Source organism: Irregularibacter muris (assembly GCF_024622505.1).
Classification (GTDB): domain Bacteria; phylum Bacillota; class Clostridia; order Eubacteriales; family Garciellaceae; genus Irregularibacter; species Irregularibacter muris.
In genome coordinates this window covers 1-115,343 of sequence record NZ_JANKAS010000001.1, presented here as the reverse complement: position 1 = coordinate 115,343, position 115,343 = coordinate 1, and the positions used below count along the sequence as shown (strand labels likewise).

Genomic DNA, 115,343 nt, shown 5'->3' with positions numbered 1-115,343 from the left:
GGATCACTTTTGCTGCTTCTTCAAGCTGTAACCTGACCTCTTCTGGCAACAAATTCTTAAATGTTTGCAATGCATAGTATATTTTTAATTCACTCTCATCATACAAAAAATCCTCATTGGGATATCGCTTGATCAATGCGGCTATTACTGCAGAGGGAATCTTTCGAAAAATATTAAGGAGTTCCTCCTGCATCAAATCCGCATCCTGCAAAATTTCCAGCAAATCACCAAAGGAAGAAATTCTATTACAGATGATTTCTGCTTTTTCATCAGCGCTATTACACTGAAGAAGATGGTGAAGTATTGCCGTATAGGATTTGTCATCCATTCGTTGTCCATAGGATAACAGGATTTTTTGATGATCTTCTGGGGAGAAGGGAATCAAGAACACCTTGTCCAAACAATTATGATGTGCTGCATTTTTGATAGATACCGCAATTTTTGTAATACTGTTTCTTAAATAATTACTCAAGTCAGAGGAACAACCCAGTTCAGCTATTAATTTGTCCAATGCATTTTTTATCAATTGCTCAACTTCATCGGTGTCTTTGCCAGAAAACAGATTCGCTAAAGTGTGGATATCCTTGTGATTTAGATTCAAATCACGTCCTGCATGATGAGTTAAAATGCATCCAAGAGAAGCGATTAATACAGGCTCATAGACATTCAACAAAATTTTTTGATAGTCTTCATCCAGTCCACAAAGCAGGTGATGGACTGCAATTTCGGAGAAATATGAGCAAAACCTGTTTTCATGGGTAAGGTTTTGCAAATACTTTTCTATGAACTCTATCCCATCAAGATCATCCACGCCGTTGAAGGTTGGATAATCTGCTGTAATATGAATTTCTTGTGCAGAAAACTTTGGATGATATACCTTAAAAAAGCCATTAATCCCATCCACTGCCGTTAAACGATAAAACACATTTTTCGTTTTAAATAAGCATCTTTTCAGCCGCAAATGTGTCTGTTTCGCAATCAGAATCTTCCGGTTGATTTTTTTTAACCCCAGATAGAATAAGCGATCTAAATTCTCAGTTTTTAACCTATCAATCGCATCTTCAGGAGAAGCATAGGATTTCAACTGAACCCCCAATGTATATAAGATAGATGCTAATAAGTCCTGTGCTTTTTCTATTGGTATGGAACTGCTGGCACCATGATTAAAAAGTTCTGTCTGCTTGGCCAATAGTGTTAGACTTTCAATTTGTATACGCTCTATCTCTGTGTCTGAGAGCAATGCGTAAAATCTTCCCTGTTCAATTAATGAAGCAAAATAATTTTTCCCGCTCAATTTAGACCTGTCAATTAAATGTATTCGATCAATATTCGTCATCTATTTCCTCCGAGAGATCTGTCACATGAATACAGTTTAGCTTGCGAGCAAGCGTCGGTAATTCTCTCGCTGACAGCAATTCCAACGAGCCACAGCAAGTCCCATTAAAAGACTTTTGCATAAAAGCAATTAAATCATTGTCACTTATCCTATCTATCGTTTCATTTTTAAAAGAATAGAATATATCCACTAATTCATGCAGTGAATCTTCGTAATTTTCCTGAGTAATATAGGGAGAATCACAAAAAGCTAAAATGAGCTTATCTATTATGCCACCATTAAATTCAATTCTGCCTGCATTTTTAAGTGAATCAGACCTTGTTTTGACTAAAGCAATTGCCTGCTGCTCTGTCAAGGTTAGACCGTATTTTGCTGATTTTTCATTCATTTTCAGAATTTCGTTTATAGCCTGCTTTTGAATAAGGTTGCTATTCAATAACTCTAATTCAAAGCTCAAGTAACTCCCTCCTTATTGGTAGAAATGATCTGGCATAACCCTATAAGTGTTCTTTTAATAGAGAATTAATAATTTGTGTAAAACCATAATCAAGAAATTCATTCTCTGTCATACCGAGCTGTTTTTTAATAACAACTTCTTTTGTTTGGGCTAATGATAGTAATGATGAAATGTTGGACCACATAATATACACGGTTGCCATCGGATTGATATCTTCTCGTACCACTTTTTGTTTTATTCCATCTTCTATAAAGCTTGCAAGAACTTGATTAATTTCATCCCCTAGGGAAAATATTCGAGCAATTACCTCTGGAACATCCTTATCTCCAAACCCGGTTGGCTTTGCTTTTATCACACTGTCCATAGAACTAGGGGAATCATATTGATAGGACTTAAAAGCAGTGCAAATCATATGATACCTCCTAAAAAAATCTTTGCTTTTACTAAGTGCAGCATTAATATTCGCTTTCAGAGAAAGTAATCCTTTCTCGATAATATGGTATAGGATGTCATCCTTATTTTCATAATAGGAATAGATGGTTCTTCGACTGTATTCAGAAGCCTTTGAAATGTCGTCAATTGTAGTCTGGACAAAACCTTTTTCCAAAAATAATCTTTCAGCTGATATCATTATTTGTTCTCTATGCAAAGCGGCAACCACTTCTTTTTTATTTTCTCTGCCCATATTCTTAAACCTCCATTCTATTTAGTATACTAATAGTATACATTTTTTTAATTAACTTGTCAATCTTTACTATAGACCCCTTTTTTAATATAAGTCTTAATTCCCTAAGTTGAAAAAAGAAAAAATCCGCCACTTAAGGACAGATTTTACTTATAATAATTTCCACATATGCATTTACAGATATAGGTCTCTTTAATAAAATTCAAAATGAGAAAGAGTACAACTAGGGTAGAAAGAAAAAACAAATGAATGGCTTTTACATAATGACCGGTCGGTTCTATATAGGTAAATCACTCAATTCTTATGAATACTACTGGTTAAAACTCCAGTAGAAATTACAAAAACAATGAAACTTCCTATTAGCATGATATAGGGCTCCCAGATCCCAAAGGGAAAAGAGAAATATCGTATTGCATTGAACATATTTGAACTTGCTATGGGAATTAGATTAAATAACCCTTTTATCATCCCTGCAGAAGAGGATACAACTCTACTTCCTATCATATATAATATGCTAAAACTTACCCCCCAAATAATGCTTTTCGTGGTTTCTTTGGTTTTTAAAGATATATAGCCCATTAAAGTTGATAAAGCAATAACCCCAAGGAGCTGGGACAACATCATGATCAAAATGGATTGGCCTATGGAAAAATTGCCCAATGAGAATAAAGATATCATCTTAAAGCTACTTTGTAAGGGTTTTAAACCAATGATAGAACTGATCATCCCTATGGTTACCAATGTACAAATTAATATTAATGCAGTACCAAAGAATATTGATGGCAAAATTCGGATGAACATATTTTTTCTATAGTTTTTTGTCCCTTTAATGATTTCCATACTTTCATCTTCAAAGCTATTGGAATAGGTACCGGAAGCGAAAAAAATAACTAAAAATAAAATGATCATAAAAATGATTTGTATATTTTCTAGCCCAGTAGAATAAAGGTAATATCCAGGATATCGAACGAAGGGAGGTCTTACCTCCTTTAATTTTTCCAATGCAACTTCTTGATTTGCTGCTGGAAGATTGAGTTTAATTAATGCCTCAAATTTATTTTCCCAGGATTTATAAAAGTCTTTCGCTAGTTCATCCGGGTAATCCTGAACTTTATTCTCTGAATATAATATGCCCGGATAAGTATTTACTAGAGAATGGATGATGCTCACTTGGGACTGATAGCGCATTTCATCTGATTGTTCATCGCGCACCTTAATTAAGGATCTCAATAGATTCTCCTCATTAATTTCCCCCTCATATACAGCCTCTTCTGCTAAATTTTCAGAAATATATTTTGAATCATTGGTGATAAAAAGGTTTAAACCGATTGTAATCATAAAAATACCCAGTATAGAAAACAATACATATTTTGTATACAGTCTTCGTTTCATCTCTGCCAAAAACATATTTTTACCTCCTCACATATTTCCAAGAAGTCAATCCTAGACAAATAAAAATTAATATGATACTGATCCATACATTGAGGTCAAAAGCCAATACGGCTTTGCCTAAAACAGAAAGAATCGGAATACTATAAAATTTAGAATAGGAAAACATCAAACTGCCTGGTAAGGATAAGTGAATCCATTCTAATATTGGATTATTTAAATCCATTTGTATAGCCAATATAAATCCCCCAATGAGAATCAAAACAGTAATCATCATTGCGACTGAAGCTTTATTACTTCTCGATGAAATGAAAGTGGTAAATGCAGAGATTGTTATGGTCCCTATTAGACCAAAGGCCAACATACTTCTCATCATCTGCCCCAAAGTATAAGGCAGCACAGATGTCATACTTAACTGTATTGAAGTTTCCAGAGCATTTGTTGGGAGCATGTATTTTAAAATAAATATATAGAGTCCCATTCCTACTGCATATATGAAGGTTCCCATAAGAATCGGTATCAAGATTTTAGCGGCCAATAAGCTTTTTCGTCCGCCTCTTGTTGTGGATATGATTTCATCTAGTCCAGACTCCTTATCCTTTGCTATGATCCCACTAGCGAAGAATGTGACCATCATTAACAGCACAAAGCCAAATAATTGGATATGTTCAATGCCTTCACTCCATACTTCAAAGCCACCATAATAAGTATAGGGTTTTTCTACATCACTCCACATTTTAGAAGCTAACTTCTCTTCCGATTGATTTTTCGTATTTAATGGAATTAAATTTTCATAATACAAATTTTCACCTTCATAAAAATGTTGGCCAAAATCTTCCTGAAGCTCTCCATAGCTCACCAAATCTCTTCCCAATATAGTCCTTAAATAATAATCTTGCATAACAAGTTTATCGGCATAGACTGCCATCTGCAACAATTCATCACTTATTACTATTTCATATTCATCCTGTATTGAATCTAAAAACACTCTCCCACTTCGCTCAAAAATATCTTCCGTCATCTCTCCTGCGTATACATTTTTATCTTTAGCAGATGCTTCAATAGCTTCTATCCCACGAAGACCCGGATATGTGGCATTTCCCAAAAACCCTATTGTCTTACCCCCTACAATAAACCATGACCATAATACAGCTAAAGTAACAGCAATGCCTATATAAGATATACATTTCTTGGTTGTAAATTGACGCTTGATTTCAGAAATAAATAGATCCATTATTTATTTCACCACCTTTACTTTGGAAAGATAGTAATCATTTAAATCCGGTTTAACCCTTTCACTTTTTTCTAATGGTTTCTCCGCGATATATCTGATCTTTACCAGTCCTTCTTCTTCATTTCTAAAATTTATAATATTGTATTTTTCTTCTAAGGTATTCATATCTTCTTCTTTTACAATGGTTTCAAAAACTGTACCGTCAATACTATGGATTAATTCATTGCTTTTACCGACTTCAATAATTTTCCCCTTTTCCATAATCACAAGATAATTGGCAATAAACTCTACATCAGAAACAATATGGGTAGAGATAATGACGATCTTCTCTTTACTGATCTGGGTTAGGTACTTTCTAAACTTTCTTCTTTCTTCAATATCTAGTCCTGCAGTAGGTTCATCGATAATCAATATATCCGGATCATTGAGCATGGCTTGACAAATCCCTACCCTCCTTTTCATTCCACCGGAGAGTTTATCTACTTTTTTATTTTTTACATCTTTCAAATTAAATTGTTCAAGTAATTTTCCAATGCGTTTATTCATCGTCGCCTTATCAATCCCTTTTAGAACAGCGATATATTGCAAAAAATCATTCACACTTTGATTTTTGTCATATCCAAAATGCTGAGGCAAATAGCCTAATTTATCTAGATAATCACTTCCTAATTGAGAGATTGAACGCTCATCTAAATAAATGTTTCCTCTACTGGCCTTTACATTTCCTACCATCATTCTCATAAGCGTGGTTTTACCGGCCCCATTGGGTCCTAAAAGACCCCATAACCCTGGTATAAACTTTACACTAGCGTCACTTACAGCCTTTAAATCTTTGAATTTCTTTGTCACATGATCGATTTTGAGTTCCATTTCTATTCCTCCCTTAAAAAGAGTAGCTTCGCTACTTTCGCTAGGGAACCTTAGGTTCCCAAAAGGCAGCTTTCAGCCTGAGCACCTTCTTAAAACAGCAGGGGATATTCCCCTACAACTCCTGCTATACAAAAAACAAACCTTTATCTAGCCATTATTGTATCAATGGCTAGATAAAGGTTTGTTCAGAATTTATATATCTTTTATGAAGATTTTACTAAGATTTTGGCAATATAAGGGTAAAAGTTGTCTCCCCATCCACACTTTCCGCTTTTAATCTTCCATTATGTCGTTCAATAATCTCTTTGGCTATAGCAAGTCCCAATCCTGAACCAGAGGATTGTCCCCTTGATGAATCCCTACGATAGAACTTTTCAAATATCAGTTCAAGTTCTTTTTCAGATATCATACTTCCCAAGTTTGTAATCTTTATAACACTTTGATCTTGTTCTTCCTTACCTAAAATCTTAATAACAGTATCTTTGTCACTATAACTAATGGCATTTTTTAATAGATTATTTAGCACCCTAGCTAAAAGATTACCATCTGCATATATTTTAAAGTTTTGCTCAATATCAGATTGGAATTTTAAATTTTTTGGATTAAGAAGGGGATAAAGTTCTTCTGTTATCTGCTCTAAGAAAAATCCTCCATCTATTTCTGTCCTATGTAAAGGTATTTCTTGGAGATTAAATCGAGTAATATCAAAAAACTGATTGGTCAATTCTTCTAAATGATAAGCCTTGTCTAAGACTTTCTGTAAATAATCTGCCTGAACTTCTTGGGGGACTCTAGAGTCTTCTAAAATATTTAGATATCCGATAATACTCGTTAATGGCGTCTTTAAATCGTGAGCAAGATAGGTAACCACATCATTTTTCTTTTGGATCTCTATTTCTTTCTCTTTCTTTACATTTTCAATTTCTTTTAAAATTGTTTGAATCTCCATATCAATCAATTTTAAATCTTTTGTATCTGCTGGCCTTCCGCTGCTGCTTAATACACGAACCCTATTTCCGATCTCTTCTATAACCCTCAGTCTTTCATGATTACGGGCATTTTTAGTAAATATATAAATAGTAAACTCTAAAGTTAAAAACCCTCCAACAGCTACAAATATTAATATATCTTTTAATCTATCCCATCTAAAAGTCCCTCTTATCCTAGGAACCCCCGCGAAGATAACTTCTTCTGTATCTTCTAATAATGTTCTTACAAAAAACTCTGCTACACTACCCTCAAGATATAGATCAATAAATACAAGGACCAATATAAAAGTGATAAAAGCAATAATATAATAATTGCGTTTTTTATTTTTCAATGATATAACCTACTCCCCATACGGTTTTAATATATTCTGGTTTTTCAATAGAATCTCCTATTTTTTCTCTTAAATTTCGAATATGAACGGTTATCGTATTGTTTGTCTTTGAGTAATACTCCTCTTTCCAAATCAAATTTAAGAGTTTTTCACCACTTAATACCTCACCTTTTCTTTCCAGTAGGATATTTAAAATGTTAAACTCTGTTGGCGTAAGCTTAATCTCTTTTTCATTCATCTTAACTGCTTTGCTCTTTTTATTTAAAGTAAGTGCTTTATAATAGAGGGTATCCTTGTCTGATTGACTATTGGTATATTTATTCGAACGCCTTAATTGAGCTTTTACTCTGGCAATCACCTCTAAAGGGTTAAACGGCTTTGTAATATAATCATCGGCACCATAACTTAAACCTAAAATTTTATCATGATCAGCGTCTTTAGCTGTAATCATAATAATAGGATAATAGTAGTTTTTACGGATGTTCTTGCATATTTTCAACCCATCAATGTCTGGAAGCATTAAATCTAATATCACTAAATCTGGTTCTTTATCCAGATAGTCCATAGCTTCACCGCCACTTCCTGCCTCCCAAACTTCATAAGACTCCCCTTCAAGATAAATCTTTAAAATGGTTCTGATATCTACATCATCTTCAATAATTAATATTTTTTCCATAATATCACCAATACCATTATATCCTAAGTTGTCTCTGAATTTATTTAGAAATTATAAAGATTTCATTTTTGATTTCGAAAATGAATGGCCAGATAGGATGTATTATGAAAAGTGATAAGTGTAGAATTTTATATGAACTCTATTATTTTCCTTGGTTTTTATGGCTTAATTCAAAGGCGTGTTGTCTAATTAAAGGAAATGCAATTTAATAAAATAATACTCATGGGGACTTTTCTGTTATAATGTTAATGCTCACAATTAACAGAAACAGAGAAGAATAATGAAAAGAAGATAAGTAAAATTATAAATAAAGATCTCAATGATATCCATAGTATTTATTAATCTCTGTATATAAAATGTTGTGAAATACATATCAATAGGAATTTGTTAAGGAGGCTAGCATATGAGATATAAGGATAAGGATATTGTTTTAAAAGATGGAACAAAATGTTTACTTCGAAGTCCAGATGAACAGGACGCAGCTGCTATGCTACAGTATATGAAAATGACTTCGACAGAAACCCATTACATGGTCAGATATCCTGAGGAAATACAGCTAACGGAAGCAAAAGAAGCAGAGTTTTTGAAGAATTGTTTAGAAAGTGAACAGGACATCATGATTGCGGCTTTTGTGGATGGTGAATTAGCTGGAAACGCTGGTTTAAATTGCGCAAACAACTTTATGAAAATAAGGCATAGAGCCGTTTTGGGTATTTCTATAAAAGAAAAATATTGGAATAAAGGGATAGGCAGTACATTGATTCAGGAAGCCATAAAGATGGCAGAAGTTATAGGCTATGAACAAATTGAATTAGGTGTATTTGATGATAATACCAAAGCCCAAAAACTTTATCACAGATTTGGCTTTAATGAATGGGGAAAAGTGAAAAATGCTTTTAAATTAAAAGATGGAACCTATTGTAATGAGATGATAATGGGGAAAATACTAAGGTCAAACTAAATGTCCTTAGAGGATTTATACGGAAAATGTTCTGAAAAAAGAATGATTCTATCAATAGAAGACAAGGGTAGTGAAAAACAAATGAAACTCCCCCTTGTCTTCTTCACCAATTCTATCCCTTACGAACTTTGCACTTCTAACGCATTTTTGGCCATCTGAACATATTCCTCAATATCAGATACCATGGCAAACTCAGCAATTGCAACTCCATATGCAGCGTCCAGTTCAATAATATGCTCTTTCATCTTAGGCCAGTAATAACCTCCAGCTTCTTTATAGGCAAGAATCAAAGCTTCTAGTCCTTCTTCTCCAAAAGCCTTATAGTTAAAAACAAAGTCGTTTGAAACATCTGTAACCTTAGCTTCAGTCCAGTCAATTAATCCAGTTACATTCGCTTCTTTATCTATCATGGTATGTCCGGCATGTACATCTCCATGAATCAGTCCAGTTTTCTTAGGCCAAATTTCATCATTATTAACCCATGACTGCCATCTGTTCCATAGTTTTTCACCTACACCAAACTTTGTTTTTACATCCTCCATACGCTGCTTCATAGACCTTCTTGCTTCTTCTGGTGTTTGGACGACCAGGCCAAGTTCAGCTGCTTTATCATGGGGTATGCTATGAAGCTCTGCTAACACTCTACCAAGAGACTTATGAAAGGATTCTGGAACATTGTTAATATCTATCTCCCAAACATAGTTTCCTATATTATGATCAATGGTTCCTGCTGGCACACCATCTAACTTCTTGTATGCTATTAGGTCCTCTGTGTAAATGATCCAGTTTGGCACTTGAAAAGATTGTGCATACTGATTTATCAAATCTAATGCTTGTTTTTCTACCTTTGTTCTTGGCATTACATCTTTCCGCCTAGGTAATCTAAGCACCCAATCAATTCCACTTTCATCTTGGGCAAATACAACTTGAAAATCCAGCCCAGATTCATTAAACTGCATTGTTTCTTTCTTTAGAATAAGATTATGTTTTTCAGTCATTTTTATAATTTGTTGAATATCTTTACTCATTAAAATCACTCCTGTCTGCAGCTTGTATCTATCCATTATAAACTTGCTGCATGCTTTGATATATTATTAATAATTTCATCCCAATCGTCATGGTGTAGTTCATGTCCAGTACCCTCTAGGGTAACTAATACCGCGTCCGGTATAATTTTAGAAAGATAAACTCCATGCTCGTAGGGAATAATAGGGTCTTCTGTTCCATGTATTACCAATGTAGGAACATTGATTTCACTAGTTCTAGATAAATATATCCCCTCATCTCTTATAAATCCGTGATTCTCCCTACTCTGCAAATTGCTAGCTCTATCAAATTCCTGCTCATTTAGTCTTCTCGCTTTCTCTTCATCAAATATATATTTAGACCCTATAAGAACTCTACTTTTTTTGAGAAAACATTCTACCACTTCATCTTTATTTTGCCAATTTTTGATTTTAAGCTCTGCTAAGACTTCTGCTACTTTACTATCCTTTTTAGGAAGACTCGAATCGAAATTTGATGTCATAATTAATGAAATACTAAGAACCCTGTTGGCGTGTTTAAGAGCGACTATTTGCGTAATTATTCCCCCCATAGACATACCAACTATGTGAGCCTTATCAACCTCATAGGCATCTAGCACCTGCATTGCATCGTCTGCTAAATCCTCAAAGGTATACTCTGGATGACCATATTTGTAAGTAATTGACTTACCTACATCTCTATTGTCATAGCGTATAACATGAAACCCTTGATTGCTTAGTTTCTTACAAAACTCTTCTCCCCACCAAATCATTGATGCAGTAGCTCCCATAATTAACAAGATCGTTGGATTGTTAATGTCTCCAAAACTCTCAGTGCAGATATGAACATTATTAAAACCAATTATTCTTTCTGTCATAATTTATCACCACTTTTCTACTTTCATTTGATAATATTTTTACCTAGACTACATTAATCCCGAGCAATTTGATTAACAACAGCTTCGAATAATAACTCTCTAATTTTTTCATAATCATATTGCTGCAGTTCTCTCTTTTGAGAACCTATTAATAAAGCTAACTTTAAAACCCCAGCTATAACGCCTGGGTCTTCATCAATAATCTCCTGAGAGTCTTGTCTTGATTTGATAAATTCCATAAGAGGGACGATGCTTCTTAGCTGCTCTGAGCCAACATACTCTGGATTTAACTTTCTAGATACAATTTTGTACTCCTCAAGGTCATAAACCAGTCTTTGAGTTAAAATCTTAGATTCTAATTCTAAAGCCATCTCGTTTAAGTACATTTTTATAGCTGAACGTATATCTTCAGCAGCGATAACCTTTGGCCATACCTGTTTTTCAATTTGCTCTCCCTCAAGTGCTAACAATTCCATATATAGCATTTCCTTTGACTCGAAAAATATATAAAAAGTACTCTTTGCAATTCCAACTGATGAAGTAAGATCCTCAAACGAAGTACTCTTAAAACCTTTATCTATAAAAAAACCATAGGCAACTTCAAGCAATTCCTTTCGAATTTTTTCTTTTTCTAACTCTGTAAATTTAGCCATCCCCTAAACCACCTCCATATATTGAGAACATAAAAACAATATGTTTATTTGTTTTTATGTTAACATATATAAAAATCTCAGTCAATTAAATTTTACTTGTTTAAAATAAAAAAGAGCTACTATATAGTAACTCCTTATCAATAAATTATTATGTATTCAACCTGTCAAATTGGGCTTTATCAAGGCATTAGCCTAGCAATCAAAAACATTATTGCATTAATCTTCTTTAATGCCCTCTGATATCATGTTGTGTCACAGCATCATAATAGCTTCCTATGATGTAATATCCTTTGGCCTCAGTCATGCTATTAAAATGTGTAAATTCAATAAAACTGTGCGTTTCTGGATATTGTGAAGTCAAATCCTCCGGCACAGGCCAAAACAGAGGTTCATAAGCAACATAAGATATTTTCATTTCTTCATACCAGTGGAACAATTCTGCCTCCGGTAGTTCAGATTTGATTAGGGCTCCTGCCCAAATTTCCACATGATTGCCAGTTCCAGTGATGTTACCACAATAATTATAAGTTTCGACTATCTCGGTTTGAGGTGGTAGCTCTATATTTAGATATTCTTCTTTTATTCTTTCTGCCCTAGCGTCATTAATAGCGGGGCAAATCAGCGTTAAACTTACAAAGTAAATGACTGAAATAGTGATTATAACAATCAATAAGACCGCTAGCACTCGTTTTAATCTCTTCATAGATCACCTGTCCTTTCTCCCAAAGATAATTTCTCAAATATAAACTTACAAATTCTTATTTATCTATCCTCTTAAATTATATCTTCACATTAGTAAAACATCAATAAAAGAAAAATAGTAGATGTACCATCAGAAGCCAGGATCAAGATAAACGGCTACGTCGTCCTTGCTTTCTTCTGGTACTCCTCTGTGGAAGAGCAATACAACCGTGTTGTAGAGGGAATTAATTTCCCTCCATAATAGCATTGAGGAGTTTATAATGAAAAAGCCCAGTGACGGCTATCTGCATGAGAAAATTATCACTGGACTTCTAATAGTTATTTTCATATTCTAGAATCAAACTATAGGCTTCATAAGGGGAAACATGACACATTCTCTGATTGGACGATCCATCAGGACAGAGAAGAATCTCTCGGATACACCAAATCCAAAGGCTGGCGGCATACCATATCGAAGGGCTTCAACAAAGGATGCATCATGCTCATGTGCATCAGCATCGCCCTCTTCTCCCATTGCACGTTGCTCTTTGAACCGCTCCTCTAGATCAATGGGATTATTAAGCTCGGTGTAGCCATTCCCCATCTCTGAACCAGCAAGAATAATCTGCATCTGAGCCACTTTTCTTTCGTCTTCTTTAAGACGTTTAGGTAGTGGATTGAGTTGTACCGGTTGACCAACCAAGAATCCTGGGCCAGCAATATCCTTTCTAACAACCTTCCAAAGCACATCCACCAATCTCCAAAAACCTGCTTTAGGATCATACTCAATTTTTTTCTCATCAAGTTTCTCCATAACAGCTTCCTTGGTAGTATTGTAGATGTTTATACCTACCTTTTCTTCTATGATCGTCTCGAAATCATAGATTTCCCACTCAGCATCTATGTCGATTTCAAAGCCACGGGATGTGAATTTTGAAGTACCCATTACCGCTTTTGTGACACGTCTGTACATTCCCTTACAAAATTCCATACCCATCTTGAAGTCTGCATATGCCCAATAAAGCTCCATCTGTGTATAGTCCTGAAGATGCTCGTTACTTACGCCCTCATTCCTAAACTGTCTTCCAATCTCAAAGGTCTTCTCATAACCTGCAACTAGCAATTTCTTCTGCCATAGCTCACCCATTGATATTCTCAAGAACACTTCAATGTCTAAAGCATTGTGATGGGTAGCAAAAGGTGTCGCTGCCGCACCGCCAGATGAAGTCTCAAGAATAGGCGTCTCAACCTCAAGGAAGTCATTTTCAATCAGATAATTTCGGATAGTGCTCCAAAATTTCTGCTTTTTCATGAAGATTTCCTTTACGTCCCTATTCATTATCATGTCTAAATATCTTTTACGAAGCTTTTCATCTTCATCAGTGATACCGTGGAATTTTTCAGGAAGCGGCTTCAAAGCCTTTGTTAAATGGACATATCTTTTAGCCTTGATGCTAATTTCACCTGTATTGGTTCTAAATACAGTACCTCTGATACCAACGATGTCTCCGATATCGCACATACTGAATACTTGGAAGTCCAATTCACTCAATACATCCTGCCTTAGATAGATCTGGATCTGCCCATCATTATCTTGAATGTGCATGAATCCAGTCTTCCCTTTGCTTCTCTTTGTCATTATTCTTCCAGCAACTGCGACTTGGATTTGGTTCTTCTCTAGTAACTCCTTTGGTGTATCGATATACTTAACCTTCAACTCTTCAGAATAGTGTGTCACATCGAATCTGCCACCAAATGGATCAATTCCCAACACTTCTAGCTTCTTAATCTTATCAACGCGAATTTGCTCTTGCTCACTTAGTTTTCTTTCCATATCTAACTGTTTATTCATCGTTTCATCGCATGACCTCGTCATGCTCCCTCCTATCAACTCGTGTTTATTTTTCCAAATAAAAAAGCCCCTTACATATATGTAAGGAGCGTGTCAACGCGGTACCATCCTAATTTATCACTCTTGATGGGATAACGGTCATTAACCGGCTAGCTACAGCAACTCATGAGTCTTTATCCATATCCATACCTGTCAGTTTCCACCAATCACTGACTCTCTGTGAAGTACTTTTGATATTTCATTTCTCAATCAAAGTTCTAATTTAAAATTTAATACATGCTACCATATAACCCAGCACTTTGCAAGAGGTTTTTTGAAAATTATGAAACATATTCTATATATTTTAGCAAATGTATATTCCTTTAGCCATTATATTCACTTAATAGGCGGGAACATAGCCAACCTAGCAATCACCTGATTTACCAAAAAGAGCACTCCAATTAGGAGTGCCCTCGACCATAATCATTGATATGCTAAATGTTACTTCTTCTTCACTGGAATCCAGATTTCACTTCTATACTTTGGATTATTCGTGTCCTGGCTCTCATTCCACAAAATCTCTGGACCTTCCACTGCCTCATATCCTGATGACGGAAACCATTCTGAATAGATCCTCCCCCAAATATTTTGCAGTGTTTCTGGGAATGGTCCAATGGATTGGAATACTGCCCAGGTACCAGCATTAATTTTTAATACATCAAATTCTGTGGTTTCATTACTTGATGTTGCTACTCCGATGTAATGATCTAACTCTCCTTTTTCTTCCATTCTTCCCTCTGAAAAGTTAGTGGAAGCACTAATAATGCCTATTGGTTCTTCATTTGAAATTGATTTTAATTGTTTAATAACCTGAGGGGTTAAAAGTTCAGTCATTTTTGCAATCTCTGGATTGACCCCTTCAAAAATAATGGGAACTCTCTTTTTAAATCCTACTAAATTAAATGATTCTTTTTCAACAATGCGATAGTTCATTTCACATCCTCCTTTAATGGATAATTGAAAGGTCATTCTTGGATAAGCTTTTAGCTGTGTATTCTCACTTCTTGCTTCAGAAGGGAGAATGCCATGCATAGAATAAAAAGCACGGGAAAAAGAATCGGCTGAACGATAACCATATTTAACAGCAACATCGATTATTCTCAAATCCCTATCTTTCAAATCAAGGGCAGCCAAAGTTAGCCTTCTTCTCCGAATATACTCTGATAAACTTATACCTGATAAAAAAGAAAACATCCGCTTAAAATGATATTCTGAGCAGTAAGCAATTTTCGATATTTTACTATAATCCATATCCTCAGTTAAGTGCTCTTCAATGTATGCCAATGCATGATTCATATTGCTTAAAGAATCCATTAAATCCCCTCCTTTCATCATCAATGTTATCAAAGGATACATTTATCCATCCGACAATCTGTGCACAATATAGTCGAGTGAACTCAGTGCACATAGAAGCAGGAGGATGAACTTATTGCTTTTTCTCTTTATTATAACAATAAGCCATCAAAATCGGCAAAGGAAAGCAGTAATCACTAGGAATTTCGATATAGGAACTCTTGGCTTTTAATCTTTCTAGAAAATGATTTACCCTTGCGGTCTACTTATTTTCCGGTGATAAATGCAAACATCTAATGTACAGGTTTATAAAAAATCAAAGTATTCAGACATAATGGTATAATTCATAAAAATGAAGAATACATTTTATTGTATTGTTTTATTCTCGTGTTTTTAACACGTTTTTGGAGGGATTATAAATGCACAATCATAACGGATGGTATCCATCAGATAAGGGGAATCCACGGCGTGCAACCCATTCGCAGACAGTGGGTGTACGGGGACCAGTCCTTATACAGGATACCGCCCTACATGAAACCTTGGAAGACTTTGTATTCTCTACTACACTGCCAAGACGTATCCATACAAAAGGGTATGGTGCTTTCGGATGTTTTTACACTACTCACTCAATGAAGCAATATACAAAAGCCAAATTTTTGCAAACACCTAATCAACAGGTGCCCGTGGCGGTGCGTTTCTCTTTCGCTGCAAGCAATCAGGGAACACCAGACACTTCTAGAAATGTTCGAGGATTCAGTACCAAGTTTTATACCGATGAAGGAATCTTTGATCTGCTCTGCAATCATCTCCCTGTCTTTTTTGTACGGGATGCCATTCGTGTACCGAATATAATTAGCCATCTTTCGCCTTCACCAGTGAACAATCTGCCCGACCCAGAGAGGCTTTGGAGCCTATTTGCCAAGTACCCCGAAGCAACCAATATGCTTATATGGTTTTTCTCAGATCTGGCAACGGTAAAGAGCCTTCGCCATATCAAGGGATATAGTGTAAGCACCTATGTCTGGCGCAATGCACAGGGTGTTCGGCACTATGTAAAATACCACTGGCTCCCTCTAGCAGGGGTGAAGTATATTGACCAACAGGAGGCTCAGCGACTGGCATGCGAAGACCCTAATATTTCTGGACGTGATCTGTATGACAGTATAGCAAAAGGCAAGGCTGTGGAATATGAACTGCGTGTACAGCTGATGAATCCTGAAGATGCAAAGACACTTCCCTTTGATCCTTTGGATGATACCAAGGTATGGGATGAAACCCGATATCCCCTTTTACCCGTTGGACGAATGGTCTTAAACCGCAATCCAGTAAATTATGCTGAGCAGGTAGAAAAATTGGCCTTTAATCCGGCAAATTTACTCCCCGGCCTAGAATTTTCAGACGACAAGGTATTACAGGGACGTACATTTATTTATTCAGATGCACAGCGTCATAGACTGGGTCCTGACTATCGTGATATCCCTGTCAACAAACAGCCAAATTGGTCTCCTGCATCTATGGTATCCAGTGGAAACGGCAGATATGTAGCCGGAGAAATTATGCGAGCGGAAATCCCGAATCCTGACAATTTTACCCAAGCCACTCAAAGATATGAATCCTTTTCTGCAAAAGAAAAGAAGAATCTTGCAAATAATATTGCATCAGGGCTTGTGAATGCTCGACCTAATACACAGAGCGCTGTCCTATGGCATTTAGAGCAAGTTTCCCCTGTACTTGCAGAAACGGTCAGAAATCAAATGCTTTTGTATGCCGATCCAGGAAAAAGATAGATCCCTTTACTTGAATTCTTTCTTATGATTTGGGGAGGTCTTCAGATTATTTTCCTATCATTATTTTGATTTTATTTTCTATACATTAAAAATCCATTCTGCCGACCTCTGGAGACTGTATCTAAAAATCTTGCTTCTGCATCAGTATTTTTTTCTAAAAAAGGGCTAAAATCCAGCGTTTTTCGCTTTAATTTTAGCCCTTTTTTAGCTTTTTAATCTTAACTCTGTTGGGAGGTTCATTGAAAAATTCATAATAAATATTAGAACTCGGTAGCTTACCTTATCCACATAAAATTAACTTAATAGGTTATAACTCTTTTAACTGTCTTTCGTTTGCTTAATGAAAGAGCATGTATAAGGTATTGATAAATACACTGTGTCTATATAACTATCTTAAATTACTTTAATTAAATTTTTACCAATGCCTTTAGTTTTCCAAAAATGATAATAAAGGTGTGATGGTATTTTTATCTGTAAAATCAACTTTTCCTCCATAGGTAGCTAAAAGTTCCCGATCATCCTCTGATAATTCATCAGAATTTTTCTTAGAAATTATATTTTTTAGCATTGCCATCATAGATTTATGTATTATTCCTAATTTCTTATAATCAATTCCACCACGCAAATGAAAAAATTTTATAGTATCGCGCATTTCTTTTGAAAAATTCTTTTCTATAATAGGAAGAAAAACTCCTTCCCTATCCGTTGAAGCTAAGCCTACTGTAAAAACGATTATCTTTTTATCTTTTAAAGACTCATAATTCTTAGTAATGATGGAGATTCCGGCAATTCCACTTGCATATAATCCACCACCATAAACAATGGTATCGTATTCCATCAGTTTCTTTATCCCTATTCCTGAAGATCTAAAGCAATCCCCTTTAGTTTCTTCAGCTATCCACTGCGCATATCTTTTCGTGCTTCCATATTTTGATTTATATACTATAGCTATATTATTCATACACTCTCCCTCCTTGTTTTTCTATTTACTTAAAGCATTCTCTATTGCTTTAAGCATAACTTTACTACTTACAGTTGCTCCTGAAACTACATCAACCTCTAATGTCTGTTTCTCCATTACACGGTCATTAATTATTTCTGCTTTTTCTCCAAATCCGTTTTGGTGCTCTAATATCTTAATTTCATGTATTTTATGATTCTTAATCTGAACTTGCACTATAACTTTAACTGGTGATAGGATATATTCTCCCATATAGATACCATCATCTATGCTTGATAATTCCAAAGTAGAAATAACTACATTATCCGCCTGTTTAACTATATTATTCTTGACTATAGTCCATGTCAGTCCAAGCAAACAAATTAATAATATTATTAGGATAATAGCCTTCTTTTTCACTTTCTAAGACCTCCAATAAATTAAGATAATTCTTCTTCAATATCATAAATATTATCCATCAACTTAAATAAGATCTTATCTAGTTCTTGAACCTCACTATTTTTTAACCCCCTAAAAAAATCTTCAATAAAATTATCATCCTTATTTTGTCTCGTTTTTACATACTCTTCAATTTTCTTTGTAGAAAATATTCGAAGCACACGATTGTCCCGTTCATCTTTCTTAATAGTTAAAAAGCCCTTTTCTTGAAGTCGAATGGCAAGTTGTTTTGAATTTTGGTGAGAGGTTCCCATTTGATTAGCTAATTGGCTAAGTGTAGGGGGGCTTTCGAAAAAGGTTGTCAATGTCAACATAAAAAACCATTGCTTGGTTGTAAGTTCATCAAGAAAACTATTCCCAATGGTCTCCAATTTATTGGATAGTAAAAATATCGTTCCAAAAATACGATATCTTTTATCAATATCATCTAATTTTTCTAATTCTTTCATATCAATCTCCTTATAGAATAAAATAAAGGTAATGTGTTACCTTTATTTTATTCTATATTAGCTTAGTCATTGTGTCAAATTAAATTATAGTAATTAAAATACTTATTTCCCTTTCTTATTTAATCCTTAAAATCCATATAATACTAATGCTTTTTATAATTGTTTTAGATCTCTCTTATCTACCATCACCCAAATTATCCTATGTCATTTATAAACCATCCCAAAACAAGGTCAAAAAGCAGTGTTTCTCTACCGCTTCTTGACCTCAAAATTCCCCGTCATCTACTCTATATTATTTCTAAACCCTATGCCTTCTTCCCTGAATCACAATACGTCATCAGAATTATACTCTCCCTCCCTTTCGAGCGGTGCCTGCGCTGTTTCTCTTTCTTCACTACTAGGGTGAGAATTACAAAACTGTCAACTTATGAGATGTTTTTTAAAAATTTGCTTTAATTTTATTGCAGCTTTCTGAATATCTGGTTGTGAAATAATGGCAGAAACAACAGCTAATCCATCTATTCCAATGTCAATAAATTTTACCGCGGTTTCCTTGTTTATTCCTCCAATGATTACAATAGGAAGTGGGATAGATTTTCTTATCTGCGTAAGTTCATCCATAGATGTAAGTTTTGCATCTGTTTTTGTATCTGTGGTAAACATTGCTCCAACTCCAAGATAATCTGCATCGTCTTTGTACGCCTTGATCGCTTCTTCAAAGTTCGATACAGACACACCAAGGATTTTATTGTCTCCTATCAATTTTCTCGCAATTCTTGCTGGTATGTCACTCTGGCCAATGTGTACGCCTGCTGCATCAACTGCCAATGCTATATCTATTCGATCATTAATGATTAAAGGAATTTGATATCTATCTGTAATATCCTTTATCTTTATAGCCATTTTGAAGAACTCTAGAGATGAACAATTCTTTTCTCTAAGTTGTATCACTGTACAACCACCTAAAATAGCTTGCTCCACAGCATTCTCTAATTTCCCCGTACTCATCACTTCTCTATCTGTTACAAGGTAAAGGGTATAATCAATATTTGGTTTCATCTATTTTCTCTCTTTCTAATAAAAGTGTGCTGTTCATATTTGACAAAGCATCAATAACACTAATGTGGAAGCTCCCTGTTCCCATTACTCCTACTTTTTCAAATGCAATCTCTCCGGCAATTCCCATTGCAGCAATTCCAGCAGCTGTAGCTGTGTAATAATCCTTTGTTACCCCACAGAAACTACCCACGAGAGCAGAAGTCATACATCCTGTACCGGTTACTTTAGAAAGAAGTTTATGACCATTAGCTATTTTAGCAACTTTAATCCCGTCTGAAATGATATCCACCTTTCCTGTAATTCCTACAACACATGAGTATCTATGGCAAACTAATTTTGCAATACCTACTGCATCATTTTTTTCATCTACCATAGATGTATCAACTCCCTTTGTGGAAGACTTAAATCCTGCTATAAAGGAAATTTCTGATAAGTTCCCACGAATTACATCTATTTTTACCTGCCTGAGAATTTCCTGTGTTGTTTGATTTCGTAGCGTTGAAGCTCCTGCACCAACGGGATCAAAAACTACAGGAATATTTAGCTCATTGGCTTTTTTACCCGCCATAATCATTGAATCAATCGTATGTTGGTTTAAAGTTCCTATGTTAATTACAAGGGCAGAGGATATGGAAACAATCTCCTCCACTTCTGCAGCATCGTCTGCCATAATAGGGGATGCCCCAATTGCCAAAACTGCATTTGCACAATCATTTACTGTCACATAGTTGGTAATGTTGTGAATCAATGGATTTTTCCCCTTGATTTCATGAAGCAAGTCCGTACAAGCATTCATTAAGTTATTCATTTCTATTTCCAACCTTTCTTTTATTTATAATGAAACATAAAACACCCATTATCAGCATTACAGGAATTGTGATTCCAAGTGTAATCAGAAATAAGTGGTAGCCAAGAAAGAGACCTAGCTACATCTATTTCAACATAAATCCCCTTCACTTTTCTTAATATGCAAACCATTTTTATATAAATCATAGAAATGATGTGTTGGCCCATTACCTTTACCTATATTTAATGAATGTTTAATTGCTGTTGTAATATATTCCTTAGCCTGGTCTACCGCAGCAGGCATTGTCATACCAAGAGCAAGATTAGAAGCAATGGCTGAAGAGAAAGTACATCCTGTTCCATGGGTGTTTTGAGTATCAATTCGTTGGCTTTCAAAATAATAGAACTCTTTCCCACTATATAGAATGTCAAGTGCATCTCCAATAGCATGACCCCCTTTGACAAGAACGTTTTTGCACCCCATATCATAAATAAGTTTTGCCGCTGTCTTCATATCTTCTGTATTGATTATCTCAATATTTGATATCTTCTCAGCCTCTGGAATATTAGGCGTAAGTAAATCAGCATAGGGTAGTATAACCTGGATCAATGCATCTATGGAATTAGGGTCCATGAGAGGGCAACCATTTTTCGCATACATAACAGGATCAATGACAACATTATTGGGCTTATATTGCTCCAGTTTCTTTGCTACTGCTTTCATACAAGGTTCTGTAGACAGCATACCAATTTTCACAGCATCAACTTCAATATCTTCAAATACTGCATCAATCTGTTTTTCGATCATATCTGGGGTGATATCCTGTATGGCTATAACACGGCTTGTGTTTTCAGCTACAACAGAAACAATTACACTCATTCCAAACACCCCATGTGCAGAAAACGTCTTTAAATCCGCTTGTATTCCAGCACCTCCACTGCAATCTGACCCAGCAATACTAAGTACCTTTTTCATTAAAATTCCTCCTTTATGTATATATAATAAATTAGGGTGCTTCTCTATATAGAGAAGCACCCTAATCATATACAAATTTCGTATGTGATTTGCTTCCCTACGTCGGTATTAGCCAACAGGTTCAAAGGGTCAGGTTTTACCTTCTCAACTACTATGTAGTTCCCCCGCAAATATAAATTATGTAATATTTAATTTTATAAATAAAAAGGACGTTCCCACAATAGAGAGCGTCCATAAATACTATATCGTATTGATAGGCTCCCTACGTTGGTGTTAACCAACAGGTTCAAAGGGTCAGGTTTTACCTTCTCAACTACTATGTAGTCCCCCTGCATATGTGCCACTATAAACTATAATTTCATGAAAGTCAAGATCAAGTTCAAATAAGCTATTAAATTCACGTAGTCTATAATACTTTTGAGCTTACCACTTTACTCGTAACAAAAATGATTAAAGCAATAATAATTGCTATTAATAATGAGATATTGACAACGACTGTGTCAAGATAAATACTTGGAAGTAGTACAGCCGCAAAGATAAGGGAAAAAACCACCCATGCTTTTAAAAATTCAACTTTTTTATTTTTTGTTGTCTTTTCATCCAAAGCAGTTTTTGTGATGTACCATACAATCCCATTTGATAAGATTATAATTACAATAGCCGTAATAATATCTCCTATCGTTAATATGAAATTAAACTCAGATGTTTTTGATACTAGACCACTAATCAAGTTCTTCGCTATCGCGATAACCCCTAGAATCCATAATATACTAAGAGATATATCTATAAATTCAATCACATTATCTTTCCTTGTTTTTTTAGGCATAACATCAATAATCTCATCACAGATTTCCTTATACCTGCCACCCATGACTTTTTGGATATTATCCCCTCGCTGCTGACCTTCTAGAATCAATTCTATGATATCTTCCCTTACAAGTTCTTGATTATATTGCGTTAGATTAGAACTTCTTAAGTACACAACCATATCTGTATAGATTTTATCATTTTCCTCAGAAATTGCTTCTTCTCTGGTATTATTCTTCTTTAATAATCCTTTTGTTAACTTATTCATCCTTTTTTCCTCCTTCAAATAATTTATTAATGGCATATTCTAGTTCATTCCAATGACCTTTAAATTGGTTGAGCCTGGATACTCCTTCTTCAGTGAGATGATAATATTTACGTTTCGGGCCACTATTGGATTCTCGAACGGTTGCTTCTACCAAATCACTTTTTTGTAGACGTAGGATGATAGGATAGATGGTTCCCTCCGATATTGTTCCAAATCCATACTCTTCTAGCTTTTTTGAGATTTCATAAGCATAGGTTTCTTGTTTACGTATGATTTCTAAGATACATCCTTCGAGCATTCCTTTTAACATTTGTGAAGGAATCATAAACAGCCTCCTTATGGTTGCATATTCTTTAATACGAATTCCTTTTATGTATCATGCAATACAAGATACAACTATATTGTATTGCATGATACATACTTTGTCAAATCCTTTTTTATATTACAATATTGCTAAAAATACAAATAACGGTACTTCACTTTCAACTATGACAAGATCCTCTGCCCATGCAATGGCAAAAGTAATCATTTAAATTGCCAATTTTTTAAAAAATCCCGTTTTTATTTCTGCTAATGGATATACTATAATAATATCTGATACTATAACTTCTTTTCCCAAATCATCGATAATTGTGGCACTTAATTCATATACTCCATTAGTTTTAAATAATATTAAGCCACCACTACCTGTAAGTTCTCCCGTAATTACAGTTTCAAGGTCTGTTTCATTGCCATCTTTTTTAATCGTCCATATCAAGGAATTATCTCCTAGATTCTCCGTGACAAGATCCACAGCTACTGTAGTATCAGTATGTGCTGTTTCAGGCAAGCTAAATTGTGCTGATATAACTGGATAGATGCTGACAGTCTGTTCACAGACAACTGTTCTGCCCCTACTATTAAATGCCGTAGCTGAAAATGTATAGCTACCTGCAGACTTAACTTTAATTACTCCACCTTCTGCTTTCAATTCTCCATCTAACACAGAGGAAAGTTCAGTAGGAATACCATTTTTGCTGACTGTCCATGTTACAGATTTTACATTACTTCTAGTTGGAATAATTTTTATTTCTTCTCCTACATAAGCAGTGTTTGGAAGTGTATAATCATATTTCGGTGCTGGTACATAAGATGAACCTCCATTTAAGGATGAACCATTATCTGAAGGCTTATCTTCTTGCTCCACATCAGGAGAATCTACAACATCTTCTTCTATTTTATCAGTGGCTTCTTCTTGTTCGATTATATCTTTAATTTCATCATGCTTATCAAGGATTTCAAAGGCTTCACCTCGTGTTGCCTCTCCGTCAGGACGTATTGTTCCGTCTGGATAACCAGAGATTATATTATAATGTTTGCCAGCACAGATATACTCACGTTCTTCTTCTGTCAAATCATCTTCATCAGTAAACCCTGTATTACAGGTACAATCCATATTATGTTCTTCCTTACCTATGGCTCTAACTAACATTTTAATCATTTCCAATCGAGTGATAGGCTCATCCGGAAAATATTTAGTACCATATTCTTCTTTGATGATAATACCTGCATCAATAAGTGCCTCAATTTCTTTCTGAGCAAAATGTCCTGCAATATCCTCAAATACTATGTTAACCGTATTCGTTTCCTTTGGCTCAAGTTCCATAATTCTTGCTAAAAGAGCGGAAAATTCTCCTCTTGTAATTATTTCATCTGGATGAGAAAGTCCATCTGGATATCCATGAATTACACCCTTTCTTGCGAGATTATTAATTGAATCCTCAGCCCAATGACCTACACTATCAGTAAATACAAACCTTGTTGCATAGGCAGAGCCTACAAAACTGGTAATTAAAATACAAACTACCAATAGAATATTTATTATTCTCTTTGATTTATGATTCATTTTAAACTTTCCCCCTTTTAGCCTGCATAGTTAAACATTTCTTTAATTCTCTCTTCTAATGTTGGCATAACTACTTCACCGAATAATGCATACAGGCCTGCAAGGAGCAATGCTCCTAATACAACGGCAACAAGGATTTTTACAGCTGTATCAATATATCCTTCTCCACTGTTATTACTAACTGCTACCTTTGCTGCGACAGCCTTTCTTATTATAAATTCATTTGCTTTTCTTAACATATTTTTCATCCTGTTTTCCTCCATTATTTTTTAATTTTCTAGGGTTTTAATTTTTAAATTCTCATATTAATATCTTGTATCTGATCCTTTCCTTCAAAATCAATCTCTTTAAATCCGAAACGATCTGCATAATAAAACTCACTGCCATTGTCATCATATAGCTCAACTACATCTGACATTGACAGTGAGTGTCCAGTAAATCCACGAGGATGATTTAGATTAAACTTTGAATAGATAGATTCTAAATCATTTGTTTCTATTTCTCCTTCATATACAAGCTCATAGTTATTTTTATCTGGTTCTCCAAAGTTTTCTTTAAGTTCTTCATATCCTATAAACTTACATTCAGGACTTACATCAGCTCTTAGCTGCCAGATACGACAGTCTTTAAGAGGTACTGGTCTTTCATTATTAATAAGCAGTACACCTTCTTTTGAAAGTCTTTCAAACACCCCCTCTGTCCATTTTGCTGTAAGCTTACGGTTACTAAGCCACTGACTGAATTCCTCATTTTGAAACATAGAATCTACTATTGCAGTGCCGTCTTCCACATATCCTGAAGTATTTCCATAATAAAATATACAGTCATTCTTTAGCTCAATTCCTCTCATGATTTACCTCCCATCATTTAATCTCCATAGACAATATCCTCCATCATAATCCTTTCTTCTAATTCTCTGATGCAGATACCTGACATCTCAAAGATATCAATAACAAACTTTGGTACATCGGCTATATCATAGTCATAATCCGCCTGCATTACTACGATTTCACCGCTGTCTTCCTCAGTACAAGCACAGAGCTTAGCATCCTTTGGAATACCAGCTTCTTCAAGAAGATGATCTGGGACAATAATCTCATCAAATTCTTCAAATCTCTCACAGTAGGAGCAATCATGACATCTCCCACATATCCCTGCAAGATGAACAATTAACTCTTCTGAGAGATTTTTAAGTCCTTCTGCCACCTTTATAAGCTCCATTGCTTTCATAGTTGTTTTCATAGCTACAACAGCATTCTCTAAGGTGTTAAATTCAATTTCTTCACACCCTGTAAGGTCTGCTGCATTAAGTATTTCATTTGGTAAACTAATGTTGTTGTCTAAAGATTCTTTAATCATTTTCATTATAAAATTCCTCCTTGTTTTCCTATTCCATTTTTCATTTCAAATAAATTAATTTGTGATGGAGAATTTATCTCCCTTTCGTGCATATCATAATTTGCCACCAGTATTTCAGGAAATTGGGCACCATTATCATAGCGCTGTTTAATATTATTGATACGGGTGTAGCTTTCAATCTGGATGTTTGGTGCATCGTATAGCTCTCTAATAAAAGAACAGTCATTGTAGGAAAGCAAGAACTTTCCCTCAATGCCCATCAGGGTATCTCGGAGTCTTATATGATCTTCTTTCTTAAATCCATCTTCACCAACATTTTTATAATACTTTTCTGTTTCAAAATACGGTGGATCTGCATAGAAAAAGCTGACAGGGCGGTCATACTGCCTTATCAGCTTTTCAAAATCTTTATTTTCAACCACTACTTTACTAAGTCTTCTATGTGCCTGTTCAATTAATGGAAAGTTGCTCCACATATCATGAGGCTGACTTCCAAAGCTAGTAAGGCCTGATGCATAGCTATAGCGAATCAATTGATAAAAATATGAGGCTCTTATTACATCACTTTTAGGACTGTCTCTTGCAAGTGCCTCCTTTACTATGTTGAAATCCTCACGGGAGTTTAACACAAAATATAGTGCATCTATTAACTCGTTTGGTTTCTCCCTTACACAGCGATAGAGATTGGTTAAGAGTCCATTAAAATCGTTATATACTTCAAAATCATTGCCCGGTGGCTTATGAAATAGTACCCAGCCTCCGCCTCCAAACACTTCTATATATCGTTCATAATATAAAGGAAAGAGAGATACAATTAATTCTCTTAAAGATTTCTTGCCACCTATCCAGCTCATAAAACTATTAATACTTCATCACCTCTCTCTTACCTCTTTATCAAGGTCTAATCTTAATTGTCCGTTTGTATCTGGAAATTGCTCTAAAGCTTTGACTAGTCCTCTCTTTGCTTTTGCAATTTCTCTAATTCGACTTGTCATCTGTCCTATACTAGCAAGTAGTTCTTTTCTATCAGCAGCATAATAATATCCGTTGTCGCCACTGCATATGGGATTGCCATCATTTCTTAATTGATTGACTAATTTTCTGACAGTTCTTGAACTGATACAGAATCTACTTTGCAGATATGCGCTGGGTACTGCCTTAGAGGTTCCTGTATGATACTCTTTTATATAAATTAAAAAATCATGTTCCACCTCCTCGCCTCCTTTCTCATGCCATGTTTCATAACACTGTGGATATGATTGTTTTTAGGCAACAAAAAAAGACCGACTGCTATGCTGTAATTTACAGCAAACAATCGGCCTTATCTGTTTTTAGATATTAAAAAAACACGGATATCGTCCGTGCTACCTTAGAATATTAAGTTATGGGATATATCAATAAGAAAATTTACTACTCCATTGATATTCCCATACTATCTAGTTTTTTACTGAATTCATAGTGAAACTGTTCCCCGTTTGATTTTATAAAACCATTTTTACAAGGCGCTAACCCTCTATTGTCAATATCTGTTTTTGCATATAAGGTATAATCAAAATTATCTCCAAGTATGGTATCAGATTCTACTATGCCATTCTTACTTGCAAGTAGTCTGCCGTACCTTTCAAGTTTATCTTCCTTTGGCGCAAAATCATAACAGTTTAGATTCTGTGAAATATCAAGAGCAAAGTCAAGTCTAGTACAACCTTCAAGCTCCATTGCTGACTCTAAATGCTCTGTAAAGAAAGCCATCCCTTGTCCTTGCTCATCACAGGCATATCCAAAGTTATTACCATCAGATATTAATTCTTCTATGGAGTCATATTGTTCTGCCAGCTCTTTAATATTAGGGAATACACACTTTGCATCTAATAAAGCACATCTACTCCACTTATTTGTACCAAGTGCATCTAAGGCTATTGCCATTTCATCAGGTTCTAAACTAGAAAATTCATAGTCAGGCAAGTTTACCCATACCCCTTCAGGATAATCTTTATTACCTACCTTAATTTTAACGGTCCAATCACCCCCTGTCATCTTATCTAAGTTTGAGCCATCATAGATTTGTTTGAGAGTATTTCTCTGATATACATATCCATTGTCCGTAAATACTCCATTAAAATCTTCATGATATTCGCTACCAAGCTGATCTATTTTAATAAAGGGAAGTATATCATCAGGTGCACATTCCTTATGCCTTGCAATATATTCTCCAAGAGTTTTATTATCGGTAGTTTTATAATAAAAATCAAAATTACTTAGTTGCTCTGTTAGATTTATCAAATCTGATGAATTATTGACCTCCACAATCTGAACAGCACCCTCTAGAATATATTTTTCTTTGACTGACATTTCAGCAAATCTCTTTGCTAGATATTCATTTTCTTTCTCTGTTCCTTCTATATCTTTCCATAGATATTCTAAGTTTTTCATAAACTCATTCCTCCCATACCCTGTGATTGCTCTTTTGACGGCTCATCTGACTCTTTAATCTCTTCTTCCTGCGGACGAGATAACACTTTAAAATTATCTTCTCCAGGAATAAGACCAAGACCCCTGCCATTATCCCATTTCATGTGTATGGTTCCAATGTCATCTACCCCTATCACTGTTCCCTTTGTACCTTTTTCAACGCCTTGTACATCATCCATGGTTGAAATTAATTCAATTCGTGTGCCTACAGGATAGCCGTTCTTAATTCTTTCTACTTGTTTCCTATTATTGTTCAAATTTCATACCTCCCATTTTTTGATTACCTTCTATACCCATTTCCTCAGCTGTCTTAATAAACCAGTTATCACTGTCCCAAAAGCTAACATTAATATCTCCCATATCGGTACTAATTTCCCTTTGCTCAAAACCCTCTCCCCAGCCATCTGAAGCCTGTCCAGTTACATTTTCATTAATCTTTTCAAGCTCCTTTGGAGTCAATTCATCATTTAAAGTAAGAATAGCCACCCCCATTAGTTCTCCTTCTACAAGCTCAACAGAAAAAACATACTTTGATACTTTTGCATTCACACTGTCATGGTCATCATAATATCTCATCAGACCTCTTTGTTCTTCTTCCAGAAGATTGTTTTCTTCTATTGCCATTATGATTACATCTAGATATTGGGTAACTTCAGCATTTGAAATTTCCTGTGGTTCATTTGCATATTGTTTATATCCATATTCATTTTCTATATCATACGTTGTTATTTCGAGAGGCATATATAGTTTTAAGTTCTGCAATTCTTCTTGTTCAGGAAATACCATTCCAAGACTTTCAAATAATAAATTGGCAAGCTTTTGATTGTATCCATGGTAAGTGATATATCCCTTCTCTGAAAATGCTCCAAATTCATGTGCCATTTTCTCCTGTCCATATCTTTTAAAATCAATGTATTTTTCAAGATTTGAATCATATTCAAAATGTCCTGAGTCACAAATCATATATCTACCATAACTTTCTACACTTTCGATACCATCAAATATTTCAAATTCATACATAGAATCTGCTAGTGCAAAGATTTCATCAACAGTTCGAGGTTTAACATGATCCATAAGTTTTTCAAAATATTCTATATCATGGTTACATATTTCCTTATAATATCCTGCTAATTTATTTAAGGTATCTATCTTAATTAATGGTACTGTATCAGCAGAAATAATATCTAATACTTCTTTTGAAAAATTGTCATCTAAAATCGTAACCTCACAATCATGTAAGTAAGGTGTTTCTAATCTTATCAGTGCCTTTTCAATTTCAACATCAGAACAAGGAAGATAGATAAATTCATTCGCACCTTTTGCAGTCAGCTGTATTGTTGCTACAGTCTCTTTCCAATGGTATGGTGGAAACTGCTTGCCATTATATATTTGCTCAGGCTCATTGCTATTTTTATATAAGACTCCATAAGGAGTAATTTTAGAATTAGGATTGTTTTTTATTACCTCCATAGCAAAGGAGCCACCGTCTAATTCATCTAATTCTCTAGTTGCTACTGCTTGCTTTTCTGATAGATATAAATCTTTTCCTACGGCTTCTAGATTATTAAAGTCACTTACAAGGCTATAGCAATGTACATTAAAGCTAAGATTAATTAATTCTGCAATTATTTTAGGATTTTCTGCAAAGGCAGAAGCATAAAATACTTTTCTTTCCTTTGTATCGAAACTATCCATCCTCTTAAATAAGAAATTTAATTCATCGATATTGCACTCTTTACCTTTTAATACTTCATTCATATCTGAATCATAGACTACTTCTTCAATATAACAGTTGGGAGCAGTTGAAGTTTCAAGTTCCAGTTGATTATATACATTGGATATTTCATTTTCCTCATAAGGGAAATTAAACATAATTGATTCATCTTCTTTTCTATCGATTCTTTTTAATCTAATTAACATCACATTCCTCCATTCTATTTTTTAATTGAAAATACATCTGCACCATACTTTGCAATTAATGATGCATTGATTATTATCTTAAATGCAGTATCATCAATAAGTTCTTTATCTGCTATCTCGCTGATTCTTATATATTCTTTTCCTGTAGATATAGTTTTTGCTGTTTGGTATAGGGCATAGCCATCTGTACTGATTTGTCTAAGATGTATCTGTGAAAAATCAAATCCATGAAAGCATATTGCATGCTCCGAGATATTCCATAGTACTTCATCAGCAGTAAGAAGAAATATTACTGCAAGGTAGCTTGATGACCTTTCCCATACTTCAATATCTTGCTTATGGTGTACATGATAAAACCTTTCCTTATGGATATGATTTGGAAATAGTTCGCCAGTAAATTTGCTGCTGAGTAATTTCAATCTATCTTTTAGGGAATAATTTTTTATACTTCCAAAGCAATCTCCTATCAGATCTGTATATTCAATTTCATCTGCCTCTAGTTTTTCTTTGAAACAAAAACAATCATTAGGGTTACCTCTGCTTTTAACCTTTTCTACACAACCATTACAAATCTTAATACCTCCTTCATAATTAAAATGATTATTAATGACTATTCCACTTCTTCTTTGAGTAAAATTAGGTGCCAGCATCATCAGCTGCTCTATCCCTCCCAGTGATGTTCCATACATAAAATATCTTGACATTGTTCTCAGTCCTTTCTTTCTATTAGTTTTTGAAATAAAAAAGAGGCGAAGCCTATCGATCATAAGTTGACCGAAGACTTCGCCTCTTCGAGTTTCTATATTTAGTTTTAGATTTATATAAAATAAAAGCACCAAGATTTTTATGTCTTAGTGCGTTATGCATTATGTTGTTATTCTCATATTTTTATTATGATAAATTAAAATTAATCATAACTCTGTATCGATATTTATTTGGCTCTCAATGAATGTTTTTGAAATAAGCATAGCTTGAATTATGTGTTGAAAACGATTGAATTGTGAACTCCCCTGTTCATATTTACTTTGAGCTTTTGTGGTTTTATTTATGATTGAAACTATAGGAGGTAGTGCCTCCCTCAAATCTTTGCTTGCATAATTTATTGTTTTATCCCCTGACAGAAGAGCCTTTGAAATATAGAGTGCTTTAATTCTGTTTTTTAAGAGCGAATGTTGAGATGTTCCCTCTGAAAACTTAAGTTGCATTTTTTCGCAATTAATAATGGTAGAAGATAGCAAGGATATTGCCTTTTCTAATTCTTCTTTGCTGAATTCCATCATGATCCCTCCTGTTCAAATTGGAATCTGTATGATTCTACTATGCTAAGGGCAAGAATTTTTGAAAAGCTAAGCTAACTATATTTTACTATAAATTAATTCTGCAAATTGCCCGTATTTTTTTACTTCTTTCAAGTAAAATCGCTTCAATACTTCTTTTTGTGAAAACAATGGTATTCCATTCCCCAATAACACTGGGGCAATCTGTATTATTATATTATCAACCATGTCATTATCTAACAGAGGGGCTAATATTGTGTTTCCTCCAATAATCCAAATGTTTTTATCCTTTTCTATTTGTTTTACATATTCAACAACATCACAATTTATAGGAATAAATTCCCTGACTGATAAGCTTTCAGCATGTGTAAAAACATAATTTTTAGTAGTCGGATAAAGACTGTCGATATTCTCTATGTTTTTAATTTCATTAAATGTTCTTTTGCCCATTATAGTAATATCCATGCTTTTATAAAAGCTTTCATAACCAGTTTCTTCTATTGCACCAGTTTGATAAAGCCAGTCCAGGTTATGGTTTTTGTCAGCAAGATAACCATCCATAGTAATACAACCGTAAAAAAATACACTCATTTTTTTAATCCTCCTTTAATAAATTTGAATTTATTGGCTACTTGTATTCACTCGGAACAGGAATATTAAATCTCTCACACAATAGTTTTACATCATGAACATCATTTTCATCATGCTCATAGCCCAAGTGAAATAATACTTGATTTTCAGCATCAATACACCTTACCATTTTATCGCCTATTTTCCCAATGCCACTAAACACTTCTGGATGATATGCTTCTCCTTCAAAAACAATATATCCTTGTTCATTGAATTTAAATATATGAAGATCAATTATCCTTACTTTAGCATCCTTCCAAACCGTGTGAGATTTGGTGGTATATGCTTCTCTAACTTCAGTAAAGCCTTTTTCTTTTAACGTTTCAATAAACTTTTTACTATTACTTTCTTCCACAAATAAATCAATATCGTTGTGTGCTCTTGTTTCTTCTTCTAATAGAGCATCTACCCCCCAACCTCCATCTATCCAAATGTTAATTTCATTTTCTTCAGCATATGTTATTATCTCAATGGCATCAGTTTTGTTTACCATATAATCCCTCCGTTCAAATTCTATTTATCCATTTGATTATAAATAATACTTAGACCACAATATAGAAATATTATTTATTATTGAAAGAACAACTAATCCATACTTAGTTTTTCAATAGCTTGTTTTTCATTTGATAAAAAGAATATATCTTTTCCTTTATTACATTCATAAATAAAATCTTTCAAACTCTTGCTTGTATATATAGAAAAATCTCCTATGATAGCTATTTTCTTTCGATAATTTATAAATTTTTGTAATATCTCTCCTGCTACCTTGGTGCTTAGATCAAAGAACTCTTCACATATTGCTGCTTTATTTATAATCATACGACTACATCCTGTTTCATAATCTACTGTAGCAAAAAAATCCAGTGCTGATTGCACATCTGTTATAAGTATATCTTCACTATTTACAATTGCAATTTCAATATTATTCTCTTTTATAACACTTATTTGCACACTAATCCCCCACATCGATAAATTCTTTATTGCATATAATAATATCAATATCTATTGATTATATAAATCATCTGCTAATCTATCAATCTATTATTAAATCTTTCAACAACTATAATGATAAAATTTTTCAATAATTATTTTTTATTTTCACTTTGTCATGTCAGTTGATTCAAATTTATTACGAGTGATTTTTAACAAATTCTAATATCCTAGCATTTACCTCAGAACTAAATTCACCATTTATTGCATGTGAGGCATTTTCCCAGCTCTCTATTTCGATATTTTTCACATAGTTCTTACCGTTTTCTACTGCCTTCTTGGAATTATGCACTGTGCTTTTTTCACCCATTAAAGCTAGAATTGGTAGCTCTATAGCTTGCAGCTCTTCTATGCTAAAACTCTGAGGATAAGGAAGCTTTACTTTATAATTCCTCATACCCGATTCTATTAATTTAGCCACTGGTACGCTATCATCCGCCTCGGCACCTCCAGAAATAACACTCAACATTTTCTCTCTTATGACCTTAGGTATCACTGGGATAGTAAAAGGAATAGACATTGCAATTAGCTTTAAGGACATAGGGGCAAATACTTGAAATGGTTCCAATAAACTAATGGATGCAATCCTTTCTGGATAAAAGCGTACTAGGTTCATTGCCATCCATCCACCTATAGAAACACCTACTAAATGAACTCTTTGTAAATCCAGTTTTGCTATAACTTCTCTAAGCCATTCTGCCTGATCACGACTGTCAATTATAGGTTGTTGCTGAATGCTCATACCAGGCTCACCTAGAAGGTCAATCGAATAAATCGGCCTTTCTACCATTAAACCTTCTAGATTAGATTCCCACATTGGTGTCGAAGCAGACCTGCCATTCAGAAGCATAATAGGCTCCTCATTCTTATTTTCTACTGTTACAAAGTAATACACCCTCACACTTCCATATTTAGTTTTTATGTCAAATCTTTTCTGTGGGGGTGGCAATATTGCCATTGCCTCATTATAAGCAAGAATAAAATCCTCCCTTCCCTCCTCAGAGATAAATTTCCCTAATTTTGGGGTCTCTCTTTTAATTATGTTCATTTATGACATCTCCTTCTTTACGTCCCATAGTTCTACCAAGGGAGCCCTAAATTGTTTTCTACACAATATAGCCTAACACAATCGCTAATGTATCCATCTGCAGCATCCATCAACCTTCTTGATTCATCCGGCCAAACCTCTCTGCTACCATCCACTTTAATATATATTTGCCTAAGTTCTTCATCCCCACCTGTGGCGTATTCCACCATTTGCAGCCATTGCTTTGCCAGCTCCTGAGCTATCTCCTCATCAGATGATATTTCAGATTCATTATAAATTGCAGCTTTTATAGATAGGCTTTTCCATGTATGATAAAATGCCAAAGCATCCTCTAATCCATTAAAATGTTCTTCAAATTTTCTCATCTCTTCCTCAGAAAAATAAGAGCCTCCCCAGCTAAGAAAATCAGAATCATTTAGCTTGCTAATAAAACTCGCTAAAAAGCTCCATGGAGGTATCTTGCCTAATGCAATTATATCCCTGAAGGCCTCTATCGCTGACAAACTTGTATACCTTGCTTCTATTTGGGTATATAGAGTTGTTTCCTGATAGTCTAATAGCTCATCCATTTTCTTCAGCTCTGTTTCATTTACCAGCCTTTGCTGTATCTCCTTAAGGGTGAAACCTAGACTTTTATAGAAAATTATCTGCTCCAGCTTCATGATATCCCCTTCTGTATAATATCTTCTACCGTTTTCATCTCTCTCTGATGCGGGAAGAAGACCTATATTATCATAATGCTGTAGAGTTCTTACTGTAATCCCTGTCGCATTTACCAGATCCCCTATGGAATATTCCTTAATGTTCATCACCTCAAATAAAATTGTAAACCATTACGTTACGTAATATGCAAGAGAAAAAATCGAACAAATCAAATAATATTTTAATCTCCTTTAGATATCGTTCTTAGATAGGTTATATAATAATAGAGAATAATAATATGTTGTTAATGCCTAGTATCCCCTTGTTAATTACTATGGATTCGAATTTTATTTACAAACTCCTTGTTGATTAAATAGTTAAAGAAAATATATTATTTATTTGAAGGTTAGGACATCTATTGTAACTCATTTAAAAAATCAATCACAATCTTAATAAACTTTTTAGATTTGTCGTAATGTATATCGTGGCCTGGAGAATCCACATCAATTCTTTGTCCGTTTTCCAGCAAACGAACTACCCGATTTGCATCTTCATCCGATAATGCCGCTACTAATAAATCTCCATCATAAGTTGTATTTGCTTTAATAAACACTGTTGGGCTTTTAATTTTTGATAGAACTTCTAATTGGTCATAATCCTTAAACCATGAATTATCATAAAATGCCTCACCAAATCTCTGATCAAATGGATAAGTCATAGTTTCAAACATTCTATTCATAACTGGAGGTAAATACTTTAAATGCACAGATTCATCAGGATGTTTTTTATGATATGCTACTGCATCACTTGAAATCTTGTTCCATATAGACTCTCCAAACATTCTCTTCCAATAGCTTCTTTCCAAATTATATTTTAAGTAATCTTCCTCTTCATCTTGATTCTTAAAATCTTCATATAATTGAAAGCCGTATACCCATACATAAGTATTTTCTCTTCTACCTGGCTCAGTTGAAAAAAATGGTGAATCCTCTATAATAGTGCCAAGTATATGGTCTGGAAAATAGGCAGCCATCCAAGCTGCAATCATACCACCAGACGAATGCCCGCTAACAACTGTTTTTTTTCCTATTTTGGTATCTATAAATTCTATAAAATCTTCGGCCATAGCTTTTGCTGTATATTTCCCTGGTTCCATAGATGACTTTCCATGCCCATGACAATCGATGGCAAATACGTGATAATGCTCGGATAGCTCAGGTAATACCTTCGCATAATCCTCCCAAGTCATACTCTGACCATGAATTAATAATAGTGGTGTCTTCCCATTGCTTGCCCCTTCCCCATAATTTAATACGGTACCATCTTTTAGCTTTAGCTGTTTCTCTACAAATCCAGCCTTATAAATTTTTTTAAGAGATTTTTTAATATAAGTTACATTCGTATAAAAAAAAGATCCAACTAAAAATACGATCAATACTAGAATTATTATTAATATAACCTCTATCATCCTCATAGTATCCTCCCTGATTATTTATTCAATTTACCAAATGCTTCGTCTGAGAACTTCTGAAACAACTCGTATCCTTGAATTGCTACCCCTCTTTCAATATCAGCAAGCATAATTAAAGTGTCGCCTGTCTTAATATTAAACAAATCTCGTACCTCCTTGGGAATTACAATCTGTCCCTTCGATCCCACTTTAACTGAACCTATATATTTTCCTTCTATCTTTTCATTAGGCAATTTTATATTATTATCCATCATACCTTTCCCCTTTCATAAGTAATTTTTAGTAATACAAGTAATACAAATCATACACCCAATACCGATGATATCATTAAACATATATTGTGTCAATTATAAGAAACCATCCCAGCACATAATTTAGTAAAATATAATAAAAAAATGCATCTCCAAATGTAGATTATTTTTTCTAACATTTAGGATGCACTTTGTTCACTCTCATATCCTTAATTACAACTTATTTTCATTGATAGCATGAATTATATGTCGAAAGTGATTGAATTGTTAACTTCCTTTTTCATATTTACTTTGTGTTTTTATGGTTTTATTTATGATTATGAAAGTAGTTTCAGAAACTTCTCTCATAAGGGCTACTGCATTTCAATCGGCTTGCCGAATAATGCATTGTTACCCAAGTAACTACTAACATTCAACCTTCGACAAACTGTGTATATAATTTTGTTGACAGGAATAATAACATATGTTACTATTAACCTATGTTATTTATAAAGGAGTGCGGTTATGTCAATCAAATTAGCAATATTAGGCATACTGAGTTGGAAGTCCTCAACAGGATATGAACTAAAAAAGATTTTTGAGGATTCATCTTTCATGTATTGGTCTGGTAATAATAATCAAATTTACAAAGCTCTAATGAATATGGAAAATGAAGATCTTGTTGCCAGTGAAGTGGTTCATCAGGATAACTCTCCTTCAAAAAAAGTATATACTATAACAGAAGAAGGACTTAAAGAACTTAAAAATTGGCTTGTATCATCACCAGAAGCCCCTGAGATAAAAAAAATATTTTTGGTACAGTTTGCATGGTCAGATATGTTAAATAATCAAGAATTAAGTGATGTACTCTTAAAATATGAAAATGAAATCAAACTACAATTAATTATGCAGAAAGAGAAGTACAAACGTGCACTGAATTCACCTAATAGAAGCACTAGGGAAAGCTTAATATGGGAGATGATTTCAGAGAACATTATTTCAACCTATAGTGCTGAACTTAAATGGATCCGCGAAACCCGTCAGAAGTTGTTTAAAAATGAAGTTATGGAGGAAAAAGACAAAATGAATTATCAAATTAGAAAAATAGAGAATAAAAAATATATTGAACTAATCTCTACTACTAAACCATTAAGTGCAGAGAGCGATGCCCTTGATTTGATAGCTTTGTGCTGGGAACATGAGGCAGATGCACTTATGATAAACTACGCTAACTTATCCGAAGACTTCTTTAAACTTAAAACCAAGGTAGCCGGTGATATTATCCAGAAATTTATAAACTATAGTATAAAAGTTGCCATTATTGTTCCTCAGAAGACAATTCAGAAAGGCCGATTTAAAGAAATGGCCCTAGAAACAAACAAAGGTAATCATTTTAGATTGTATGAAAATGAACAAGAAGCTGAAAAATGGCTTCTAAGTAAGAAAGAAGGTGAAATATAATGGAGAATATATATAAGTCAGAAGTAGGCAAGCAAGAAGTTATGGAGCAATACCGAAAAATACTTGCTAGTTGGCCAGTGGAAAACCACCAATATAAAGTTAATACAAGTTTTGGACCGACTTTTATCATAGAGTCTGGTTCAAAGGAGAATCCCCCTCTGATCCTCCTGCATGGAAGCGTATCGAATTCTTACACTTGGTACGGCGATGTAGCTTCTCTTTCTAAAACCCACAATGTCTATGCAATCGACATTATTGGAGAGGCAGGCTTATCAGCGACAAGCCGACCAGGCTATGAAGATGGCGCATACGCTCTATGGTTGAATGAAACAATAAATGCACTTAAATTAAGCTCTTGTTCAATTGTAGCTATGTCATTAGGTGGCTGGATGACTTTGAGTTTCGCTACCACCTATCCAGATAAGGTTGACAATTTAATTTTGCTTTGTCCAGGAGGTCTTGCACATGAAAAAGCCAGTTTCCTATGGAAAGCTATCTTTTTCTCACTTCTTGGAAAATGGGGTCAGCTACAAACACTGAAATTAGTGGGTGGTGGTAATATTTCTTCGTCATCATCATCCGGATTAGAAGAAGATCTTGCATTATCATCACTTACATTCAAATATTTCAAACCGCGAACGGCAAAAATGCCCCTTTTTACTGATCAGTCACTTAGTAAATTAACTATGCCTATTTTAATGCTTTTTGGCGATTCTGATCAATTAATACCAGCTAATAAGAGTATTAAGCGACTTAAAAAATTTGCACGACAACCTAAGATCGAGCTACTGCCTGATACGGGTCATCTAATTGTCAACCAAGCAGATAGGATACTAAAATTCTTGAAAAATAATAAGTAGTACACTCGCCGATTAAGGTCCTTTTATTCCTTAGCCGGCGAGTATTTTTATTTATACATGAACCAAGGGAGCCACTGGGACGTTTTGTATCTAAAATTACATTACCTAGTTGTGGTTCTAATTAATTTTCCTCCATGATAGCAATAATAATTATCTACATTCATAGACATAATCTTCTCTAATGAATTTTCAGCTGTACTTAAGTCAAGTGTAAATTGCGGATTTGCAATTACTAATTCACCATTTTCTATAACTGCCGCATCACCTGTTACAATGGAATTAGTCTCTGTTAAAAATAATGAAATATGACCCGGCGTATGACCAGGAGTAGATATAACCTGACACCCTCCTGCCCAATCAAAATTATCTCCATCTTTAACTGTTATATCTACATTGACAGATTTAACTTTTCTTAAGGTTTCACAGAAATCAATTCCAAATTGTTTCTGTTCTTCTGGCATGACCTTTAGTATTTCCTCTGCTTGCAACAGTCTAAGTGATTTCCTTTTACCAGAAATATACTCACTCTCTATTTCACTTGAAACCACCTTAATATGTGGATATTTTTCTTTAATTTCATATAAAGCTCCCATATGGTCATCGTCATGATGTGTAATCAGTACTTTTGTCAATGAATCTGGGTCTATTCCTTTTAATTTCATTTCATCTTCTAATAAAGTTAAAAGGGCTGGGTAACCGCAATCAACTAAAACAACATCATTTTTATCTATTAATATAATGGGATTTATAGTTTTCGTTTCATCTCCATACTCAAAGCTAATATCTAGCATTACTATTTTGTTCATTTAATTTCATCTTCTTTCTATAAAAACAAGTTTAATTTTATCTCATTATTATTTGATTTTTACCTTAAACTCTAAATAAGTATTAAAAATATTATCTAGTTTCCTACCCCTCTTTTTACTACTTTTACTTTGTCATCACCCAAATTGCCCTATGTCATCTATAAAACACCCCAAAAATAGGGGTCAAAAAACGGTGTTTTTTCGCTCATTTCACGCTCTGAAATCGTCACCAAACCACTATATGTTGTGGTCAAATCCTATTGTTTTGCCTCCGAACCACAATATGTCATCAGAATTATACTCTCAACGTGCACGGTCTGAGGAAACATGTCCACAGGCTGTATTTCTCTTACTTTATAACCCTGCTTGGTCAAATACCTCAAATCCCGTTCTTGTGTAGTAGGGTTACAGGAGATATAGACGATTTGTTTGGGGGATAGACGAACCAATGAGGATAAAAACTTTTGGTCGCTACCACCTCGAGGAGGATCCATAAAGACAGTGTGGATAGTTTGTTTTTGTTTGGCCAGGCCTACCATAAATTCCCCAGCATCCTCTTGATGGAAATAAGCATTGGTGATTTTATTTCTTTTGGCGTTTTTGATGGCATCCTTTACCGCCTCTTTATTTACTTCCACTCCGATGACTTCTTTTACTTTATCGCTTACAATGAGAGAGATGGTCCCAATACCACAATAAGCATCTAAAACCACTTCATTGCCCTTTAGTTTTGCCATTTCTATGGCTTTTCCATATAAAACCTCAGTCTGGATAGGGTTAATCTGGTAGAAAGACTTGGCAGAGATTTGAAATACACGTTCACATAGGATATCCTCTATGTAGCCTTTGCCGTATAAAACCTGTTCTTTATCTCCCAACACTACGCTGGTCTGGCGGTTATTGATATTCATCACAATGGTGGTAATCTCTGGATGAACTTTAAGGAGTTCTTTTATAAAATTCTTTTTTCCAGGGAATATTTGATTGGAAACAACGAGTACAACCATGACTTCTTTAGTAGCAAATCCTGTTCTTATTAGTATATGTCGCAAAAATCCTTGTCTCGCATCTTCATTATAGGGTTGCATTTTATAGGTTTTCGCTATTTTACGTATAGTTGAAATAATTTTATCTGCCTGTTTATTATGAATCATGCACTGTGTAACAGGAATTACCCGATGGGTATTTTCCTCATAAATCCCTGAAATGATTTCCCTCTTTTGATTATAAGCTACTGTAGAAATGACCTTATTCCGATAATGATAGGGATCATCCATGGTCAATATTTTACTTACCTTGCCATAGGGTTTCAGTAATCTTTCTACCATCTTTTGCTTAAATTCTGCTTGACCTTCATTGGATAAATGCTGTAATTGACAGCCTTCCCATTGACCCTCTAAGCTTTGGTCAGGCACAACTCTATATTTTGATTTTTCTAGAATTTGAACGACTTTAACCTCTTTAAAGTTCTTCCTTTGGATTATTTCTACTACTGCCGTTTCCCCCTCTATTAGATTGGGAACGTGAATTCTCTGTCCTCTAACTTTTACAATACCCTTTCCTCTTTCATCCATGCCAATACATTTTACCTTTACTTGTTCCTTTTTCATATCTTCACCTTTTCCATGTCAAACCTTTATTTTTCAAAGATATTAACTTTATTATTTATTCTTTAGTATACCTAAAAATTACGGTTTTACCTAATAAGAATGCGGTTGTCCCTGCTTTAGTGAAATAGAAAAATTTAGTCCCTTGCTAACAAAACCAACTTTCCCACTTCACAAAAAAACTACCCTAGAAAAGGATAGTTTTTTGTGTAACTATGTTTATATTTTTTCGATTTCCCTTATTAATTCTTCGACTAGATCCTCTTCTTTAACTTTTTTAATAATTTCCCCTTTTTTAAAGATCAAACCTTGGCCATTCCCTCCTGCTATGCCGATGTCTGCTCTTCTAGCTTCTCCGGGTCCATTGACCGCGCAACCCATAACCGCTACTTTGATATGCTTATTCACTTTTCCAAGTCTTTCTTCCACTTCCTGGGCTATTTTAATCAAATCTATTTGCGTCCTTCCACAGGTAGGACAGGAAATAAATTCTATGCCTTCTTCTAAGTAGCCTAAGGATTTTAAGATATCCTTACCTACTTTTATTTCTTCAATAGGATCTCCTGTCAAAGATACTCTAATGGTATCTCCTATTCCCTCTGCTAAAAGGGTTCCTATACCTACACTTGATTTTATGGTTCCCATTCTTAAAGTGCCCGATTCAGTGACTCCCACATGTAGTGGATAATCCACTTTCTGGGATAATAGTCGATAACATTCTATCATTTCCGAAACATCAGAGGACTTAGCAGAAATAGCGATATCAAAGAAGTTTAATTCCTCTAGTATTTCCACATGCCTTAGGGCACTATCTACCAAGGCCTCTGGACATACCTCTCCATATTTTTCAAGAATATCTTTTTGTAAAGAACCGGAATTGACTCCTATCCGAATAGGTATTCCCTTACTCTTAGCAGCTTCCACCACAGCTTTCACCCGATCTTCGCTTCCAATATTGCCGGGATTTATTCTTAGGGCTGCCACGCCGTTCTCTATAGCCTTTAGAGCTAGTCTATAATCAAAGTGTATATCCGCTACCAAGGGGATATGAATTTCTTTTATTATCTTTTTCAAAGCTTCACTGGCTTCCATATCCGGTACAGCACAGCGAATGATCTCACAACCCACTTCTTCTAATTGTACTATTTGTTTGACTGTGGAAACTACATCCCTTGTATCTGTATTGGTCATGGATTGTACTTTAATAGAGGAGTCTCCACCTACATAGATATCTCCTACTCTAATTTTTCTTGTATGCACTCTATTGATCATATATCTTATCCTTTCATACAATTTCTAAGAATGATCTGTTGTACTTGTTACATTACGACTTACTTATATTCAAAACTAAGAGTTTGTATAAAGCTAATGCTCTATTTCACTAGCACAACAAATGAACTTATAGTTTTTCTACCTTCTATCCTCTACCTAATTTCATTTTATTTTTTCAATCACATCTTGAATAATCCAATCTGGAGTAGAAGCTCCAGCAGTAATGCCTATGGTCTTCACATCTTCCTTGTCAAAGGCTTCTGTTGGAAGTTCAAGGCTATTTTCTATAAAAATAGTATTTTCACAGTTGGTACGACAAATATCAAATAGTTTTTTACTATTAGAGCTGTGTTTCCCTCCGATGACAATCATTAAATCAACCTGTTTGGAAACTTCATCTGCACTTTCCTGTCTTTCCTTAGTCGCACTGCATATGGTATTAAATGTGAGTACCTCCTCACATTTTTTTGAAACAATATCTACGACTTTCTCAAAATTAAATAATCTTTCGGTGGTTTGAGCAACTACACATACCTTGGCCGGAAGATCGGATAAGTTACTGCCATCCTTTGTGATAATCGCAGAATTATTACACCAACCATTAATGCCCACTACCTCTGGATGATTTTCATCTCCCACGATAATAATTTGATATCCTAAATCATGATATTTTTCAGCTATTTTTTGAATTTTAGTGACAAAGGGGCAGGTAGCATTTACCATTTTCGAACCACTTTTCTCTATATTACCAATGACATTGAGTGTCACTCCATGGGATCGAATGATAATCGTATCCTTAGGCTCTAATGTTTCTAGGTCATCCTCATCTATTTGATCGATCCCTTTTTCCTTTAGCCGATGAATCACATCGTTATTATGAATCAGAGGACCTAAGGTATAAAGCTTTGCATCTGCTGACTTTTTTTGATCAACGGTAATATCTACTGCTCTTTTTACACCAAAACAAAATCCAGATTTATCTGCAAGTATTATTTTTTTATTCATCATATCCTCCTACACAATTCATTAGTTGATTTCATATCCTACTTCTTTGCTCTACTTTTGAAGAATATCACAAACTTCCCCTCAAGGCAACTACCTCAAATCTAGGTCATCCCCTATCATATCCTCAATAAACTCCTCTTGATAACCTGCCTTGCCTATTTTAAGAATTTCTACTGTTGGAGGGCAATAGTTTCCAAATCCTTTAGCTCTATGAATAAGATAGAGATAATCTTTCTCCGACTATTAATCACATTTTCATAGTTTTCATAGTATAAGTATATCAAAGATAATAGGGGCTACAAACCAATTTGGTTAATGGATTGAATTTGCTCTTGCATACAATCAATCTACTCTATCCCTTGATTTCACATTTCTTTATCTTACCTACAGGCACATAATATTTGTTGTATTTATTCCCTTCTTTATCTGCATATTGTCCCTTTTTATCTGGCACCATAACAGTAGCCCGCTTGTTAATGGCATAAATCATTCCCTCTAAGATCTTCTCTTCAAAATCAAAGGTTATTTTATCCCCAATATGTAGATTAAACTTTTCCTTTGCTATTTCTCTGTTGGAGGGAAGTTCGTGGTAACTACTGGTGTGTCCAAAAAGATTTCTTGCTATGGTTTTAAATTGATTTCCTTTGCAGCTAGATTGGTGGAAATAGATAAACTCTATGACATGGCAAATCTCATGCTCTAATACCAATTGCAGAGCTTCAAGGGCATGATGACTTTGAATCTCACATACTTTTTTATCCCTTTCTAAAAGATGGTATTGAAAAAAGAAGTTGACTCCTATGCGAATTTCAATGATAACTTCCTCTGGTTTTCTTTCACCTATATTTTTAGGGCATAGGGTAAGGCCTGCACTTCTAGTCATACGCTTGGAAAGGGAAAATTTAAAATTCCCTGGGAAATTATTTTCTAGATGCTTATTTAAAAATACTTTGTCATAGAGTTCAAAGAGTATTTTTATATCCTCTGGAGATATTTCTTTTATCCTCTTACTTTTGATATTCGGAGATAATTTCATAAATTCTTGGGTAATATAGGCCCTTTTTTTGATAATGTTTTTATTGTCATATTGATATTGAATCATTTTCTTGCCCTTTCCTCTTGGATAAAATAATACTATTCTATATCTATTTATTTTCAGTCTTTTTCATTAGGTATCGTTTCTTATATTTTACACTGGCATATCTTCCTATTTTTCTTATCATATGATAATTAACTATTCCTCCCACAGCTCCAACCACTGGAATCCCTTGAATAAATTTTGCGGTTAGCATTGCCTCTGATAAAACTTGGGCTGTCTCCTTTATTCGTTCCTCTAGATTTATATCTCCTTGAACTTGCTGGTCAATCTGATTCCCTAATTCATCTAATTGTTCATTGAATATTTGTTGCCTACTTCCTTGGGTCATTGCTCCGGAGATGACAAGGAGAATATATGCCTTCTCCTCCTCTTTTTTATAATCATAGCCATAATTTAGTGCGATTTCATAAACGGTCCTCATAATCACTGCAATAAAGAGAGGAATGTCGGGCAATCCAATGCCCAGTACACCTAAAACTCCTCCTTCTAAAACTGAAAAAGAGGAATTAACAAGTTTTGAATGATTGACTTGTTTATCTAATCTTTTGATATATTTTTTCCCCATTTTCTTGTCTACTGCATAATTATTTAAATCATGTTCCAACTGGATTTTATCCTTATCATAGGTTTTTTCAATATAGGTATTTCCCTTTTCAAAGACCAATTGAAATCCCTTAAAAAAAGCATTTTCTAAGGTGCTTTTCAATTTCGCTGGTATTTTCTCTTGAATTTTATTCATCATAGGAGCTATCTTAGATTTTAACAATGCATTCTCTTTCTTATTTAGGAATTTTTCTTCCCGTTTTTTCAACTTCTTTAGTTCTTTACTCAATTGTCTATCCATTTCACCGCTCCTTTCTATTAAATATCTATATTATATAATAGTTGAAAAAAATAACTATCCTCTTTCTTAAAATATTTTTTAAAAAAGCTAAGAAAACGGATGGCCACTTTCCTAGATGATAAAAAAAGAGAGACATGGATTTATCTCCATCTCTCTCTGCTCTCTTTAAGCGGCAAACTGACTTCTATAAAGTTCTGCATAGAATCCATTTTTTTCTAAAAGTTCCTCATGGTTACCCTGTTCTACGATGTCTCCATCCTTCATGACAAGGATTAAGTCTGCATCCCTTATGGTGGAAAGTCTGTGGGCAATAATAAAGGATGTTCTTCCTTTCATGAGATTCTCCATTGCTCTTTGGATTAAAATTTCCGTTCTAGTATCTACCGAAGAAGTTGCCTCATCTAGAATCAGAATCTTAGGGTCAGAAAGAATTGCTCTAGCAATGGTAAGAAGCTGTTTTTGTCCTTGGGAAATATTATTGGCTTCTTCATTGATGATCATATCATATCCTTCCGGTAGGGTTTGTATAAACCGATGGGCATGGGCAGATTTTGCAGCTTTTATCACTTCTTCATCTGTGGCATCCAGTCTTCCATATCGGATATTCTCCATGATGCTTCCAGAAAAAAGCCATGTATCTTGAAGAACCATACCGAAATCATCTCTTAAATCTTCCCGGGTAAAGTCTTTGATATCGTGATCATCTACAAGGATTCTCCCCTTATTGATATCATAAAATCTCATGAGGAGTTTTACAATAGTGGTCTTTCCTGCTCCTGTAGGTCCTACTATAGCTACTTTTTGTCCTGGCTCAATATCCGCTGAGAAATTGTTGATGATGGTCTTGTCTTCATTGTATCCAAATTTAATATTTTCAAAGCTTACTCTTCCTTTGACTTTCTCTAGTTGAACAGGTTCTTCTGTTTCCTTAATTTCTTCCTCTTCTCCTAAAAATTCAAATACTCTTTCTGATGCTGCAACCGTAGACTGTAAGACATTACTAATCTGAGCTACCTGGGCGATAGGCTGAGTAAAGCTTCTTATATATTGGATAAAGGAAAGAATATCTCCTACTTCTATAACTTTTCTTACTGCATACCAACCACCTAAAATGGATACTGCTACATATCCTATATTGCCCACAAAGTTCATAATGGGCATCATCATACCGGAAAGAAATTGGGATTTCCAAGCAGAATGATATAGTTCTCCATTAATGTCTCTAAATTTTGAAATTGCTTCTTCCTCCGCATTAAAGGCTTTCATAATTTGATGCCCGCCATAAACTTCCTCTATATGACCATTTACCCGTCCCAGGGATTCTTGCTGGGCCTTAAAGTATTTTTGAGATCTCTTGATAATGGTCATGACTAAAATCATGGAAATGGGCAATATTAAAATGGCCGCAATGGTCATCTGCCAACTTATGGATATCATCATAATGAGAACACCCACAAGGGTTGTGGCAGAAGTAATAATCTGACTCATACTTTGATTTAGAGTTTGGCTTACAGTATCCACATCATTGGTGACTCTGGATAATACATCCCCATGGGATACAGAATCAAAATATTTGAGGGGAAGTTTATTGACCTTTTCTGCGATTTCTCTTCTTAAATTATAGGATATTTTCTGGGAAACCCCAGTAACGATAAATCCTTGTATATAAGAAAACAATGCAGATATGGCATATAGCCCCAGTAAAAGAAGAAGAATGTTGGATATATATTGAAAGTCAATTCCTCCATTAGCCACTCCCGCTACTTTCGATACTAAACCTTCAAATATTCTTGTTGTCGCCTTTCCTAATATTTTAGGGCCTATAATAGAAAACACGGTACTTCCTGCAGCAAATATCATAACGATAATCAGTTTTATTCTATAGGGTTTTAAATATTGAAGGAGTTTTGCGAAGGTTCCTTTGAAATCCTTAGGCTTTTCAAATTTTCCTCCCATACCTCCCATAGGGCCTCGCCCCATCCTTGCAGGTCTATTATTTCTTGTATTATTTTCACTCATCGTGCTAGTTCCTCCTCTGATAGTTGTGATAGAGCAATTTGCTTGTAAACATCACAATTCTTTAGAAGTTCTCTATGGGTTCCCATGCCTACTATTCTTCCTTCGTCTAATACCACAATGTTTTCAGCATTCATAATGGTACTAATTCGCTGGGCGACAATGAGCACAGTTCTATCTTTTATTTCCTCTCCCATGGCCTTTCGTAGTGCAGCATCAGTTTTAAAGTCTAGGGCGGAGAAACTATCATCAAAGATAAATACTTCAGGTTTTTTAGCCAATGCCCTTGCAATAGAAAGTCTTTGTCTCTGCCCTCCTGAGACATTAGTTCCTCCTTGGGCGATTTCAGACAAAATTCCCTCTTCCTTTTGCTCTATAAATTCCTTTGCTTGGGCGATTTCTATAGCCTTTTGCATATCTTCATCACTGACATCAGCATTTTTCCCATATCTAATATTGCTTTCTATATTTCCTGTAAACAAAATACCTTTTTGAGGAACATAACCAATTCTTTCTCTTAAATCATGCAGTCTTAATTCTCTTATATCTGTACCATCTAAAAGAATTTCCCCTTCGGTTATATCGTAAAATCGTGGAATGAGATTAACAAGCGTTGATTTACCACTTCCCGTACTTCCGATAAAGGCAGTGGTTTCCCCTGGTTTTGCGGTAAAGGATATATTCTCTAAAACACATTCCTCTGCCCCTGGATATTTGAAGCTGACATTTTTAAACTCCAATACTCCTTTTCCACTCTTTTTTAATTCCTTAGGCTCTGTAGGGTCTTCAATAGTAAGATCTTTATCCAATACTTCTGAAATCCTTTGGGCGGATACGGATGCCCTTGGCAGCATAATGGAGATCATGGAGATCATCAAAAAGGACATAATAATTTGCATTGCGTATTGCATAAAGGCCATCATATCCCCTACCTGTATAGCTCCATCGTTGATTTGATGGGCGCCTATCCATACAATAAGCAAAGTAATGCCATTCATAATGAGCATCATTGTAGGCATCATGGTGGTCATGATTCTAGATACAAAAAGATTGGTTTTTGTTAAATCTTTATTGGCATTATCAAACTTCTTTTCCTCAAACTTCTGGGTATTAAAGGCTCGGATGACCAACATTCCAGCAAGAGACTCTCTCATGACTCGGTTGACCTTATCGACAAGCTTCTGTAGTTTCTTGAATTTTGGCATGGCTACACTAAAAAGAAGAATGACTAAAGTAAGAATAGCCATAACCCCAACGGCTACAATCCATGCCATGGAAGTGTTTGTCCTTAAGGCTCTGATCACTCCACCCGCACCTAAAATAGGGGCATAAAACACCATTCTCAGTAGCATGACCGTAAACATCTGTATCTGTTGAATATCATTTGTACTTCGCGTAATCAAAGAAGCTGTGGAGAAATCATTAAACTCTCCGTTGGAAAAGGCCGTTACTTTTTTAAATATTTTATCCCTTAGGTTTCTACCAAGTCCTGAAGAAACCCGAGCAGATAAGAAACCAACCGATATAGAGGCCATCATGCCTCCAAGGGAAATCAGTAACATCAATCCACCTATCCACAAGATATAATTTGATTGGGTCTTTCGGATATTGACACCAATATCTTCATATTGAGATTTTATATATTGAATGGCCCCTTGATCAATTATGCTATCAGGTAAAGCATTAATCTGTTCATCCATTTGGGCTTTTACTGCATCCATTTGTTCTGGGGGTAAATTTTTCATTACCATAAAAGGATCGGTTCCCGCAGGTAGGTCAGCAAAGGGATTTTTCTCAGTATTTTCTGAAGTCATCCCCTGGGGGATATCTCCTTCTATACCTGCTACCATAAGAATAGCCTTACCTAAAAAACCATTCATCCTTTCAATCTCTTCTTTAGAATCGGTATCTAAAATATAAAGCTTTTCTTTTTCTAAAGAGGGATATTTTTTATGAAAACTTTCATATTCCTTCTGGGATAAAGTTTCCTTATCTATTAATCTATAGTTATCTTCTACTATCTTTCTTTCATCTTGGTTCAAAAAGAATGCTATCTTTTCCATGGTATCGGTTTTCATAACTGCTGGCACTGCATTTTCTATCCCATTTTGTTGTATCCCCACATTGATAATATTGGACATATAGTCAGGTAGGGCAAGCTCACTACTTGCTTGAAGGAAAAGTAATACTATGATAATCCCTATGAATACAACAAAGGGTTTAAATTCCTTAAATATCCTTAACATGTTGACTCCTCCATTACATTAGTTGTTTACTGTTTGCTCTCATTAAATTATCCAGCATTTGCATAAGTAGCCTTCTTAAAATAACCTTTTCTTCTACTGTAAAATTACCAAAGCATTCTTCCTCAATATGCTCCATGGCTTTCATAGATCTTTTACAAATTTCCTTCCCTTTATCGGTAAGATATACTCTGGATATCCTTTGATCTTTAGCATCTTGCTTGCGTTCTACTAAATTTGCTTTTTCCATTCTCTTGACCATCACGGTTATGGTGGCGGGAGCTATTTTCAGCTTATCTGCCAAATCTTTTTGACTCTGTCCATTCTCTTTATTTAAAATAAATAATAGAGGAGGTTGCCCTGGATATATCCCTATTTCATCTAAAAGTACGTGGGTACGGCAATGATGTAGTTTTAATATTTCTAGAAATATATAATATAAAGAGTCTCTATCCATATCTTTTTTCCTCCTCTCATTTAATTAGCTAGCTAATATTAATTTTTAATTTAAGATTTTTATATTATACTACAATCACTAAGCCAATTCAATATTAATTTAGATATTTTTTAATTAGGTGGCTAATTTTATTTTCCTTCTATAAAATTTTATATAATTAAAGGAATTAAGAAAATACAAAGTTTGTTTTGTGTCTTTATAAGGGATATATAGATTTGAATTTTTCGTTTCTATAAGTAGTTAGTGAATGGTCTGTCATCCATTAAAAACCCCCTGTATCTCGTGAGATACAGGGGGTTTTCTCTTTATTATTCTATTTCTAAGTATTCCTTAATGCCTTCACATATGGAAGCCGCAACAGAACGTTGAAAATCCTTCCTTAACATTTTTTGCTCCTCTTGGGGATTGGTCAGATACCCTATTTCTAATAAAGCTGCTGGCATATTGGTATCTCGCAAAACAAAATAATCTCCCTTTTGCACTCCTTGATCCTTAAATCCTGAAGCATTCATTACATATTGGTGCATAAGTTGTGCAAAGGCTTGAGAGTTGTCATGGTAATAAAAAGATTGTGTCCCTGATAAATTGGGATCGGTAAAGGTATTCCCATGAATGGATATATACAAATCTGCCTTTAGATCATTCGCAAAATTAGGTCTATAGCGTTCTTCGGCTGAAAGAAAAGTGTCATCCTTCCTTGTCATATGCACCTCTATTTGTGGCTCTTCCTCTAATAATCTAGCGATTTCCTTAGACAAACTTAGGGTGAAATCCTTTTCATATAGCCCACTTGCTCCCGTGGCTCCTGGGTCTTTTCCTCCGTGTCCTGGATCAATCACTACTTTGTATAGGATTTTGTTATGTCCTCCACTACTGATCATGGTTAAAACTTTGCTACTGCAACTTGAAATGATTAATGCAACCAATAAAATAAATAGAATAAATCTTCCTGGTTTTACTATTTTTCTTCTCATGTTCATCCCCCTCTTTCTTCCGCCTCTTCACCGATAAACCCGTTAAATAAATATCTATGTTTTGATTCCCCTAGGCATAGGAAAGCGGCTATCGTCGCTCTAGTGATATAGGAAAGTTTTGTTCCTTGCTAGCAAGATCAGCTTTTCCATATCATAAAAAAAACAACTCTTTTCTATACTTCTATTGAAACATAAAAATTCGGTTGGTTTTTTAATTTTATCTTATTAATCTCTTACGTTTTTCTTAATAAAGTAAGGGAAGTCCCCTAATATCCTCTTCTTTTTATTTAGAATTTTATTATACCATAAAATTCTCTTTCCTATAAAATAGCAGAAGTTAAATATGTCTATCCAGCATTTTCTATTATAGTGATATCAATAATTGGTAACCCCTTTGATTTGTTTCCTCTCTTTAAGGGAATATATATTTTAGGCAGATATAGGATTGCCCCATGGAGGAGTTTATGTAAAATATTTCTCATCTATTTGATTGTTCTTTCATACCCTTATATTAGCTTCATTTGTTGTACAAATACAATAAAGAATTTTTCTTTTGGGACAACTGACATCATAGAATCCTTTAGTTTTTTAAAGAATATATGATATCCTATATAAAAACCATGAATAGAAGGAGAATATCTATGTTTGAATCCTTAGTTTCAACAAATAGTCTAAGTTTTATTTTAGTATTAATTGAAGGAATATTATCCTTCTTTTCCCCTTGCGTCATCCCCCTTATCCCTATTTACATCAGTTATTTAGCAGGGAATGCAGAACATATTGATGATCAAGGAGTGATCTCTTACCAAAGAAAAAAGGTGTTTTTTCATACGGTGTGTTTTGTCCTCGGTATATCCACAGCCTTTTTTATCCTAGGAATGTCCTTTACTGCCCTTGGATCATTTTTCCAGCAGAACAAAGTAATTTTTACCAGAGTTGGTGGAGTAGTCATCATCCTTTTGGGTTTATTTCAATTGGGAATCTTTGATCTTAGCTTTTTGAAAAAGGAGAGAAAACTTAATTTTAATCTCTATAAAAAAGAAGTCAATCCTTTTATAGCCTTTGTCATGGGATTTACCTTCAGCTTTGCTTGGACACCTTGTGTGGGGCCTGCCCTATCTTCTGTGTTGATTTTAGCATCAGGGGCCAGTAGTTCTTTTCTAGGTAATCTATTAATCCTTACTTATGCTATTGGCTTTATTATCCCCTTTTTATTGTTAGGTTTGTTTACTACCCAGGTATTAAACTTCCTCAAAAAACATCAAAAGCTTCTTAAATATACCGTAAAAGCTGGAGGAGTCATTCTAATCCTTATGGGCATAATGACCTTTACAGGTTGGATGAATGGGATTTCAGGCTATCTAAATTCCTTTGATTCCCCCTTGACTCCTGAAAATACCCAAGAGGAACAAATGCCTGTAGATCCAGTAGAAGAAGATGAAAATATAGATCCTTCTGCCAATGATGAAGTTGCAGAGGAGAACCAAGAAACGGACGTCATGCCTGCAATGGATTTTACTTTAACCGATCAGTATGGCAATGAACATACCCTCTCGGATTATGAGGGAAAAGTAGTATTTTTAAATTTTTGGGCCACCTGGTGTCCTCCTTGTAAAAAAGAAATGCCTGATATTGAAGCTCTTTATCATCAATATAATAAAAACCAAGAAGATGTTATTATCCTTGGGGTGGCAGGGCCTAAAAATGAACAAAATCCCAATACCCGAGAAGTGGATAAGGATGGTATACTAAAGTTTTTAAAGGAAAACAATATCACCTTCCCCATTGTATTTGATGAGACCGATGAGGTTTTTAGTCAATACTCTATCTCTTCATTACCCACTACTTTCATGATTGATAAAAAGGGAAATATCCACGGCTATGCTCCAGGGATGCTCACTAAGGATATGATGAAGAATATTATCCAAGAGACCCTAGATGCTAATAACTAGTACAAAAGAGGGAGTCATTGTCACACTTCAATGTGACAATGACTCCCTCCTTTTATACTAGTTTTTTATAAAGATGTTTGTCTATCCTTCCCCACTGCTATTTCTTGATGAATTTCATACATTTCCATATCCAGCTGAGTAATGGAATCTGCACAATTTTTCAATCGTTGGCGCAATTCCTCGGATATATCTTCTCTTGATTTATATTTCAGTTGGTGTTCCAGGCTTGCCCAAAAATCCATAGCAATGGTGCGTATTTGAATTTCAACGGGTATTTTTTCAGTCTTCTCTGCTAAAAATATAGGAACTGCTACAATGAGATGCAAACTACGATAACCATTTTCCTTGGGGTGGGTAATATAGTCCCGTTTTTCAATCAGAGTAATATCATCTTGTCCAATAAGCAAATTTGCTATACTATTGATATCATCTATATAATTGCAAATCACCCGCACACCTGCAACATCCATTAAATTTTCTCTTACCGAAGACATACTGATATCCAAATCCTTTTTCTTCAGCTTTTGGAGAATACTTTTAGGAGATTTTAATCGATATTCTATATGGTGTATGGGGTTATGATCGTATTGCACCTGAAATTCTTCATCCAGTATTTCCAACTTGGTTCTTATTTCTTTGATGGCCGCATTGTATAACTGCTGCTGCCTAATAAAACCCTTTACATCTTCAACGATTTTTAAATTTTCATAAACATCTAGATCTAGATCTGTCAAATTAATTTGCATGATATCATTAAATTCCATCATTCTTTTCTCCGCTCCTTAAAACCAGATTCTTATGCGCAGTTCATCTTTCCGGTAGGAACCTAAGCATAGAAGTCACGGAATTGTGGAGGGCTAGACAATAGCCCCCCTTTCCATCCCTTTCTATATTATCATATCTTTTATATCTATCAAAATATCCCTCATGTTTTGCAACAGAACTCCCATCAGTCCAATGGTCTTTGCCTCTTCTTCCTCCCCAAATGGAATTACTCTTTTTCTGTTAGCTCAATACCATTTTCAATAAATTTTATTGTTCCTTGTTTTAATAATCTACCAATGGCTGTTTTAAATGCACTTTTACTCATGCTTAATTCTTCTTTTATTTTACTGGGTGAACTTTTGTCATTTAGAAAAAGTGTACCTTGATTTTGAATAAGCTTTTCTAAAACAATTTCTGCATCCTTATCCATTTGCCTATAGGATTTTTCTCTTACACTCAAATCTAATTTTCCATCTTCTCTTACCCTAGTAATTCTTCCCTCTATCTGGTCACCTATTTTATATTTTCCATATAACTCCTTTTTAGGAATTAAGCCATGATATTTGGCCTCTACAGCTACAAATAGACCCAATTCATCATTACTACTATAAATAATCCCCTTTACTCGATCCCCTTCCTTATAGGGAGATTCACTGCTAAGAAGTTTGTGAATGTCCATAGTAGCACATAATCGATCACTTTTATCTATGTATACACCTACTAGATATTCTCTACCTTCTTTTACTCTAGTAGTTTGCTCCCTAAAGGGTAAAAATAAATCCTTTTCTAAATTCCAATCTAAAAAAGCGCCAATTTTCGTTACCTGAGTAACTTGGAGAAATCCAATCTCTCCTAAAATCAACTTGGGCCGTTGTGTTGTAGCTATTTTTCTATCTTGGGAATCCCTATAAATAAATACCTCTACTTCCTCTCCTATCTCAGTGTCAGGAGGAACCTGTTTGTTTGGAAGCAAAACATCTTCCTCATGATTCCCCTCTCCTTCATTTAGATATACACCTATGGAAGTTTTCCGAATAATCTCTAGTTTTTGTATTTCTCCTAATTTAATCATATTTTCTCCTTTTTCCTTTAAATTTTTATATAAACCCGTTTATTAACTCTATTTATTCCCTGCATAGTCTATTATATATCAAAAATATATAAAAGGAGGAATAGTAAGAGAACAGAATTAAATGTACCATAAGATTAGTAGGTCATGAATGCAACATAGTGGATGGACAAGACATGGCTTTTGTATCTATTCTCTTTCAAAATGGGGAAATGTTGTTTATGTTGGCAATAAACCATTGGGGGAGGAGTTGTTGGCACTTTAGATAAAGTGCCAACAACTCCTCCCCTGAAACTTTTTAAAGCCATGTGTAATTGAGTACTAGATAAATACAGTACATCAAAAGAAGTATACTTCCTTCCTTTTTGGTGATTTCCTCATTTTCACCCCTTGAAAACAATCGAAAGGTAATAAGAATAATAAGCATAGTGGGGATCTGAAGTTTATAGAAATTGGTTGGAACACTTAGGCCACCTGTAGTTACAGCAGCAGCACTACCCACTACAAAGAGTACATTTAGAATGTCCGCTCCAACGATATTCCCAATGGCCAGTTCTCCATGTCCCTTTCTCACAGCAGTAATAGCTGTTACCAACTCAGGCAAACTGGTTCCAAAGGCAATTAAAGTTGCCGCAATAATACTTTGAGGAATGCCCACTCGAACAGCTGAAATCTCCACTGCAGGTATAAGAACCTTTGAAGAACCTATGATTAGGGCTATACCTATAAATAATTTTAATATTTTCACCAACAATGAACCTTTTTCATCCTCTGAAACATTTTCAGTCATAGCCATTTCTTTTATGGGTGAGGATGACTCTTCTTTGGGAACAGATTGTTCGGAAGATGAATCTTTGGACCACTTAATGGAGATATAGATATACGTAATTAATAAAGCTATAAACAGCCAACCCATCCATTGACTAATGTTTCCCTGTCCTCCAGATAAGAAGGGAAGACTCACAACGGCAAGTAAAACCCCTGCTCCTACTTGGATTTTTCCCTGGCGCTGGACAATATTTTTATCTACGGGTAAGCGTCCAAGAAGAGCGGCAATACCAAGAATAAGTCCAGTATCCACAATAATCGAGCCAATGGCATTTCCCAATGCAAGATCAGGATTTCCATTAACGGCTGCTAGCACAGACACTGTAGCCTCAGGCAGAGTGGTACCCAATGAAACAATTGTGGCTCCTACAATTGTTTTAGGAACACCCCATTGAAGGGAAAGACTAACCGCTTCATCTACTAGGATATCTGCCCCCTTCCCTAGGATATACAGCATTGCACAAATAATAAGCACTAAAACTAATGTTGGAAATGAAGTTAAATAACTATGAAGAAGCTCTTCCATAAAAAAATATTCCTCCCTTTATATTTTATACAAAAAATAAAAGACGCTACACAAAATACAGGCTAACCAAAATTAGCTTATATTTCTGTAGAGTCTCACTAGATATATTATGATACATCATTAAAGCCAGGAAAATAGCATTTCCGAGATGATGACTTTAATCCCTTTTTAAGGTTAGTTACTCCCTCTTACTATCTGAGTATAAGAAGAAAGAATGTTTTTGTCAATTGTTTTTCTTGCTTATTGATATCTTTTTCTTTTTCTAGATAATGGATGGTCATTATAAGCTAGTTTTCTATTTTAATTTCTTTAATAATTCAACTAAATATTCATACACCCTTTCTGTAGAGGAAATGCTTAGTCTTTCCTTGGGCGTATGAACATCATACATATTTGGCCCAAAGGAAATAATATCTAGATGGGAGTATTTTTTTGCGAGCACTCCGCATTCTAGCCCCGCATGAATGACAGTTGACTCCATTTCCTTTCCGAACATTTCCTTATATAAAGCCAATGCCGTATCCCTCAATTGGGATTTAGGGTTATACTGCCACTCTGGATAGCTACCACTGATCTGGTATTCACTTTGGGTTTTACTAACTTGATCTATTACTTTCTGACGCAGCTTATGTAATACCTCTTCCGATGAGCTTCTTAAAGAAATCTGAATGATTATTTTTTCTTCTTCCATTTTTACAATGGCTAGATTACTGGAACTTTCTACAATGTCATTATTTTGAGGCAATTTTGTAAATACTCCTGTAGGTAAAGTATCCAAAAGGAGTACCAGATCATTCCATGTATCTCTTGAAAGAACCTTTAAGGCTGAATTTCCTTCGGTAAAAATGATCTCCATTCCCGATTCTTCTGATGAATATTGATGCAAAATCTCTTTTTTTATTTTCTGAACTTTTTCCCTAAACTCAGGTAATTCTTTAGCCTTTACCGCTATTTTAGCCCTGCTTTGTCTTGGAATGGCATTATCCTTAGTGCCCCCCTCAAAGGATATGAGCTCTACATCCCATAATTCCTTTATTTCTTTTACTATGGAATTTAAAATCTTATTAGAGTTCCCTCTAGCCTTATGGATTTCAACACCGGAATGTCCACCTTGCAGGCCTTTAACCTCTACACTTACTTCCATATACCCTGAAATTTTTTGATAATTTGCTGGTATTTTTATTTGTATGAGTTCCCCTCCCGCAGAACCTGCTATCAATACGCCCTCCTCTTCCGAATCTAAATTTAGTAGCCTAGTGCCTCTTAAAATATCCTCTGATAGGCCTAGGGCGCCATCCATTTCTACTTCTTCTGAGGTGGTGACCAACAGCTCTATATCCGGATGCTCTATGGTGTCCTCTTCTAGTAAGGCAAGCCCCATAGCAATGGCAATTCCATTATCTGCTCCCAGGGTGGTTTTATCTGCTTGGATATAATCTCCCTCAATTTCTAATGCAATCGGATCTTTCTTAAAATCATGATGGCTATCCTCTTCTTTTTCACATACCATATCCATATGCCCTTGGATAATGATGCCTTGAGCATTTTCATAGCCTGGTGTAGCGGGTTTTCTAATAATGACATTAAGTGCTTCATCTTGGATGGTTTCAAGGTTCAATTTTTCCCCTACGCTTTTAATATAATTGCTAATATTTTGCTCATCATAGGAACAGCGAGGAATATTTGCTATTTGTTCAAAATAATAAAAAACTCTCTTAGGTTCTAATCCTTCTAACTTATTCATCCCGATTCTCCATTCTTTGTTTTAAAGAGCAGCACTAAGCTTCTGCTTGTTATTTACTTGGTATTATTTTCGATAATCTTTACAATAAGCTTTGAAGCCAACTTCATGGACTCTATAGGAATAAATTCAAATCTTCCATGAAAATTGTACCCTCCAGTAAAAATATTGGGGCAGGGCAAACCCATATAAGATAGCCTTGCTCCATCAGTACCTCCCCGAATAGGTGTGACTTTCGGTTCTATGCCTAATTCTTCCATGGACTTTTGGGCAAGTTGGATAATTTCCATATGGGGTTCAACTTTTTCCTTCATATTATAATAACTATCGGTTATTTCCAGGGTAATGATATTTCCATATTTTTGATTTAAAAAGTCTACAATATCCCTGAGATATTTTTTCTTCGCCTCAAACCTTTCCATGGAATGATCTCGAATAATATACTCTAACTTAGTATGTTCTACATTTCCTACAATATCATCCAAAAGATAAAAACCTTCGTAGCCTTCGGTATACTCGGGCTTTTCGTTGGAGGGCAACAAGCCTTCTAATTCCATGGCTATTCTAATGGAGTTGATCATAATATTCTTTGCCGAACCTGGATGAACATTTTTTCCTTCAATTTCGATTTTCGCACTGGCTGCATTAAAATTTTCATATTCTAATTCTCCTAAAGGTCCCCCATCTACCGTATAAGCAAAGTCAGCCCCAAAACCTTCTACATCAAAGAGATCTGCCCCTCTGCCAATTTCTTCGTCTGGGGTGAAAGCAATTTTTATCTCGCCATGTTTAATCTCTGGATGACAGATTAAATATTCCATAGCCGTCATAATGGCAGTAATCCCCGCCTTATCATCTGCCCCAAGCAAAGTGGTTCCATCCGTTGTAATAAGCTCCTTACCTACAAGTTCTTTTAAAAAGGGAAATTTTTTTTGCCCTATAGAATACTGACTGTTTAGTTGAATATCTCCACCTTGGTAGATAAAAATCTGGGGATTTGTACATTTCCCATCTAAATCTGGGCTAGTATCCATATGAGCTATAAATCCTATTGTAGGCACTTTTTTATCTGTATTAGACTTAATAGTCCCATAGACATATCCATTTTCATCTTGTTTTACCTCCTCTAGTCCCATTGCTTTTAGTTCTTCTACCAACAAAGACCCTAGCTTTCGTTGACCTGATGTGCTCGGACAGCTATTGCTCTTTTCATCAGACTTTGTGTCTATGGCAATATATTTTGTAAACCGTTCAACAATTTTTTCCATATAATCTTCCTTTCTTCTCTATTCAATATAATTTTATCATATACTTTGCAACACAAGCATGACAATGGAAAAGACTCCTATAATGCCCATGAGGGGGAGGATGAATTTTAACCACTTGTCATAGGTCACATCTACCATCTCTAAGGTTGCCAAAATTAATCCTGTGGGAGTAATAAAGGCCATCCAACCTTGTCCCCAGTTATAGGCAGTGACTACAACAGCCCTGGATACACCTACTGTATCTGCCAACGGTGCCATAATAGGCATGGATAGGGTGGCAAGTCCTGAGGATGAAGGCACAAAAAATCCTAGGAAACTAAATAATATCATTTGAACCGCTGCAAAAATACCCCTATTCATATTTTCAATAATTGAAGAGGTATAATAAAGCAAGGTATCTGAAATCATTCCATTGTCCATGACAATATTAATTGCCCTGGCTACTCCAATAATCAGAACAACGCCTATTAAATCAGCTGCCCCCTCTAAGAAGGTATTCACAGCTTCCTTTTCCGAAAATCCTGATAAAAAGGCAATGATGATGGCCACTGCCAAAAATAAAGCTGACATTTCCGGAAACCACCAAATCCCTCTAGACACTCCCCAAATCATCAAGGGAAAAGCCGCTAAAAATATAAGAAGGATTAGAATTCTTCTCCAGTTAAAGGGGATAACATTTTCGGGATTATAGTTTTTTAAAAACCGTGTTTCTATCTTATCCTTTTCCTCATAAATCAATGAAGCCTTGGGATTGTTTTTTACCCTTTGGGCATAGCGGTAGATATACATTAGGGTAATAATCATGGCCAATACCAAACTTATCCCTCGAAATACCAAGCCTTCACTAAAGGATATTCCTGCAGCATCAGAGGCAATAACTACCGAGAAGGGATTCACTGTAGAAAACATAGTCCCAATGGAAGATCCCATGTATATTGCCGCAATACACACAATGGCATCGTAGCCACTGGCTATAAATATAGGCATAAGTATGGGATATAGAGCAATGGTTTCCTCCGCCAATCCAAAGGTAGTCCCTCCTAAAGCAATTAGAGCAGACACAAAGATGACCAATAAAAATTCCTTTCCCTTGGTTCTCTTGGATAAAGCCGCAATCCCTGCATCAAAGGTACCGGTTTTATTGATTAAACCAATAATTCCTCCTAATATAAGTACAAAAACCATAATATCTACTGTATCCATAATCCCCTCAATAGGAGACATAATCACCGGCAATAGTCCCTGGGGAGATTGTTGTATTCTCTGATAAGTCCCAGGTATAGCAATAGGCTTTTTCATGCTCCCATCTATAAACTTTCCAATATTCATAGGGATGTTTAATTCCTCTAGGCTTTCCTGGGTGGCGGGCAAAGTTGTCACTTCCCCTAGATGATTTTCCACCATAAATGCATTTTCATCTGCATTGTACTGTAACTTAGAATAAACCCCTGCCGGCACTATATAGGTTAGTATAGCAGCAATAATTAAAATAATAAATAAAACCGTAAAGGCTGTAGGAAATTGAAATTTTCTTTTTCTTTTCTTTTCATCTGTCATAGGGTTGTCTCCTTCATTGTTTTACCAAAATTTGATCTCTCATCAATAGGTTTTAAACCTCTCTTATAAAGTATTAGTATTCATGAAGGATTTTATAAAAATATATAAAAAAAGAGGAAAATTTCATTTCCTCTCCTCTTTATAAATCCATTTCCTTTTTCAATCTGTTATTGGCAAATGCAAAAGCAAGAAAAGACAGTACAACAAGCAATAGGATAGATATATAAATCCCTTTCCATTGAACCACTCCCGTCATCATAATAAAGCGCAAGCTATTAATGACATGGGTAAATGGATTTAAGTTGATTATCACTTTTAGAACACCGCTTATTTCATCTATTGGAAACAAAGCAGAGCTTAGAAAAAATATCGGTAGAACGATAGCGTTCATGATGGTTTCATATATCATTTCATTGGGAAGAATCAAACTCATTCCATAGGCAATAGCAGCCATGAAAAATGCTGTCAAAAATATTAAAAAGAAGATAGCAACCATACTGGCAGCTCCATTCAACAATGGAACTGAGAAAAACAAACTGATGATTCCCATGATCCCTACTTCGAGGAATGTACATAATACAGCTTCTAAAATCTGCCCTAAAATAATGGAACTTCTTTTTATGGGTGCAATCAACACTCTATAGAAGCTGCCTTCTGATTTCATCATATAATTCATAATCCCACTACTGCTGCAAGTGGAAAAGCTAACCAATATCACCAGTCCGGGTAAAATAAAGGCTGTATAGTTCTCAATCCCTGTGTTCTGCATAGTCTGTCCTGCAACCGCACTATAGAGCACAAGCCAAAGAATTGGTTGTAAAATTGTAATTATAATGGTAAATTCATTATGATAACGCCATTTCATGTTTTTCCACAATATCGTTAAAACCCTCATATTCAATCCTCCCTTTTCTCTGTCAGTCGCAAAAATACATCTTCTAATGTAGGTTCTGTAATTTCAATTCCTTGGAAAGAAATTTGAGATTTTAATAAGAATTCATTGACCTTGATGAAATCACGTTGACTGGAATTGGTGTCAATTAGGATTGAATCATTGTGTAAAGTGCACATTAATGGAGTAAAGTGTTCAGTCAATACTGATAAAGCTGTTTTTGCTTGTTCATTATTAGAGAATTGAATTTTAATGGCATCTTGTCGGATATATTTTCTCAATTCAAAGGGTGTACCTTGAACAATTTCTTTTCCATCTTTTATAATACAAATTGTATCACTAAGATTATCTGCTTCTTCCAAATAATGTGTTGTGAAAAAAATCGTCATTCCAAAATCATCACGTATTTTTCTCATCATTTTCCCCATGGTCATTCGTGACTGTATATCCATACCGACTGTAGGTTCATCTAAAAATAAAATTTTTGGATTGGACATCATATTCAGGGCAATATCTAATCGTCGCTTGATCCCCCCAGAATAAGATAAAACAGGGTATTTAAGATACGGATTTAATTCAAATTCTTCAATTAGCATTGACATTCTCTGCCTTGCTTCACTCTTAGGAATTTTGTATAAACCAGCTTGAAACATCATGTTTTCTTTTAAAGATAAATGTGTGTCCATAGACACTCGCTGGGCAACACAAGCAATGGCAGAGCGAATTTCTTCAGAATCTTTTCCTATATCTTTTCCCAACATTGTAATTTTCCCAGAATTTAGTTTTAAATAGGTGGTTAATATGCTGATTAGGGTAGATTTACCCGCACCATTTTGACCTAAAAGAGAAAATATTTCACCCGTTTTTACATTGAGATTTAAACCATTCAATGCCTGCACTCCATTTTTATATAGCTTTTGAACCTTTTGAACTTCAATAGCGTACATATTCATCCTCCCTAATGGAGAATTGAATTTCAGTAATATTGATATTCCATCAATCAATTCTCCTTTTCTTTTTTGATGGCAATCCAGACTTCGGAATGACCATTTATTAATTTTTGGTCATGAATTGGATAGACTTCAATATCGGGCAGTCCAGCGTATTCATAGCCAGAAAACGGTAGCCATTCTGTATAGAAACGTTTGAATACACTCTGCACGTCTTCTTTCAAGCATCCGTGATTTTCAAAGACAACCCATGTAGAAGCTGGTATTTCGTATTCAAACATTCCTATGGGAACAGGATGATCGGTGGCAGAAGCAATATAGTAAAATATGTTCTGTGGATTTTCATATACGCTAACCCCTAATACGCCGTGGGGCTGTTGATTGGAAAGATCACATATGGTTTGAAACTCTTTCTTCTGTAAAACATCCTCCCAAAAATGTGGAATAGCCCTTTGATTTTCTTCCATATCCTCAATCAATGGGGTACGAATGCCGGCAATACCTATGGCTTCTTTTTCTTCAATATGATAGGACATAGCACTTCCTCCTGTTACTGTGACTGAAAATTTTATTGCTGGATAAGCGTTTAATTTACTTCCCATACTCTTTGCGGTAAAAGGGGCTATTCCATGAACATTTTTAAATGCACGGTTAAAAGATGTGGGAGAAGCATAACCGTATTTAAGAGCAATATCCACAACCTTTTTATCTGTTCGTTGTAATTCAAAGGCAGCTTGTGTCATTCTGCGACGACGGATATACTCAGATAAGGAAATACCAGCTACATAGGAAAATACTCTTTGAAAATAATAAGTAGAACAACAGGCAATCTGAGCTGCTTCATCGTAAGAAATATCTTTATCCAAATGATTTTCTATATATTCTATAGCACGACTTAAATTTTCTAACCATTTCATCGTCTTGCCTCCTTGTTAATAAGCATATCTTAGGTACAAATTTTATTCCTCGCTTTTCATGTCCTGTTCTGTAAACTAACCTTATCTCAATATATTTTTTATATCAATCAAATTAAAAAAGACCTGTCATTCATATGAGATATGAAGCAAGTCTTAGTCAACAATAAGTATATTATTCAGCATAGTTTTTCCTCTATATTTATGGGTGAAAAAAGAATAGAGAAAAAGATTATCCATTAATCCAATATGGTATTCCTGCATATCCCACAGATAAAGGCCGTTGCATCAGGTCTTTGTGCATAAATCATGAGCTACTCATGATAAGCGTATTTATACATCCTTCCCATAGTAGTAAGAAAACCGGTCCAATCTGCAAGGCTACTTGTAAGCCTCTTGGCGGTATCCTTAGAAAGCTGCGCATAGACTTGTGCTTTACTTGGCATATTAGCCCTCCTTAAATTTAAAATACCCAATACAGGATTTCTTGTAATGGGTATTCTATCTTTTTAAATTTTTTATTTGTTACAGTCTTTTAAAATTCCTACAGAAAATACGAGAAATTCCTTGAAGTCTTCCTAGTTTCGTTGATAATATCCGTTATATCATTTATATTTTAATGTTGTTACTACTATCTCTGGTCTATTAAAAACCCTTATATTTATAAAATAATTGCCAAGTCCTCTACTAACAACCATTGTACAATCATCATTATTATATAAACCACCATCGTATTCGGGAAAAAATGTGCCATCAGATAAAATCAGACCTCCTGCAAAAGGTAATCTAATTACACCCCCATGCTTATCTCCTGAAAATACTACATCCGCTCCTCAATTTGCATATTCATTGAAATGATCAGGTGTATGAGCTAATAGAATATTAACCTCCTGTGGACTAGATTTACCTAATCTGTCATCTATATTAATATTTCCACTAAGTTCTTCTTTTAGTCCATATATGTTTATCAATTCTTTTCTATTGTTTAATTGCACTTTTTCGTCATTAAGAACTATAACTCCAAGTTCTTCAAGTTTATCTTCGTAAGCTTCTTTCGTTCCTTCGTTCATATATTTATTTTCATCCTCAAAATATTTTCCTTCTTCATGCTCACCTGTTACATAATACACAGGATATTCACCGTTAAGGTTTTCTAAAAGAGTAATCAACACTTCGCCATTATCATCAGGACTGTTGGTTCTCATATCTCCTGTCATTACAATAATATTTGGTTCAAGATTATTAATTTTTTTAATAAGAATATTACTATCATTACCAAATGATTTGCTGTGTAAGTCTCACAACTGCAAAATTTTAAAGCCACTAAAGGCTAACGGTAAATTATTCACATAGATGTCTTCTTTAGTTACTGATATCCAGTTGAGTTGAACATAAAGAAATGATGTAATTGACATTATAATTATAAGTACCATAAATAATTTCTTTCCTCTTCTTCTTTTTATCATGAGTACTCCTTTTCTTAGTTTCTCGTTTAGTATTAGACAATGTCATTTAAAATTTAATCTAATACATTCATTCTCTTTTCTCTATGCAATATATATATTGATGAAACCAGTCCAATCAATAGTACAGATAAACATACGATTGGCTCCATCCATTTGATTCCAGTAAATCTATATAATATATTTACATTGCTGAATGTTTTGTCGAATATTAAAAAACCGATAAAGCAAAGTACACCAAATATAGGAATTAGTTTCATAATCAATGCTATTAGGTTCTGACTGAATCTTGATATCATAAAGGCTATCGCCGCTGACCCTATGTTTAAAATATAAAGCAGTAAAATATAAAACAGAATATACTGACCATAAGTTAAATCAAACCAGAAAAAATCTACTACTACATTCAGAAATGAGGTGAGCCCATTATTCCAGAAAACAAATGTGTCATTTATGGTATAAATAGCGCCAAAGATTAAAATAGATAATGTGGTGACCATAAATGCGGAGATTATAATAGAAATAAGCTGCTGGAACAAAATCCGTCTTCCATTTTTGGAACTATATTGCAGCAAGTGAACATTGCTAGAACGATCATTAACAATCAGTGGTGAAACCAGTACAAGTGTTATCAAAATTGTCAAAATGGCCAAATAAATTGAATAGGAGACGGTATTTTCAAAGGAGTATACATCCATAATATTTCGATATTCTTCTTTTTCTTTTATCTGTTGTAAACGAATGAACTCTGTTTTAGGTGTATCTTCTGAATTCAGAGCCTTGTCTAATGTATATTCAGGATAGCCATAATATCGATCTTCGAATGAATCCAATGCCTGTATTTTTAATCGTATAAAGTCAGTTTCTTCTCCAAGCAAAGTCCACACAGCTTCTGATTCTCTCTCGTTAGGTTCACTTTTACTATAAACCTTTTCAAAATCTTCAAAATTGTATATCCCTACTTCAGAAAAAATAGGGAATGTATTAATATATCCCTCCGCTTCAGATATAAAAGTTTTCTTCCTTTCATTTATAAAATCAGAAAACTCTTCATCAGTTACTTTTGTTCCATATCGTTTTGTCATTTCCATAGCGTATTCTATTTCTTCGATTTTTGAATGTCCATTTTTGAAGTAAGTTATATCCCACATCAGGAAAAGGCTAAAGAATAAAATACTAATTATTATAGCCACTAAAAGAATCCTTATATTCCATATTTTTTTAATCTCATTAAAAATTACGCTCATATTATATCCCTCCTTCTAAATCTCATAGCAGCTAATATAGAAAAGGCTGTTAAGATGAGTACCGATGCACAAAGTCCCACTGTCTCAAAATACTTCCATAGGGTATCTACATCGCCATCTGTAAACCAAATACTGCGCTTCAGCCACAGCCACACTGGTGAAAGCATGGAATAGTAACTAATATAATGATTCATCAAAGTTGTGCCCGGTATCATAAACGGCAAAGCAACGATTCCTGCGTTAATGATTAGGAATACCAAAAAGCTTATATAGCTGTTTTTTATAATCATTCCTATGACAAACGCCATAAGGCAAAAGGAAAAAATCAGACCAATACTCAACCCTATGTATGCAAAAAAATAAGTGAAAACACTATAGCTATGCCATGTAACGAAGGGCCTTTCCCCAGCAATAAAGTCAAATCGATAATTAAATAAACTGGAAACACTGCTGCCCCAAATGCCGCTATAATCGTTCATACTAAAATAGATAACAAAGGTAATAATACATAAAAGCAAGTAGGTTCCAAGCCCTGCTGATATGGAAGCAGTAGATTTAGCTCTTATGATCCTTCTTCCAATTTTTGTTGAATATATGATATCTTCAGTCTTATTGTTATTTTCATATCCTAATGAAAGTAAAACCAGAAGTACCGATATAATTGCACCTTCCACAATCAACCATCCCATAAGATCTTTAAATATGAGTCGGTGCATTTCATAAGTGGCACCTGCAAAATAAAGCGTCATAGACTCATTACTCTCTGCCTTTTTCTCTACAATCTTTTGCAAATCAGCGTATTTACTTCGCATAATTTCTGCAAATTTCTCTGGTGCACCTGCAGCTTCTATATACTTTTCCCCTACATCTCTTATGTCATAGTCATCAAATACATCTTCAACCTGATAAGTCTCCATTTTAAGCTGCTCTAAATCATTCGATTGCTTATTGCTTACATGCATTTGGGAAAGTTTGTTACGAAAAGGCTCGTTTAATACATATCCTGTTTTATGGGACACTTCCCCTAAAAAACCAGTATAGTTCCCCCCCAAACTGCTTACCACGAGAAAGATGTTAAATATAAGAAAAAGTATAATCAAAATCCATAATGCAACCGATGAATATAATTTTTTAAACTCAAGTCTATAAATACTCATGATTATACTCCATCATTATACACGTATAGAAAAACATCTTCTAGGGTAGGCGTTACTTTACGTGCTTCACCATTATATTCTATATCCGCTGCAAATCTAACAAGGGTATTGTCCCCCTCCTGTCTCTGAGTTAAGAGAACATGAGGCACATTTACCTTTTCAATTTCCCAAGTTTCATATATCTTCCCTTCCATAGTGCGACATATATGGGATGGGGAATCATTATAAAACAGCTTATGGTCTTTAAATAAGATTACTTGATTTGCAATGGTTTCTATATCAGAAACAATGTGGGTGGATAAAATAACGATTCTGTCCTTTGATAAGCCTGAAATCATATTTCTAAATCGAACCCTTTCCTTTGGATCAAGACCTGCTGTTGGTTCGTCTAATATTAGAATCTTTGGGTCATTTAATAGTGCTTGTGCGATACCCACACGCTGAATCATCCCGCCTGAGAACTTTCGCATCTTCTTATTCATAACATCATTCAATCCAACTAGTTCCAGAAGCTCTGTTATTTTTTTCTTTGCATCATGCCGATCAATGCCTTTTAGTGCTGCTAGATAGCCCAGAAACTGTTGTGGTGAATGGTTCTTATAATATCCAAATTCCTGTGGTAGGTACCCAATGATATCCCTGTATTTCTCATCTAACGCTCGAATATCCATACCTTCCCAAAGGATTTCACCTTTTGTGGGAAAAAGAAGCGTAGTAAGCATTTTTATCAAAGTCGTTTTTCCAGCGCCATTGGGGGCAAGCAAACCATATACTCCATTGTCAAATTCAAGGTCAATATCCTCAAGTGCGATGAAATCTTTGTACTTTTTTGTAACATTATTAACTGCCAACATAATATGAAACCTCCATTTTATCCATATTAATTAATTTCTTTATTTCCATCAGATATAAAATAAACCCTATTACGGCTGCAATAATGGTTATTCCTATAGGGATTTGTGATAATAATAATTCCCATCTTTCACCGAGAATCAAAACTGGTAGAAATGTAGTTGATCCCCATACCATTAGTGAAGTAAAATGAATCCAGCGACCTTTAAAACGTCTCATAATATATAGGGTAAGAAGGGCACATATCAATAGTGCACTTAGGGTAATGGAAGCTATCCTGAGAAAATTATATTTATCTAGCATACCAATACTTATGAAAATGCATAGGATCATACTTATCAGCGAATAACACAAAATTCGAAAGATAATTACCTGCTGAGTAGTATATTTAAAGGTCATTTTTAGTTCATACAAAGCATTATTTTTCTCAACAAATTCCGTAAAGAATACAACTGTGGTAAAAAACAATGGTGATACTGCAAATAGCATTGAGTAGATATGTTGTTGTGATGATAAAACGTAAAGCAGAATAAATCCAATTGTTGTAGTAAATGCCATTATTATTGCTTGTGATATATCAAAGAAAACAAATTTAAATCCAAGTGAACAGTATATTCTGTGGCAAAAATCCCAAAGTCCATCCGGCTTGGATAATCCTTGGGATAGGATATTTTCTATTGCCTTTTCCTTTTCACGATTTGTAGGTTTCATAATATTCATCCTTAAACTCCTCCCTTATACTTTTTAATAGCCTGTAATACTTTGATTTTACCGTTGATTCTGGCAAGGATAGAACCAAAGCAATCTGGGGAAAGGTGTATTCTGCAAATATCTTTAATCTAAAAACCTGCTGTGACTTTACGTCTAAGGAATTAATATAATCTAGCAGCCTCAGCAATAATTCTTTATTTTCAATATCTATCGTGAACATCACTTGATCTTGAATCTCGTACTCTCCGAAATCAGCTATTCTCCTCCTTTCAACAGAATTCTTTCTAAAATAGTCTATGACCTTATTTGTACCAATCCGATACAGCCAAGTACGAAAGCTGGCTTTTCTATTGTCATAGGTTGAAATGGATTGAAGCATGGATATAAAGATATTCTGTACCACATCCATGGCCGTGTGCTTGTCTGAGATTTGTTTGTATACATAAGTATAGATTTCATCATAGTATTTTCTAATAAGTTGATCAGCTGCTCTCCTGTTTCCTGTTCTTTGTATACGGCTTATTAATCTATTTTCCTCATCCAAAACATCACCGCCCTCTTTTTATCCTTATACTTTTATATTCGCATAAGAAAAGTTGAAAGTTTCAAAATTAATAAGAATTTATTTTTTAAGTTAATTATCTTATGAAAGTATCTTAATTGCAAAAGAACTGTGGTCCCACCCTATTATTTCTCCACCTTGTAATTCCTTCTTGCGTAGTTTCGTATTATCACATCCATTTAATTTGGGTATAAAAATAGACACCTCAATTTTTGAAGTGTCTACCTATTAGATATCTAAATTTTACTCTATTTTTGATATTAAAAGCCGTCTTCTTCTATTTCTTTATTGCTTCCATTTTATCCTAAAAGCATTGGTCCGATAAATGCCCAGACAATAACCCAAACCACTAAGGCTGCAGCTCCAAACCAGCTAATCTTCAATACAGTTTTCATATTTTCAGTACGGGCAATTCCCAATTGTCCCGCCATATTTGCCGTTGGGTATACCGATCCTGTAATACGTGTAGCTGCAATAAGGGCAGTAGCCCAGATCTGCATGGGAAGTCCGACTTCTGTAACAAGATGAATGAACATTTCGTGAACCAAGGTAAGCTCAGCAACTGCAGCTGCTTCAATACCAAATCCTCCTACAAAGGAAGCAATAATGACCACAATGGCCTTTCCTCCTCCTGCTACCAATTGAGTTAAAAGATTGCCCAGTGCATCAAAACCGCCACCGATATTCATCAGGCTAAACATAACTTCAAAGAAAAGAAATACAAAGAACATATTGGTCATTTTAGAAGCACCGGTTACAAAGGTGTCAATGGCCGTGTCTAATTCTATCCTACTGCTTATAATTAAAACCAAAGCTAAAATCAACATAACGATTACTGCATAATCAGTCCCCTGTCCAGTGGCTACTCCAAAGGCCACAAGAGCAATAAATGCAAGAATAAAGAAAAGAGTAGTACGCTTTTGCTCTTTAGACAACTCCATTTTGTTAATATCTATCATATCCTCTGTTATTTCATAGACCTCTATTCCCTTTGTTTTTCTCTGATTTTTTTTCACCGCCAAAACAGTTGCCCCTAGCCATACAATACTAAAAGGAATAACTGCCCATAGCATCAAACTTCCATAAGAAAGCCCTGTAAGTCCCATGGTCGTGAGAGTCACACCAGTGAGAGGCCCCACAATTAAGCCGACTTATCCAGCAACCCTAAGTAAAGATGCGGTACTACTAGGGGAAAGTCCTACTGCGGCTACAACGGGAATAATCACTGGGGCAATAATGGCATTTCCTCCAGCTAATGTTCCCAATAAACCACAGATAATTATGGAAGTAACAATAGTAGCCATAATTCCTTTATTTTCACTATCTACGCCAATCTTCTTCACAATATAATACACCATGGTGTGGGTAACCTTTGTTTCATTCATTAAATAGCCTAGTCCACTACCAAACATAATAATAATACCGATCTTAGCTAAAAAAGACCCTAAAGAAGTAACAAACAAATTCGCTAGACTAGGAATTCCCTGCCCCATTATAATAGCTCCTATGACGGTACCTACAATCAGACCAGCTAGATTAGATTTGTTGCGAAATACCATAATCAGATAAGCCAATAGGGGTAATAGGGCAATCAACGAAGGTGCTTGTGAGATCAATGCCCAACTACCTAATTCAAATCCTTCCATTCTAAAATTCCTCCCTTTTTCGTAATATTCATGTAATAAGGTTATATATCTATTGTTCGATATGGTTTTGCTTTTGTAGAATTAAACCATTTTTAGAGGATGTTTGTTCACCATTTAAAATTCCAGGAACTCCTCCTACAAAAACATGATAAATTCCTAGGGGTTTTGCTCGTGGATTATCAAAGGTAGCAGTATCTTCCACTTCTTTCTCACCAAAAACTGTAATGTCAGCTATATTCCCCACTTTTAAAGTTCCTCTATTGGATAAATTTAAGATTTTTCCAGGAAGTCCTGTAATCTTATATATGGCATCTTCTAAAGGCATTAAATTGTTTTCTCTCACCATTTTTAAAAACCTTGGAAAGGTACCAAAACTTCTGGGATGAGGATTATAATTTATATCATAGCTAAGATTATAGCCATCACTTCCTACAGCAATATTCAGATCCTTCATGATTGTAAGAACATCATCTACATTTAAAGAATAATAAATGGCCGCTGTATGTCCCTCACATTGTATGAGTATTTCAGCAACAGTTTCTTCCGGTGAGAGTTTATATTCCTTAGATATTTCCTCAATATTTTTGTCCTCAATTTCAGGAAGATATCTATGGGTAGAGGATATTGCTACTGCCTCTGGACCCCCACGGACTTTCATTTCAGCTGCAATGTCTGCTAAAAGTCTAGCATCCTTTGTCTTTAGACGGTCAATCATTTTTGCATTTCCACCATCCTGTGCCCAGCCAGGAACTAAGGCTGAAAGACCGGTAGATGTTGCATGATAGGGATATTGATCACAGGTAATCCTACATCCTCTTTGGCGGGCATCTTCAATTGCATCTAGAAGTTGTTGGGACTTATGCCATTGGGGTGTACCCATAAGCTTTAAATGAGATATGTGAAGATGAACTCCTGATTTTTCAGCTACTTCAATCATCTCCCCTACAGCCTCAAATACGTATTTGCTTTCATTTCGCATGTGTACAGTTAAAATACCATTGTTTTCCTTAAGTACTTTAGAAAGCTCTACTAACTCCTCAGTCTTCCCATAGCTTCCAGGAGGGTAAATAAGCCCAAGGGACATTCCATAACAACCGCTTTTCAATTCCTTTTCTAATCCTCTTTTCATTTTTCCCAATTCTTCTCGTGTAGGTTCTCTATCTTCAAAGCCCATTACCCAAGCCCTTAAAGTGCCATGGCCAACCAACATTCCAATATTTATGGGAAATTTATTTTTTTCAAATGCTGCGACATATTCATCCATATTGCTAATATCCCTAAATTCCTCCTCTGGAAGCACTTCTACCGCTTGAGCAAAATAATCCAAAATTTCCTCTCTTTTAGAATGGTCTGAAGGAAATAGGGAAATACCACAGTTGCCAGTAATCTCTGTTGTCACTCCTTGATGAATCATACTTTGAGGTTCAGCAGAGTGTAGTGGACAAGCATCTGAATGGGTGTGAAGGTCAATAAATCCAGGAGAAATAATTTTTCCTTCTACATTGATTACCTCTTTACCTAAAACATCAGGGTCAGTTGTAATTTCGGCAACTTTTCCATCTTGAATACAAACAGAAGCCATATAAGGTTTTTGTCTCGTGCCATCTACTACTAGACCATTTTTTAAAATATAATCAAACATACTTCCACCTCCCAAGCATTTAATAAAGTCCTTTTAAAGTCTATGATTATTCTTAAAATTGAATGATTCAAAATTAAAAATTTCATATATTGCTTTTAAAACAAAGGGCATTTTTAACAAAATTACATAATTACAAGGGTTTTATTGATTTAATTCTTTTTCTTCCAAATCATTTTTGCAACTTTTATAATAAATATATCATTTACTATAACACAATCCCAATAATATTTCTATATAAAATATGGGAGATAAGTAATTATTTTATTGCTGTGAATATAATGCATTATCCATTAATATATTTTACTAGGGTGCTCTAATAACTTAACAAGGAGGAATCACGTGATAGCAAGGAATATTATCGTTAGAGGGAACATTAAAAGAGTTTGTTTTTCCAATACCTACTATACTTTTGATGGGAATGGTGTATTTGAAAATAGTGATGAGATAAACAAACGTTCCCTCTTGGTGTACAAGAAAGGATCCAACCTATACGATAAAGCCTTGGAATACGGGATAACGAAAAATCTTATAAAATACAAAGATGAGGTTTATTATTTTATAGAAAAGGAAAAGGGAAAGGAACTCTATGTTCTTTTAATAGATATTATTCATATTTCAGGCCAATCCTCTATCCCTACGAAAATTAATATACCTAGTGATTACATCGTAGACGATTATCATCTCATCAACACTTATGAAGCCTTTATAGAGTACAACAATCTTCATGGATATCCTGCTTCCTTGGAGACTAATCATTCATTTTTCGGAGATTTCTTATATTCTTTATTCTCAGTGAATTTTGCTGAATATTCCACTAGTGATTTCTTTGATTTTTTTACTTTGGAAAATAAAATGCATCCCCATCATTACTTCTACTTTCTTGTATTTGAGGGATACCTCTGTCTTATTGATTATAAATATTCTCAATTGGATTTCAGGGATATTAGCCCTTTGGCAGATAAGTGGAATGAACTACCCTTTTCATTATGATGGTCTATGAAATATCTTTCTCTATGTAAATACCTAAAAAAAAAGCCAGGCAGTGGGAAAATTATCTAGATAATTTTCCCACTGCCTGGCTTTATCTTTTATAAAAATCCATGATATCTTTTTTTGACTACCGCAGTAAATACATAATCAATCATCGTGATAAAATCAAATACCGGAAGACCTGTGGCCTCCTGTACAGCTTTTCCATAGGGTGGTAACATGCTACATTCTAGTAGGATGGCTTTTATATCAGAGTTTTGTTTCACCATCTCCTTGGCCGCAGCTACCACTTCCCCCTCCACTAATTTACTGTCAAAAGTTCCTGTTTCTTCAATACCAAAGGGAGCAAAATGCTCTGTATCTTCTAATCCTACTACTATAGCTTTAGACATATCCATATTAACATTATCAAAAAATGTCTTGTCCAGGCTATCGGATTTTGCACTAATGATGCCCACTTTATTTTTTTCTCCAATGATATTGGAAATGAAGGGTGCTTGTAATAGGCTGGATAAAAAAACTGGTATATCTACTGCCTCGGCTACCTCCTTTTGAAATAGAGCGAAAAAACCACAATCAGCCGTGATGGCACGAACCCCTTCTTTTTCTAGCTCCTTTGCTGTTTGTATTAAAATATCTAGAGCACTTTTGTCTTTATTGAAGAGTCTGTCAAAGGTCAATCCTTTTACCAATTTATATCGAACAGGATAGTTATAAGTTGATGCATTTCCTACATCCCCAGGAATAAAAGGTGCTACGAAGTCCAATAATAAAATACCTATAGCCTCTCCATAATTCATCTGGCCCTTTCTCGCTGTATAAATCATAATAAAATCCCCCTAGAACTTATTATTTGAATTTTCCCTATAAAGTCATCCCTGCCCCTTCATCAGCAGACCTACACATTTGTGCATAGATATGCATCATACCTTGTTTTACCTTCGGCTCTGGTTTCACCCATTTTTCCCTACGTTTTTGCATTTCCCCATCACTTATTTTTAGAGTAAGCTTTGCCTCTTTGATATCTACTGAAATAATATCTCCCTCTTCCACAAGGGCTAAGGGCCCACCTTCATACGCCTCTGGAGTAATATGTCCTACAATAGGGCCATGGTTAAATCCTGAAAATCGTCCGTCTGTGATTAGACCCACACTGGTATCTAGTCCGTAAGCCACTAATGCATCTGTACTAAGCATAATTTCCTTCATGCCCGGAGCTCCCTTAGGCCCCTCATATCGAATAACTATAACATCCCCTGGTTTAATCTTTCCTTCTTGAATGGCTTTTACCCCCTCTTGATCCCGGCTAAATACCCGAGCAGGGCCAGAGAATTTTTTCATATTTTCTGGCACAGAAGAAGATCTTATAATCGCACTATTGGGGGCTAAATTTCCCCTAAGTATGGTTAATCCGCCATCAGGATTAATGGGATTGTTCATATTTCTAATTAAATCCTCATTTTTGTTCCTTGCTTTTTCCACCACATCCCCTAGAGTTTCTCCCGTGACAACTTTTGAGTCTAAATATAAGAGAGATTGTAATTCCTTTAACATAGCTGGCACACCTCCAGCATTATGTAGATCCACAATAGTGTAGTTTCCTGATGGCTTCACTCCACAAATACAGGGTACTTTTTTCCCTATTCTATCGAAATCATTCATGGTTAGTTCTACTCCAACTTCCCTGGCTAGGGCAATTAAATGGAGGATAACATTGGTAGATCCACCCATAGCAATATCGGTCGTTATTGCATTTAAAAATGTTTCACGGGTAAGGATATCACTGGGCTTTAAATCTTCTTTAACCATTTCTACAATTCTCTTTCCCGCCCGACGAGCGGCTCTTAATTTGTCTGCATATACTGCGGGAATGGTAGCTGTTCCTGGTAACGTCCAGCCCAAGGCTTCCATCATAATTTGCATACTATTAGCCGTCCCCATAGTAGAACAGGCCCCAGGACACCTACAGGCTACATCTTCAATATCTTGTACTCTCTGGCTGTCCGCCTCTTTGCCCATGGTCATAACCCCTACATCACAGGGCAGAACCTCTTCCCCTTCATATTCTCCCACCAGCATAGAGCCCCCTGTAATAATAATGGAGGGGACATTCATTCGAATAGCGCCTAAACAAACTCCTGGTATAATATTGTCACAACTTGCTAAGAGAATTAACCCATCAAATTGGTGGACGGTGGATACATATTCAATGCCTAAGGCAATGGCATCTCGTCCTGCAAGCTCATATTTTAGTTCCTCTTCCCCCACAATCATATCTCCACAGGTAGAAGGTGCTCCAAATTCAAAAGGTATACCCCCTGCCGCCCAAACTCCTTGTTTAATGACCTCAGCCAACTGTTTAAGGTGAGCATGACCAGGTGCTCCTTCATTATAAGTGTTTACTATTCCAATATGGGGCTTTGTTTTGATATCCTCATCTGCAAATCCACAACCCTTTAGCATGGCCCTTCTCATAATGGCTTCTGTACCCATAAATTTTTTATTCATCGAGTATCCTCCTTGTTGTATATGGTAATTTTAAAATGTCTTTGGATTTTTATAAAGTTCTTCCTATTTCATATCCATCCCAAATGGCATACATAATGTTTTGGACTTTTCTTGCATCACCTATGATGTGTACCTTGGGATGAATCTCTCGTATCTCCTTATATAAGTCATCATCAGATGTATATCCTATGGCCATAATGACGGTATCTGCCTTTATCCTCTGCTTGATAAATTGCTTATTTATGGTAAGGACACTTTCATCCTGTATTTCCAATAAACTTGTATTGGTTTTTACCTCCACATCATGGAACTTAATCATGTCCTTTAGCATCATATCGTTTGCATGGGAAACAAATACAGATTTTAATAGTTCATCCATCATTTCCACAATGGTGACCTTCTTACCCTGATCGGATAGCCAAAGGGCGATTTCACAGCCTACAAGTCCGCCACCAACAATTACAACTTCTTCTCCAATGATCTCTTTATTCATTAAAGCATGACAAGCCGTCAATACCTGTTCTTTTTCTATTCCTGGCATGGGTGGTATTTTATCCTTTGCCCCTGTGGCTATAATAACTTCATCAGGATTTGTTTTATTCATAAGCTCTGAATTCACTTCTGTTTCTAAATAAATATCCACTCCATTTTCTTTAAGTTCTTGTTCATACCACTTCAAAAGAGTTCTTTCATCCTTTTTAAAATCTGGCACGGATGCTTCTAAGAGATGCCCCCCTAAGAGGCTATTTTTCTCATAAAGGGAAACCTGATGCCCACGCAGAGCAGCGACTCTCGCTGTCTCCATACCAGCTATCCCCCCACCTATTACCATAATCTTTTTGGATTTTAATGGTGGGTATAATCGATATTCTTCTTCCCGACCACAGGCAGGGTTTACCGCACAAGAAATGACTTTTCCACTTTCCAATCGTCCCATACATCCGTCATGGCAACCTAGGCATGGACGTATTTTGTCTATCTCACCTGCTTTGACCCTATTGGGCCAATCTGCATCGGCTAACAATCCCCTTCCCAAGAGCACCATATCTACTTTTTCTTCTTTAATGGCATTGCGGGCTAGCTCAGGATTATCCATTCTTCCTGCAGTTAATACTGGGACACTGACTACTTCCTTTAGCTTTTCTACGTAGGGTAAATAGCATCCGTGGTCAATATATCCTGGAGGGTGGGCCCAATATAATGCCTCATAAGAACCCAGGTCAGCATTAAAGGCATCATAACCTGCCTCCTCTAAAATCTTAGCTGCTTCCAAACCTTCTTGTAAATCTCTCCCAAATTCCTCATAATCCTCTCCGGGGAGTCCTCCCTGATTTAGACCCTTTATGCAACTTTTCACACCATATCTTAATATAACCGGGAAGTCTTGACCTACTTTTGCCTTGATGGCTTGAAGAATCTCTATGGGCAATTGCAATCTTCCCCTTAAATCCCCACCGTATTTATCTGTTCTCTTATTAAAAGCTGCCAGAGTAAATTGGTCCAATAGATAGCCTTCATGCATGGCATGAACCTCTACTCCATCAAAACCTGCAGAAGCTGCTACCTTAGCGGCCTCTGCCATTTTTTGCACCATATACTCTACTTCCCCAGTGGTTAATTCCCTACAGGTAATACTAGGATCCCAAAAATGAGAAATAGCGGAAGGGGCTACCGGATGACTATCCACAAAGTCTAGAAATAAAGACCTTCCAAAGCCCATAGTGATTTGTAAAAATATCTTAGAGCCATAGGCATGAATTCTTTCGATCATTTCGCTAGAATTTAAAGCAAAGGCTACTGGGTTGGTGGAGACATTTTGAAAAATCCCCAGCTTGGTTTGTTCAATTTGATTTTCTACCTCTATCCCACCAGTAATAATTAATCCAGCACCGCCTCTGGCTCTTTCTACATAATAGTCAGCAGCCCTTTGATTAAAACAATTATCTGGAGTAATCATTCCTGATGGAGCCATAGGGGCCATACCTATTCTATTTTTTATTTCTACCTTTCCTATTTTCATTGGTGTGAATAGACTCTCAAAGTTTTTCTTCATCTATTTGATCCTCCTATTTCTAAACTCTTATGTTTGAATTTTCCTAAAACCATCCTCTATTGCCTTCATTAAATAGATTTTCATTATCTTTATGCAATCTTATAAAAACATTGGTGCTCCAGGCCCTATGGGAAGCCCAAATAAATGCCAGATAAACATCAACAAAGTCATACCCACTAAGAAGGCTATGCTATAGGGTAGACAAAGCGAGATAACCGTTCCAATCCCTACCTCTCGTTTCTCATTTTTGCTCTTATATGTAGCTAAAAGTCCCATGATAACAGGAACATAATAATCTATGGGAGAAATAATATTGGTACTCATATCTGCTATACGATATGTCGCCTGGGTTAGTGCTGGTGACATTCCCAAGGATGCAAATAAGGGGATGAATACAGGTGAAAAAATCAGCCACTTAGTCACTCCACTGGTAATAAAAATATTAAAACATGTTGAAACGAGAATAAGCACTAAAATGGCTGCAAACCCTCCAAGATTAATGGATGTAAATAAGTTTCCTAGATGCACACCTAAAACAGTAGAAATATTACTGGCATTAAAGAGATTGATAAACACAGAGGCTGGTAATGCAATAACCATAAAGCCTATGGCCCCTGAGAAACCTTCTTGCATAAGACCAGGTATGTCCTGAAGACTCTTAACACTCCCTGAAGCTTTTCCGTAGACAATGGCTAAAATAAAGAATAAGAAGAAAAGTATACTCAGAATACTATTCATTAAGGGTGACTGAGGTAGTAAGGTACCATCTGCATTTCTAAATAGGCCATTAGAGGGGATGGTTAGTATTAATATCAATGCTATGTAAGCAATAAATGCAATACCGCTCCAGCGAAGACCCCTCTTTTCGGCATCCGTTAATTGACTATTATTAATGTCCGCCTTATCAATCTCCACTTTATCCTCTCCCAAATATTTCTTCGTAAAGAACTGGGACACTAAAACAGTACAGATAATAATAACAATGGATGCTGCTGCCATGAAATACCAATTCATCAAAGGATGGGTGGAATAATTAATTCCAAGTCCATCGGTTACAGATTTGGTAACTCCAGATAGAAGAACATCGTTGCCAGTGATTAGCATTGTGGCATGAAAACCTCCGTTGGCTGCTGCATAACCAGCAATAACACCAATCCAAGGATTTAAACCTATGGACTTCATTATTGCACCGGATAAAGCTGGTATCATAATGGTCCCTGCATCACCAGTTATACCAGAATTAGTACCTATAAAAGCAATAACCGCAATAATCAATGAGGGTGGAGTTTTTATAATGGTTCGTCTAATGAGGGCATCGAGCATCCCAGACTTTTCTAGAACACCTACCGCAAACATAATCACTATGGTAGCCCCTAAGGGTGCAAACCCTGAATAATTACTGACTAAATTCCCAAAGAAGTCCTGCAGTGATTCTTTACTTAAAAGATTGGTTATGGTGACCAGTGTTTCTGTTGGAGCTGCCCCACTCTCTCTAGCCGCACTCATATAGTTTACAGATACTCCCATTTTAGCCATGACAAAGGATAGTACCATGACAATTACAGATAAGGCAATAAACAGCCAAAAAGGATGAGGCAATTTGTTCCCTATCTTTTCTACCGTTGAAATAAATCTTTCCAGTTTATTTGTTTTCTGTTTGGCACTTACTTCCATAATTTATCCTCCCCTTTTTCTCTTTATGATTATTTGCTTCCGATTTTCTTGACCACTGCGGTAAGCAATTCAACCCCATTAATCATACAATCCTCATCAAAGTCAAACTGGCTACTATGGACAGTGCCTGATAAATCTGCCCCTACGGCAATGTATGTGGCAAGGCCACCTTTGCTTTGCACCCGGGTCATCATCTCTGTGGCGTCTTCACTGCCGCCCACTTCGCCTTCTTCATATACATTTTCAAACCAAGGTAGTTTGGAAGCCTCCTCCATAATTATTTTTACCATCTCTGGATCGCTCTTTCCACTAGGGGTATTGGCCTTAAATTCAACTTCAAAATCTACGTCATAGGATTTGGCCGCATGTTCAATAATGGTAAGGAGTCTTTTCTCCCCATAGTCTGAAATTTTAGTTGTTTCCCCTCTTACTTCCACCTCCATATATGCATTAGGCGCAATGGCATTACGGGCTGTACCCGCTTGAAGGATTCCAACATTTGATCGAAATAATCCCTCACTGTGGGGAGCAATGGTGTGAATATTTAATGCTGCCGTACAGGCCGCCAGTAAAGCATTACGTCCTACATGGGGATCACCACAAGGATGGGATGCCTTTCCTGCATAAAAAACATTATAAAATCTACTGTCAAGAAAATCGTTAAAGCCACAGGCACAGGCATTAGAAGGCAATCCAAGGCCTTGATAGGTCATCCCCACGTGGGTGGCTACAAAATAATCTACATCATCTAAAATTCCTTTTTCCACAATGGCTCGGGCTCCACCCCCCAGTTCCTCTGCAGGTTGAAAGATTAGCTTTATGGTTCCTTTTAACTCTTCTTGCATTGAGGCAATCACTTCTGCTGTCACCAGCCCAATGGCAGTATGACCATCATGGCCACAGGCATGATCAAAACCTTTATTAATCGATGCAAAACCCTGATCATAGGGAAAATGACCTTCTTTTTGTTCCTCATCAATCAAAAGTGCATCCATATCAAAACGCAATCCTATTACAGGACCAGGTCTTCCCGTGGAGAGCACGCCTACAACTCCTGTAATATTATTCATTTTTTCTACCCACTTTGGGTCTGCCCCTTGACGAATTGCCCTTGCCTTCTGCTCTTCTATGTATTCATCGTCGGGTTTACTCAATACCACCTCTGGCTCTGCTATATCCAGTCCTACTGAAACCTCATAGCCTAATTCCACCAGCTTTTCTGCAACAATTGATGAGGTTCTAAATTCTGCCCATCCGCCTTCTGCATATTTATGAAAGTCTCTTCGATAATCAATGATTTTTGGTTCTAGTGATTTAATATCCACCATAATTCCAACTCCCTTCTTTTTTATGTTTTTAAGCATTTGATTTTGAGTCGTTCCTCTAATCTTTATTGTGCTGACTAAAGGATTCCCCCCTTGTTCAAGATGTTGGTAAGAACTCCTACTCGGTACAATAAGTTCATAAAGTTATCCATGCAAATAACTCTATATAGAATTAATAAGCAAATTCCGTGCCATCATCTAAAATTTGTCAAAACTCATGATAAGGATTACAACCTCAATGGTTTTGGGATATTTGAAACAGAAAATTCTAAGCTTTTCTATGCTGCTTTTTTGCAAAAAAAATGTACAGTTGTCAATTTTATTGACAACTGTACATTTTTACTCTTGTTGAGAGATATCATATTTTTTTAACTTGTTATATAAAGACTGTCTAGGTATCTCCAATAGATTTGAAGCCCTGGTAATGTTTTTCTCTGCTTTTTTTAATGCTTCTACAATTAAATATTTCTCTAAGACCTCAGTATTTTCCCGCAGGGAGAGTTCCTTCTGAATCTTGAAATCAATACCATCATCATTCATTTCAATCCTATGACTTTTACCAATATAGGAGGGGATATCCTGTAGTAGAATTAAATTTCCCTCTACACTGTTAAAGGCGCCCTCTATACAATTTTTAAACTCCCTTATATTCCCTGGCCAATGATATTGCATAAAAAGCTTTTTTACTTGTGCTTCTAATCCTTTTACATTTTCCTCAAACATTCTATTAAATTCATGAATAAAGTGATTACATAATAATTGAATATCTCCCTTACGTTCTCTCAAGGGGGGAATTTCAGTGTTGACAACACTAAGCCTATAGAACAAGTCCCGTCTAAATTTATTGTTTTTCAATAGTTTATCAGGGGGTTCATTGGTAGAAGCAATGATTCTAACATCTGTTTCAAATTCGGCATTTCCACCAATTCTGCGTACCTTACGATCTTCAATAACTCTTAATAACTTTGCCTGTAGACTTAGAGGCATAGAATTGATTTCATCTAGAAAAATGGTTCCTCCATTTGCTAATTCAAATAATCCTTTTTTGTTTACCGCCCCTGTAAAACTTCCCTCTACCGTCCCAAAGATAAGACTTTCCATGAGGGTCTCGGGTATGGCTGCACAGTTCTGAGAAATAAAAGGCATAGAAGATCTTCTGCTTGCATTGTGTATAGCATGAACAAATAATTCCTTACCCGTACCTGTTTCCCCATAAATAAATATATTTGAATTATGTTTGGATACTTTTTTTAACCGATTGATAATGCCGATCATATCTGCATTTTGAGTAATGATATCCTCAAAGGTGTATCTTGCTCCTAAATTATGTTTTCTTGATTTTAGGGATTTGGGTACTGGTGGGGTAGTAATAGAATTAATATCATAGGATAAGGAAACCGCACCTAAAATCCCTTCCTTATTCTTTAAGGGAAAGGCTGTATTAATAGCATTTACGTCTGTACCATCCCCTAGCTGCACTACTTGGGGTTGGTTAATAATGGCTTGACCCGTCCTAAGAACATTTAATGCCGTACTCGTCTCTTCAGTAAGCCATGGATAGACCTCCAATAATGGCTTTCCTACGACGTCTTCAGTACCCAATTTATTATGAATATCATTATAGTTATTGTAATAAAGAATTTTCCCCTCTTTATCAATGATACATATAACGTCTGTCTCTTTAAAGGCTTTCTTAATATGATGAAGATCTTTGGTTTGCATAGAATCCCCCCTTTAAGATAGAGCAGTTGTAAAATATTTTGACAGTATGATTATCTCCTATTGAAAGATTTATTTATAAACAACAGGAAGGTTTTTTCTATAAAATCATACAGACAAAACCTTCCCCAGCTTGGTTTTATTTGTCCAATTTCAATTTTGCCAAGGCATCCGCCAAAGCAGAGTTAATGGGTGCTTTTGCTTCTTCCTTTTGCTTTTTCATATATTTTTGGGCATCTCTTTTGGATATACCAGTATTTTCTTTTTTCTTTCTTTTATTAAAGCTAGATAGTTTTTCCTTGTATCCACATTTACAAACAAAGATCTGTCCCTCCCCTTGTCCCCGGAGTTCTAATTTCTTATGACAATTGGGACATCTTGCATTGGTGATTTTTGCTAGGGATTCTCTATGTCCACATTCTCGATCTTGACAGATTAGCATTTTTCCTTTTTTGGTTTTTACCTCTAGCATAAATTTATTACAATCAGGACAGCGGTTGCCGGTGATATTGTCGTGCCTAAATTTCTCTTCACTGTTTTTAATCTCCCTTACAATATCCTTAGTGTATTTTTTGATTTCCTCTAAAAAGGCATTTTTCTTCAAGTCACCTTTAGATATTTTTTCCAGCTTTTGTTCCCAAATACCAGTCATTTCTGGGGATTTTAAATCCTCGGGCACTAAATCCAATAGTTGTTTTCCCTTAGAGGTAATGAGGATATCTTTCCCTCTTTTTTCAATGAGAAAACTATTGAAAAGTTTTTCTATAATATCTGCCCGGGTAGCTACCGTACCCAATCCCCCTGTTTCACTAAGGGTTTTCGCTAACCTTCCTTTACTGTTTTCCATATATTTCACTGGATTCTCCATGGCTGAAAGCAAAGTCCCTTCATTAAAAGGAGCCGGTGGTTTAGTTTGTCCGCTGGTTTGATTTATTGAGGTAACCTTCACTGCATTGCCCTTTTCAAAAGCGGATAAAGCTTTTAGATTTTGGATATTTTCCTCTTGCATTTCTCTATCATAGATTTCTTTCCAACCTAAAGCAATGGTTCTTTGCCCTTTGGCTATAAAGGACTCTTGCCCTATTTTTCCCTCTATAGTCACTTCTTCATATTCATAGGGAGGGAAAAGCACGGCAAAAAATCTTTTGACCACCATATCATAGATTTTCCTTTCTTTATCAGAAAGATCCTCTAAAAATACTCGCTGTTCTGTAGGGATAATAGCATGATGGTCCGATACTTTACTATTATCTACAAAGGATTTTGCCCCCTTAATAGGTCTTCTTAAAATCTTTCCTCCATAGGAAGAGTTAGGTCCTACTGCACTGGATTTTACTCTTTCTTCTAAGGTGTCCACCATATCATCCGTAAGGTATCTAGAATCTGTACGGGGATAGGTCAAGAGTTTATGCCTTTCATAAAGATTTTGCATAATCCCTAGGGTTTCCTTGGCGGAAAAATCATAACGTTTATTGGCTTCTCTCTGTAATTCTGTTAGATCAAATAAGGATGGGGCAAAACTTTTTTTGGACCTCTTTTCTACTTTTACCACTTCTAGTTTCTCATCTTTTATTTCATGGAGTATCTTTTTGAGTTTATCTTGATCAAAGGTACTGCCTCTTTGCCAGGTGAATTTTACGCCTTGCACTTGGGCCTCTATTCCGTAGTAGGTTCTCGGTTTGAAGTTTCTAATTTCCTCTTCTCTCTGGGCAATAATGCCTAAGGTAGGAGACTGTACCCTACCACAGGACAATTGGGCATTGTATTTACAGGTTAGGGCCCGAGTGGCGTTAATGCCTACATACCAATCAGCTTCTGCCCGGGCTATGGCTGAAGAATAAAGATTTTCGTATTTTCGGCCATCCTGTAGTTTTTGAAAGCCTTCTTGAATAGCTCTATCGGTGACCGAGGATATCCAAAGGCGTTTTAAAGGTTTTTTTACCTGAGCTTTTTCGAGAATCCATCGGGCTACCAATTCCCCTTCTCGACCAGCGTCAGTGGCAATGACAATCTCCCCTATGTCTTTTCTATACATTAATTTTTTTACTGTATGGAATTGCTTTCCTGTTTTCTTAATGACCTCTAATTTCAAAGGAGAGGGCAATAGGGGGAGATCCTCTATAGACCATTGTTTATATTTTTCACTATAGTCCTCGGGTTCAGCTAAAGTCACCAGATGACCTAAAGCCCAGGTAACGATATACTGTTTGCCTTCTATATAACCATTATTATTTTGCGTACATTTTAAAACCTTGGCAATATCCCTTCCTACAGAAGGCTTTTCTGCCAATACTAATTTTTTCATTTCATCAAACCTTTCTCCTGGTTCTTGTAGAAAACTTTTCCTGTCCATTTTACAAAATAACCGTTGATCAATCCCCCAAGAGTTAGTGATCAGCGGCTATCCTTTATTTCTTTTTCAAACTATCCTTTTTTCTTTATACTGCCTCTCCTCTAAAAAAGGTCTTTGCCTCTAAAAGATGTCCCTCATCGGTCATTACGGTAAGGACATCCCCCATTTGGATTATAGTATCTCCTCTGGGAAGAACTTCTTTCTCCTGTCTATAAATGGACAAAAGTAAGGTGTTTTGGGGAATCCCCATATCCCGTAGTCTTTTGGAGAGGAAGGGAGAATCCAAATTTACTCGGGTCTCAAATACAGTTCTTTCTTTATAATCTTCCCCATCTATTTTCTTTGTAATCATAGGATTTAAAAGGGATTCATATATGGGTTTACAATTTAAGGATTCTGCCACCAGATAGGCTACGATAGAAACAATACATAGACTAAGGATGTGCTGGAAGCTTCCCGTCATTTCGGTTACCAATAATATAGATAAAATAGGAGATCGAATAACAGAAGTAAGTATTCCTGCCATGGCTAATATGACGAAATTTGCTAGATATGTATTCTCCATCCCCCCGAAAAGGGAAAAAATCTTAAAATATAAGGAGCCCGATATAGCACCTAGCACCAATACAGGAAGGAATATCCCCCCTTGCACAGAGCTTCCATAGCAAAAACAGGTAAATATCAATTTCCCTACCAATAATAAAATAAGAAAACCCAAGGTATTGTCTGTGGAGATCAAATTTTCAATGAGGTTATGTCCTCCTCCTAATAGGAAGACAAAACTATATCCTAAAAGACCCGCTGCCAAAAAAGGGGCAAGAATTTTTATATAAGGATGTACCGATGCTTTTTTATATTGAGCTTGAAAGCCCAGTAAGGTCTTATTAAAAATTACTCCTATTGCTCCTACAAAAACCCCTAATAATAAACAATGAAAATAATAAGACAAAGGCAAAGCCATGGAAATAGAAAAGGCAAAAGCTGGAGCCAAACCAAAAATATTCTTAGATAAAAAGTCAGCGATTACCGATGCAATAAAAGTAGGAATTAAAATGATAGGAAAAACACTTTTGTGCATTTCTTCTAATACAAAGAGCACTCCTGAAATAGGAGCATTGAAGGCAGCCGATAGGCCTGCACTAGCTCCTGCGCTGATCATATATCTTTTTTCTGTGGGATTTCTATGCATTAATGTAGAGCATATTTTCCCTATGCTAGCCCCTATTTGAATAGAAGGTCCTTCTCTTCCTAAGGACAATCCAGCAAAGCCAGCAAGACTACCCCCTAAAAACTTGGAGAACAAAATTCTTTTGGGATTCATGTGAAAAGCTCCCAACAACTCCCCCTGCACTTGGGGTATGCCGCTTCCACTACTTAGGGGTTCAAATTTTAGTAGTCTATAGACCCCATATGCTGCCATCAAGAGAAGCACTCCCCATAGAAGAATTATTCCTCCCTGAGGTTTATCTAAGATTCTTTCTCTTAACTGATTTAGATAGCCTAGTACATATCTATAGGATATGGAGAAAAAACCTCCAGCCATCCCCACCACTATCCCATCTAGAACTAATCTTTTATTAAAAGTTTTTAATGATTTTAAAGATACAACAGACTTCATTACTACAACTACACCACCCTTTATGGAATCTATTTTATTATATCATAAAGTCTATTCTGCCATGGGAAAATATCTCTTTGACCAGAATTCCTTTAGGAGGGTAAAGGGGGAAGTTTTTAAGATGGGGCATGATGTTACTCTCCAGAAATGAGTTCTATAAAAGCATAATAGGCCTTAAAGGCAGAGGGTAGGGAATACTTCTCCCTTATTTCCCCGGGAGTCACCCAGGTCAATTCTATATTCTTAGGACATTCTTCTAGGAGAATGTGATAGCCTATCATATGCCATTCTATATGACTAAAAATATGCTTAGAAGGAGGTAGAGAGATGATTCTCCGGGCTTCTATATTGTGTTTTTTCATCTCTTTTTTGCATTGCTCCAGAGATAAATGTCCTTCCCTTTGGGGAAACTCCCAAAGATTAGACAGCAATCCCTCTTCAGGACGTTTTCTTAGGGCAAATTTGTCTTCCCACTGCATCACCTCTATGGTTTTTTGCTCTATTTTTCTTTTCTTCTTAGGGGATTTTCGGGGAAGATATTGAGCCATATCCTGATAATACCCCTTGCAGAAGGAATTTACTGGACATTGTAAACACTTTGGCATCCCCTTAGGTATACATAGGGTAGCACCTAGTTCCATAAGGGCTTGGTTAAAATCCCCTACTGAGTGTTCAGGGAGCAATCTCTCTAAGGCATTTTCTATATTTTTTTTGACTTTAGGGTCGTCTACATTTCTCTCCTCTGCCAGGATACGGGCCATGACTCGAATTACATTGCCATCTATTGCCGGTGTTCTTTGCCCAAAGGCAATTGAGGAAATGGCTCCAGAAGTATAAGGTCCTATGCCCGGTAAGGATTGTAGAGATTTACTATCAGAGGGGAGTTGTCCATGAAATTTTTCCACAATCATCTGGGCGGCCTTTTTTAAGTTTTTAGCTCGGCTATAATAGCCTAGTCCTTCCCACAGCTTTAACAATCTATCCTCTGGGAGCTTAGCCAGGTCTTCTATAGTGGGGATTTCCTTTATAAATCGTTCAAAATAAGGCTTTACCGTCTCTACCCGGGTTTGCTGGAGCATGATTTCAGAAATCCATACCCTATAGGGAGAAGGATCCTCCCTCCAAGGCAGAATACGGGCGTTTTCTGTGTACCATTGCAAAAGCTTCTGTTGAAATTCAATGATTTTCTCTGGGGTCATTCTGGACTCTCCTTATGTTGTCTTGTTTGTTGTTCTTTTTATTGTATCATAAATCAAGGGAGTAAACAGCAAAGACAAAGAGTCCCGCTCATTAAGAAAAAACAGACGGTCTTGTAAGTAGACCGCCTGTTTTTTCTTAATGATTAAACTTGTAATCCCATGGCTTTTCTCTTTTTCATAATATGTTCCTCTATCCCTTTAGCAGCTTCTATAGGATCATCTCCCAGAGCTACTTTTCCTCCAGTTAACCCTTCTACCTCTTCAGTGAGAAGTTTAACGAGTTTTGGAGCTCCTGTGACAAAGGGTGTAGGGGATAGATGGGTATAGGTTCCATAGGCTACGGCAAACATGCCGTCAATGGTAGCCTTTTGTTCCATCCATTCTGGAGCAGTAACAGCAATGGGAAGATCTGAAATATCCACATCTAAATGATCGGCTAAGGCTGTGACTAACATGGATATTCTTCCAGTATCCGTACAAGTCCCAAAGCTTAATACCGGAGGTATACCTAGAGCCTTACATACTCCCTTCAATCCCTCTCCTGCCATTTCAACAGCGTCCATATTACATAATCCAGCTACCTCTAACCCATGATTACCACAACCTGCAGCTACTACTAAAATATCTCTTTTAATCATTTCCTTAGTGATATTGACGGTATTCCAATCATGGGGACCATTTCTTAGGGTGGCACAGTTGGCTAGGGCTACAATTCCCTTAATCTGTCCCTTAGCGATAACATCTACTAAAGCGTTAAGGTCATTTCCAACGGCTCCTAATACGGCCTCTGTAGAAAATCCTGCCATGGCCTTGGTCTTATGCTTAGGGACCATAGGTTCAATTTTTTTATGTCTTTTTCTAAAGTTTTCAATAGCAACATTGATGCATTCCTCCGCCATTTCATCTGCCTTGGCTGGATAGTAAGGCATTTCATGTTCTGTACCTGGTACCCCAATAATAGTACTTACACTAATCAAAGCTACTTGATATTTTTCTGCATATTGATCAATTGCTGGTGGAGAGCAGTTTTCTTCCATGACCAAGGCATCTACTGTGCCTGTGGCAAGAAAGGGTTCGATGGCTAGCCAATTGCCCATGAGTCCTACAAATACATCATCCATTTCAAAGCGTTGGAGGAGTTCTTGGCCTGTTTCAATGGAGCCTACCACGCGAATACCTTTTGCCCCAGCTTGTCTTGCCCTTTCTTGATATTCTGCCATTTTTGCTTTTTGCAAGGTAGCTACCCCAATCCATGGTTGGTGGCCATTAAAGGCAATATTCACATAGTCAGGATCCATAATTCCTAAATCCACATCTACTTCATGGGGCATAGGAGTACCAAAGAGAATATCCTGCACCATCTCTAAACCAATTTGAGCGGTATAAATAGTAGATAATCCCAGCCGAAGACCTTTTTTGGCCAAGGACACATAGTCTCCATCCACATTGGTTAAACAGCTAGCAATGGAATTTTCCACTTCATGTTTTACTCCTCCTGGATAAAGATGAAGTTCTTTCCATAGGGAAATTCTTTTTTTGGGAGCAAATGCTTTAACCATAATACTTTCTTTATCAGGATGAGCATTCATTTCTTCATCTAGAAATTCTGCTAGTTGGATAGCCATTTGATTAATGTCCTGGCTGCTATCAATGCCCACCTTTTCACACATCCATTTTAGTTTGTCTTCATCGGTGATTTTAAAAGATGTTTTTCCCTCTGCAGTTGCCTTGAGGGTTCTAAAGGCTTCAAAGGCATGATGACCATAAGTAGCCGCCCCCATAATGTTTCTCATGAGAAAATTTCTCATGGCCATGGCATCGGGGCCAATGCCACAAACACCTTTTTCTGCTCCTGCCTTTTCGCTAATGCGGCAAGGACCTTGGGAACATAGTTGACAACTCATTCCCTGGAGACAAAACTTACAACGTATTTTTTCCTGCTCTTCCCATCGAGAAAATACACTGGATAGTCCATCATCTCGAATTCTTTTTAGCATCTCTTCTACTGAGTCATGATAACTTACACGGCCTTCTAATCTCTCTAAAACATTCTCTGACATCATTGCCCTCCTCTATATTTTCTTTCCTTATTTTCCTTATTAATGTGTCCTTGTGTAAGGAAGATTATTCCTCATTTTAGAGGAGAAAACGGCAAAAAAAAAGTAGGCCTTTTAACCTACTTGTTCTAAGCTTTTAAGTGTTTTTAGAGCTTTCGTCAGTTGATCTGGACAAGAAGTACTCTTTCTGCCGCATTTAATGCCTGATAATTTTTCTATGACTTCTTCTACCTGCATTCCCCTGACTAGGCTAGAAATCCCCTGAAGGTTTCCTTCACAGCCTCCTATAAATTCAATATCTTTTAAAATATTATCTTCAATATCTAATGCTATTTTTCTTGCGCAAACTCCTGATGTAATATATTCAAACATTTTGCTTCCTCCTTATACTATAATGTCAAAGTACATTATACAACAAAACTACTAAATTAAAAACTCAAGGTTTAGGAGAGGGAAGAGTAGTGATAGTATAAGCATCTCATTATAAAAATGATTCCATAGAACAATAGAGAGCTTGTTCTATAAATAGGATTGAAGACCATCCCCTCCACCAATCTAATCAATAATATCAATAGCCCAAATATGGAACAGATGATTCCTTTAAAGAAATCATCTGTCCATAGCCTTTTTTAAAATGTCATTTTCCTATGCCATCTGGGCCATTTTTTGAAGTTCAGCTATTTCATGGGGTCTTAATGAGATTTCATTAGAAGGGTCAGTGGGAGTTAAAACCTTAACCCTTCTTTAAATGGTTAGATGGTAGATGTCAAATAGTTTTTAAATAATTATTGCCATTATGTTTTTCTCTCGCTACCTCTAACTTATTCTCTGTCTTTATTTCTTCTTTTCTGAAACAGAAGTCAATAGCTCTTTAGGCATTTTAGGCTCATAATATAAATATAGTGACATCGAGCTTACTGATTCCTTTGCTGCCTTTCCTGCCCACTTGTTAATGCACTCCAATCCCATCTTTGTTAGTTTTCTCATGGTTTTCCCTCCTAAGATTATTTATACTTAATGCTACTATCATTAGTGAACTAGTGATAGCATAAAAATAATCATAACTATTAAGTAACTGTAGCTTTACTAAAAAGTGGAATATTAAGGATATACAAACCAAAATTAATAACCATTTATTTTTGGTTTTCTTACATTTCTCCACTACAGTATCTGAAACCATTCTGTTTTTATTTAAAATTGGATCTGACATATAAATCTTAATCATGGAGTATAGGATAAAAAGAATTCCTATTAATTCTTTCCAGTATTCCCCTATGATATTATTTGTTATTATAATAAATAGTAAGCCTATACTGGTTGTAAATACGCAAGCTAAGAAGGTTTTGCAGTGATATCCACCTGTATTCTTTCTAAGTAAAATTAATACCATTAGATATATAATGGCTATATCTATCCTTCTAAAGAATATTCCCAGTAAAATCAATAAAGTGGTCGAAATCATATGAAGAAAAATTGACTCTAGTCCGTATTTTGTTATTTCTATATCTTCTTCATTGATTATTCTATTGCGGACAGATATCTCCACTATCCTATTGATCATTCCATTCATTGCTTTCAAGGATCTGCCTTCCCCCTCTCAATAAGCTCCTAAATTATTTATTATTGTAGATTAATGTATATATTATCGCTCTCTTAAAATTTGAGACATCTATGATATAACCAAAAGATAGGCTTGTACTACTTCCATAATTAAAAAAGTTTTACGATGAGATTCACCTGTATTTTATTCTTTCTATATCCTCATCATTTATAATTTTATTTTGAACAAATATTCCAACTATTTTATGTACAATTCTATTTATTCCTTCCAATAACTTCTGAAATTGTTTATAATTACATTAACATAAAAAATATCCACTTCTTGAAAAATGGAATCAATGGTCATTTTTTTGGAATAAGCGGTAAATATTCAGCTTTTTGGGAGGGAGGACTTTGTTCCAACAAGTTAAGATAGCAATCTGTGAAGATCAAAAAGTATTTATTAACCTGTTAAGCTCTATTATTGATTCAAAATTTAAGAAAAAAAATATTTCCTTTTCTTTAGATGTCTTTACTAATGGAGAAGAACTATTGGCAGAAGCTCTATCTTCCTCTGAAAAATATGACATTATATTCTTTGACATTGACCTGCCGGGGATAGATGGGACAGAGGCTGCTAGAAAAATACGGACTATGGATAAAGTTTGTATTTTTATTTTTATTACCTCTTTAGATGAAGAAGTTTATAAAATCTTTGATACGGGAGCATTTGATTTTATTCGAAAATCCTATTTTGATAAAGAGATTGAAGGTGTATTAAATCGTTTAATAAAAAAAATAAGCATAAATCTAAACAAGCTTACCATTAATACTCTGGAAGAAGGGCCTATGGAATTAAGAATAGATGAAATCCTCTATATTCAAGCATGCGATAAAAGGGTTTCTATCTTTACCCATGAAAATTCTTTTGGGACAACCTATCGAACTTTAAAGGAATTGCCAATGGATCTCACTCAATATCATTTTTTTCAGATATATCGTGGTCTATTGGTAAACTTAAATTATGTTTCTAAAATAATAGAGCATACCGTTCTACTGGAAAATAATGAAGAATTGCCCATCTCTAGAAGGAAGATAACAGAATTTGAAAAATTATTTTATAAATCGGCCTGATAATCAACCACCCCTTATCTCTTATTTTTATAAGTAAAGATAAAGGGTGCTAAGCTTTTCTAGCCTTATTCATAGAACAAATCAAAGAATGGATGATTTTATGCTGGATATAAATATTCTATATGTTTCTCTTTTAACCTTTATAGATTCCTTTCTATTTTTATTTCTTTTGAAATCTTTTATACATAGAAATACTCATACAAAAATCCTCCATGGACTGCTTGTAGTGGGACTGTCTTTATTAGGAATATTTCTAACGGTTTTAAATGTAGTTCCTTATATGAAAGCCATTATTGTCTCTTTTTCGCTCTTAATTTATACCTATTTTTATCATATAAAATTGGAAACCCGGTTATTTATTGTCTTTATATTTTATTTTTTAGAGATTTTTGTTGAGTCTATTTTAACCATGTTTATCTTTGGGATTCTTGATTTAGACATTAATCCTTCCGCCACGGCTATGCAAGACGTGTTTTTCATAGGTCTTTTAAGTAAATTAATGATCTTAGGATCCATCCATCTGATCCTTCAATTTGTGAAGCCCAATGATGTTTTATTGTCTAAAAAACATCATCTTTTTCTCATTATCACCCTTCTTCTTTCCATTATCTCTATGGTATTCATTTTTAATCTATCTATTGAATCAGATACCAATACATGGGGAGACTTTATATTGCTCTTTCTTGGGTTAACATTTGTAGCAATGAATATCGGTGTTTTTTATTTTTATACAAGCTTAAAGCAATCCTATAAAGACGCCCAAAGATATGAAATGAAAAAGACTTTAGATAAAATGAATGAAAAGCTCTTATCCAAAAGTGAAGCAGAGGACCACAAAGTTTCTATGGTATGGCATGATATCAAAAACCATATGAAGACTTTAGAGATTATGATGGAAGAAAAGTCCCATGCCGGATACGAAAGTTATATTCAGCCATTGAAAGAGCAAATAGAAAAGATCCCTAGAAGAATAAAAACCGGCAATAGAATTGCCGATATTGTGCTGAATGAAAAACACTCAGAAGCCTCAGCCTATAAAATAGATTTCCATACAAAAGCAGCTGTTCCCCCTAAGTTAGAAATAGAAGATGCTGATTTTAGCTCTATTCTTTTTAATACCATAGACAATGCTATAGAAGCCATAATCAATTTACCTAATAAGCAAGAGGGTTTTATTCATATAGATTTGTATCCTAGGGGCCAGACTTTATACTATTGCATTCAAAATAATTATTATGAAGGAAATACCCCTAAACAGCCCTTTTCTAAAAAAAAGTATTTATCTTCTGGATATGGCTTACAAATCGTACAGGATATTGTTTCTAAATACAATGGTCATCTGCAATATGAAAAGAATGATGAAGAATTTATTCTAACTATTCATCTGCCGGTGCTATAGGCTTGCCAATGGTATATAACAAAATTTACTTGTTCATATTCTACACAAAGGAATGGCCTCTACATCATGATGTAGAGGCCATTCCTTTCTTTTCTTATTTATTCCAATTAAGTTTTTTCAGATTATCCACCCACAAGGTTTAAGAAAGGGAAGAACGATCATAGTATAAGCAACCTGTCATAAAAATGATCCCACAGAACAATAGAAAAATTGTCCCATAAATAGGATTAGACACAATGCCTCCCACCAATATGATCAATGACCCCAACAGTCCAAATATGGGGCAGATGATTCCTTTAAAATAGCTGGTGATCATCTTATCTTTCTTCATTTTTAAGACTTTTATATATAACATCATGTAAAGTACATATCCAAATACAATGGCGACTTCACTGACATCACTGGTCCTGATTATGCCAGATTTTTGAGTAATATAATGAATCACTAGCCAAATCATGGATACTCCCAAAGAGGTAAAGCAAGAACCTAAGGATAGTTCAAATTTTGGGTGGACTTTGGCTATTTTTTCTCCATAGGGAATCATCTTCTTATCCGCCAGAGCTTTGGGCATTCTTATGCTTCCTAGAGTTACCCCATTGACTACCCCTAAGACCGAGATAATCACAAATATCAACATCATCTTACTTCCTTGGTTACCTAATAATAACTCCCCTACTGTATTTACAGCGGAATTCCCCATAGACATAATATATTCTGTGCCCAATATATTGTTTAACCCGATAAAATAAAGAAGATAAACTCCCAATACAATTAAGGGGCCAAATATAAGGGCTAAGGTCATATTTTTTTTAGGATTTTTCACTTCATTACTTATGCTCGTAGTAATAATCCAACCATCATAGGAAAAAGCAATAGGTGCTAATGCTGCAAGCCATCCTAGGCTCACATCACTTTTGGACAATAATTCTACATTTTCAGGTAGAACAGGATGGGGTGAACCCCAAAACATTCCGATGAGTGCAATGCCTAAAAGAGGAATAAGTTTAATAAAGGTAGAAAGGTTTTGAAAATATCCTCCTAACCTTAAAGATAAGATATTCAATCCATAAATTCCTACCATATAGATAAGTCCTATGAATATTTCCATTTCCAAAGTGGAAGGTAGATTAAATAACAAGCAAGTATATAGGCCTGCCACCCAGGATATCACCGCTATTAAAGTTGGATAATAGGCAAATACCTGAAACCAACCAAAACCACAGGCTATTTTGGGGGAAATAAACTCTTCATAATAACCTACAGCTCCTCCGCTGCCTTGAGTCCTCATGGACAGTTCTGTCAAGGTCAAGCTACCAAAGATGATACTAAATGCCCCTATACAAAACACCAAGATTCCTAACTTTATACTTCCTCCTGTATATTTTAATACATCATCCGCTTTAAAAAAGATTCCAGATCCGACTACAATACCTACAATCATAGTCAGTGCAGTAATAAATCCATAATGTTGTCTTTTATTTTTCATAATTTTCTCCATAAACTTAAAATATATTTGAAAGGATGATACCATTCAATTTAAGATACCCTATATCTTATCATTTATCTTTTGATTTGAATAGGTAGATTTTAAAATCTATCCTATAGGAATTTTCTTCAACATTAAATCCCTTAGGGCAGATTTTGTCTTTACAAGGACTTTCTTTATCTTATACAAAAATAAACCAAGGTATGTGTTATGCGGACCTTGGTCTTATCTTTATTAAACTTATTTTTCATAAACAATTTCATTTTCCCTATGGACATTGAGAAGTTTTGTATTGTGTAGTTCAATATGTTCCTCTAAATCTTTATAAAAGGAATACTCTCCAAAGGAATGCATGGGGATAACATATCCAGGATGAAGGGTTTCTATAAAATAATTAATAGCCAAATAAGCCTGTTCCTCTAATCTTGGATCTACGGGTACAAAGGCAAAATCTATATCTTTCCCCTTTAATAAATCCACTTCTCTTTTAAAATCAGATTCTTCATTGGCTAGTTGATCTGACGTCATCCGGTTTACCCAATGCCACCAGTTTAAGTCCCCACTATGAAAATAATTTTGTCCTTTTAGGGTGACTAGGTAGGAGTTGCCTAGGTCGGTAGTGCCATAGGCAGAAATTTTCACATCATGAATTTCTGTGTTTTCATAATGATCTAAAAGAACTAGGTTTTTAATCTTTTTCCCCTCTATTTTAGGGGCAATATCCTTGCTGAAAATAAAATATGCATTTTTCATCTCATAAAGATATTCAAATACTTCCGGTTTAAAATGATCTCCATGGGAGTGGGTAGAAAAAATATAAATATTTTTCTCTACATCAAGTCCTTTTAAGAGGACAATAGGATCAAAAATCAATAGATTTTCCTTATCCTCCACCATAAAGCCACTATGGGATAAATGTTTTATTTGTATGGTAATCACCTCTTGTTCAATAATAATTTAACTCCTTGTGCTAGTTAAATGGAGAGTTTGCTTGGAATATGAGAAAATTGGAATTTAACTCGCACAACGGATTAATTTTAAGTTGTCATTGTATGTATTCCTCATATTATATATTCCCTAATCATGATAGCATAAAACAAAATTTCCCCTTACGATTAAATTTCGAAGGTAGAATTATCTAACCAATTCCACTCTTTTCTTAAATTCTTTATAGATTGAGCAAGATGATAAAGCGCCAAATCTTTCTTCTTTGCCTCTATCATGATGTCTATATCTTGGTTTAGTCGCTTACAATTTTCTATAAATTCAACAAAGTGCTGTCCGTTTATAAAATCTGCATGCTTTCTATCTTTGGAACTCTCTTTGGGACTGGAAAAATGAATCTTTGGAGGAAAGGTATCTCCTTTCCATGTATCCAGTATTTCAGGCAATAATTCCATGACATGCTCACCATCATTATTACATATATGATGATGCACATCCAAAACCATGGGAACTCTCAATTCTTTGCATAGCCTAAGGGTTTCTTTGGCGGTAAAGGTTTTATCGTCATTTTCTAAAATGATTTTTGAAGTGATTTCTTTAGGGTATTTTCTAAAATTTTCCTTAAACCTCTTCAATGCAGCTTCCTTTCCCCCTGCCGCACTGCCCACGTGAAGCACCATTTTGCCTTGGGGATATTCCATATCTTCAAATAAATGAGCATGAAACCATAGATTTCTCTTGGTGCTTTCAACTACATTTTCATTAGTGCTATTGATAACATTGAATTGATCCGGATGGGTATCCACCCTCATGTGATTATTTTTTATTAGTTGACCTATTTGTTTAAAATCTGCTTTAAACAACTCTCTATAATTCCACTTCACTTCTGGATGGGTTGCTAGAGGGATGAGTGCAGATGTTATTCTATAAAAATGAATCTCTCTTTCAATATTGTATTCCAATATCTTTTTTAAATCTTGAGTATTCGAATATGAAATTTGTTTAAGTTTATCTAATCTTTTCTCTTCTGTATTTAACTTCTGATAATAGGTATAGGTCACATTGCTGGAGGATGTTACTTTTGGAAGTTCCAGAGCAATGGCCACATAGCCCAATCTCACCCTCATGGATACACCGCCTTACATTTGTTCTTTTTCTTTATTATGGCTTATCCTAAGGATTTATATCGAAAAATTTATGGAACAATAAAAGTCTTTAAATTATCCCTCCAACAATCATACAAGGCCCTTATTTTTATCCATATTTTAATAACAAATCACAGGGGTATCAGGGCTGATATTATCAAATATGGCTTTGGCTACCTTGTAAGGAGAATTTATGCAGCCGTGGGAGCCATTGGTCTTGTAGATATTGCCCCCAAATACACTGCGCCAACTGGCATCATGGATGCCTATTCCTCCATTAAAGGGCATCCAAAAAGTAACTGGTGAAGCGTAATCTGGACCTCTAAGGACAACATTTCTAGATTTATATTTTAATCGGAAAACTCCAGGAGGAGTAGTGTGATTTTTTTGTACATTTCCTGTAACGACATTCCCATGAGTTACTAGAGAACCTTTTTTATAAAACCACATATGTTGCCCTGATAAATCTATTTCCACATAGGTATTTCCTATATCATTACTTCCCCAGGCAAAAGCTCTTTGGTGATATTCTGGTTCTTTTGTTATGGTTTTTCCTTCCTTGATGCTTGAAATTAAATTTTGTGTTTCCTTTGCCTGATCAATGGCCCAACCATAATCCCCTCCACCTACTTTTATGGTTTTTCCTGAGGCTGTAATAAAGTTTCTTGTTTTGCCAACTGTATTATAGGTCTTGGCAAGGGTACTCATGTACTCTTTCACTTTTTCTTCATTAATTATAACCTGAAATTTCTCATCTACTTCAAGCCATTTATTAATTGTGTCACCGTCTAAGAATTCTTTATCTTTGGCAAATGTATAGGTGATTTTTGAAGATACGTATCTGTTCAGCGTATTCTTTGCTTCTATAACTTCTCTAGATTTGGAATGATATTGAGGCTCTATATAGCAACCTGCTGATTCTAGATCTAGTTCAATTTCATTTTTCAATATAAAATCTGCTGCTTGGGAAGTTAAAATAGCTCTGTCTACTTTATTGCCAAGGATTTCATCCACAATCTCATATTGATTTTCTCCATATTGAAGGCTGGCATTTTTAGGCTCGATAATCTTTCTCCCCTTGAAATAAGAGAGTCTATCTATTTGTTTCTTGAATAATATTTCGTCATAGAAAAGTTCTATAGAGGCTTTGGTGTTTTCTTTATTGAATAGGGCTATAATCCACTTAAAGGGATTCTGACGGTCTTTAAAGTCTTTAATTTCCTCTTGGGAGATATATTGTAATTCAATATCTTTTCCTTTTATTTTTTCATCTATCCCCGCTCTATCCTTTATGGTCAGTGTATAATCATTCAACCCAGTTGCCATGACCTCTTTGGCTTCTTCTGAGGTTTTTCCTGAAACGCTGATGCTATTGATTTCGGTGCCAAAATAAAAATGATCTATAAAATATAGGGTCATGACAAAATACATAATAATTAAAGTACAAAAAGAAATCCCCAGACCTATAGAAAGTTTTTTATGTTTTTTTACTCTTTCTTTTATTTTGTCTTTAAGAGACTCTCTTTTTTGTCCCTCTTCTATTTCTTCCTCTACCTCTTCAATAGATTCCTCTACCTCTATCTCTTCTTCTATTGATCCTTCTTGAACTTCCTGGATTTCTTCCTCAATAAATTCTTCTGTGGTTTCTATTGGCTCTTTCTCGAGAAGTTCCTCTATCTGTTTTTCTTCTAATTCATCTTTGAATTCCCCTGTGGGCTTTTCTATTGATTTTTCCATAGCACCTACCCCCTCGTGGACAATAAGATTAGAATACATCTTCATTCCATCTTATGAGGTAGTGTTGCTTTCTAGGACAAATTTATTTCATTTGTTTTTAATATTTTCTATGGTACATAGTTTAAGAAAAATACGTCGTAGACTGCCCTTCTTTTTATGATAGGAACAGCTGTATTAGTTAAATTCCGACTTGCTACGTTTGGGGTAAGAGTTTGTAAAATTTGCTTTCAGCAGCGTCAAAAACTCGCTTTGCTCAAACACTTGACTTAAAACGCTTCCAGCTGCATTAACAAACTCTAAACCCCTACACTATGTCAAGTCTCCATTTAACTAATCCAGCTGATCTGCAAACAGTGCGTTATAAAAAGGCTTGTCATCATAAGAGAAGCGAAGGGTCTAGGGTTTTGTTTTTAGGTCTATGATCTTTTACTGAAGCTTAGATAGCAACCATCTTTGCAACCCACTATTTATGTGTCAGCTGGGCGAGTTAAATGGAGATTTTGCTTTGTGAAGAGACTTAGGGTTTGTTAATGAAGCTAGATAGGCGCTTTAAGTCAAGTGTCTGAGCGTAGCGAGTTTTTGACGCTTCCTAGATAGCGAATTTACAAACCCTTGTTCTCGAACATGGGCAAATCGGAATTTAACTGGACCAGCTATTACTATTTATAATATGTGATATAGTCTGTGACGCATTTTTCTCCAATTATGTAAGGGCATACCCTGTTCTTGCTTTCTCTTGAGATAATCTTGTTGCTGTTTAAGAATAATCTATATACTTAATCTATTATTTAATTGATCAATAGTACGGATGATTTTTTGGGCGATATCTATTTTTCCGTCAAATAAAGCGATGACATTACCCTTTTTGTTGAAGGGATGTTCATTGAGTATTCTTTTATCCAAGCTTCCGTTTTTAATAATGTAGTTTACAATGAGGTTTACAAATTCCATTTGGTAAATATTTAATTTTTCATCAGATAAAAATTCAGAAAAAATTTCATTGGCTGCTTTGGGATCTAATCCTACAATCTTACTAACAAGTTTTAAAAGGGATTCATCTCCAAATTCCCTTTTATAATCCTCTTTGGTACCAAGATCTTTCCATAGAATTTTTTCCAGATGTTGAATATCATCTTTTCCTAAAGCTTTATTGTTTCTTAATTTGTACACCACTAGATCGTCTTGATTTTTCTTTAAATATACATTCACTTTTTTTCGGTAATTTTCCATATTGTTTACATTATATTCCCCCGGATGTTCTTGACTGGTGAGGATTTCATCGGTGAAGTTTGTGTAGTAAATTTGCTTAGACTCCTCTTCAATAAATCTCACCAACTCTCGAAGGGCTTCCCGTACCCTTTCATAGTCCAAAAGGTCAGCATTATCCCAGAATTCTTGAGTTTGAACCTCTAATATCAATTCTTCCTGTCTTTTAACTCTTTCAATGGTACCTTTTTTAGAAAGTTTTTCTGCTGTGGTAATCACCCTATTTTTAGGTCTCGAGGAGGCCAATCCCTTTAACTCAGCATACTGAATAGTATACATTAAAAAGTCAAATCTTTTGGCCATCTCATCTTCCTCTAGGAAAGGAATCAAGGGGGCAATATGTTCTTCCAGTTCTCTGGTATCTTGATCAGTTAGATTTTCATAGGCTGTTTCTTGGTTAAATTGATGGATATATTTTAGTTTCATGCGGGAGCTGAATTTACTTTCATTAATTCTTAAAACATCTCCTAAAACATCCTTTATTAAATGTTTTCTATAATTCTCATAATCTTTCCTCTGATAGTCTATAGGTTGGAGCTCTTTAATAATTCCCACTTTAATATTGAAAATCTTTTCTGTTAGGGATTTTTCCACCTTGGCTTCTTTACCATTTTTCTCTATTCTGAAAAACTCGAAGTTTCCACAATAGTCAAAAATCCTAAATTCCTTTTTATCCAATCCCACTCCAAAGAGATCTTCACAAAGTCTAGTGCCCCGACCAATCATCTGCCAAAATTTTGTTTTGGATCGGACTTTTTTGAAGAATACCAGATTTAAAATTTCGGGAATATCAATACCTGTATCTAGCATATCCACTGATACGGCAATTTGGGGAAGTTTTTCCTTGGTTTCAAAGTCTTCCATAGTACTATCTACATAGGAAATCCCTGTATATACTGGTTTTGTAAATTCTCCTTTATATTCTGGATATAAAATATTAAAGCGTTTTACAATAAAATCTGCATGTTTTTTATTTTTGGCAAAGATAATGGTTTTCCCTAATTTATCCCCACCTTCTACCTTTAAACCTTTTTCCATTAGCTCCCTAAGGACTAAATCAATGGTATTATTGTTGAATAAAAAAGAATTTAATTCCGCTCCACTAATCTCTCTTACTCCATCTTCAAAGGTCTCCTCAAAGATTTCCTTTTCTTCCTCAGCCAAATCATCGTAATGAATCCCCTCTTCCATGAACTTCATAGTAGTTTCTATCGTATGATAAGGAACCAAGTATCCACCCTTTATAGCCTCATCCAGTTCATAGGCATAGGTAGGCACGCTGTTTTCTAGTTCAAAGATTTCGTAGGTATTTTTATCTATATCACTTCTAGGGGTGGCGGTAAGGCCTAATAAGATGGCATCAAAATAGTTAAAGATAGCCTGATATTTTTTATAAATACTTCGGTGACTTTCATCTATAATGATTAAATCAAAATGTCCCCGAGTAAAAAGCTTTTTACCATCTTGGCCTTCTGCATCATCTATGGCATTCATCATGGTCGGATAGGTAGAAAAGACCATCCTACTTTCTGGGTTATCCTTACTATCCAATAGATTACATAGGGAAAGTTCAGGAAGTAAATTTTTAAAATTTTTCTTGGCCTGTCTAACTAGGGCTGTTCTGTCGGCTAAAAATAAGATGTTTTTCACCCATCCTCTATTGATTAATACATCCACTAGAGAGATAGCCGTTCGAGTCTTTCCTGAGCCTGTAGCCATAACTAACAGTGTCTTTCGGTTGCCTTTATTCAAACTATCACAAACGGCACTAATGGCCATTTTTTGATAAGGTCTATTGGTGATTTCATCTTTGATATTAGGGTTTTCTAAGGATTCTTTATGCTGTCCCTTATAGATCATCCATAGAAGCTCTTCCTTGGTATATAGTCCTGATACTATGCGTTCAGGGTAGTTTTCATAATCCCATAGATAGTATTCAAAACCGTTCGTATAGAAAATAACAGGTCTAACTCCATATTGTCTTTCTAAACAATCAGCATACCTCCGAGCCTGTACTTGTCCTATTTTGGGATCCACACTGGTTTTTTTAGCTTCTACTAGAGCTAGGGGCTTTCCGTCATCCCCATAGAGAACGTAGTCTATATAACCTATACCTGATGTATTGGGCATGCCAGTAACTTCTACTTCTTCTAGGCAATCTTTTCCTATCCTCCAACCACATAATTCTAGTTCTAGATCAATATACATTTTCCGGGTAGCAAATTCGGTGATCTCATCCACCTTAAATTCTCTAGTTTGGCGATTATTTTCTCGTTTTTTCGTGTTTTCCTCCCTGAGATATTGGTTTTCCTTGATGATCTCTTCTAATTTTCTATCCTTTTGGCCTAATTTTTCATAGAGATCCTGTAGTTCCTGTCTAGTCTTCCTCTCCTGTCCGCTATCTCCTAGTAATTCTTCATTGAAGGTTCTTTCCTCGTATTCATCAGAATAACAGTAATCAATCCAGGAGATAAATTCAAAAAGATTTTTTAAGGCTAAAACCGCTTGATCTCTAGAAACCGGTGTAGAGGTATGAACAGCTTTGTTTCCCAGTTTTTGTATGTAGATAAGCATCGGAAATAGTTTGCTATCAATAATGCTTTTAAATTTATAATCATGAATTAAAGCCCCTAGCCTTTCATCGTAGGGAGGAGTTAACTCCTCATCAAAGCTATAAAGCCATTTGATGGCAAGCTCTAGGGATCTTCGAGTGAGTATGGCCGTAGTAGCGTAAGACACCACTAGGCTTTTCTCCGCTTCTATACAGGCATAAGTGAATGAATTATATTTGGATTCTTTTTTTAGAAAATCAAAGTTATAATACATGACTTTCCCCCTATCTCAGATATTTAGTGCAAAATCCTTATAGACTATTTTATGAAAATAATTCCCCTTTAAAGGCTCTTTGCATTAAGCTGTTGAAATTGTTTTCCATTTCAACTAAAGACTTTTCCATGAGTTGTTTTTGGGCTTCTATTTTTTGTACGATGTTGGCAAATTGGTTTTGGAAATGGATGGGTGGTATAGGAATATCTAAATCATTAAGTATTCTTAAATTAATATTTTTTTGTGCTGACTCCGGTGCGCTGGCTTCAATAATCTCCTGTAAAAATCTAAACCAAAGTTGAACATACATATTGTCTACCTTTTCTGTAGGTATAAATGCCACTATACTATCGGGAAAACATGCATCAAATCCCAAAATAGTCGTTTTAGCAATATTTGCAGCTATTGTAATACACAATGTCCCTTTACTCCACATCTTACTTTGTTTTAAGCCAAGTTCTGAATAAGTTTGAAAGTAGTTATTAATATATAAGCCTGCATTAGCAATATCACCCGTTTGAACAAAAGGATATGGTCCTCCTAATAATTCGGGAGCATTTCTTGGCCTATGTTTTGATTTACCTCTTTGCAAATTACCAACTTCTTTTAATGTTCTAATCTCCCATCCCTTAGAATTAGTAATTGGATCTCCAAACATTTCATAAAATATTGATTGGATATACTCATCTAAAAGTGTGATTTGTTCTTTTCTTGCATCTATTGAGGCCTGTGCCTTACCAAGGACTTCTACGATTCTTTCTTGGATTTGGAGGGAAGGAAGGGGGATTTGCGCTTCTGATAAATCCCCTAGCTTAATGTACTTGATTACTCCACCTATAGAACCGTTTCTTAAAATATCAATATATTTACTCATAAAATAGTATAAAAATTTAATGTCCAGAATATTTTTGTCCATAGACTCAATAATGTAGGTTCTTTGATAGGCATTAAATTTCCCTTCATAATACTTGACATTTAAATCTCCATTACCTGCTACCAAAACACATTCACAATCATAAGCATAAGAATTAATCCATAAATTATTTACAGAACATGTGAAAAAGGGATATTTACCATCTTTATCACTAGCATTAGCATCCAACTTGCCAGTCATTATTCTTACATAATCACCTAGTCTTCTATATTCCATCCCCTACACCATCCTCTCCAAATCCTCTAGCCCCTGAAGAATCTGCTGTTCTAGGTCTTTTATTTTTCCTATAATCACCTTAGGTTCTTCATACTCTACTTCTTCATATTCGATCTCTTTATATCGGTTAATGGACAGGTCATAGTCATTTTTCACAATCTCCTCTTTATCCACAAAGAAGGATTGTTCTGTTCTTTTTCTATCCCTTTCTTCTGCCCTATTATGATATCTCTTGATGATATCTTGAATATCATTTTCCTCTATGGGTTGACGTTTATCATCTAGGGAGTAGCCATCGGCTTTCATGTCGTAGAACCATACTTTGTCTGTGCCACCAGCTCCTGTTTTGGTAAAAAGAAGTATTGCTGTAGACACTCCGGCATAGGGTTTAAATACTCCACTAGGCATGGAAATGACACCATGAAGATGATGTTTTTCTACGATTTCTTTTCTGATGGCCTTATGAGCCTGGGAGCTTCCGAAGAGTACTCCATCAGGAACTATTGAAGCACAGCGTCCTCCTTTTTTTAGTATGCGAAGAAATAGGGATAAAAATAAAAGTTCGGTTTTTTTGGTCTTGGTGACCTTTAATAAATCCGCTGATACACTGTCATAGTCTAAAGACCCTTTAAAGGGGGGATTGGCTAGAACTAAAGTATATTCTTCTTCATCCTTATTACTCTCTGATAAGGAGTCTCTATACTCTATATTGGGATTTTCTACCCCATGGAGCATCATGTTCATGGCTCCTATACGCAGCATGGTTCTATCCATATCGTTGCCGTGGAACATGGTTTTATTGTAATGATCTCTTAATTCCTTGACAGCAAATAAACCTTCATTATTTTTTTGTAAATACTCTCCTGCTGCTACTAAAAAACCGGCAGTCCCTGCGGCAGGATCAATGATAATGTCGGTAGGGGTAGGCTTCATCAGTTCCACCATCATCTTAATGATATGTCTTGGAGTCCTAAACTGTCCATTGGTGCCTGCGGTGGCCACTTTGGAAAGTAGGTATTCGTATAAATCTCCATTAGCATCCCTATCCCTTAGAGGTAAGGTATCAATATTAGTGACAATTTTCTCTAGCATCTGGGGGGTGGGGATCATAAAGATGGCATCATCCATATATTGTGCAAAGGCCGAGTCCTTATCTCCATGCATGGTCTTAATAAAGGGAAATATCTCCTTTGATATTACTTCATGCATATCCTTGGCAGGTAATTGTTTGAAGTTTTTCCATCTTAGACCCTGGTGGTTCTCTTTAAATATTTTTTCCGACTCTATACCAAAGATTTCAGCATTTTGCTCTAAGTCGGTTTGTTTATCATCTAATCCCTTTATAAATAATAGATAGGTAAATTGTTCGATAACGGATAGAGGATTGGTAATCCCTCCTGTCCAAAATATCTCCCATATTTTATCTACTTTATTTTTCAACTCTCCAGTAACCATGATTAGTCTCCTCCTGTTTTCATTGCTTAATATTCATTATAGCAAATAATGAAGGATATTTGGAGATTAGTGTATAAGGAATGATTGTGCATAGCAGCCTTAAAAAGTAAATATTCTACGATATAAATTCCTAAAATTAACTTCTTGGACTATGGAGACAATAATCATTACATTTTTCTTTAGAAAGGAGGACTAGCATAGAAAAGGTTTAACCGGCGAATAAGAATAAACAAGCTGGCCAAGAGCGATTAAAAAACCCCTATTGGCCAGCTTGCTTATTCTATTCTTCTTAGTATTTCCCAAAATATTTTTATCTAAATCAATTTAATATCTTAAAAAACATTTACTTTTTATCCTTAACGTTGATAGAACTCCATGCCCTTTTGGGACAATTTCTCTTCCCAAATCATCTGCAACAAAGCTAAATCTTCGCTATAATCTGTTTTTGATTCATCTTTATCATATTGAAGCTTCTCAAGTATCTCTATTGTAAAATTGGATTCTCCCTGCTCTTTCCATGCTTTTTGTAGTTCTTTATTCAGAAAACTATTAAATTTTAATTGAAACTTAGTTTTATTCATGGTCCCTTTCAAATCCTGAGTTGCTTCAATATAATACTTATTGTTGATATTGGATCGAACCATGAATATTCCCATATCTGGTTTCATGTTCTTATACTGTTCTTTCAGCTCTTTTCTTTTATCCAAGGATTAGTACCCCATTTCTTTTAATATATTTGATAAAGTACGCAAACGCTCTCCGATCAATTCTCCATCATCACTAAGGGCTTGATTGAATAATTGAATGTCTTCATCAATTTTTTGATTTTCTGTACATACAGATACAGTCATAGCATCTCCTTGCAAACCTACTCTGTCTACAATAGGATTTTCTGGATCATATAATTTTTCATATCGATAGGCTTCTTGAAAATGCAATTTGGTTCTGCAAACAAGAATTGCTAGATCCAATACCCGATGAAGAGGTAATTCCTCAGACTGCCTTGACCATTTTTCTCCCGTGTGTCTCCATACTTTGGCTGAAATATCCACTTTGCCTCGATCATTCCATTGGGCTAATCCTAATGAGAGACCCTTTGCATCCGTATTATAAGCATATCTTCCATCTACATTTTCATAATTTTCCGATACAATAACTGGTTTGTGTTTTAAAGTAGTTGGGATTTTCATCATATTTTCCTCCCTGTAATTGAGTTAATCCGTTGTACTCATTAACTTTTATATTCTGAATTTAGTAATTTACTAATCTAGTAAATTACTAAATTGATTATAGTTTACTTTTCCCCTACCGTCAATAAATTATTTAAGTTCCTTCCGAGAAAACAGCTAAGACCGCTCTAGTAAAATAGGAAAGTCTGATCCTAGAAGAACATGATCAACTTTCCTATTTCAAAATAAAAGATTTTCTTTCTTCCTTTTCTTTCTTCCTTTTCTTTCTTCCTTTTCTTTCTTCCTTTATAAAACCCCCTCAGCTACATATTCTGAGGGGGTTATGTCTTGTGCTTAATTTTTCGTGGGATAAGGTGCCTTGCTAATTGTTTCTAGGAAATTTTAAATCTTTTTTAAAATCTTCTATTGTTTTTTCAAGCAAACCATAATTGACTATATATCCAAATTTATTGTCTGTTCTGTCAAGTTTTATCGCCTTGGAAGTTAATAAGTTATTAATATGATAGGATATTGTAGCACTGGATACGCCTAAGACATTTGCTATTTCCTTTATCGATGTCTCTCCTAATGCAATTCGCTTTAATACCTCATATCTTGTTTTATCTCCTAAATTTTTAAATATCTGAACCCTTTCATAGGTTTTATTCTCATTTATCTCTTCAATTTGCTTTAATGCCTCTTCTATCTTTAGCCCAAATACAATCATACTTTCCTCTTCCTTAGGCATTAGACTAATAGAATAGGCAAAAGTTATACTAACCAGTAAATGTACTATTTCTCCCTTTATCATGCTTAAATTGAAAAGAGAATAGGTTAAATCCTCCAATGATTCAGCCCCATTTTTATTTAAATAATTTTCAAGATATTGACCATAATCTTTTATCTTCTTTGTCAGGGGTTTATAAAACTCTTCAAAGATTGGGTATATCTTTATCATTAGATCCACATATTTCCGCATATATAGTGCAGGGTCTTCTACAATTAGAAAAAGATTCCACTTTAAACCAGGATCAATGGATAACTCCTTTATAAAAGATAATATATCCTTTTTATTTAAACAGATCTCTTCTGCTCTTTTCATTATTTCATTAGAATCTACTTGATTTTCTTCATTGATTATTAAAGAATATATGATATTTTTATTGATATCTTCTTCTGTTAAGGTTAATAAATAATCTAAAAACTTATTTTCATCCCTATACCCCAAGATAGTATCTGATTTAATATTTAAATCAATAAAACTATGTTCACTTGAGAATGGTTTTGTATAAAACTCTTCAATTTCTTTACTAAATGGTTTTAGTTTTTCCTCCACCTTTTTCACAAAATCCAAATATTCATCCATATTGATATTTTTATAATTATAATCCTTTTTGGATTCTTCATAGGATTCCATATGATACAATAATTTGGGGAATCTTAAAAAATCATAAACTTTACTCTCATCAGGATAAAATTTAAAATTCATCTACAACGTCTCCTTTTGTCCTAGTTCCAGCCTCTTCACTATAACTGATTAAATCCTTTTTATACTTCAATGTGGTTATAATCAATATTGTTCCCGCTATTGCAATTACATAATTTGGTAGGATTACATCATAAAGGTATCCAAAAATCATTTGCCCTATTGGAATCAATATAGTCATAGCTAAGCCCATTATGGTGGATACCCTTCCCATTAGATCCAAAGGTACAATTTCACTAAAAAGTGTATTTAAAGCAATGTTGGCAAAGGTAGCAAATAATCCAATAAAAAATGAAGTGATCAGTAGTAAAATATAAGGAATTAGATTAGAGCTAAAGAAATGTAAAGGGATCATTGCCATAATCAATACGGTAATCGCTATAGAAATAAAGCTCATATATAAAAGTTTGCCTATTTTGATTTTTTTAATATGTTTACCTCCAATAAGCGGAGCCACTATAAATGAAGAGGATAACACCATCTGAAATAAACCGAATTTAAAATCAGATGTTTTTAAAATCTCCTTTATAATAAATACCAACCCTATTGATACCAATGGAGATACACAAAAGTTTAAAATCCCGCCAGAAGATATAATTGTAGTTACTAGCTTGTTCTCTCTTAATAGGCTTATACCCCCAATCAAATCATCTTTAAAGGATTTTATGCCCATTTTCTCAGGGACTTTATGATTTTTAGGTATATTTATAAACATTTCGCTTATAGAAGATAAAAAAAAGCTAATTGAATTAACAATGAGTATTAATGCCATACCGAAGCTTCCATAAATCAAGGCAGCAATGATAGGGGCTAATAAATCCCCAATACTCACTGCCAAGGATTTTGCAGAATTGGCTTCAAGGAAATCCTCCTTGTCAACAATACTTGGTAATACTGCCGCCATTGATGAATGAAAAAATATTTCTGTAATTTCTAAGAGAATAACCAAAACATAGATTAATGGTACACTTAGACTGCCTCTATGGATAAAGATTAGTGCGTAAATCCCTATGATAACTGCATTTAATAGATCCAATAATACAATAGACTTTTTTCGATCAAACCAATCCCCAAAAACCCCTGCAATAGGTGAGAAAATAAGTCGAGGAATAATGATAATCGATAGAATAGATGCAAATACTGTAGCCGACCCAGTGAGATCTAGTACATACAAGGATAATGCAAATTGTTGCATATTGCTTCCTAATAATGAAACTAAATTCCCTAGGATAAACAATGTAAAATCTTTTTGCTTTATAAGCTTTTTCATGGCAACACCTCATTGTTATATTCTTAACTTCATTATATTCTTATAATATTTTGATGTCAATCTATTCATTAGATAAATATCTAATGAATAGATATCTACAATTAGAAAACCCCCGGTCAAACCGGGGGTTCCAAAAAGCTTTAGCTTGAGTATCACTACTTTTTTGTTTTATGATGTTTAATTCGTCTTTTTCTACATATAGGAATCAAATTTTCTTAAATTATTCCTTCTTGGTATCTATTCATTTTCCAGCATATTATTAAGTAACAGTTGTCTATTATTAATAAACAATTCTGTTACCTTATAGCTCTCCGTTTCCTCATATGTAATTTCTCTAATCTTGCCATCGCCAAAGGATAATATGGACGCACCTGGCATACCAAGTAGGATAGGAGAATGACTTGCAATAATAAACTGCGTTCCTTTTTGGGCTAAATTATATATTAATATCAATAATGTCAATTGTCTCTGGGGTGATAAAGCTGCTTCTGGCTCATCTAGAATATATAATCCTTTTGTAGTAAAGCGGTTTTGAATAAGTGCAAGAAAGCTTTCTCCATGTGACTGTTCATGCATAGATTTACCCCCATAGCTTTCATAATAGGCACTATAGTCATCTCCATCTCTATAATCTTCAATCTTGCTAGCAACATTATAAAAGCTTTCCGCACGAAGGAAGAAGTTACTTTTAGGCCTTGAGACCCCCTTTATGACAGTAATTGCTTGATGTAACTCAGAATGAGTATCCATTGTGGAGAAGTTAAAATTTCTATTTCCTCCTTCCGGGTTAAATCCATAAGCCACTGCGATACTTTCAAGTAAGGTAGATTTACCCGTTCCATTTTCCCCTACAAAAAAAGTAATATTGCTATTAAAATAAAGCTGGTTAATGGATTGAATAGAAGGAATATTTCGGCTATAATTGCTTTTTTCAACTCGAGCCCAATCAATTTTAATACCTTTGATAAATTTCTCATCCATATGATTGCCTCCGTATTATATTGATAATTTATTTAGAAGAAAATACCACACTTATCATGGACCTCTCCTCTTCTATCTAAACTTTTTTAAATACTCCCCTGCAGAACGGTTCATCTCCAAGGAAAAATCTGACATGTATTTGCGGTTACATAAGGCTTTAATCTCTTCTATAGACCTTTTATTTAGTCCTCTTTTTTCATTTCTAATCTGATGCATCTCTCCATGTTCTTGCTTGGTTAGCCTACGATATGTATTTTCATATACAATATATTCTTTTTCAAATCGTATAGGTTTTTGTCTATCTTTTTGTTGTTGGGTAGGATATCCATATACTATCATAGCCGCTGGAATACAATAGTCAGGAAGGTCCAATAGCTCTCTAATAGTCTCACAGTTTTCTAATATATCTCCTATATAGCAAGAGCCAATTCCCAAGGACTCTGCGGCTACTACTGTATTTTGTGCGGCGATGATAGCATCGGCACAGGCTAGTAAGATATCTCCCTCCCCTGGATTTCTAGGACTACAATCATTTAATGTAAAGGTATCATACCATCTTTGATAATCTGCTAAAAAAATGAGTACTAAGGGAGCTTTTGCGATAAAGGGTTGATTGTCACAAGCTATAGCAAGTTCTGCTTTTAACTTTTCATCTGTAATATCTAGGATGCTATAGAGCATCATGCAGCCCGCCGTAGGTGCTTCAAAAGCTGATTGCAGAATTTCTTCTTTGATATTTGGTTCTATTTTTCTGTCTTCAAATACTCTAACTGATTTTCTTTCTTTAATTTGCTTTAATACTTCATTCATAAATTCCCTCTCCTTTATGATGATTTCTACACTCTATAACTCTTTTAGCCTCTTGAGACTTCTTAAAACCAGTCTCTGTTCCAATAAATACTATCCATCTTAATTTTTTGGCTATTACAAACCATTTAAACTTTTTATAATAATGGTTTTAGCATCATATTCTATCAATCCATCTCTTCGCATTTTATTTAGCTCCCTACCTAGAGATGATCTTTGTACTCCCAATCTTTCGGCTAATTCCTTTTTAGAAATATTTAAGCTTATAATATTGCTTCTTTGAAGGTGATATTCATACTTTAAATAATCCATAATTCTTTGTCGGATGGTTTTAAGAGATATAGCATTGATTTTGTCTGATAATACAAGAGTTTTATCTGATATGACCCTGAGCAATCTAACCATAAAATCAGGATTGTTTTGGCTGAGCTTAAGGGTTAGTTCTTTAGGAATGTGTAGGATAATAGACTTAGATTCAGAAACCACCGTCATGGGATAAGCATTTCTACTGGAAAACATTAAATTTGCACCAAATACATCCCCTCCCGAAAAAACACTTATTTTTAATATATTTCCATCCTCTTCTATTTTTTGGACTGAAACTTTCCCCTCTAGGAGGATATCCATGCCGTGGCATTGTTCATTTTGAAGATGGATAATCTGCCCCCTATCATATTTATCTATTGTATATTTGGATGAATGAAATATTTCTAAGAATTGATCTTTTAAAAAAGGCTGAAAAAGACTGAGAGACAATAAGGCGTCTATATATTTTTCAATATTTATTTCTTTTCCTCCCTTCCATGTGTTACCAAGGTAACTTTTTTATCTATTGATATCAAGTATACTAAAGAAAATCCCAAGGGGAAAGGAGTTTTGATGTATTTGTGAAAATCTATGGTTTATTCATTGGAAATCAGAGAAATGTAGAAAATCTTACAAATTCTAATAATTATAGGAGGTGCTTATGGTGGATATCTTTACCTTAATTTTTTGGGTAATTACCCTGCTTTGGTTTACTTTTTCTATTCTAAAGGATAAGAAAAAAACTTTTAATGCTGTGAAAATGTCCAGTGGTATGATGAAACATATGGCAGGAGAAATCATTGGTATTTTATTTCTGATCGGGCTCATTCTAACCTTTATTCCCCCGGAGTCCATACAGCAATATGCAGGGCAATCTAGTTCTCTTCTAACTACAGTAATCTTTGCCCTCATAGGTTGTGTTACTTTGATACCAGCCTTTGTGGCCTTTCCTCTTGTAGGTTCTTTAATGGCTGCAGGAGCAAATATTGTACCAGTGACTGCCTTTTTAACCACACTAACCATGGTGGGAATAGTAACTTTTCCGCTAGAAAAGAAAGAGTTTGGTACTAAATTTACTATAATTAGAAATTCTTTAAGCTTTATTTTTGCTATTGTCATTGCACTGCTCATGGGGGTGATCCTATGAACAAAGTAAAACAAACCATTCACCAAAATAAGCTTTTATTCTTAGTTTTGCTGGCATATATCGGGTTATCCATTTTTATGCCTGCTAAAGCTCTTCAGTCCCTACAAAATAGTCTCTACTATGTAAAAGAAATGTTAATGATTATGCCTGTTATCTTACTACTCACGTCCTTAATTTCTGCTTGGGTGCCTAGAGAGGCTATTGAAAGGAATTTTGGTCAAAACTCTGGTTTTAAGGGATCTATTTTCTCCTTTCTTCTAGGTAGCTTTTCCGCTGGGCCCATCTATGCAGCTTTTCCTGTATGTAAAGCTCTTCTATCTAAAGGAGCTAGTATTTCAAATATTGTCATCATCCTTAGTGCCTGGGCAGTTATTAAAGTCCCTATGTTGCTAAATGAGGCCAAATTCCTCGGACCTAAGTTTATGGCTCTACGCTGGGTGCTAACTACCCTAGCTATTTTCGTGATGGGGTATCTTACATCAAGGTTAGTAAAAAAAGAGGATCTTCCCGAAAAAGACGTTGGAAATGAAACAAAGGAAAATCCCCTCCATATTGTCTCAGAATATTGTTTAGGTTGTGGAGTCTGTGAGATAATCGCTCCCAATTATTTTAAAGTAGTCAATAAAAAAGCTAACCTTCTTCGTCGAGATGTTGACGAAGAAGAGTTAACCCTCATAAAAGAAGCGGTAAAAAAATGTCCATCAAAGGTAATTGAATACACCGAAGTAAAGGTAACAACTCATGATCGAGGATAGTGCTACTGGATTGCCCCTTTTCTGTGTCTTTATAATCATGACCGCCGGCTAAGCCGACGGTCATGATTCATCGTATTTTATCTAAGAATTCGCCTATGTCCTCTCCTGATTTTCCAATCTCTAGGCTTCAGGTTTTGCATTTTATTCTATATACCCCTTTTCCTTCATTAACCTTAATACTAAGGTTTGTCTCTTTTGAGCTTGTTCTAAGTGTTCTTGGGGATTATAAATACTAGGTCCCTTTAATACTCCGGCCAAAAGGGCACATTCTTCTGTGTTTAAATCTTGAACCTCTTTATGAAAAAAGCTTTGGCTGGCTTCCTGTATACCATAGGCCCCAGCACCAAAATAACTATTGTTTAAATACATTTCCAATATCTCTTCTTTGCTATAGGTCCTCTCTAACTTCCATGCTAAAAATAGTTCCTTTATCTTTCTATTTAGCGTTTTCTCTCGGGTTAGAAATAGATTTTTGGCAAGTTGTTGAGTAATGGTACTACCTCCTTGCTCAAGACTTCTTTCTTTGATAGTAAGCGTCCTTTAATAACATGTACCAATAAATTATGGCAGCCATTTGGCTGCCACTGTTATTTTTTATTTTGTGCGACATGCTGCTTGAACCTGTGGGTTCCATGGAAGCATCTTGTCTAGCATAT

107 protein-coding genes, 2 riboswitches and 1 other annotated feature (1 of these 110 running past the window's edge) are annotated in these 115,343 nt (G+C 35.3%); of the genes, 10 read left to right on the top strand and 97 right to left on the bottom strand.

The features are described from left to right. The 8 genes from NSA47_RS00535 to NSA47_RS00500 all read right to left on the bottom strand — a co-directional run. Positions 1-1,336: the 5' portion of a DUF6179 domain-containing protein gene (locus tag NSA47_RS00535; protein WP_257528881.1), read on the bottom strand. The gene continues 17 nt to the left of window position 1, outside the view; only the first 1,336 of its 1,353 coding nucleotides appear in the window; it begins with the start codon at positions 1,334-1,336; its stop codon lies beyond the left edge, outside the window. Then, entirely contained in the window at positions 1,323-1,793 is a 471-nt protein-coding gene (locus NSA47_RS00530; RefSeq protein WP_257528880.1) for a DUF6323 family protein, read from the bottom strand. The genes NSA47_RS00535 and NSA47_RS00530 overlap by 14 nt, the downstream gene beginning before the upstream one ends. A gap of 40 nt (positions 1,794-1,833) precedes the next feature. Beyond that, a complete protein-coding gene (locus tag NSA47_RS00525; RefSeq protein WP_257528879.1) occupies positions 1,834-2,478 on the bottom strand; it encodes a TetR/AcrR family transcriptional regulator in 645 nt (214 codons plus the stop codon). A 294-nt stretch (positions 2,479-2,772) separates the two neighbouring features. Continuing rightward, a complete protein-coding gene (locus tag NSA47_RS00520) occupies positions 2,773-3,885 on the bottom strand; it encodes an ABC transporter permease (RefSeq protein ID WP_257528878.1) in 1,113 nt (370 codons plus the stop codon). Between the two features lie 4 nt (positions 3,886-3,889). Further along, entirely contained in the window at positions 3,890-5,101 is a 1,212-nt protein-coding gene (locus NSA47_RS00515) for an ABC transporter permease (protein ID WP_257528877.1), read from the bottom strand. Positions 5,102-5,104: 3 nt separating this feature from the next. Next, positions 5,105-5,971 carry an ATP-binding cassette domain-containing protein gene (locus NSA47_RS00510; RefSeq protein WP_257528876.1) on the bottom strand — a complete coding sequence of 289 codons (867 nt, stop codon included), beginning with the start codon at positions 5,969-5,971 and terminating at the stop codon, positions 5,105-5,107. Between the two features lie 217 nt (positions 5,972-6,188). Continuing rightward, the gene (locus NSA47_RS00505; RefSeq protein WP_257528875.1) at positions 6,189-7,292 is read right to left on the bottom strand and encodes a sensor histidine kinase; all 1,104 of its coding nucleotides are present in this window, start codon (positions 7,290-7,292) and stop codon (positions 6,189-6,191) included. Beyond that, positions 7,282-7,971, bottom strand: a complete 690-nt coding sequence (locus NSA47_RS00500; protein WP_373370296.1) for a response regulator transcription factor — start codon at positions 7,969-7,971, stop codon at positions 7,282-7,284. The genes NSA47_RS00505 and NSA47_RS00500 overlap by 11 nt, the downstream gene beginning before the upstream one ends. Before the next feature lie 400 nt (positions 7,972-8,371). Here NSA47_RS00500 and NSA47_RS00495 point away from each other — a divergent pair, with 400 nt between their 5' ends. After that, positions 8,372-8,929, top strand: a complete 558-nt coding sequence (locus tag NSA47_RS00495; RefSeq protein WP_257528873.1) for a GNAT family N-acetyltransferase — start codon at positions 8,372-8,374, stop codon at positions 8,927-8,929. Between the two features lie 119 nt (positions 8,930-9,048). Here NSA47_RS00495 and NSA47_RS00490 read toward each other — a convergent pair whose 3' ends face one another. From NSA47_RS00490 to NSA47_RS00465, 6 genes are all read right to left on the bottom strand, one after another. Further along, positions 9,049-9,957, bottom strand: a complete 909-nt coding sequence (locus NSA47_RS00490; protein WP_257529236.1) for an Mph(B) family macrolide 2'-phosphotransferase — start codon at positions 9,955-9,957, stop codon at positions 9,049-9,051. Between the two features lie 35 nt (positions 9,958-9,992). After that, complete coding sequence (locus NSA47_RS00485; RefSeq protein ID WP_257528872.1) at positions 9,993-10,832, bottom strand: alpha/beta fold hydrolase; 840 nt, start codon at positions 10,830-10,832, stop codon at positions 9,993-9,995. Positions 10,833-10,885: 53 nt separating this feature from the next. After that, complete coding sequence (locus tag NSA47_RS00480) at positions 10,886-11,485, bottom strand: TetR/AcrR family transcriptional regulator (RefSeq protein ID WP_257528871.1); 600 nt, start codon at positions 11,483-11,485, stop codon at positions 10,886-10,888. Positions 11,486-11,711: 226 nt separating this feature from the next. Continuing rightward, positions 11,712-12,188: a hypothetical protein gene (locus NSA47_RS00475; RefSeq protein WP_257528870.1), complete on the bottom strand. Its 477-nt coding sequence runs from the start codon at positions 12,186-12,188 to the stop codon at positions 11,712-11,714. A gap of 336 nt (positions 12,189-12,524) precedes the next feature. Beyond that, positions 12,525-14,018, bottom strand: coding sequence for a lysine--tRNA ligase (gene lysS / locus NSA47_RS00470; protein WP_257528869.1), 1,494 nt, complete (start codon positions 14,016-14,018; stop codon positions 12,525-12,527). Between the two features lie 81 nt (positions 14,019-14,099). Next, positions 14,100-14,280 (bottom strand) — a binding site (T-box leader). A 218-nt stretch (positions 14,281-14,498) separates the two neighbouring features. After that, a complete protein-coding gene (locus tag NSA47_RS00465) occupies positions 14,499-15,371 on the bottom strand; it encodes an AraC family transcriptional regulator (protein WP_257528868.1) in 873 nt (290 codons plus the stop codon). Between the two features lie 398 nt (positions 15,372-15,769). On the opposite strand from NSA47_RS00465, the gene NSA47_RS00460 reads away from it, so the two are divergent. After that, positions 15,770-17,137 (top strand): catalase, encoded by a 1,368-nt coding sequence (locus NSA47_RS00460; RefSeq protein ID WP_257528867.1) that lies wholly within the window; start codon positions 15,770-15,772, stop codon positions 17,135-17,137. Positions 17,138-17,564: 427 nt separating this feature from the next. On the opposite strand, the gene NSA47_RS00455 is transcribed toward NSA47_RS00460, so the two are convergent. From NSA47_RS00455 to NSA47_RS00330, 26 genes are all read right to left on the bottom strand, one after another. Further along, positions 17,565-18,098 carry a flavodoxin domain-containing protein gene (locus tag NSA47_RS00455; protein ID WP_257528866.1) on the bottom strand — a complete coding sequence of 178 codons (534 nt, stop codon included), beginning with the start codon at positions 18,096-18,098 and terminating at the stop codon, positions 17,565-17,567. Between the two features lie 21 nt (positions 18,099-18,119). Further along, on the bottom strand, positions 18,120-18,497 hold the full coding sequence (locus tag NSA47_RS15425; protein WP_257528865.1) for an FMN-binding protein: 378 nt from the start codon (positions 18,495-18,497) through the stop codon (positions 18,120-18,122). Between the two features lie 20 nt (positions 18,498-18,517). Continuing rightward, on the bottom strand, positions 18,518-18,985 hold the full coding sequence (locus NSA47_RS00445; protein WP_257528864.1) for a MarR family winged helix-turn-helix transcriptional regulator: 468 nt from the start codon (positions 18,983-18,985) through the stop codon (positions 18,518-18,520). Between the two features lie 420 nt (positions 18,986-19,405). Beyond that, positions 19,406-20,044, bottom strand: a complete 639-nt coding sequence (gene thiE, locus NSA47_RS00440; RefSeq protein ID WP_257528863.1) for a thiamine phosphate synthase — start codon at positions 20,042-20,044, stop codon at positions 19,406-19,408. Beyond that, positions 20,028-20,852, bottom strand: a complete 825-nt coding sequence (gene thiM, locus NSA47_RS00435; RefSeq protein WP_257528862.1) for a hydroxyethylthiazole kinase — start codon at positions 20,850-20,852, stop codon at positions 20,028-20,030. The genes thiE and thiM overlap by 17 nt, the downstream gene beginning before the upstream one ends. A 129-nt stretch (positions 20,853-20,981) precedes the next feature. After that, entirely contained in the window at positions 20,982-21,806 is an 825-nt protein-coding gene (thiD, locus tag NSA47_RS00430; protein WP_257528861.1) for a bifunctional hydroxymethylpyrimidine kinase/phosphomethylpyrimidine kinase, read from the bottom strand. 76 nt (positions 21,807-21,882) lie between these two features. After that, positions 21,883-21,982, bottom strand: a riboswitch (TPP riboswitch). A gap of 66 nt (positions 21,983-22,048) precedes the next feature. Next, positions 22,049-22,147: riboswitch (TPP riboswitch) on the bottom strand. A gap of 65 nt (positions 22,148-22,212) precedes the next feature. Beyond that, positions 22,213-22,881, bottom strand: coding sequence for a DUF1129 family protein (locus tag NSA47_RS00425; RefSeq protein WP_257528860.1), 669 nt, complete (start codon positions 22,879-22,881; stop codon positions 22,213-22,215). Then, positions 22,874-23,206 (bottom strand): PadR family transcriptional regulator, encoded by a 333-nt coding sequence (locus tag NSA47_RS00420; protein ID WP_257528859.1) that lies wholly within the window; start codon positions 23,204-23,206, stop codon positions 22,874-22,876. Before NSA47_RS00420 ends, NSA47_RS00425 begins: the two co-directional genes overlap by 8 nt. 204 nt (positions 23,207-23,410) lie before the next feature. After that, a complete protein-coding gene (locus NSA47_RS00415) occupies positions 23,411-24,766 on the bottom strand; it encodes an S-layer homology domain-containing protein (RefSeq protein WP_257528858.1) in 1,356 nt (451 codons plus the stop codon). Between the two features lie 17 nt (positions 24,767-24,783). Then, complete coding sequence (locus NSA47_RS00410) at positions 24,784-25,014, bottom strand: DUF6133 family protein (protein ID WP_373370290.1); 231 nt, start codon at positions 25,012-25,014, stop codon at positions 24,784-24,786. 44 nt (positions 25,015-25,058) lie between these two features. Next, on the bottom strand, positions 25,059-25,616 hold the full coding sequence (locus NSA47_RS00405) for a YodL domain-containing protein (RefSeq protein ID WP_257528857.1): 558 nt from the start codon (positions 25,614-25,616) through the stop codon (positions 25,059-25,061). Between the two features lie 17 nt (positions 25,617-25,633). After that, positions 25,634-26,131, bottom strand: a complete 498-nt coding sequence (locus NSA47_RS00400) for a hypothetical protein (RefSeq protein WP_257528856.1) — start codon at positions 26,129-26,131, stop codon at positions 25,634-25,636. Continuing rightward, positions 26,131-26,979, bottom strand: coding sequence for a DNA adenine methylase (locus NSA47_RS00395; RefSeq protein WP_257528855.1), 849 nt, complete (start codon positions 26,977-26,979; stop codon positions 26,131-26,133). Before NSA47_RS00395 ends, NSA47_RS00400 begins: the two co-directional genes overlap by 1 nt. 18 nt (positions 26,980-26,997) lie before the next feature. Continuing rightward, positions 26,998-27,336 (bottom strand): hypothetical protein, encoded by a 339-nt coding sequence (locus tag NSA47_RS00390; protein WP_257528854.1) that lies wholly within the window; start codon positions 27,334-27,336, stop codon positions 26,998-27,000. A 199-nt stretch (positions 27,337-27,535) separates the two neighbouring features. After that, positions 27,536-28,555, bottom strand: a complete 1,020-nt coding sequence (locus NSA47_RS00385; protein WP_257528853.1) for a hypothetical protein — start codon at positions 28,553-28,555, stop codon at positions 27,536-27,538. Continuing rightward, positions 28,552-28,851 carry a DUF4314 domain-containing protein gene (locus tag NSA47_RS00380; RefSeq protein WP_257528852.1) on the bottom strand — a complete coding sequence of 100 codons (300 nt, stop codon included), beginning with the start codon at positions 28,849-28,851 and terminating at the stop codon, positions 28,552-28,554. The genes NSA47_RS00385 and NSA47_RS00380 overlap by 4 nt, the downstream gene beginning before the upstream one ends. Continuing rightward, a complete protein-coding gene (locus NSA47_RS00375; protein WP_257528851.1) occupies positions 28,841-30,514 on the bottom strand; it encodes an antirestriction protein ArdA in 1,674 nt (557 codons plus the stop codon). The genes NSA47_RS00380 and NSA47_RS00375 overlap by 11 nt, the downstream gene beginning before the upstream one ends. A gap of 14 nt (positions 30,515-30,528) precedes the next feature. Further along, positions 30,529-31,203 (bottom strand): hypothetical protein, encoded by a 675-nt coding sequence (locus NSA47_RS00370; RefSeq protein WP_257528850.1) that lies wholly within the window; start codon positions 31,201-31,203, stop codon positions 30,529-30,531. Positions 31,204-31,425: 222 nt separating this feature from the next. Further along, positions 31,426-31,794, bottom strand: a complete 369-nt coding sequence (locus NSA47_RS00365) for a hypothetical protein (protein WP_257528849.1) — start codon at positions 31,792-31,794, stop codon at positions 31,426-31,428. A gap of 75 nt (positions 31,795-31,869) precedes the next feature. Beyond that, a complete protein-coding gene (locus NSA47_RS00360; protein WP_257528848.1) occupies positions 31,870-32,382 on the bottom strand; it encodes a dihydrofolate reductase family protein in 513 nt (170 codons plus the stop codon). Positions 32,383-32,419: 37 nt separating this feature from the next. Next, positions 32,420-32,914, bottom strand: coding sequence for a nucleotidyltransferase domain-containing protein (locus NSA47_RS00355; RefSeq protein ID WP_257528847.1), 495 nt, complete (start codon positions 32,912-32,914; stop codon positions 32,420-32,422). 92 nt (positions 32,915-33,006) lie between these two features. Beyond that, positions 33,007-33,372: a DUF4180 domain-containing protein gene (locus NSA47_RS00350; protein WP_257528846.1), complete on the bottom strand. Its 366-nt coding sequence runs from the start codon at positions 33,370-33,372 to the stop codon at positions 33,007-33,009. Positions 33,373-33,550: 178 nt separating this feature from the next. Next, positions 33,551-34,459: an alpha/beta fold hydrolase gene (locus tag NSA47_RS00345; protein ID WP_257528845.1), complete on the bottom strand. Its 909-nt coding sequence runs from the start codon at positions 34,457-34,459 to the stop codon at positions 33,551-33,553. 32 nt (positions 34,460-34,491) lie between these two features. Continuing rightward, positions 34,492-35,268, bottom strand: a complete 777-nt coding sequence (locus NSA47_RS00340) for a MerR family transcriptional regulator (protein WP_257528844.1) — start codon at positions 35,266-35,268, stop codon at positions 34,492-34,494. A 248-nt stretch (positions 35,269-35,516) separates the two neighbouring features. Further along, a complete protein-coding gene (locus tag NSA47_RS00335; protein WP_257528843.1) occupies positions 35,517-36,569 on the bottom strand; it encodes an alpha/beta fold hydrolase in 1,053 nt (350 codons plus the stop codon). A gap of 20 nt (positions 36,570-36,589) precedes the next feature. After that, positions 36,590-36,826: an AbrB/MazE/SpoVT family DNA-binding domain-containing protein gene (locus NSA47_RS00330; RefSeq protein WP_257528842.1), complete on the bottom strand. Its 237-nt coding sequence runs from the start codon at positions 36,824-36,826 to the stop codon at positions 36,590-36,592. A gap of 501 nt (positions 36,827-37,327) precedes the next feature. On the opposite strand from NSA47_RS00330, the gene NSA47_RS00325 reads away from it, so the two are divergent. Then, entirely contained in the window at positions 37,328-38,263 is a 936-nt protein-coding gene (locus tag NSA47_RS00325; protein WP_257528841.1) for a PadR family transcriptional regulator, read from the top strand. Further along, positions 38,263-39,123, top strand: coding sequence for an alpha/beta fold hydrolase (locus tag NSA47_RS00320; RefSeq protein ID WP_257528840.1), 861 nt, complete (start codon positions 38,263-38,265; stop codon positions 39,121-39,123). The genes NSA47_RS00325 and NSA47_RS00320 overlap by 1 nt, the downstream gene beginning before the upstream one ends. Before the next feature lie 101 nt (positions 39,124-39,224). Here NSA47_RS00320 and NSA47_RS00315 read toward each other — a convergent pair whose 3' ends face one another. The 10 genes from NSA47_RS00315 to NSA47_RS00270 form a co-directional block, all read right to left on the bottom strand. After that, positions 39,225-39,929 carry an MBL fold metallo-hydrolase gene (locus tag NSA47_RS00315; protein WP_257528839.1) on the bottom strand — a complete coding sequence of 235 codons (705 nt, stop codon included), beginning with the start codon at positions 39,927-39,929 and terminating at the stop codon, positions 39,225-39,227. A 257-nt stretch (positions 39,930-40,186) separates the two neighbouring features. After that, complete coding sequence (gene rlmD, locus NSA47_RS00310) at positions 40,187-41,539, bottom strand: 23S rRNA (uracil(1939)-C(5))-methyltransferase RlmD (RefSeq protein WP_257528838.1); 1,353 nt, start codon at positions 41,537-41,539, stop codon at positions 40,187-40,189. A gap of 216 nt (positions 41,540-41,755) precedes the next feature. Then, positions 41,756-42,808: a flavodoxin-dependent (E)-4-hydroxy-3-methylbut-2-enyl-diphosphate synthase gene (gene ispG, locus NSA47_RS00305; RefSeq protein ID WP_257528837.1), complete on the bottom strand. Its 1,053-nt coding sequence runs from the start codon at positions 42,806-42,808 to the stop codon at positions 41,756-41,758. Between the two features lie 162 nt (positions 42,809-42,970). Further along, positions 42,971-43,813 (bottom strand): 4-hydroxy-3-methylbut-2-enyl diphosphate reductase, encoded by an 843-nt coding sequence (locus tag NSA47_RS00300; RefSeq protein ID WP_257528836.1) that lies wholly within the window; start codon positions 43,811-43,813, stop codon positions 42,971-42,973. A gap of 352 nt (positions 43,814-44,165) precedes the next feature. After that, positions 44,166-44,915, bottom strand: coding sequence for a SprT-like domain-containing protein (locus NSA47_RS00295; RefSeq protein ID WP_257528835.1), 750 nt, complete (start codon positions 44,913-44,915; stop codon positions 44,166-44,168). Between the two features lie 43 nt (positions 44,916-44,958). Then, the gene (locus NSA47_RS00290; RefSeq protein WP_257528834.1) at positions 44,959-45,756 is read right to left on the bottom strand and encodes an EcsC family protein; all 798 of its coding nucleotides are present in this window, start codon (positions 45,754-45,756) and stop codon (positions 44,959-44,961) included. Positions 45,757-45,921: 165 nt separating this feature from the next. Further along, the gene (locus tag NSA47_RS00285; RefSeq protein ID WP_373370289.1) at positions 45,922-47,775 is read right to left on the bottom strand and encodes an ABC transporter ATP-binding protein; all 1,854 of its coding nucleotides are present in this window, start codon (positions 47,773-47,775) and stop codon (positions 45,922-45,924) included. After that, positions 47,772-50,018, bottom strand: a complete 2,247-nt coding sequence (locus tag NSA47_RS00280; protein ID WP_257528833.1) for an ABC transporter ATP-binding protein — start codon at positions 50,016-50,018, stop codon at positions 47,772-47,774. The genes NSA47_RS00285 and NSA47_RS00280 overlap by 4 nt, the downstream gene beginning before the upstream one ends. Before the next feature lie 13 nt (positions 50,019-50,031). Further along, a complete protein-coding gene (locus NSA47_RS00275) occupies positions 50,032-50,472 on the bottom strand; it encodes a MarR family winged helix-turn-helix transcriptional regulator (protein WP_257528832.1) in 441 nt (146 codons plus the stop codon). A gap of 308 nt (positions 50,473-50,780) precedes the next feature. After that, positions 50,781-51,446 (bottom strand): N-acetylmuramoyl-L-alanine amidase family protein, encoded by a 666-nt coding sequence (locus tag NSA47_RS00270; protein ID WP_257528831.1) that lies wholly within the window; start codon positions 51,444-51,446, stop codon positions 50,781-50,783. Positions 51,447-52,087: 641 nt separating this feature from the next. On the opposite strand from NSA47_RS00270, the gene NSA47_RS00265 reads away from it, so the two are divergent. Further along, a complete protein-coding gene (locus NSA47_RS00265; RefSeq protein ID WP_257528830.1) occupies positions 52,088-53,398 on the top strand; it encodes a redoxin domain-containing protein in 1,311 nt (436 codons plus the stop codon). Between the two features lie 65 nt (positions 53,399-53,463). Here the strand turns inward: NSA47_RS00265 and NSA47_RS00260 are convergent, their stop codons facing one another. From NSA47_RS00260 to NSA47_RS00170, 19 genes are all read right to left on the bottom strand, one after another. After that, a complete protein-coding gene (locus NSA47_RS00260) occupies positions 53,464-54,165 on the bottom strand; it encodes a GTP pyrophosphokinase (protein ID WP_257528829.1) in 702 nt (233 codons plus the stop codon). A gap of 224 nt (positions 54,166-54,389) precedes the next feature. Then, positions 54,390-55,235 (bottom strand): CvfB family protein, encoded by an 846-nt coding sequence (locus NSA47_RS00255; RefSeq protein ID WP_257528828.1) that lies wholly within the window; start codon positions 55,233-55,235, stop codon positions 54,390-54,392. Positions 55,236-55,530: 295 nt separating this feature from the next. Next, positions 55,531-56,586: a calcium/sodium antiporter gene (locus tag NSA47_RS00250; protein WP_257528827.1), complete on the bottom strand. Its 1,056-nt coding sequence runs from the start codon at positions 56,584-56,586 to the stop codon at positions 55,531-55,533. Positions 56,587-56,881: 295 nt separating this feature from the next. After that, complete coding sequence (locus NSA47_RS00245; RefSeq protein ID WP_257528826.1) at positions 56,882-58,330, bottom strand: aminoacyl-histidine dipeptidase; 1,449 nt, start codon at positions 58,328-58,330, stop codon at positions 56,882-56,884. 53 nt (positions 58,331-58,383) lie between these two features. Further along, positions 58,384-59,595 carry a peptidase T gene (gene pepT, locus NSA47_RS00240; RefSeq protein ID WP_257528825.1) on the bottom strand — a complete coding sequence of 404 codons (1,212 nt, stop codon included), beginning with the start codon at positions 59,593-59,595 and terminating at the stop codon, positions 58,384-58,386. Positions 59,596-59,631: 36 nt separating this feature from the next. Continuing rightward, positions 59,632-61,152 (bottom strand): YfcC family protein, encoded by a 1,521-nt coding sequence (locus NSA47_RS00235; RefSeq protein WP_257528824.1) that lies wholly within the window; start codon positions 61,150-61,152, stop codon positions 59,632-59,634. A gap of 139 nt (positions 61,153-61,291) precedes the next feature. Continuing rightward, positions 61,292-62,047 carry an ABC transporter permease gene (locus NSA47_RS00230; protein WP_257528823.1) on the bottom strand — a complete coding sequence of 252 codons (756 nt, stop codon included), beginning with the start codon at positions 62,045-62,047 and terminating at the stop codon, positions 61,292-61,294. A gap of 2 nt (positions 62,048-62,049) precedes the next feature. After that, the gene (locus tag NSA47_RS00225) at positions 62,050-62,991 is read right to left on the bottom strand and encodes an ABC transporter ATP-binding protein (protein WP_257528822.1); all 942 of its coding nucleotides are present in this window, start codon (positions 62,989-62,991) and stop codon (positions 62,050-62,052) included. 53 nt (positions 62,992-63,044) lie between these two features. Continuing rightward, positions 63,045-63,911 carry an AraC family transcriptional regulator gene (locus tag NSA47_RS00220; RefSeq protein ID WP_257528821.1) on the bottom strand — a complete coding sequence of 289 codons (867 nt, stop codon included), beginning with the start codon at positions 63,909-63,911 and terminating at the stop codon, positions 63,045-63,047. A gap of 311 nt (positions 63,912-64,222) precedes the next feature. Further along, complete coding sequence (locus NSA47_RS00215; RefSeq protein ID WP_257528820.1) at positions 64,223-64,354, bottom strand: hypothetical protein; 132 nt, start codon at positions 64,352-64,354, stop codon at positions 64,223-64,225. A 387-nt stretch (positions 64,355-64,741) separates the two neighbouring features. Next, positions 64,742-65,155, bottom strand: coding sequence for a metallophosphoesterase (locus tag NSA47_RS00210; RefSeq protein ID WP_373370295.1), 414 nt, complete (start codon positions 65,153-65,155; stop codon positions 64,742-64,744). 272 nt (positions 65,156-65,427) lie between these two features. Then, a complete protein-coding gene (locus NSA47_RS00205; protein WP_257528818.1) occupies positions 65,428-66,618 on the bottom strand; it encodes a hypothetical protein in 1,191 nt (396 codons plus the stop codon). Beyond that, positions 66,615-67,775 (bottom strand): ABC-2 transporter permease family protein, encoded by a 1,161-nt coding sequence (locus NSA47_RS00200; protein ID WP_257528817.1) that lies wholly within the window; start codon positions 67,773-67,775, stop codon positions 66,615-66,617. Before NSA47_RS00200 ends, NSA47_RS00205 begins: the two co-directional genes overlap by 4 nt. A 2-nt stretch (positions 67,776-67,777) precedes the next feature. Continuing rightward, a complete protein-coding gene (locus NSA47_RS00195; RefSeq protein ID WP_257528816.1) occupies positions 67,778-68,629 on the bottom strand; it encodes an ABC transporter ATP-binding protein in 852 nt (283 codons plus the stop codon). Continuing rightward, the gene (locus NSA47_RS00190) at positions 68,616-69,347 is read right to left on the bottom strand and encodes a hypothetical protein (protein ID WP_257528815.1); all 732 of its coding nucleotides are present in this window, start codon (positions 69,345-69,347) and stop codon (positions 68,616-68,618) included. The genes NSA47_RS00195 and NSA47_RS00190 overlap by 14 nt, the downstream gene beginning before the upstream one ends. Then, positions 69,319-69,882, bottom strand: a complete 564-nt coding sequence (locus NSA47_RS00185; protein ID WP_257528814.1) for an RNA polymerase sigma factor — start codon at positions 69,880-69,882, stop codon at positions 69,319-69,321. The genes NSA47_RS00190 and NSA47_RS00185 overlap by 29 nt, the downstream gene beginning before the upstream one ends. A gap of 317 nt (positions 69,883-70,199) precedes the next feature. Next, on the bottom strand, positions 70,200-71,021 hold the full coding sequence (locus tag NSA47_RS00180; RefSeq protein WP_257528813.1) for a hypothetical protein: 822 nt from the start codon (positions 71,019-71,021) through the stop codon (positions 70,200-70,202). Positions 71,022-71,051: 30 nt separating this feature from the next. Continuing rightward, positions 71,052-71,546 carry a Na+/H+ antiporter NhaC family protein gene (locus NSA47_RS00175; protein ID WP_257528812.1) on the bottom strand — a complete coding sequence of 165 codons (495 nt, stop codon included), beginning with the start codon at positions 71,544-71,546 and terminating at the stop codon, positions 71,052-71,054. A 49-nt stretch (positions 71,547-71,595) separates the two neighbouring features. Beyond that, positions 71,596-73,188, bottom strand: a complete 1,593-nt coding sequence (locus tag NSA47_RS00170) for an N-acyl-D-amino-acid deacylase family protein (protein ID WP_257528811.1) — start codon at positions 73,186-73,188, stop codon at positions 71,596-71,598. Positions 73,189-73,527: 339 nt separating this feature from the next. Between NSA47_RS00170 and NSA47_RS00165 the strand changes: the two genes are divergently transcribed. Beyond that, positions 73,528-74,178: a hypothetical protein gene (locus tag NSA47_RS00165; RefSeq protein ID WP_257528810.1), complete on the top strand. Its 651-nt coding sequence runs from the start codon at positions 73,528-73,530 to the stop codon at positions 74,176-74,178. Positions 74,179-74,276: 98 nt separating this feature from the next. Here the strand turns inward: NSA47_RS00165 and NSA47_RS00160 are convergent, their stop codons facing one another. The 13 genes from NSA47_RS00160 to NSA47_RS00100 form a co-directional block, all read right to left on the bottom strand. Continuing rightward, positions 74,277-75,005 (bottom strand): aspartate/glutamate racemase family protein, encoded by a 729-nt coding sequence (locus NSA47_RS00160; protein WP_257528809.1) that lies wholly within the window; start codon positions 75,003-75,005, stop codon positions 74,277-74,279. A gap of 37 nt (positions 75,006-75,042) precedes the next feature. After that, positions 75,043-76,686, bottom strand: a complete 1,644-nt coding sequence (ilvD, locus tag NSA47_RS00155; RefSeq protein WP_257528808.1) for a dihydroxy-acid dehydratase — start codon at positions 76,684-76,686, stop codon at positions 75,043-75,045. A gap of 49 nt (positions 76,687-76,735) precedes the next feature. Continuing rightward, the gene (locus NSA47_RS00150) at positions 76,736-78,739 is read right to left on the bottom strand and encodes an oxidoreductase (RefSeq protein WP_257528807.1); all 2,004 of its coding nucleotides are present in this window, start codon (positions 78,737-78,739) and stop codon (positions 76,736-76,738) included. A gap of 99 nt (positions 78,740-78,838) precedes the next feature. Next, entirely contained in the window at positions 78,839-80,413 is a 1,575-nt protein-coding gene (locus tag NSA47_RS00145) for an AbgT family transporter (protein ID WP_257528806.1), read from the bottom strand. Positions 80,414-80,442: 29 nt separating this feature from the next. Beyond that, positions 80,443-81,741, bottom strand: a complete 1,299-nt coding sequence (locus tag NSA47_RS00140) for an amidohydrolase (RefSeq protein ID WP_257528805.1) — start codon at positions 81,739-81,741, stop codon at positions 80,443-80,445. Positions 81,742-82,077: 336 nt separating this feature from the next. Continuing rightward, the gene (locus tag NSA47_RS00135; protein ID WP_257528804.1) at positions 82,078-83,460 is read right to left on the bottom strand and encodes a sigma-54 interaction domain-containing protein; all 1,383 of its coding nucleotides are present in this window, start codon (positions 83,458-83,460) and stop codon (positions 82,078-82,080) included. A 136-nt stretch (positions 83,461-83,596) separates the two neighbouring features. Beyond that, complete coding sequence (locus NSA47_RS00130) at positions 83,597-85,810, bottom strand: DNA topoisomerase III (RefSeq protein WP_306811055.1); 2,214 nt, start codon at positions 85,808-85,810, stop codon at positions 83,597-83,599. An 85-nt stretch (positions 85,811-85,895) separates the two neighbouring features. After that, positions 85,896-87,428 carry a ClC family H(+)/Cl(-) exchange transporter gene (locus NSA47_RS00125; protein ID WP_257528803.1) on the bottom strand — a complete coding sequence of 511 codons (1,533 nt, stop codon included), beginning with the start codon at positions 87,426-87,428 and terminating at the stop codon, positions 85,896-85,898. A gap of 134 nt (positions 87,429-87,562) precedes the next feature. Next, the gene (mutY, locus tag NSA47_RS00120; RefSeq protein ID WP_257528802.1) at positions 87,563-88,627 is read right to left on the bottom strand and encodes an A/G-specific adenine glycosylase; all 1,065 of its coding nucleotides are present in this window, start codon (positions 88,625-88,627) and stop codon (positions 87,563-87,565) included. Positions 88,628-88,770: 143 nt separating this feature from the next. Beyond that, positions 88,771-90,687: an anaerobic carbon-monoxide dehydrogenase catalytic subunit gene (gene cooS, locus NSA47_RS00115; RefSeq protein ID WP_257528801.1), complete on the bottom strand. Its 1,917-nt coding sequence runs from the start codon at positions 90,685-90,687 to the stop codon at positions 88,771-88,773. A 111-nt stretch (positions 90,688-90,798) separates the two neighbouring features. After that, complete coding sequence (locus NSA47_RS00110; protein ID WP_257528799.1) at positions 90,799-91,056, bottom strand: TIGR03905 family TSCPD domain-containing protein; 258 nt, start codon at positions 91,054-91,056, stop codon at positions 90,799-90,801. A 462-nt stretch (positions 91,057-91,518) separates the two neighbouring features. After that, on the bottom strand, positions 91,519-91,671 hold the full coding sequence (locus NSA47_RS00105; protein ID WP_257528797.1) for a cyclic lactone autoinducer peptide: 153 nt from the start codon (positions 91,669-91,671) through the stop codon (positions 91,519-91,521). Further along, positions 91,634-92,254, bottom strand: coding sequence for an accessory gene regulator B family protein (locus tag NSA47_RS00100; RefSeq protein WP_257529230.1), 621 nt, complete (start codon positions 92,252-92,254; stop codon positions 91,634-91,636). Before NSA47_RS00100 ends, NSA47_RS00105 begins: the two co-directional genes overlap by 38 nt. A 383-nt stretch (positions 92,255-92,637) precedes the next feature. Here NSA47_RS00100 and NSA47_RS00095 point away from each other — a divergent pair, with 383 nt between their 5' ends. Beyond that, complete coding sequence (locus NSA47_RS00095; RefSeq protein WP_257528795.1) at positions 92,638-93,357, top strand: LytR/AlgR family response regulator transcription factor; 720 nt, start codon at positions 92,638-92,640, stop codon at positions 93,355-93,357. Between the two features lie 100 nt (positions 93,358-93,457). After that, on the top strand, positions 93,458-94,756 hold the full coding sequence (locus NSA47_RS00090; RefSeq protein WP_257528793.1) for a sensor histidine kinase: 1,299 nt from the start codon (positions 93,458-93,460) through the stop codon (positions 94,754-94,756). Positions 94,757-94,895: 139 nt separating this feature from the next. Here NSA47_RS00090 and NSA47_RS00085 read toward each other — a convergent pair whose 3' ends face one another. The 14 genes from NSA47_RS00085 to NSA47_RS00020 all read right to left on the bottom strand — a co-directional run bounded on the left by NSA47_RS00085 (position 94,896) and on the right by NSA47_RS00020 (position 113,235). Then, positions 94,896-96,242, bottom strand: coding sequence for an APC family permease (locus NSA47_RS00085; protein ID WP_257528791.1), 1,347 nt, complete (start codon positions 96,240-96,242; stop codon positions 94,896-94,898). A 240-nt stretch (positions 96,243-96,482) separates the two neighbouring features. Further along, positions 96,483-97,181 carry an MBL fold metallo-hydrolase gene (locus NSA47_RS00080; RefSeq protein ID WP_257528789.1) on the bottom strand — a complete coding sequence of 233 codons (699 nt, stop codon included), beginning with the start codon at positions 97,179-97,181 and terminating at the stop codon, positions 96,483-96,485. Between the two features lie 176 nt (positions 97,182-97,357). Next, positions 97,358-98,314 (bottom strand): UV DNA damage repair endonuclease UvsE, encoded by a 957-nt coding sequence (gene uvsE, locus NSA47_RS00075; protein ID WP_257528787.1) that lies wholly within the window; start codon positions 98,312-98,314, stop codon positions 97,358-97,360. 138 nt (positions 98,315-98,452) lie between these two features. Next, a complete protein-coding gene (locus NSA47_RS00070) occupies positions 98,453-100,069 on the bottom strand; it encodes a L,D-transpeptidase family protein (RefSeq protein WP_257528785.1) in 1,617 nt (538 codons plus the stop codon). Between the two features lie 768 nt (positions 100,070-100,837). Beyond that, positions 100,838-104,161, bottom strand: coding sequence for a DEAD/DEAH box helicase family protein (locus NSA47_RS00065; RefSeq protein WP_257528783.1), 3,324 nt, complete (start codon positions 104,159-104,161; stop codon positions 100,838-100,840). 49 nt (positions 104,162-104,210) lie between these two features. Continuing rightward, positions 104,211-105,311: a restriction endonuclease subunit S gene (locus tag NSA47_RS00060; protein ID WP_257528781.1), complete on the bottom strand. Its 1,101-nt coding sequence runs from the start codon at positions 105,309-105,311 to the stop codon at positions 104,211-104,213. A gap of 3 nt (positions 105,312-105,314) precedes the next feature. Next, positions 105,315-106,766: a type I restriction-modification system subunit M gene (locus NSA47_RS00055; RefSeq protein ID WP_257528779.1), complete on the bottom strand. Its 1,452-nt coding sequence runs from the start codon at positions 106,764-106,766 to the stop codon at positions 105,315-105,317. A gap of 356 nt (positions 106,767-107,122) precedes the next feature. Then, on the bottom strand, positions 107,123-107,473 hold the full coding sequence (locus NSA47_RS00050) for a GIY-YIG nuclease family protein (protein ID WP_257528777.1): 351 nt from the start codon (positions 107,471-107,473) through the stop codon (positions 107,123-107,125). A 3-nt stretch (positions 107,474-107,476) separates the two neighbouring features. Continuing rightward, entirely contained in the window at positions 107,477-107,956 is a 480-nt protein-coding gene (locus NSA47_RS00045; RefSeq protein WP_257529229.1) for a DUF6530 family protein, read from the bottom strand. A 361-nt stretch (positions 107,957-108,317) separates the two neighbouring features. Then, positions 108,318-109,424 carry an ArsR/SmtB family transcription factor gene (locus NSA47_RS00040; RefSeq protein ID WP_257528775.1) on the bottom strand — a complete coding sequence of 369 codons (1,107 nt, stop codon included), beginning with the start codon at positions 109,422-109,424 and terminating at the stop codon, positions 108,318-108,320. Next, positions 109,414-110,691: an MFS transporter gene (locus NSA47_RS00035; protein ID WP_257528773.1), complete on the bottom strand. Its 1,278-nt coding sequence runs from the start codon at positions 110,689-110,691 to the stop codon at positions 109,414-109,416. The genes NSA47_RS00040 and NSA47_RS00035 overlap by 11 nt, the downstream gene beginning before the upstream one ends. 237 nt (positions 110,692-110,928) lie before the next feature. Beyond that, positions 110,929-111,672, bottom strand: a complete 744-nt coding sequence (locus NSA47_RS00030) for an AAA family ATPase (RefSeq protein ID WP_257528771.1) — start codon at positions 111,670-111,672, stop codon at positions 110,929-110,931. A 72-nt stretch (positions 111,673-111,744) separates the two neighbouring features. Continuing rightward, positions 111,745-112,482, bottom strand: a complete 738-nt coding sequence (locus tag NSA47_RS00025) for a nitroreductase family protein (protein ID WP_257528769.1) — start codon at positions 112,480-112,482, stop codon at positions 111,745-111,747. 114 nt (positions 112,483-112,596) lie between these two features. Beyond that, positions 112,597-113,235 (bottom strand): Crp/Fnr family transcriptional regulator, encoded by a 639-nt coding sequence (locus tag NSA47_RS00020; RefSeq protein WP_257528767.1) that lies wholly within the window; start codon positions 113,233-113,235, stop codon positions 112,597-112,599. A gap of 211 nt (positions 113,236-113,446) precedes the next feature. Here NSA47_RS00020 and NSA47_RS00015 point away from each other — a divergent pair, with 211 nt between their 5' ends. Together NSA47_RS00015 and NSA47_RS00010 are read left to right on the top strand one after the other, a co-directional pair. Next, the gene (locus NSA47_RS00015) at positions 113,447-113,932 is read left to right on the top strand and encodes a permease (protein ID WP_306811054.1); all 486 of its coding nucleotides are present in this window, start codon (positions 113,447-113,449) and stop codon (positions 113,930-113,932) included. Continuing rightward, entirely contained in the window at positions 113,929-114,687 is a 759-nt protein-coding gene (locus NSA47_RS00010) for a permease (RefSeq protein WP_257528765.1), read from the top strand. Before NSA47_RS00015 ends, NSA47_RS00010 begins: the two co-directional genes overlap by 4 nt. Positions 114,688-114,828: 141 nt before the next feature. Here NSA47_RS00010 and NSA47_RS00005 read toward each other — a convergent pair whose 3' ends face one another. After that, a complete protein-coding gene (locus NSA47_RS00005) occupies positions 114,829-115,215 on the bottom strand; it encodes a transglycosylase domain-containing protein (RefSeq protein WP_257529227.1) in 387 nt (128 codons plus the stop codon). Between the last annotated feature and the right edge of the window lie 128 nt (positions 115,216-115,343).

What these genes read in the sequence shown, in the direction of transcription:
- NSA47_RS00370 (WP_257528850.1), bottom strand. Translation starts at nt 31,203, where the DNA reads ATGTATGGAACATCACTGGGAGGGATAGAGCAGCTGATGATGCTGGCA.
- NSA47_RS00340 (WP_257528844.1), bottom strand. Translation starts at nt 35,268, where the DNA reads ATGAACATTAAGGAATATTCCATAGGGGATCTGGTAAATGCGACAGGG.
- NSA47_RS00300 (WP_257528836.1), bottom strand. Translation starts at nt 43,813, where the DNA reads ATGAATAAAAAAATAATACTTGCAGATAAATCTGGATTTTGTTTTGGT.
- NSA47_RS00225 (WP_257528822.1), bottom strand. Translation starts at nt 62,991, where the DNA reads ATGTACGCTATTGAAGTTCAAAAGGTTCAAAAGCTATATAAAAATGGA.
- NSA47_RS00040 (WP_257528775.1), bottom strand. Translation starts at nt 109,424, where the DNA reads ATGAATTTTAAATTTTATCCTGATGAGAGTAAAGTTTATGATTTTTTA.
- NSA47_RS00410 (WP_373370290.1), bottom strand. Translation starts at nt 25,014, where the DNA reads ATGAAAAATATGTTAAGAAAAGCAAATGAATTTATAATAAGAAAGGCT.
- NSA47_RS00465 (WP_257528868.1), bottom strand. Translation starts at nt 15,371, where the DNA reads ATGGATTCTTTAAGCAATATGAATCATGCATTGGCATACATTGAAGAG.
- NSA47_RS00280 (WP_257528833.1), bottom strand. Translation starts at nt 50,018, where the DNA reads ATGTTAAGGATATTTAAGGAATTTAAACCCTTTGTTGTATTCATAGGG.
- NSA47_RS00150 (WP_257528807.1), bottom strand. Translation starts at nt 78,739, where the DNA reads ATGAAGAAAAACTTTGAGAGTCTATTCACACCAATGAAAATAGGAAAG.
- NSA47_RS00290 (WP_257528834.1), bottom strand. Translation starts at nt 45,756, where the DNA reads ATGGATAGACAATTGAGTAAAGAACTAAAGAAGTTGAAAAAACGGGAA.
- NSA47_RS00405 (WP_257528857.1), bottom strand. Translation starts at nt 25,616, where the DNA reads ATGAGAGGAATTGAGCTAAAGAATGACTGTATATTTTATTATGGAAAT.
- NSA47_RS00475 (WP_257528870.1), bottom strand. Translation starts at nt 12,188, where the DNA reads ATGAAGAGATTAAAACGAGTGCTAGCGGTCTTATTGATTGTTATAATC.
- NSA47_RS00160 (WP_257528809.1), bottom strand. Translation starts at nt 75,005, where the DNA reads ATGATTTATACAGCGAGAAAGGGCCAGATGAATTATGGAGAGGCTATA.
- NSA47_RS00025 (WP_257528769.1), bottom strand. Translation starts at nt 112,482, where the DNA reads ATGAATGAAGTATTAAAGCAAATTAAAGAAAGAAAATCAGTTAGAGTA.
- NSA47_RS00285 (WP_373370289.1), bottom strand. Translation starts at nt 47,775, where the DNA reads ATGAGTGAAAATAATACAAGAAATAATAGACCTGCAAGGATGGGGCGA.
- NSA47_RS00415 (WP_257528858.1), bottom strand. Translation starts at nt 24,766, where the DNA reads ATGAATCATAAATCAAAGAGAATAATAAATATTCTATTGGTAGTTTGT.
- NSA47_RS00400 (WP_257528856.1), bottom strand. Translation starts at nt 26,131, where the DNA reads ATGAAAATGATTAAAGAATCTTTAGACAACAACATTAGTTTACCAAAT.
- NSA47_RS00510 (WP_257528876.1), bottom strand. Translation starts at nt 5,971, where the DNA reads ATGGAACTCAAAATCGATCATGTGACAAAGAAATTCAAAGATTTAAAG.
- NSA47_RS00485 (WP_257528872.1), bottom strand. Translation starts at nt 10,832, where the DNA reads ATGACAGAAAGAATAATTGGTTTTAATAATGTTCATATCTGCACTGAG.
- NSA47_RS00525 (WP_257528879.1), bottom strand. Translation starts at nt 2,478, where the DNA reads ATGGGCAGAGAAAATAAAAAAGAAGTGGTTGCCGCTTTGCATAGAGAA.
- NSA47_RS00205 (WP_257528818.1), bottom strand. Translation starts at nt 66,618, where the DNA reads ATGAGCGTAATTTTTAATGAGATTAAAAAAATATGGAATATAAGGATT.
- NSA47_RS00055 (WP_257528779.1), bottom strand. Translation starts at nt 106,766, where the DNA reads ATGGTTACTGGAGAGTTGAAAAATAAAGTAGATAAAATATGGGAGATA.
- NSA47_RS00480 (WP_257528871.1), bottom strand. Translation starts at nt 11,485, where the DNA reads ATGGCTAAATTTACAGAGTTAGAAAAAGAAAAAATTCGAAAGGAATTG.
- NSA47_RS00200 (WP_257528817.1), bottom strand. Translation starts at nt 67,775, where the DNA reads ATGAGTATTTATAGACTTGAGTTTAAAAAATTATATTCATCGGTTGCA.
- NSA47_RS00110 (WP_257528799.1), bottom strand. Translation starts at nt 91,056, where the DNA reads ATGTTTGAATATATTACATCAGGAGTTTGCGCAAGAAAAATAGCATTA.
- rlmD (WP_257528838.1), bottom strand. Translation starts at nt 41,539, where the DNA reads ATGAAAAAGGAACAAGTAAAGGTAAAATGTATTGGCATGGATGAAAGA.
- NSA47_RS00215 (WP_257528820.1), bottom strand. Translation starts at nt 64,354, where the DNA reads ATGCCAAGTAAAGCACAAGTCTATGCGCAGCTTTCTAAGGATACCGCC.
- NSA47_RS00220 (WP_257528821.1), bottom strand. Translation starts at nt 63,911, where the DNA reads ATGAAATGGTTAGAAAATTTAAGTCGTGCTATAGAATATATAGAAAAT.
- NSA47_RS00230 (WP_257528823.1), bottom strand. Translation starts at nt 62,047, where the DNA reads ATGAGGGTTTTAACGATATTGTGGAAAAACATGAAATGGCGTTATCAT.
- NSA47_RS00105 (WP_257528797.1), bottom strand. Translation starts at nt 91,671, where the DNA reads ATGAGAAAACTAACAAAGATGGGATTGGAGTGCATTAACAAGTGGGCA.
- NSA47_RS00445 (WP_257528864.1), bottom strand. Translation starts at nt 18,985, where the DNA reads ATGAAAGAATTAGAAAAATTAGATGATATTGATAAAAGATATCGTATT.
- NSA47_RS00260 (WP_257528829.1), bottom strand. Translation starts at nt 54,165, where the DNA reads ATGATGGAATTTAATGATATCATGCAAATTAATTTGACAGATCTAGAT.
- NSA47_RS00330 (WP_257528842.1), bottom strand. Translation starts at nt 36,826, where the DNA reads ATGATGGATAATAATATAAAATTGCCTAATGAAAAGATAGAAGGAAAA.
- NSA47_RS00420 (WP_257528859.1), bottom strand. Translation starts at nt 23,206, where the DNA reads ATGATTCCTTCACAAATGTTAAAAGGAATGCTCGAAGGATGTATCTTA.
- NSA47_RS00085 (WP_257528791.1), bottom strand. Translation starts at nt 96,242, where the DNA reads ATGAAAAATAAAAGACAACATTATGGATTTATTACTGCACTGACTATG.
- NSA47_RS00495 (WP_257528873.1), top strand. Translation starts at nt 8,372, where the DNA reads ATGAGATATAAGGATAAGGATATTGTTTTAAAAGATGGAACAAAATGT.
- NSA47_RS00015 (WP_306811054.1), top strand. Translation starts at nt 113,447, where the DNA reads ATGGTGGATATCTTTACCTTAATTTTTTGGGTAATTACCCTGCTTTGG.
- NSA47_RS00515 (WP_257528877.1), bottom strand. Translation starts at nt 5,101, where the DNA reads ATGGATCTATTTATTTCTGAAATCAAGCGTCAATTTACAACCAAGAAA.
- NSA47_RS00140 (WP_257528805.1), bottom strand. Translation starts at nt 81,741, where the DNA reads ATGGTGGATATTAAATCACTAGAACCAAAAATCATTGATTATCGAAGA.
- cooS (WP_257528801.1), bottom strand. Translation starts at nt 90,687, where the DNA reads ATGTCAGAGAATGTTTTAGAGAGATTAGAAGGCCGTGTAAGTTATCAT.
- thiD (WP_257528861.1), bottom strand. Translation starts at nt 21,806, where the DNA reads ATGAAAAAGGTACTTAGTATTGCTGGGTCAGATTGCAGTGGAGGTGCT.
- NSA47_RS00345 (WP_257528845.1), bottom strand. Translation starts at nt 34,459, where the DNA reads ATGAACATAATTAAAAGAGAGACCCCAAAATTAGGGAAATTTATCTCT.
- NSA47_RS00320 (WP_257528840.1), top strand. Translation starts at nt 38,263, where the DNA reads ATGGAGAATATATATAAGTCAGAAGTAGGCAAGCAAGAAGTTATGGAG.
- NSA47_RS00235 (WP_257528824.1), bottom strand. Translation starts at nt 61,152, where the DNA reads ATGACAGATGAAAAGAAAAGAAAAAGAAAATTTCAATTTCCTACAGCC.
- NSA47_RS00490 (WP_257529236.1), bottom strand. Translation starts at nt 9,957, where the DNA reads ATGAGTAAAGATATTCAACAAATTATAAAAATGACTGAAAAACATAAT.
- NSA47_RS00135 (WP_257528804.1), bottom strand. Translation starts at nt 83,460, where the DNA reads ATGCAAACCAAAGATCTTCATCATATTAAGAAAGCCTTTAAAGAGACA.
- NSA47_RS00125 (WP_257528803.1), bottom strand. Translation starts at nt 87,428, where the DNA reads ATGAAGTCTGTTGTATCTTTAAAATCATTAAAAACTTTTAATAAAAGA.
- NSA47_RS00460 (WP_257528867.1), top strand. Translation starts at nt 15,770, where the DNA reads ATGCACAATCATAACGGATGGTATCCATCAGATAAGGGGAATCCACGG.
- NSA47_RS00425 (WP_257528860.1), bottom strand. Translation starts at nt 22,881, where the DNA reads ATGAATAAGTTAACAAAAGGATTATTAAAGAAGAATAATACCAGAGAA.
- NSA47_RS00355 (WP_257528847.1), bottom strand. Translation starts at nt 32,914, where the DNA reads ATGGTAAACAAAACTGATGCCATTGAGATAATAACATATGCTGAAGAA.
- NSA47_RS00395 (WP_257528855.1), bottom strand. Translation starts at nt 26,979, where the DNA reads ATGAGCTGGATAGGTGGCAAGAAATCTTTAAGAGAATTAATTGTATCT.
- NSA47_RS00315 (WP_257528839.1), bottom strand. Translation starts at nt 39,929, where the DNA reads ATGAACAAAATAGTAATGCTAGATATTAGCTTTGAGTATGGAGATGAA.
- ilvD (WP_257528808.1), bottom strand. Translation starts at nt 76,686, where the DNA reads ATGAATAAAAAATTTATGGGTACAGAAGCCATTATGAGAAGGGCCATG.
- NSA47_RS00065 (WP_257528783.1), bottom strand. Translation starts at nt 104,161, where the DNA reads ATGTATTATAACTTTGATTTTCTAAAAAAAGAATCCAAATATAATTCA.
- NSA47_RS00060 (WP_257528781.1), bottom strand. Translation starts at nt 105,311, where the DNA reads ATGGAATATAGAAGACTAGGTGATTATGTAAGAATAATGACTGGCAAG.
- NSA47_RS00090 (WP_257528793.1), top strand. Translation starts at nt 93,458, where the DNA reads ATGCTGGATATAAATATTCTATATGTTTCTCTTTTAACCTTTATAGAT.
- uvsE (WP_257528787.1), bottom strand. Translation starts at nt 98,314, where the DNA reads ATGAGGGTGAGATTGGGCTATGTGGCCATTGCTCTGGAACTTCCAAAA.
- NSA47_RS00385 (WP_257528853.1), bottom strand. Translation starts at nt 28,555, where the DNA reads ATGAAAAACTTAGAATATCTATGGAAAGATATAGAAGGAACAGAGAAA.
- NSA47_RS00045 (WP_257529229.1), bottom strand. Translation starts at nt 107,956, where the DNA reads ATGAAAATCCCAACTACTTTAAAACACAAACCAGTTATTGTATCGGAA.
- NSA47_RS00255 (WP_257528828.1), bottom strand. Translation starts at nt 55,235, where the DNA reads ATGATTAAATTAGGAGAAATACAAAAACTAGAGATTATTCGGAAAACT.
- NSA47_RS00295 (WP_257528835.1), bottom strand. Translation starts at nt 44,915, where the DNA reads ATGATTCAATATCAATATGACAATAAAAACATTATCAAAAAAAGGGCC.
- NSA47_RS00030 (WP_257528771.1), bottom strand. Translation starts at nt 111,672, where the DNA reads ATGGATGAGAAATTTATCAAAGGTATTAAAATTGATTGGGCTCGAGTT.
- ispG (WP_257528837.1), bottom strand. Translation starts at nt 42,808, where the DNA reads ATGATCAATAGAGTGCATACAAGAAAAATTAGAGTAGGAGATATCTAT.
- NSA47_RS00265 (WP_257528830.1), top strand. Translation starts at nt 52,088, where the DNA reads ATGTTTGAATCCTTAGTTTCAACAAATAGTCTAAGTTTTATTTTAGTA.
- NSA47_RS00375 (WP_257528851.1), bottom strand. Translation starts at nt 30,514, where the DNA reads ATGTTAATTAGATTAAAAAGAATCGATAGAAAAGAAGATGAATCAATT.
- lysS (WP_257528869.1), bottom strand. Translation starts at nt 14,018, where the DNA reads ATGAATAAACAGTTAGATATGGAAAGAAAACTAAGTGAGCAAGAGCAA.
- NSA47_RS00360 (WP_257528848.1), bottom strand. Translation starts at nt 32,382, where the DNA reads ATGAGTGTATTTTTTTACGGTTGTATTACTATGGATGGTTATCTTGCT.
- NSA47_RS00100 (WP_257529230.1), bottom strand. Translation starts at nt 92,254, where the DNA reads ATGAATGGAATGATCAATAGGATAGTGGAGATATCTGTCCGCAATAGA.
- NSA47_RS00245 (WP_257528826.1), bottom strand. Translation starts at nt 58,330, where the DNA reads ATGAATAAGTTAGAAGGATTAGAACCTAAGAGAGTTTTTTATTATTTT.
- NSA47_RS00270 (WP_257528831.1), bottom strand. Translation starts at nt 51,446, where the DNA reads ATGAGAAGAAAAATAGTAAAACCAGGAAGATTTATTCTATTTATTTTA.
- thiM (WP_257528862.1), bottom strand. Translation starts at nt 20,852, where the DNA reads ATGAATAACTTAATGAATGCTTGTACGGACTTGCTTCATGAAATCAAG.
- thiE (WP_257528863.1), bottom strand. Translation starts at nt 20,044, where the DNA reads ATGAAACCAAATATTGATTATACCCTTTACCTTGTAACAGATAGAGAA.
- NSA47_RS00455 (WP_257528866.1), bottom strand. Translation starts at nt 18,098, where the DNA reads ATGAATAATATAGCTATAGTATATAAATCAAAATATGGAAGCACGAAA.
- NSA47_RS00035 (WP_257528773.1), bottom strand. Translation starts at nt 110,691, where the DNA reads ATGAAAAAGCTTATAAAGCAAAAAGATTTTACATTGTTTATCCTAGGG.
- NSA47_RS00325 (WP_257528841.1), top strand. Translation starts at nt 37,328, where the DNA reads ATGTCAATCAAATTAGCAATATTAGGCATACTGAGTTGGAAGTCCTCA.
- NSA47_RS00275 (WP_257528832.1), bottom strand. Translation starts at nt 50,472, where the DNA reads ATGGATAGAGACTCTTTATATTATATATTTCTAGAAATATTAAAACTA.
- NSA47_RS00250 (WP_257528827.1), bottom strand. Translation starts at nt 56,586, where the DNA reads ATGGAAGAGCTTCTTCATAGTTATTTAACTTCATTTCCAACATTAGTT.
- NSA47_RS00175 (WP_257528812.1), bottom strand. Translation starts at nt 71,546, where the DNA reads ATGGAAGGATTTGAATTAGGTAGTTGGGCATTGATCTCACAAGCACCT.
- NSA47_RS00130 (WP_306811055.1), bottom strand. Translation starts at nt 85,810, where the DNA reads ATGGACAGGAAAAGTTTTCTACAAGAACCAGGAGAAAGGTTTGATGAA.
- mutY (WP_257528802.1), bottom strand. Translation starts at nt 88,627, where the DNA reads ATGACCCCAGAGAAAATCATTGAATTTCAACAGAAGCTTTTGCAATGG.
- NSA47_RS00365 (WP_257528849.1), bottom strand. Translation starts at nt 31,794, where the DNA reads ATGATGGAATTCAGCAAAGAAGAATTAGAAAAGGCAATATCCTTGCTA.
- pepT (WP_257528825.1), bottom strand. Translation starts at nt 59,595, where the DNA reads ATGGAAAAAATTGTTGAACGGTTTACAAAATATATTGCCATAGACACA.
- NSA47_RS00070 (WP_257528785.1), bottom strand. Translation starts at nt 100,069, where the DNA reads ATGGAAAAATCAATAGAAAAGCCCACAGGGGAATTCAAAGATGAATTA.
- NSA47_RS00190 (WP_257528815.1), bottom strand. Translation starts at nt 69,347, where the DNA reads ATGAATATTATGAAACCTACAAATCGTGAAAAGGAAAAGGCAATAGAA.
- NSA47_RS00170 (WP_257528811.1), bottom strand. Translation starts at nt 73,188, where the DNA reads ATGTTTGATTATATTTTAAAAAATGGTCTAGTAGTAGATGGCACGAGA.
- NSA47_RS00520 (WP_257528878.1), bottom strand. Translation starts at nt 3,885, where the DNA reads ATGTTTTTGGCAGAGATGAAACGAAGACTGTATACAAAATATGTATTG.
- NSA47_RS00145 (WP_257528806.1), bottom strand. Translation starts at nt 80,413, where the DNA reads ATGGAAGTAAGTGCCAAACAGAAAACAAATAAACTGGAAAGATTTATT.
- NSA47_RS00335 (WP_257528843.1), bottom strand. Translation starts at nt 36,569, where the DNA reads ATGATAGAGGTTATATTAATAATAATTCTAGTATTGATCGTATTTTTA.
- NSA47_RS00010 (WP_257528765.1), top strand. Translation starts at nt 113,929, where the DNA reads ATGAACAAAGTAAAACAAACCATTCACCAAAATAAGCTTTTATTCTTA.
- NSA47_RS00195 (WP_257528816.1), bottom strand. Translation starts at nt 68,629, where the DNA reads ATGTTGGCAGTTAATAATGTTACAAAAAAGTACAAAGATTTCATCGCA.